This is a genomic window from Rhizobium sp. OAE497, from assembly GCF_040546565.1.
In the GTDB taxonomy this organism is placed as follows: domain Bacteria; phylum Pseudomonadota; class Alphaproteobacteria; order Rhizobiales; family Rhizobiaceae; genus Rhizobium.
In genome coordinates, this window is sequence record NZ_JBEPOA010000003.1 from 737,918 (window position 1) to 851,790 (window position 113,873).

The window sequence follows — 113,873 nt, forward strand, 5'->3', positions numbered from 1 at the left end:
GCCGACATGCGCTGAGCGGCAGGTAAGGCGCGCCGATCATCCGAACGCAGCAATACGGTATATCGGGGATTTGACAACAACCTTCTGTCACGATGATAAGGTTGGTATCATCGTCGATGAGGATCAGCGAACACTTGCCTGCCACACGACGTCAGCCGGTTCATCGACATGTGTTGCTTTTCTCGTGGCCGATCAAGCTCCTCTTGCCATACCAAACCTCAAGGATATCGACCGTCGGATTGACCTCAGCGATGACGAGTGGCGAAGGTGGTCCAGCGAGTTGGCCTATGACGGCCCATTCAAAGGCGATCTTGTGCGCTGTGCGCTATCCCTGAAATTTCTCGTCTATTCCAAGACTGGGGCTATCGCTGCAGCCGCGACGTCTGGACTTCCTGAGCGGTTTGGCGGCGTCAAAAACTATGATTACCGATATGCGTGGGTGCGGGATGCTGCCTATACGATCAAGGCTTTGCTGCGTGCGGGATCACTTGAGGAGCCCATCGGTGCTTTTGGCTGGTTGGTCCGTACCATATCTGACGATGGGCCGGTACCGAAGGTCGTCTACACATTGACAGGCGAGGCAGTGCCTGACGAGCGACCGGTCGCCGTCCCCGGGTACAAGGCGTCATCGCCTGTCAGGGTGGGCAATAGGGCCAGAACACAGACACAGCTCAGCTGTTACGGCGATGTCCTGGAAACCGCAGCCCTGTTTGCAAAATGTGGCCATGTCCTTGATCCGCAGGCAGCCGGGCTTATGGCAGGCTTGGCGGATCAATGCCTGACACGGTGGCGCGAGCAGGACTGCGGTATTTGGGAGCTTGAGGACCAGCAACACTACACCTTTTCCAAAATTGGCTGCTGGCTGGCGCTGAAGAACGCGGCCTGGCTTGCCAGGGAAGGACATATCAGGGGCGACGCTGATCGCTGGCTTGGCGTGAGCGATCAAATACGCAAATGGATCGACGAGAACTGCTGGTCCAGCGAGAAGCAGGCATACACATTTTTTGCCGGGACCGATCGGCTCGACGCGGCGCTCTTGCTGACAACCCGCTTCGGTTTCGAGCACGACGACCGCCTCAAGAGTACGCGGGCCGCAATCGAACGAGAGCTGGCTGTCGGTCCGCTGGTTTACCGCTACAGCGGCGCTGCGAAGGAGGAGGGGACTTTTGTTGCCTGCTCATGCTGGCTTGTCGAAGCATATGCCTTCTTAGGTGAGGTCGATCATGCCGAGCAATTGCTCAAGCGCTTGCTCGAAAGGCTTGGAAATAATTTCGGCATTCTGAACGAAGAGATCGATCCGGCGACCGGCTCGGGGCTTGGAAACCTGCCTCAGGGCCTCAGCCACCTTGCACTGCTACATGCCATCTATTCCATTGAGGAAAATCGATGACCAATGGCAAGCCGGCTTTGCGGCGGAAAACTGTTGACTGCGGATCTGCTAGCATCAATGCTTCGATGACAGCCCGGGTTGTGGGCGACGCATCGAGCTTGCCACCGTTGATTTCCTCAACAGCCTGGTAAAAGCCACCAACCCATTTACCCGACAGGATAGCAAAGATCCGAAAAACACCTCGGATCTTCTGGGTCCTACCGCATCCGCAGGGGTCGCGTAACGTTCCTTGCCCTCAGCATGCACACCTTTCCACCGTGAAAATTGTTCCATTGGTGGCTTAAGCCAAAGGGCCTATGTGATTTCGCGCGCCTTCAATTGGATATTGACGGCGCACCAGGCGGCACTTGGGCAGCCTGGCAAGCGGAAGGTAACGGACCGGGTAGCTCACGGCATAGTCAGCAGAGCAGCGAGCAAACATCGGCTATCCCGCCTTGTTTAGCCGACGAACTACATCATCGCGGCGGCAAGCATTCCTAAACGGTACACTATTCATGCCGCCTTAAGCCTGTCGTCGTGCGAGTGTGGAAGGGGGAGGTTCCGGTTTTGAACGACTCATCAACAAGCTGCTTATTGGTTTGGCCGCATTGCGGTAGGAGCCCGCTGAACCCCCGCTTTCGAGCGCGGCGGGCTCCGCAACTGAAGCGCTTGTTCGGCGCAGATTACTGCCTGGGTCTGCCGGTGTCGCTCATCTCGACATATTCCCCAGGTAAAGGCTCGCGCCCTTCTTTCCGCACTTGCAGCGCATGGCTTTCGCGAGCGCTCCCATGGTGACATCCTTCCCGTACCTTCGCTGGATCTCCCAGCGACTCACCGGCTTGCGGCGTTTGCATGCCGAGCACTGAGCAAAAATGGTGTTGTACTCTGCCAGCTCGCCGATCGTCCTGTCATCATCGGCCTTCGGCTCTTCCTTCAGCATGACTGTGCCGGCTCCAGCATACGAGAGCTTGCAGGTTTCATTGATCGGCGCGTTCGGTCCGCGCGTGCAGCCGAACCGCGAAGCCAGATGGTAACGAAGGTTCGGCATGCTCTGATCGCCGAATTCGGCCAGAAGATCGTCTGCCGATGCCGCTCCGGCCCTTTCGCATTTGATGCAAAGGAACTCGACAATCCGGCCGGCATATTCAGACAGCCAGTAGGCGCCATTACGAGGCACCGAGCCGCTCCAGGCGCCAGCCGCCGGCAGGGGGCTTTCCACCTCTCATCGCAACGCGGTAGTCAGCTTCGATGATCGCTTCCTCTTTGGCTGCGGTAACGCTTTCAGCCCAGCGAGTGATCCGGAATTTGCCGACCCGGAATATGTACCGCTTCAGGTTCTTGCGTTTGCCAGCCGTGTAGCCCGCCTGGAAGATGGTCCAGGCTGCGTGGACGTCCGTGCGTTCCCTGAATTCGGGTGTCTGGGCGTTCCACCATTCGTCGAAAGCCTTGCGAAACTGCGTCTTAGGTTGCGGTTTGTCGAGCACGTCAATCCCCGTGCTCGCAGGCAGGCCCAGACAAGCGAGCAAAGCCCCTGCCCGTTGCGGCCCCCGCAAGGGTCGATTGAATGCGCAGATGCCAACAGTTATCGAGCAGCGCCTGGATAGCTGCTATTGCGTCGCCGTCAAGCCAAGCGTGAGCCGCGGCGGACTCGTCGGAAGCGGACGGCCTTGGCGGATTTTTTATAACATGAGACATCAAACAGGTTCCTGGTTGGCCTGATGCGCTCTGATCCGAACGTAGGCGCCGCCGATAGCGTCATCGATGTCGCCTTGCCACGGAAACCAAGCTGCCTTCGAGAACCGGTCCGGGTTATAAAGCCGGTGGCCGCCGCAAGCCTGCTTAGCCGCTTCGTCAATCGCCACTTCTATTTCGCCATACGGCCCAGCGTCGGGCATCGCATAGGCGCAAGCCACGGCAAAACGCAGACTGCTGATCGCACGCGTGCCAACCATCCGAATGAGGTCGGGGTGGACATCGGCTGCGCTCACCTCGCCAGCGGGTGTCATATACATATCGACACCGTTATCCTGTGCAGCGGCATGGTCTATCGATCGCGCAAACATGCTCGTTCTCCGTAGTTCGAATTGTGAGGTAGGCGGCCGCATCGCCAAGATTGTTCCTATTATGTTCCGATGGCGTCGAGAGTCAATATCGATCTCGTGCTCGACCTAAACAAAGCTTTGGCTGGCGATCTTGTGAGCCGAGACAACGGTTAAACTTTTGTCGAGGGTAGCAGGTGCGCTGCGCGAGCTTGACCTGGCGGTGTGGCACTTCGGGCAGGGAAGCCACGCAGATCGTCAGTTGGGATCGGGAAGGGTCACAGATTATCTGGGAGGATCGAAAGGCGATGTGGCAGTTCAGCAAGCGGGTGAACTCGATAGCAGGAGTGCGGCGCATCCCTGCCTCCTCACGCATATTGGCAGGGTGGCTGCCAGAACTCCGTGTCAAAGAGGATGAAAGACAGCGGGCCGAACAAAGTTCAACGGTTCGCGATGATGATCAAGCTACCTGCCTCGTCTCGATGAAGTAGTAAGTCCGGCTGTCGATGCCGACATGGCGTTCCCCGCTGAGGCACGCGAGGCCAGCCCTGCCGGTCTCCGCGGCAAGCATGCGGCATCGCGGTCGATCACACACCCTGAATTTGCACTTCCGACTGCTACAATTGCGGTCGTCACTTCTAATCGCGGGTGTCAATGGCCGTCGTCAGTGTAGGCTGCCGCATAGAGAGGAAGCTCTGGGTCACTTGCGCTGATCGTTTTGTGACGGGGATCTTCGCGGGCCGCGATGCAATCAAAAAGTAGACAACAAAAAGGCGCGCCACTTGGCGCGCCTCTAACCGCGTCGAGCCTTCAAAATCAGGCGCGATCGACGATGTTCTTCACAGCATCCTTCGCCTGACCCTTCGCCTGCTGCGCATCGCCGTTGGCTTCCTGCGCAAGACCCTTGGCCTGCATTTCCCTGTCGTTGATGGCTTTTCCGACAGCCTGCTTGGCCTGGCCTGCCAGCTCGTTTGCCTTGCCAGAAATCTTGTCGCTGGTGCTACCCATTTGAAATTCTCCTCAGAGACATAAGCGTCTCGGCCAAAAAACGGCGCATGCGGTGTTTGGCTCCACGCGGCCAAAAACGCCAGCAAACCCGCAAGCGCGCCGCAAGTTGCATTGGATCGGCTGATTTCTTGAGCCTTGAGCCTTGAGCCTTGAGCCTTGAGCCTTGAGCCTTGAGGCGCCAGCGGTTGCGGGCAGTCGTTCGGAGCGTCACTGCGGCTGCGCTCCAGCAGGCGAAATGCAGCTACTTCAAAAGCTGCATTTCGACAGGCCGACCCCCAATCAGCTCTCAATGCATGGCTGCCAGCGATGTTGCCGTCTCACGATAGCCGTGCAGCGGTCGCCCGAGCATCGTTACCAGCCGCTCCACGTCACCTTGTTCAGGGATCATGCCGTGGCTCACGTAGCGTTCGGCCATAAGCCGCATTTCATAGGCGGTCCATTTCGGCATGAATGTGGCCATGGTCTGCTCGAAGCCGCTCGGGTCGTCGCCGCCGTAGACGATAGGCCGGCCGAGAACGTCGGACCAGATATCGGCAACACTTTGGCCGGTGAGCGTGTCCGGTCCGACCAGATTGATCGTCACCAGTGGAAGCTTGCCGGTTGCCAGGTCGCGACGGATGAGTTCGATGGCTGCCACCTCGGCGATATCGCGCGCGTCGACCATCGCAACGCCCTTTGACCCGATCGGCATTGGATAGACGCTGTGGTTGATGACAACGTCCTTGATCATGATCTCATTGTCGATGAAGTAGCTTGGGCGCAGGATCGTCGCGCTGAAACCCATCTCTTTCAACATTTGCTCGGCGCCGGCCTTCACCGCGAAGTGCGGGACATTCACGGCGCGATGCGCGTCGAAGACCGACAAATAGACGACGCGTTCGACACCGGCTTCTCTGGCGATGTTCAGTGTGATGATCGCCTGGGTGAATTCGTCGCCGGTGACCGCGTTCAGGAGGAACAACGTTCGCACGCCCTTAAAAGCGTTGCGAAGAGCGTCGAGGTCGAGAATCTCGCCTTCTGCGACTTCGACCTCCATTGGAAAGTCGGCCTTTGACGCGTCACGGGTGAGAACCCTGACGGTGGCTTTGCGAGCCACGAGCTGATTGACGACATGCCGACCGACGCGACCCGTTGCACCGATTACGAGGATTGTCATGGAAGTTCTCCTTGCGTTGTTGACAACCCGAATATGAATGGATCACTGATGGCCCACTAGACGGGAATTTTGGACCAAATGTCTCGCAGGTGGAACAGCTGATGGATCTTCTCGGGCTTGCCGATTTCGTTCTTGTTGCCAGGCATGGCGGTTTTGGTCGCGCAGCGCGCGCGACCGGACGCCCCAAAGCAACGCTCTCGCGACGCGTCAGCGACCTCGAAGCCAGCCTCGGACTGCGCCTTGTTGAACGTGGTGCAAGGGCGCTGAAGCTCACGGAGGAGGGGAGGGCACTGCACCACCGTGCCGGGGCACTTCTCATGGAATTGGACGAGACGGCGTCGGCAATTGCAGCTGGGGGCGAGCGACCGCGCGGGAGGCTGCGGATCAGCGCTCCGTTGCTGTTTTCCCAGACGGCGATGGGAAAGCTGGCATCGAGTTTTGCGCTGCAATATCCCGATGTGCGGCTCGACGTCACGACCGAAGACCGGGCAGTGGACATGGTTGAGGAGGGCTATGATCTGGTCATTCGGGTAAACCCGGACGCGGACAACGCCCTCGTCGGCAGGGCCTTCCTTCGCGACCGGCTTGTCATCGTCGCGCCGTTGTCGCTGCAAGTGCCACCGGAAGGCACCAACGTGCCTGTGGTCGTGCGCGGCCCGCCGGGGCCGCCTGATACTTGGCACGTGAACCGCAACGGTTCGGCATTTACGATAGGTGCGGAGCCGATCCTTGGACTGACGTCTTTGTTGAATGTGCGCGATGCTGTGCGAATGGGCGTGGGTGCTGCCCGCCTGCCGATTTCGCTGGTAAGCGGCGATATTGCCGCTGGGAGGCTCTCGTTATGGGGCGATGTGCAAGGATCGGATATCAGGCTTTGGGCTCTTTATCCTTCGAGACGACTGCTTAGCGCGCGCGTCTCAGCGTTCCTCGATCACCTGAGGGAAGCCTTTCCGGACGGATCACCGGAAGCGCTTTCGGCTTACATCGACTGCTGATCGACAAGGGTATAGAGCGTTTCAGGAACTCGGCGACCCACCATATTGGCGAAAACGCTGCGGCGCTCGTCTCGGTCGCAGAAGCCAGCCGGCTATCGCTTTTGCGCGGAGCGGCATCCACATTGGTCCGCGCCGGCGTATCTGACGAGGAGGAAGCGCGCCGATTTCCGGTTCGGGGATATGGTCATGATGTAAACCCGTTCGGGATCGATCCGGATAGGCGGTACCACCAATGCCCGAGCCGGCGGCTAGCGCTGCCGGCTCGGAGCTTTGCCCTATACAGCTTGGTCTGCTTCCATGGCCGCAGCCATGAGCTGATCGCGCTCGCGAAGCCCTTTGTTGAAAAGTCGGGCGACGGCAACCGTTAGCTTTGCAACGGCACCCGGGTCATTTGCGATGCCCTTTGCACGGACGACCTCCCTGACCACCCCGGCGCATAGACGTGCATCGTCTCTTGAAATCGGTTCTATCATGACAACCGCTCGCTAGTACCCGCCCCTGGGAAGGGGCGGGCTGGCCTTTGGAGACTAGAAATCCATGCCGCCACCGGCGGGCAGAGCAGGCGCGGCTTCCTTTCTGGGCTTTTCAGCGATCATCGCTTCTGTTGTTACCAGAAGTCCTGCAACCGAAGCCGCATCCTGGAGTGCGGTGCGAACAACCTTGGCGGGGTCGATGACACCTTGCGCGTAAAGGTCGCCATAATCGCCGGTTTGAGCGTTCCAACCGAACGACGGCTCGTTCTTTTCACGCAGCTTGCCGACCACGATCGAGCCTTCGGCACCGGCGTTTTCGGCTATCTGCCGTACGGGGGCCTCGATCGCCCGGCGAACGATGTCAATCCCGACCCGCTGATCGTCGTTGGCCGTGGGCAGACCCTCAAGCGCCTTTGCCGCGCGCAGCAGCGCAACGCCGCCGCCGGGCAGAATGCCTTCCTCGACCGCCGCGCGCGTTGCATGTAAGGCATCGTCCACTCGGTCCTTCTTTTCCTTCACCTCGACCTCCGTCGAGCCTCCGACACGGATGACAGCGACGCCACCCGCGAGTTTTGCCAGGCGCTCCTGCAGCTTTTCGCGGTCATAATCGGATGTCGTCTCCTCGATCTGCGCGCGGATCTGGGCGACGCGGCCATCGATCTCGGACTTCGAGCCGACGCCATCGATGATGGTCGTGTTTTCCTTCTCGATCGCGACCTTCTTGGCTCGGCCGAGCATGTCGAGCGTGACGTTTTCAAGCTTGATGCCGAGGTCTTCGGAAATGACAGTGCCGCCTGTGAGGATGGCAATGTCTTCAAGCATCGCCTTGCGGCGATCGCCAAAGCCTGGCGCCTTGACGGCAGCAATTTTGAGCCCGCCACGCAGCTTGTTGACGACGAGTGTCGCAAGTGCCTCGCCTTCGACGTCTTCGGCAATGATCAGCAACGGTTTGCCGGACTGAACGACCGCTTCCAGGACTGGCAGGAGAGCCTGTAGATTCGAGAGCTTCTTCTCATGGATGAGGATATAGGGATCCTCCAGCTCGACGCGCATCTTGTCCTGATTGGTGACGAAATACGGGCTGAGGTAACCGCGATCGAACTGCATGCCTTCGACCACTTCGAGCTCGGTCTCGGCGGTCTTGGCCTCCTCGACGGTAATGACGCCCTCATTGCCGACTTTCTCCATCGCCTCGGCGAGGTACTGGCCGATCTCGGCGTCGCCGTTTGCAGAAATGGTGCCGACCTGAGCGATTTCGGAATTGCTGGTGATTTTGCGGGCGTTGACCTTTAGCTCCTTGACCACGGCGTCGACGGCAAGATCGATGCCGCGCTTGAGATCCATCGGGTTCAAACCCGACGCCACAGCCTTGGCGCCTTCCTTGACGATTGCCTGCGCAAGCACTGTTGCTGTGGTCGTGCCGTCGCCGGCCAGATCATTGGTCTTCGACGCCACCTCGCGCAACATCTGTGCGCCCATGTTCTCGAACTTGTCTTCGAGCTCGATTTCCTTGGCCACCGAAACGCCGTCCTTGGTAATGCGCGGGGCGCCGTAGGACTTGTCGATAACCACATTGCGACCTTTAGGGCCGAGCGTCACCTTGACGGCGTTGGCAAGAATATCGACCCCACGCAACATGCGCTCACGGGCATCGGTATTGAATTTGACTTCTTTCGCAGCCATGTCTTCACTCCTTCAATAGGCAGCTTTTTGACTGATATCGTTCGCCTGACAGCCAGCGGTCAGGCGGCTTTCTTCTGTTCGACCTCGGCCTCGATAACGCCAAGAACGTCGCTTTCCTTCATGATCAGCAGGTCTTCGCCGTTGATCTTGATCTCGGTACCCGACCATTTGCCAAACAGGATGCGATCACCCGCCTTGACGTCGAGCGCCTGAATCTCGCCCGCGTCATTGCGCGCGCCGCCGCCGACGGCAACAACCTCGCCCTCTTGGGGTTTTTCCTTGGCGGTATCGGGTATGATGATGCCGCCTTTGGTTTTTTCCTGGCTCTCGATGCGGCGCACGAGAATGCGATCATGAAGCGGTCGGAACGACATGTTTTCCTCCATTGAGCAAAAATAATGACGTTGAACCCGGACCGGACCGGATGACAGTCAGGGCGGGTGCGAACCTCAACCCGAGCGTTCGCGCGAAAAATTTATTTTCGAGATTTTTTGATTTCAAGTAGGTGGCGACAAAAAATTAGCACTCACCCCACGTGGCTGCTAACAAAATGAAATCTAACGATAAAATATGGATTATGGGTGAGGTGCGTTGATCGCAGCGCCGTTTTGCGCCACCATGATCACGCAGAAAAATGGAGCTTCGCTATGCAGTTTTCATCGGATCTGGACCGCCAGCTCAATGGTTACGGGCTAACCACCGCACACATCCTCTATCGTATCCCCGACTTTGTGTCCGTCCTGCAGACCTACGTCTGGCAAGACTATGATCAGGCTCCCGACTTTCCGGTGATGCGCAGGTTCCTTCATTTCTGGGAGGCATCGCTCGATGGAGCGCTGCATTCGGTCCGTTACAGCCATCAGAGGCTGGTCGGGCCAAACGAATGGCGGCGCGTTGATGGCGAGTTCAAGCTAAACTGACCCTGAAAGAGCTTTGCTGCTCATTCTAGCTCGTGTGCGACCCAACTGCCGGGCCCGCTAGCGATCGGTCGTTGCTTGGCTTTGGTCGTCCTGAAATCCTGTATGGAATGCGCGTCCCTGCTGGCAAACCTCGGTTCTTGTGGGCAGTTCAGAGACCATCGGCACCGCGGTGAATGCGCAGTGACGCCTCAAAGCCTGCCATCTTGACGCGCCCTGGCTTCCCTCGCACATCGAGCAGCGTGAAGAGCGGCTCGTACGCCAGGGCAACGATGAGGTCGATGTTTTGCCAATGCGGCGCAAGGCTCGCTCGACGCTACCATCCTTTAAAACAATCCGCACAAGGCCCTCTTAAGTGCCGCAACGCTCTCTAGCATTGGTCGTGACGGACACATCAGCGGCGCAGGGACGCACGCACAGAAACTATAAATTGCCGATGGTGGGCATTCCGGGAAGAGCCAATCTCATGCGGAACCTTAAATCGCAAATTTTCTTTTTTGCCGGTCTTGAAACCGCAAATCTTGAAACCAAATCGTTTGGCGCCAGCTGCTGGAACGGAGCTGGCCTTGCTAGGGGCGCCACTTAGAGCGCTCCCGTACCCATGTTGCTTCAAGGAGGATATGGCTATGGCAACATCTTACGACTACGCACCGTTGTTCCGATCGACCGTCGGCTTTGACCGGCTTTTCGATCTTCTTGAAAACGCCCAGCGCGCCCGCTCGACGAGCGATTGGCCACCTTATGATATCGTCAAGACCGGCGATGACAGCTACCGTATCTCGATTGCGGTTGCCGGCTTTGCAGACGGCGATCTCGATATCACCTTCCAGTCAAATCTCCTGACGGTGACTGGCAAGAAGCAGGAAGGCTCTGGCGAAGCCTACCTTCATCGCGGGATCTCCGGCCGATCCTTTGAGCATCGTTTCGAGCTTGCTGACCATGTCAGGGTGGACGGCGCCGATTTGAGCAATGGTCTATTGTCGATTGATCTTGTTCGAGAAATCCCGGAGGCGCTGAAACCGCGCAAGATTGCAATCGAGAGTTCACCTGCGTCGAACACACGCGGCCGCCCTCAGATCGAAGGGCAGAAGGCGGCGTGATCAAGCCCGCTTGGAAAGCAGGCGCCACCGCGGTGGCGCCTCTCAACGCAAAGGGTTTGGAAGGAGACGAACAATGAAACCCGATATGTTTAGACAGCCGATCACGATCTTGGTCGGCTTGGGCTTTCCCGCCGAAATACGCGGCGCGATGGATGCTTACCGCTACCTTGCTGAGTGGCCCGCCTCGTTCAGAGATACGGCTCACTCCGTTGCTCTGAAGGCGTGTCAAGCGGTCCTTCGCGGTGAGATCGAGGCCGAGACCGCCCGTGGTCTGTTCACGGCATTTGCGGAGAAACATGATCTGATGGCGCCCGAAGCCTCGGCGATTGCAGCATTGCGCAGGCGCGGCGATCGCGATCCGCATGTTCAGTGAGGTGTTGCCGTGATGAACACAGTCTTGCAGCAGGCAGTCGACAATGTCGTGTCGATGGGACCGGCGGTATTGATGCAGGGCATGCAACTCGCCCGTCCGATGGATGTCGTAAGATCCCACTCGCTTTCGCTCGATGACAGGCGCACCATCCTGGCGGCCTGGGCCTCAGATCTCTACGCGGTGGTTTCGAAACCGGCTCTCCGGCACTTGCCCGGAACGCCTGAACCAGTATCGATCGACGAGATCCAGTCAGCGCTCAAGGAACTTGACCGCCAGGACGGATCCTGAGGTGCAGTCAGCCACGAAACACGTCAAGCCGTTGAGAGAGCGTTCATTCCCTCATTGCGACGCCCAGATCGCCACGTGTCGCGACAGGCGGGCCACGGTGAGAGCGTTAAAGGATTGCAACGAAAGAGCTGGCGCGGAATTGCGCCAGCCAGGTGTCTCCGAGATGGTCGGAACATGTTGTGTTTGCTGCCGGCAGGTAACGGTATCGTCTGCGATCGCGTTGCGCCGAAACCTGCGGGACACATCCCGGGGGCGCATTGTCATGATCCAGCCGCGCCAGCCTCAGGCGCCGCGATACGGCGATGGCCTTTCAAGCCCGCTTGCGTCTGAAGATCAGATGACGATTGGGTCATCACTGGATCGGGCGAATAAGCCCCGGGTAAGTCTTCCGCATGAAGGTCATGCTTGATCATCATTGCCGTACCGTCACACCTTGAACCGTCTAGCATTGTAAGGGCACTTGGCGCCCGGCCAAGCCAGCGGAATTGCAGACGCTCAAACGAACTGTCACCCGGCCACGGCCGGCTCGCATGGCTGCCACTGATGCAATCTTAAGATGCAATGCAGTTAAATCGAGAACTAAACGTTGACGCGATGCGTTCCTTGCTCTATCTATTGGTTCATCGATCTTTTGCTTGCCGAGCTTTGTTCACCGCGCGATTTGCAACGCGCCCTAAGCGAACTTTTCTTTCAAAAATAGTCGGTTTTCACCTGCGCGGCATCGGCTTCGCAGTTCTTCACTCTATGCTTTGAAAGGGTTTATCATGACCACTGGCACCGTAAAATGGTTCAACACCACCAAAGGCTTCGGCTTCATCCAGCCTGACAATGGCGACGCTGACGCGTTCGTCCATATCTCGGCAGTCGAGCGCGCGGGAATGCGCGAGCTGGTCGAAGGCCAGAAGATCGGCTTCGAGCTGGAGCGCGACAGGAAGTCGGGCAAGATGTCGGCCGTCAATCTTCAGGCCGCGTGAATTGAAACATGCTTCCCTTTGACCACGGATGTACTGGCACTGCCGGAAGCTGTTTCGTTGAGGCCGGGCGTCACGCCTGGCCTTTTTATTTTCGGCGGAGCGCCGGATGATCGAGGTTCTAATGACAGAAACATACAGTAAGTCCCGCCAGCGCGCTGAAAATGCCTTCAGTGCCATGCAGACGCAGGCCCAGTTCTTCGCCAAGAACCATGCGGCAGAGGAACTGGAAGCCGTCGCTCAGGCAAGGGACGCAAAGACGCAGAGGCTGAGGGAGGCCCGTCTTGCCAAGGAGTCTGAAGAGCGCATGGCGGCTACCGCGGTTAACACCGCAGGTGTGAAGTCACGCTGATTTTCTACGAAGAGACATGAGACCAGAATGAAGAACGCCAAGAATACAGACATCGTCGATCGCCGGGCTGCATCCGCCGCCGCGAAGACAGATCTTCTCAATGCCTATCGCGCAGCCCAGGCTGCGGCAGCACCTTCCAAGCTCGAAAGGCAGGCCGAACGAATGGCTGTCGCGACTGCGCGCGAAGAGCGGCGCGTCGAACGGGAGCGCCTCAAGCTTGAGGAACAGGAGCGGACCAGGAACGAGATGGCAGCGCATCAGGCCGCACTCGAGGCTGCAGCTGTTGCCGAAAACCAGGCGAAAGAAGCCGCCGAAAACGCGCGCATCGCGCGGGTGATCGAAGACGAGGCCGCACGAAAGGCTGAGCGCGACCGGCGTTACGCCAACCGCAAGGCAAGGCAGGCCTAGTTTTCGGACCCGCCCGGACCATCAGCGCGCGGCGTCATGCTTGGCCCATCAACCGAAAGGCAACCTATGGCACCGGACACGAACGAACTTCAGGCAATCAACACGGCCTGGCAGATAGCTATTCAGGAGATCTTGCGGATGGTCATCCGCGATATGTACCGAGCCGGCGGCGAGTCCCACTTCAAGGAACAGATCGCGCGCATCGAAGAAGCCGCGGTCGACAGCATTCATACCGATCTCAGGCTGAGAGGAACGAATGAGTGGACGGAAGTTCTCGTCAAAGAACGGGCAAGCAATTTCGTGACCACACTGCTCACCTCATTTACTTACGACCGTGCCTGAACGTGGAGCAGAACCAAGCGATTTTTTTGTGCGGGCGCGATGCGTTGATTGAACTTTTTTATGGCTCGCGAGGTTGATCTGTCAGGCGACTGCCTAAATCACGGTAGCGCAATTCATAAAAGGTCATCGGTCGTCCATGGAAGAGCACAGCGCAGAACGCCTTGCAGCCATCGTAGAATCGTCGTTCGACGCCATCATCAGCAAGGATCTTTCAGGCATTATCGTAAGCTGGAACAAGGCTGCCGAAGGCATGTTCGGTTATACGGAAAGTGAGGCCATCGGAAAGCCGATTTATCTCATAATTCCCGATGACAGGCGCGATGAGGAAGCCGATATTCTGCGTCGGCTGAAGCTGGGGGAGCGGATAGAGCCCTTTCAAACGACGCGACGCTCCCGAGACGGACGGATCGTGCCGATTTCCATTACAATCTCGCCGATCAAAAGCCGGGACGGTATACTTGTCGGTGCATCGAGTATCGCGCGGGACATTTCAGAAACGCGCGAGACCGACCGGCGGCTTCGCCTGCTCATGCGGGAAATCAATCATCGCGTCAAAAATCAGTATGCCGTCGTTCTTGCTGTCATAAGGCAGACGGCGACACGCTCGCGGTCGATCGAAGATTTCGAGAAACGAGTTCGAGAGCGCATTATGGCGCTATCGCATTCTCATGACCTGCTCTCCCATGTTGACTGGGCTGGTGTCAGCCTTGCTGATCTCGTGACGCATCAGCTCAAGTCCTTTGAGGATCTGCAACCAGTCCAGGTGGCCGGCCCCGAGATAGTGCTGGATGCCAATGCCGTTCTCAATCTCGGCATGGCCTTTCACGAACTGATCATGAATGCGATGCGTTTCGGGGTAACGGATGCCGGAAGCATATCTGTGAGATGGTGCCTGATCGGTTCTGAAAGTGGGGATGTTCTCGAACTCGTTTGGTCCGAGCCGGCGGCGGCCTATGCTGATCTGCTCGCGCAAGAAGAGGGCTTCGGAGCTCTCGTTCTCGCCAAGCTGGTGCCCTCGGCTCTGTCTGGTCAGGCGGAATGGAGTTTCACCGACGGGCTGATTGTCTGGAAGCTTAAGGCGCCGCTGGCACGAATCCAGGTTGGGCTGGGTTCGCCGGCACATCTGTAATGATCGTTGGCGCGATCGAGCGATGGTTCGTGCGGGACGGCTGGTGGTATCGCTGACAGCCTAGTCGTCACGAGCCGATAGCGACGAATCCGGATCAATCTTCAAAAAGGACGCGAACGGGGCTGCCGGGCTAAACCGTGAGGTGAGCTTCTCTCATTCTCAGCGTTACCACGACACCTCCCTCTATCCAGTTGTAGTCGATCGAACCAGCAAGTTGACCGGAAATGGTTCGCTGCAGGAGCCTGCTGCCATATCCCTCTGCCGACACCGGTGTCGAGGTTCGATTGGCTCCGCTTTCCGTCCAGACGATTTCGACCTCGTCATCGTTGACGCGGCCGGATATGTCCAGCAGGCCGGCATCATTCGACAGCGCGCCGTATTTTAGGGAATTTGTTGCCAGCTCATGAACGACAAGGGCAAGGCTTGTCGCGGCCTTTTCCCCGATGCCCATGCGCGGGACAGCCACACGGATGCGTCCCGCAAAGGCACCGACGTCGTCATAGGGCGCCAAGATTACGCTGAACAGATCCCCCAGCAGAGCCGCGTTGCCCTGCCCATTCGGCAGAGGCCGAACGAGCTCGTGGGCTCGGCCAAGCGCAGTCAGGCGTTGTGTCAGCTGCTTTGCCATCTCCTCCTTGGTCTCGGCGGACCGCGACGTAATGTTCGTCAGACCGGCTGCTAGGGCCAGCAAGTTCTTCACGCGATGGCTCATCTCGCCCGCGAGAAGCTCATGACCCTCCTCGGCCTGCTTGCGACCTGTCACGTCCAGAAAGATGCCCGTCATTTTCTTCGTGGCGGCATCGCCGTCGTTCCCCTGGCCCCTAGCGGAAATCCAACGGACATCGGATGCATCGGTTAGAATGCGGAAATCAATTTCAAAGGCACCGTCGATGGCACGAGTCGCTACGAAGGCAGCTCTGACCCGATCGCGGTCGGCGGGATGGACCTTGGCGGAAAGGTGTTCGAAGGTAAGTTGCTCTGTTGCAGCGATGTCCCAGAGCTCGTAGGCCTTGGCATCCATAACGAACGTGTCATCATCCACCATCCAGCTCCAGAGTGCGACGCCGGCCGACTTGATCGCCAGCCTGAGTTCATTCGCGCTCCATTCCGGCTGCGACCCTTCACCCATCTTAGATCTCTTCCTGCAAAAAAACTTGGCCTTCAGAACTAGCGGGCTGGACAAGCGTTATCAATGGCCTAAGTCGGTCCTGCAATAGTCTGCCGGGAAATGTGATGAATACACAAGCTCTTGACCGATACTCGGACATATTCGTCGGTGACGGCGAAATGGCGCGAATGATGCGCCAGCATGATTGGGCGAGCAGCTCGCTTGGACCGCCCGACCAATGGCCGGAAGCGCTGAAGGTCGCCTTGCGGTTATTGCTGACGTCGAAGTTCGAGATGTGGCTCGGCTGGGGACCTGAGATCGCATTTTTCTATAATGATGCCTACCGGCCAACGCTTGGAAACAAGCATCCCAATTCGCTTGCCGTACCCACCAAAATTCTCTGGGCGGAAATCTGGGACGATATCAAAGGGCGCCTGGAGACCGTTTATGAGACCGGGCAGTCGACCTGGGACCGCGCTTTGTTGCTTCTGCTCGAACGCAGCGGTTATTCTGAAGAAACCTATCACACGTTCTCCTACAGCCCGTTAATTGGCGACAGCGGCAAGGTTGAGGGTGTGTTCTGCGCGGTGGCCGAGGAGACCGAGAGGGTCATCGGCGAAAGACGTATCTCGACGATGCGAGCGCTGGCTTCGGGACTTGCAGCTGCCGACACTCAGCGAGAGGTCGTCGAAGCGTCCTTCTCCGCTCTCGCAGGAAATCTTCAGGATCTTCCGTTCAGTGCACTTTATTTCTTCGATGAGCATGGCAACGCCAGACGGCAATGGATAAGTGGCGGGTCGGATGACCATCCTTTGTTGCCCTGCATCGTCACGGGCGGTTCCGGGCTTTGGAATTTAAAACGCGCTTGGACAGATCAAGTGGTGGATCTGGTTGACCTGACAGAAGCCGATAGTGTTCCATCCGGACCATGGCCAAGGGCGCCCGAGAAGGCGGCTATCGTTCCCCTGATCGGCCAGGGCGGGGACAATCCCAAGGGCGTACTCATCAGCGGCCTCAACTATCACCGCGCGATCAGCGACGAGTATGTCGATTTCCTGAAGCTGATCGCGGGGCAGATTGCGTCTCGCCTGGCAAGCGCTGAAGCCTTCGAAACCGAGCGCCGGCGAGCGGAAGCTCTCAGCGAGGCAGCTCAGATGAGGGAGCAGGCGGCAATCGCTCTTGAGCTGCTTAATCGCCAGCTGTCGTCGGAAGTCGAGCTTCGCACCGCCGAGAGAGACCGGATGCGAGAGCTGTTCCAGCAGGCGCCAAGCTTCATGTGCATTTTAAGCGGAGCGGATCACGTCTTCGAACTTGTCAATGATGCTTACCTGCAACTGGTTGGCCCCCGGCAGCTTCTCGGCTTGAGTGTCAAAGACGCGCTTCCAGAGGTTGCTGGACAGGGCTTTATTGAGCTGCTGGATAGCGTGTTCCAGTCGGGCAAGCCCTATATCGGTCGGAACCTGCAGGTATTTTTGCAGCGAGAGGGCGACAAGGAGCCGGACGAACGTTTCATCAACCTGATCTATCAGCCGATCGTTGGGACGGATGGCCAGGTCACAGGGATATTTGTTGATGGCTTCGACGTAACGCACCAGAAGAGGGCGGAGGATCAGCTCCAGAGCCTCAACCATACTCTTGAACAGCGGGTTGAGCAGCGTACGCACGAACTTCGGACCGCACTGCTACAGCTTGAAAAAGAAACCGTGGAACGCGAAACCGCGCAGATGGCGTTGCGCCAGGCGCAAAAGATGGAGGCTCTTGGCAATCTCACGGGCGGTGTTGCACACGACTTCAACAATCTCTTGCAGGTTGTAAGCGGAAACCTTCAGCTCCTCTCCAAGGATGTCGACGGAAACGCGAGGGCGCAGCAGCGTCTGGAAAACGCCTTGTCCGGCGTTGCCCGAGGCGCGAAATTGGCATCCCAACTCCTGGCATTCGGTCGCCGCCAGCCGCTTGAACCGAAGGTCATCAACTGCCGCAAGTTAATCCAGAACATGGACGACATGCTGCGGCGCGCGCTGGGCGAGGAGGTCGAGCTCGAGACCATCGTTTCTGGTGGCTTGTGGAACACCTTGATTGATCCGGGTCAGCTTGAGAACGCGATTCTCAATCTGGCAATCAATGCCAGAGATGCAATGGATGGGCGCGGACGCCTGACAATCGAAACGGCGAACGCGGTGCTTGATGACGATTACGCCCGTGCGCAGGAAGACGTCCGGCCCGGCCAATATGTACTGGTGGCGGTAACAGATACAGGATCGGGGATAGCCGATGATATCATCGACCATGTGCTTGAACCGTTCTTCAGCACAAAGTCAGAAGGCAAGGGAAGCGGCCTTGGATTATCCATGGTTTACGGCTTCCTGAAGCAATCTGGTGGCCATCTCAAGATTTACACCGAAGTCGGTCATGGTACGACGATCAAGCTCTATATGCCGCGAACGATGCAGGTCGAGGACGGCGTGGCGAACCTGAGTGCCATGCCGGTTGAGGGAGGCACTGAGACCATTCTTGTGGTCGAAGACGACGAGGCTGTGCGGGAGACTTCCGTCGCTCTTCTAACCGATCTCGGGTATCGCGTTCTCAAGGCGCATGACGCCCAGTCGGCGTTTGCCATCGTCAATAGCGGGATGCCGATCGATTTGCTGTTCACCGACGTCGTGATGCCGGGGCGTATGCGCAGCACAGAACTCGCCCGCAAGGCAAAGGCAATGTTGCCTAGTCTGGCAGTGCTTTACACCTCAGGATACACGGAAAATTCCATCGTCCACGGTGGCCGGCTGGATGCCGGCGTCGAACTTCTGTCAAAGCCCTATACCCGCGAGGCTCTTGCTCGGAAAATACGACATGTCCTTAGTAATGCCCGCCAGCACCTGATCGCTGTCGAACGGATCGAACGGCAGGAGCAAACGCCTGTACACGGCGAACCGGATCAAGAGGCGGGAGCGACGAGGGTCCTTGTGGTCGAAGATGAGCCGCTGATCCTGATGGCGACCGTCGACATGATTAGCGAGCTCGGCCATACCGTTCATGAAGCCGGCTCGGCTGAAGATGCGCTCGCCGTTCTAGAAGAGGAACAGATCGACATTTTGCTGACTGATGTCGGGCTTCCCGGGATGGCAGGGACGGATCTGGCCAAACGTGTCCGAGAGCGATGGCCAACAGTGCGGATTGTCTTTGCAAGCGGCGATGACAGCGCCAGGGCTGCCTCCGGCATCGAGGATGCATTTCAGCTGGCGAAGCCATTCACGATCGATGGCTTGGCCCTCGTCCTGTCGAAATGTTTGGCCCTCCCGTGATGTCTTGACGACGGATGGTGGCGTCGTGAGGATCGGCGTCGGCGCGCGTGCATGGCCAAATGCATCGCGTATCGGCGCGCAAGATCGTCATGATGAGCGTCTGACAAGTGGACAGGACACCACCGGCAATCACCGCTGGTAACGTCAGCCCGGCGGATCCCGTGCGAGCAAACTTTGGCGACGAGTTGACGCCGTTTTACCTGTGCTGGGTCAGAGACCGCGGCGGGCGAGATTTGTCCTGGAAAGGGCGCCGACATCTTTGAGAGCGCAGGTCATGTCTCGATCGGCGTCCGCGGCTTCGACGAGCGGCTCATTGCAAGCGTAGCTTATCCGACAGTCAAACCTCGAGACGTCTTGGTCTGGAGGAAAGATTGCCTGAGCGATCGCAGGGCGGTGGTCGTCCATCTCAAGCATCATTCAATCGGTGCGACCCACCCCGGACCTTGGTCTGACCGGCGACCGCATTTGGAACAAACAGTCGCCGATCGAATTATCTGTTGGCAGAAACAAGCCTAAGGCACTGGAATTTCAAGGGAATGCTGTGCTGGGTTATCGCTCAAGAGGAGGATTGGATATGGAAGATCGCGGGCCGACAGTTATTAACACAGGCGGTGGCAACGGTGGCTGGGCGGTTGCTGTTGTCCTTGCAGTTGTCGCCATCGGCGCTCTGCTGCTGTTCACCGGAGTAATCGATATTCACGGCGGAAAGGGTGGCGGCGGCACGAGCGTTACTGTCAATGCTCCTGCAGTCGAGGCGCCTGCCGCGGAGAAGCCCGCAGCCTCGCCGGAAAAGCCGGCCGCGCCTGCCGCTCAGTAACGCTGACGATCGACCGGTCCGGCGTCCTCTGGACCGGTCAAAACCTCGTGCGCGAGAATGATGGGACGGCTGACAATCACGGGACGTCGAAGTTTCTGGGACGCTCCATGCCCGTCACCGTAGGGAGCACATATGCAGCAGCGATCGCCGCCATAAGCACTGCGATGGCCGTGCACACCAACGATAGCTTCGTCTTCAGCCTCATAACAGCATTACAAACGAAGACGCCGCCGCCGGGTTCCTTCGTAAGACATCTTTGATTGGTTGCGCCGCATAGCAGCCGCTCGCATGACAGATCAATTTCCGATCATGAGACGAAGGGACGTCAGGTCAGGCGTACCAACCGTCAAGTCAATAATTCTGTGTGGCTGGTCGATCCGCGCACTTTCCACAACCGTATAGCGCATATCGAGAAGGCCTCCGTCGATGAGACCATCGAGCACCGCGAGACATCGGCGACCTTACATGCAGTGAGAGGGCAATCCGTGTTTTCCATGCGTTCGCTTCCCGAAGGATATGCTTCGATTGTCATAGGCGCTTCGGGAGGAATTGGTTCTGCAATTGCCGAAGCGATCCGTCAGGATCCGAGGGCTGGCGAAATCGTCAGGTTGTCTCGATCGGATGATGGGCTGGAAGTCGAGAAGGAGTGGACGGTGAAGGCGCATGCCGCCACCCTCGGCGCACGGACCTTCCACCTGATGATCTGCGCCACAGGAGCTCTCACCATCGATGGCCACGGTCCGGAAAAGGCCATCCGGCAGATCGATCATGACATTATGGCAAAGCAGTTCTCGACCAACGCCATCGGGCCAGCGATTGTGCTCAAACACTTTATGCCGCTGCTGCCGCGAAAGGAGCGCTCTCTCTTTGTCGTCCTTTCTGCGAGGGTCGGATCGATCGGCGACAACAGACTGGGCGGATGGATCTCGTATCGAAGCGCAAAGGCAGCCCTCAATCAGATAGTCAAAACCACGTCTATCGAACTGTCGCGGACGAAGCCACATGCCATCCTCGTCGCTATTCACCCCGGTACGGTCGCCACGACACTGACGGAGCCATTTTCGGGCGGCCACGAGCGACAAGCGCCGGATCGCGCCTCAAGGCTGATACTTCAGACCGCAGACGGTCTCACGTCTGCACAAAATGGTGGGTTCTTCGCCTATGACGGCAGCGCGATTGCCTGGTAGATGCTTTTGCGGCGAAGCGATCCGGGAGGGTGATCTCACCGTAATAGCGGGGTAGCTGAAACGGAGGGTTAGGATGACCCAAGCCGAGGAACCGAAGGCACGTTTTCTGATCGTCGACGATGATAAGGTCTTCGCGCAGAGGCTTGCACTTGCTCTGTCCAACCGAGGCTTCCGTGCCGCGACCGCTACGTGTCTCGATGCTGCCTACGCCGCCTTGTCTGCCCGTGATTTCGACGTCCTGATCACCGATTTGCGGATCGGTGATGAAAGCGGCCTCGACTTGGTCACGGCGATGCAAAGAGAATTCCCGTTGTCGAAAATCCTGGTCCTGACCGGTTATGGAAGTGTTCCGGCTGCCGTGACTGCCGTCAAGCTGGGCGCGACTGAATTTTTGAGCAAGCCGGCGGATGCCGATGAGATTCTCGAAGTTCTGGGTTTCACCAGACCGACTGCAGAGCGCACTGACGTCCCGCTGACCTCGCCGCAACTGATGCGCTGGGAACACATCAACAGCGTCTTCGAGGCGACGGGGAAAAACGTCTCGATGACCGCCAGGCAATTGAACATGCATCGCCGTACGCTGCAGCGCCTGCTGGCGAGAGGGCGGCCGCAGAACTGATCTAAGGACGATCTCGAACGTAACAGCAAAGTCCGCCGAGCCGCCAACGGCGGATACGCGCGTTTGCGCGATGCGTCGCTCGTGCTGCGACGCGGGACCGGCCGCTCCGCCCTCCTGCGGCCGGTCCCCCTTGCTGCCGCGACTGCAGGGGCCGTGTGGCGGAGATCGATCCCTGGCAGTTTGCTTATGATGGCACCCGCGCGCTCCCGGCTGGCTTTGGGACGCCGGCACATGCAGTCAAGCCTTGCTGCCTAAGGGACCTTCTTCAGTTTGCGAGAATATTTGGTGAGCTTGGTCAGGACGTTGCGTTGTTTTCGGTAGGGTGCTAGATCGACGTCGCTGACGAGCCTCGCTCCGCCCTCGCGCTTCTCAAGTGTGATCTTGCGGCTATGGAAGGCTTCCAGTTCGGCGCGGTGGGCAACGCTTACGATTGTCGCGTCCGGCAGCTCGTCGATCAGCATTTCCATGATCTTGTCCTGTGTCTTTTCGTCAAGCGCCGAGGTTGCCTCATCAAGCACGATAATGTCGGGGTCGTTGAGCAGCAGGCGCGCGAAGGCTAGCCGCTGCTTTTCGCCGCCGGACAAGGTGTGGTCCCACGGAGCATCTTCTTCGATTTTCTCGATCAAATGACCCAGTCCGACTTTCTCTAGAGCGGTTTGCAATTCGTCTTCCGTATGGCTGTCCGCGGGCTGCGGGTAGGATACGGCACGTCGGAGCGTGCCCGAGGGGATGTAAGGCCGTTGCGGCAACATGAATAGCTGCTTGCCGGGATGGAAATTGACGCTGCCTCCGCCCCACGGCCACAGGCCTGCGATCGCTCGCACCAGGGTGCTTTTTCCTGATCCCGACTCTCCGGCGACCAGCACGCGTTCACCCGGTCCGACTTCGACCTGCGTCTCTTTGACGACAGCGGTTCCGTCTCCGAGCGCGACCGAGACGTCGTTCAAGCTGAGCATGGTCTCGCCTTCGGTCTCGCCGTGCTTGATCCGATCCAGGGATTGGCTCTTTTCAGCGTTCTCTAACCCATCCAGCGACATCATCAACGACGCCACGCGCCGGGCACTGGCGTTCCAGTCGGCAAGCCGCGGGTAGTTGTCGACCAGCCACCCAAACGCACTTTGGACGATGGTGAAGGCCGACGCTGCCTGCATGACCTGCCCAAGCGTCATGCTGCCATCGAGAAATTTGGGTGCACACAGCAGCACCGGGACCACCGGCGCGATCAGCATGGAGCCGTGCGAAACAAGCGTTGTGCGCATATGCTGATGGGCGAGCAGCCGCCACTGTTGGCGCACACTGGCGAATGTTTTGTCGAGATCGTTGCGCTCTTCTTCCTCGCCACCCAAAAGGGCTATACTCTCACCATTCTCGCGTACACGGGTCAGGGTATACCTAAATTCCGCTTCGACCTGATTTTTTGCTTCGGAGACACGAACGAACCGCCTTCCGATAAATGTGATCGAACCGGAAGTTACGAGCGCGTAGATAACCGCTGTCACGACGAGAAAGCCCGGAATCGTGATGGTCATCCCCGCAATAGGCAGGCGCAAGGCGCCGCCTATCGTCCATAGCACGACGATAAAGGTGGACGCCGAGACGAACGCAGCGATCACGCCGGCGACAAAGTCGACGGGGGATTCGGTAGCGATGCGCATATCTTCCGAAAGCCGCGCTTCCGGGTTCTGGTGATCGCCGCCGATAAGATTGAGCTGGTAATAACGCCCGTTTGCCAACCAGCGAGCAATCAGCGCTTTCGTAAGCCAGGATCGCCAGCGTCGTTGTATGAGCATGCGCACGTAAACCTGGATGGTGACGACTGCGACGCACCCCAGAACGAGCGGCGGAAACACCGCCCCAAGAAAGTAGACTGTCGACGCATTGCGCTGCTCAATGGCGTCGAAGAGGCCACGGTTCCAGACATTGATCCCATACTGGAAGGCAACGTTGATGGCTATGAGGAGGAGGAGACCAATCGATGAGGCCCAGGCCAGCCGGTCTCCGTTGCGACCCCAGTACTCGCGGCCACTGATCCAGAAACGCCGAAGCAGATACGCTTTGCGCGCGTCTTCCATCTGCTCGGGGGTCAAACGGGTCTCAGCCTCATGCGCTTCTTTGGCCGGCGTTTTTTCCAATGTCGATCCCTCCCGTTTGGTCGATGCTCAGGCTCGGGTGCGGTCCGAGCCAGCTCCCTAGCGAAATGCACCGTTTGTCGTCGCTGCGACGTCCCGCAGCTTATCAAAAGTGCGAAATGCCTGCATAAAGATGTGGTTGTATTAGGCTCGGCCGGTCACGCACACGCCACAGGGTCGTTGAGCCAGGACCGATCCAACGGCCGCTAGCGGCTATAAGCGGTCTGGCAATCCTGTGTTGCGATACCCCAATGCGGCCGTGTTTGGTGGGGAACCCGCGGCTTAAATGCCAATAAGGGCGCGCCTTCGAACCTATTGCGAGCCCTTTTCATTATTCCTTTACCATTTTCCGCAACTCTAATAGCGTCACGGGGTTGAGATATCGTGGCGCTATTCGGGGCACGCCTGATTTTCGCGTAGCGTGCCCCACTTCCTAAAACATCACTTTTTCAGCTTCGAATAGTCGAACTTCGGAGCCTTAGACAGATCGTCCTTGTTGGTGTCCACGTAAGCCTTCCAAGTGCCGTTATCGTCTGCCAGGGCCAGCGATGCCGGATCGATGACGATGTAGCTTTCACCAATACCGAGAAAACCACCGACGCTCGCCACCACGCCAATTACCGATTTGCCGTCACCAATGACGATATCGGAAATTTCGCCGACGTCCTCGTTCGCCTTGTTGTAGATCTCCACGCCGATCAGTTTGGACGTTACAATGTCGGCATCTTTGATCTCGACATATTTCAGCGGCGTGGTCGCCGCCTTGCCCATGGTGATACCAGGGCCAGCCATCATCGCATCCGCGCCCGGGGCAACGGTCTGCTGCGCGAAGGCGGCGCCTGCGGAGAGGATCGAGAGGGCGGCGGCGATAGGGATAAGCTTCATGAACACTCCTATGAAAAATGCGCTCAGGTCGACGCCTGGCGCCCATAAACGGTGTTCCGTCGGAAAGCGTTCCACGGCGCGGGAACGATTGATCGCGTCGACGCATTTATGCGTTGCCGGACTGAAAATCTCGTGCGCTGGCAGATTTTACGCAAGGAGATAAGATGCTTGAAAGACTGTTTGCCACGTTCACGATCTGCCTGATTGCGTCAGGCGCCTCAGCCCAGTCCGTGACAGATCCTGCTGTCGATGCGTGCAGGTCAACTGGTCTGCTGGCGTTGCGCGAGCGCGCTCCCGATATCACCGATCTTGTTCTCGACATGGAAAGCATTGCCGTCAGTAAAGCTGACACCCGTGTCGAGGACGTTCCAGTCAAGACAGTGGTCCTCGGTGAGGCGTATATCGCCCGAAAAGATAAGACTGGCGCGCCGGACCGGTTTGTGTGCCTGCTTGGTGAAAAAGGCAAGGTTCTTTTGACGTTCTTTACGGCCCAATAAGGGTTGCCTTCAGATCAACGGCATCGCCAGCTTTCTAAAGCGCAGCCAGCGAAGCAATCAGCGCCGGGATCATCACGACCGCCCCCACCTTTAGAAAGGTATACGCGCTTACGGTGATGCCTTCGCGTCGGAGAGCAGACAACCATAGTATGGTTGCCAGTGATCCGGTGACCGAGAGATTGGGGCCGAGGTCGACGCCGACGAGAACCGCCCCCGCCAGCCGGTCGGAAAGATGGGCTGCATTGACAACGCCGCCAGCGAACAATCCGACCGGCAAATTGTTTGCGAGGTTTGACAGGAAGGCCAAGCCGATGCCTGTGATCGCTACTGCCTGCCACTCAGAATCGGCACTGATCGCCGTCAACTCGCTTGCAAGGGAAGCGGTCATCCCGGTCTGATTGATAGCCTCTACCACGACAAAAAGTCCAGCCACCAGGAGAATAACACTCCAGTCCATCGCGCGGACGATGCCGGTTGGATTTTGCCGGGCAACAGTAAGAACGATGAGCGTGGTGACCGTGGCCGCGATAAAGGTGGGCAGCCCCAAGTCCAGATGTGCAGCCGATGCTCCAACGAGGACAAAGGCGGTTGCAACGAGGCCGATGCCCGCAAGCCTCGCCGGAAATGATAATGCAGGTGTCGGAATATCGGCGGCCAAGGTCTCCGACAACAATGCCCTGCGCTGCATGACGTAGAGCGCCACAAACGTTATCAGGATTGCCGCAATCGACGGAGCGAAAAACGTCGCCAGCCAGCGGCCCAGTGAGGGCATTTCGCCACCAGCGAAGATAACGAGGTTTGCGGGGTTGGAAATTGGCAGGATAAAACTCGCGGCATTTGCAATGAAGGCGCAGATGAACAGATAAGGCAACGGGTTGTTGACCTTGGCGGCCCGGCAAGCGGCGTAAACGGCGGGTGTCAGGACAACGGCGGTCGCATCGTTGGACAAAAGAGCTGTTACGACCACTCCGACGGCGTAGATAAGCGCAAACAGCTTTTTCGGCGACCCCTTGGCGCGGGATGTGGCAATTGCCGCGACCCAGTCGAAAAGTCCTTCTCTGCGAGCAAGTTCGGACAGCAGCATCATGCCGATCAGGAACAGGTAAACATCGGTTCCCTTTGCCACGCCCGCCCAGATTTCCGCCAGATTGAGGATACCAAGGACAAGGATCAATCCTGCGCCCAGGACGGCCCAGACGGCTTCAGGTAGCCGGAAAGGGCGAATGACGACGCCAGCCGCAGTTCCTGCAGCAATTGTAAGGGTAAGAGCTGATTGATTCATATGCATTCCGGAGTGTATCTCAGTGCGCGATCTGCGCCGGTTCTTCGTTGACCTCGGCCCAGTTCGACCGGCGTAAATGGTCGAGCAAGAGGTAGATCACGGGCGTCGTGTACAGTGTCAGCAACTGGCTGACCAGCAGGCCGCCAACGATTGCGTTGCCGAGCGGCTGGCGCAGTTCCGATCCCACTCCGTGCCCGATAGCAAGGGGCAGGGCCTCCAAGCAAGGCTGCCATCGCGCCGTGGCCGGGATCGCAGGCTGTTCGTCCGCCATCAAGGGACAGGTCATCAGGACAAGCATGGTGAAGGTAGTCAGCGCGCAGCCGAGCTTGCCCGGTGCGGCAAGAGCCAAGGATTTGATCATGCCCGCCACTCCGTGAAAGACGCCGATAAACGCACGCCGACGATATAGGTTTCATCGGCGCGCGCCGGGTCATAGTCCGCCCTTCAACGGCGCAACTCACGTAGCGCTTCGCCGATTGGCCGGCCATGAGGCGGGGGACCAGGCGGGGGACGAAGTGCGTCGGTTCTCCCATTCTGATGGACGACGTAGCTAGCGTGCAGGAAGCCATGTTCGAAGCGGCCCTGGACGCTGACAGGCTCGTTGATGGCGACAATGCTTCCGCTCTCACCGGCGGGCCCCGTCTCGATCAGCGCCCGACCTGTCTCGTCCTGAACGATGAACTTGTTGCCGTATATTTCTGCTACCGTCCCTTTCACCGTGACGGTGCTCCAATCATCTTTCAGGCTGGAGATCGATGACGGTGTCAAAGGTGCGAGGTCGACGCTTGGGCGTGTGAATTTCATTGCTGCCGCTCCGCCAACCGCTCCTATGGCGAGCACGGCAAAGGCTGCGATGCCAAACGCGGCTACGTGTGCTGCTCCTCTCCGTCCGGGTTGTGGTCGTTCCAGATGAGCCGCTTCGTGGGTAGCTGGGTCATTCGACATGTTCGGTCTCCAGGTTGTTTTGACCCGCCGACTATAGTCCTGACCGCCCGACAGAGCCTGAACGCCCATGTTCAGTTTGAGTTAAGCGAAAACGCCCTATTTCGGATGGAGCATAGGATGATGTGGATTGAACATGCGCATTCTTTTGGTGGAAGACGACGTCGATCTTTCGGGCCGCATCGCAGCCAGTTTGCGTGCGGAGAATTTTGTGGTTGATATCGCCCGAAACGGTGAGGACGGTGAGCATGCCGGTTTGACGGAAATCTATGACGTTGTGGTGCTCGACCTCGGTCTGCCAACGAGTGACGGGGTCACGGTGCTTAAATCGTGGCGAAGCCAGGGACGTAACTTTCCGGTCATGGTCCTGACGGCGCGTGAAGGATGGCCAGACAAGGTTGCGGCATTCAAGGCAGGGGCCGACGACTTCTTGACGAAACCCTTCCGCTTCGAAGAGCTTGTTCTTCGCTTGAGGGCCCTGGTCCGACGCGCGGCAGGACACGCAGCTTCGATCGTGCAATGTGGCGACATATCCTATGATGCACAGCTCGGGACGTTCGAGCAGTCGGGACTTCCTCTCAAGCTGACAGCCTTTGAGTGGCGCGTGCTTTCCTGTCTTATGCTGCGCAAGGAAACCATCATTGACAAGCGCGAGCTGCTCGAGAGGGTCTATGAAGGCGACGCCGATGTCGATTCCAATTCGATCGAAGTCATTGTTGCACGGCTGCGGCGCAAGATCGGGGCGGACCGGATCGAGACGGAGCGGGGGCGCGGCTACAGGCTGACGAAAGGGACTTGATTCGGGACGCTATGCGAAAGCAATCGACACTGGCGGGCCGGCTTATATGGTTCTCGGTCGCTTACGCCTCGCTGGCGGTTATTGTCACGTCGCTTGTACTTTGGTTCGTCATTGCCGGCGTTGTCAGAGAGCAGGTCGATCAACGCCTGGACCTTCAGATCGAGACCATACGCAATGCAATCGTTATCGGTGCTGATGGCGGTGTCGGCTTGCGAGGATCTGTGGATGGCCCTCCTTTTGACCGGCAAGGTTCCGGTTGGTATTGGCAGGTCGAGGCAAAGGGCCAAAGGCTGTCGTCGCGTTCTCTTGGCAGCGAAACGATCGAGAGCCCACCGTCGCCGTTTGACTGGCGTCGGTTGCTGACAGGCACCTCACAAGCAGCCGACGGAGGTGACGGCCGCGGTGGGGATCTGCACTTCCGGGTCGCGAGGACTTTTGTCGGCGGAACCGGTTTGGAGATTGTCGCCTCTGCCCCCTCATCTGCGTTGAGCGTCCCCTCGAAGAGGGCATTGGTCTTTCTGGTTCCCGCGATGCTGATACTGGGTGCCTGCTTGATCATCGGAAGTGTTCTTCAGGTGCGCTTTGGACTTTCTCCGCTTCGCAGGCTTTCCGGTCAAATCGCTGAGATCGCGACGGCGCAGCGATCCGCCCTGCCGCCAGCACAAGCTGCCGAGCTTCTTCCTATAGTGGAGGAAATCAACCATCTGGTCGAAGCCAACAAACTTCGTCTGGCCCAGACCAGGCTTCAGTTTGCCAACCTGGCCCATGGGCTAAAAACACCAGTGGCAAGCCTTGGTCTTGCTCTCAATGATGATAACGATCCAAGCGGAGCGTCGAGGGCGCTCGTGGCGCGCATTGACCGGAACATCCGACATCACCTCGGTAGGACACGGTCCAGCTTTGCCGATGCAGGTCATTACTTTTCGATCGAGCTGGCTCCAAGGATCGACGATATTCTGGAGATGATGTCGAGGATCTACGCGGACCGCAAGATCGTCATCAGGAATAGCGTTTCGAGTGGGACCTTTCTGAACTGTTCGCCGGAGGATGCAGACGAAATATTCGCAGGCATCATCGATAACGCCTTCAAATGGGCGGCTTCGGAGGTTCAAATCTCAAGCACAATCGAGCAGGACAACGTCGCCGTCGTCATCGCTGATGACGGCCCGGGCATCGAGGAAGCCTTTATCGGTGACGTCCTTTTTCCGGGACGCCGGCTGGATGAGTCGAAGCCAGGCGATGGGTTCGGGCTTACTATCGCGGCAGAGCTGGCTGAAATGTACGGCGGTTCGGTCGAACTGGCGGTGCGACAAAGTCATGGCCTGGTGGTGACGATCAGACTTCCGGTCGCCATGCGTTGATCAGCCAGACGCTCTGTGCCCGCAGGAATACTGTCGTTGCCTCGCGCCTGGACGATGAGGCGAATATTTCTGTTATTTCTTGATTTCAGGTAACTGTCAGATTTCGCCCCTATGTGCCTCTGGTTTTGTTCAATCCAGGAGACCTGAACGCATGCTGCAAAACAAGAGCATTTTTGCTACGCTTTTAACGCTGTGCCTCGCGACGCCAGCGCTTGCCGCAACAACGGTGACGGTGACGGAAGGCGGAGAGGGCGGCGGACCAATGACCCTGACCGTCGACCAGCCGACCGTGAAGGCAGGCGACGTGCTGTTCAAGGTCCACAATGATGCGATGACCGAGGAACATGAAATGGTTCTGGTCAAGCTCAAGAGTGCCGACCAGCAGGTCTCCGTCGTCAAGGGCAAGCATCGCGTGGATGAGAAGCAGCTCAAGAGCCTGGGCGAAGTGTCCGACCTCAAGCCTGGGGCCGATGGCACACTGAAGGCCAAGCTCGCTCCAGGTTCCTATCTCTTGCTCTGCAACATCAAGGGGCATTACGAAGCGGGCATGCATGCCACTCTGACTGCAGTCAAATAAGCCGCCGTCGGGCGGCGTGGCGCCGCCAGACATCTTATTCGGGGCATGATGCGTCACTCTGCTGCATCCTTGCGCATAACACTTGCGGAGAGAAGAAGGCTTCTCGCCAACGCGTCACGCAATCGTAAGCCGTTTGGGTCTATGAGCATCTGGTCTAGAAGCAGTGGATCTCGTCGCAAGACGGATCGGCTGCTTCTTCCTGTGGGCCATCAGGTTCGACTGTCGCTGGTGCTGCAAATCCGATGTCGGCAAGAATTTGTGCTTTCGTCGCAATGGAGAACGCCTCGATGGCATTGATGAGGTCTTCTCGTCCGCCTCGACGATAGATTTCGGTCGCTTTTGCAAAAATCATGACGTCTCCCTCGCTGCGCACGCTCAGGCGTGCGCGCGATCCTTCGGAAGTAGGAGGAGCAAGGTGTTAGTCAACTCATCCGAAAGCGGTAGAGCGCGGCCAGCAGACGTGCATCAGCCGATCTCAACGTCCGGCTTTCGCAGGAGGCCGGGCACTGCCCGGCAGCCTATGATATTGGGCCTTCAATCGTCCTTTTGCGTCGCAACTTGCTCGGTCATTGCGGCCCGGTGCAAGCGGCGGTCTTTGCCGCGTGAAACCCTCGTCACCTCGCTACTTATATCTCGACTTTCTTCTGCCGCCATGCAACTAAAGATCGTCTGCCTTAGTGCCCAGGGGATTGATGTGTCAGTCAGCTATGACGAAATTCTGGCCGCAGCAAATGCAGCACTGGAGCCAACGGCTGCGGCATATACAGCGGTGCACGACAATGCTGGCAGCGCAAAGGTTAAGGCAGCGGTCGCAGGTGCCTGGAAGGCAGTTCATGAAGCAGCAGAGCTTGTCTTAGAGGCGGATCAACATGCGCTGAAGCGCTCGACATTTCGCGGCAACGACTTGAAAGAGTTGATCGGCATTGGAGTGGCCTTGGTGGAAGGGTCGATGAAGAAGACCATGGAACAACCGCGCCAGGTCGCCAATCTTTTGCGTGAGATCGAGACGGTGCTCCGAAACGTGTTCCGCTCGCTGAAAATCGTCGACGCGAGAGTTGAGGCTATCACAAAATTAACGAGCCCAGAACCCATTCGTGCCTCGTCGTCGGAGCGCTGACCGTGCCTTGACAGGCCGGGGTGGCATGTGGCGTGCAGTTCGGCTGTCGCGGGAAGTCGACCTCTCAATATCTTTAGAACCTCGCGGCGACTACGCTCATCGATCACGACCTTCCTCACGCCTTGGTTGTGCGCTTTATGTGCCAGCTGCTCCAGCGGTGTCTTCAACGCGTCCCACCGACCACACTATTGGCGCTTGGCCCCAAGCTGACGATATCAAGGAGCTCAGACATGCTGAAGAAGACCACTCCGAGCAGGACAAAAAGTGCCAAGCCGAGCAGCGCCGTTCGTTTTTTCATAGCGCAGAGCTAACGCAGTAGCGACACGCAACAATCGGACTTAGGTCCGACGTCTTTCTAAGATTTCCAAGTTCTGCAGTCTTGTCGGCCGGGTTGACGTCGCTGAGGCCTCGGCGCGAGCTCTTGCGGGGATATAGAACACCGCAAAGAAGCCTCGACAATTGCGCGGAGCTCGTCCATCGAGGCGGGCGCCGCTCGCCCAACAGGCGCGTCCTTTCGCGACGGACACCGGCAAACCGTGCGCACGAAGCTCACGACACCGTCCCGCATGGTGTGTACCACAATTTTGTTGACGATCGGCCGATGCAGTTGCAACTCCCGGCGGAGGCGTATCGCGGTCGATGATTGCTTGAGCCGAGGCGCCAATCCTGACGATGGGCAATTCACCGACTGTTGCGCTCGATCAGGCGATTGAGCTTGCCGTTGCCCCAGGAGTGATAAGATGCTCGAACCGGATTTCGGGGCTGCGGGGCAAGGCGGCGGTTGATGACGGACGAAAACAGCAGACGCTTGAGACGCGCATGGCCTCGGACGCCATGGCTGTACAAGTCGTGAAGCAGGGCGCGAATTTCGAACCATTCATCCTCTGATGAGATCGGCAGATCCTCCTCCAGCTCGCGCAGTATCTGGAGACAGGTTTCGCTCAACGGAGATTCTGTGCTTTTTTCCACCATGTTACAGGGACGATCCGCGCTCCAAGCTGGTAAGACACTTAAATTCGGTCAGACGTTTAAACGAAAATTGCAATTACGAAAAGCCCGCCGTACTTAAGGAGGCACCCCACAATGTCGGTTCTGCTGCTCAAGCCTCGCCGGCGAGCGTCTTGATCAATTCGAACAGGCTTTGTGATCATGACGAATGCTTATTCAGCGGGCCTGCCTCTTGGGGAGGCGGCGGGTCTTTGACTGCAAGAAGTGCAGCGTCGTGATCGTCAGTGTGGATATTTCTTCACCGAAAGGCACTACCGGTCTGGTCCCGGGTATGCCCGCAACTGCTGCAATCGGCCAACCCAATCCGGTCCGACCTAGTTCGTATTGTTGCACGTCCTGAAAAACAATCGCCAGCTTCTCAGGCAGAGCGGCTGAGATATTTTGAGAATTCTCCGGCATTGCAAACGCGCGCCCACATCAACGTCGACCTGGGACGGGATGGAAGGCGGACGTCGTGACATGACGGACCGTTTCTGATGGTTGGTCTCGGTAGAGGACGCGTGGGGTGCGAAGAGGCAATCCGACCGATCGGCGCGAATGTTCCTGCAAGCGCCGTAAGCGAAGAATGACACGAATGAAGGTGGTGAGCACTCTGTCGGTCTAGCCCGTCAAGCAGCGCCCCGGTATGCCGTCACTCGCTGCCGGGGTGTTGCGACGCAGTCTGAAAGCGGCAGGTGGGCTAGGCACTACCGCAATGGCCGCAACTGCCCCCGGCGGTCAAAGTCCTGCAAGTTGAGGACGTCGACCATCCGGTCGGCTTCTGGTCCGTCCAAGCAGTCGAGCGTGACGCCATGAAACTCTGCCGGCCATCCCGTAAATATGTCGATGACGGAATAATTCCGATCTAACGGGTTCTTCGAGATTTGGTAGCGTAAATGATCCATTGTGAGGACAAAATAACGTCGGTGCCACCGCGATCAAGAGGCTTGAGGGTCAGCTGCCACTCCTATCAGAACGGCTTTGTAAGGCGAGCCCGATTCGCTCGCGCATCAAGTTGGAGGCAACCTAGACATAAGGACTCTGGGCCCTAACTAACTGATTGCAGTGCCGTAATGGCAAAACTATCAATGGCGAAGGATGCTCATATGACAACACTCATAATCATCATTGTTCTTATACTCCTCCTCGGCGGCGGCGGCGGCTACTACGCCCATGGCAGATATGGCGGGCGCGGCTTGGGGGGCGTGCTTGGCCTTGTCGTTGTCATCCTGTTGGTACTTTGGCTGCTTGGTGCGCTGCATGGAGGCGCTGCCCCGCCAGTGTGATCTGCCAGGTTGGGTGGCGGCAGAGGTCGCCACCCGCCCCATGCCTTGGACAATTCGATCGAGCAGAGGCGGCGCGCATGTCCCTAATGAGACCCGGTCGATGGCGATCGCGTTGAACTTCGATGTCATGACGGCTACGGCGGCGAGACCTCCAGAGCACGATAGTCGATCGTTGCCAATGCCGTTTGCACCCGACGCAAGTCAGCCGCGTCGAAAGCACCTTGTGCGCCGGCGCGCCCCTTCGTCATTCCAGGTCGAGTGAGCGGCGTAGCTCCTCGATCCGCTTGGAGGCCTCTGCTTTTGTCAGGTCTTCCGCGAAGGCGTCAGAACGGTGCGCCTGCTCCGACAAGGTCTTGAGGTAGGAGCTTTGCGCCCCGGTCATTGGCTCGTCGCCACTCACCCAGTCGTCCGGGTCCTTCTGTGTGTTCGACGAACTATCCGGTTTTGAATTTTCACGCATGCCGATCTCCTGAAAACTGAAGTCGTTCCCCAAACGTTCCGGAAGCGCAGTGGTTCCGATCTATGTTGGCTGGTGTGGAACCAGGTTCAAGTCTGCTCCGTTTCGCCTTGATGATTGTCAGCTGCGAGGACATCGATTTGCCGACCATCGCTACTGCGGGCTGGTCCATTCCAAAGAAAAACGCCGATCGGTTCGCTGAAGAAGGAAGCGCCTTGACACGATATGCTTCCATCTTCGACGGCGTAGAGATCAATTCGACCTTCTACCGCCGACACCGGCCGTCCACCTTCGCGCGATGGGTCGACGCAGTACCGGATGCATTCCTGTTCTCGGTAAAGCTTCCGAAGGAGGTCACCCACGAGCGAGCGATGAGAGACATCGCTGCGCCGTTCCAGACGTTCCTTGGCGATATCGCACCATTGGACAAAAAGCGCGGACCTCTTCTTTGCCAGCTGCCGCCGTCGCTTGCCTTTAATGCTGAGGTGCTCGCACCGGCCTTCAGGATAATGCGCGACGCCGATGATGGACCGGTTGTTGTTGAGGCACGACACGCGAGCTTTTCGTGCAGCGAGGCATTGGATCTATTAAAGACATATGCGATGGACCGTGTTCTTGCGGATCCTGCGCCGGTCTGGCCAGCAAACGATTTTGACAGGCGACCAAAATACATTCGTCTGCATGGCACGCCAAAAATTTACTATTCAAGCTACAGCAAGGAGGAAATCCGTTCATTCTGCGATCTGCTGGCGTCGGACAGCTGGTGCGTTTTCGACAATACAGCTTCGGGCGCTGCAATCGAAAACGCAATGACGATGCGCCAGCTCCGCGAGCCATCCTAACAGAAGCCGCTGCCTTTGAGGATTCTATAGGCATTGATCGTGGCCCTAAGGCGATCCTCCGACTGCCGATCCCCGCTATTGGCGTCCGGATGGTCGAGTTTAAGCCGCTCTTTATATCGACGTCTTATGTCGTCTGCGGTGGCATCACGCGGGAGCGCGAGCGTGTCGAAGGCCTGGGCTTCAAGTGGCCTCAGCTTTCGCAACGAAATAGTGCCGGTCGGCTGGACGGCTTTTCCGCGCGCTTTCAGTGACTTTGCCGAACCCGAGGGTATCGACGAGGGCAGTGGCGTCTCCAAAGCCTGGTGATTTGTTCTGACGCCACGCGCCGGAATTCTGCCAGCGGCGGCGTCGAGCTGATATCTCGCGACGACGGGGTCTGATTTGCCTGGCGAGTAGTCGTAGCCCTTGCTGTACTGTCTCGAGTGTCCAGCGCAAAACATCAGGTAGAGCCCGTCGGCGGCGCCCCCAACCGGTGCGCGGTGAGTGCCGGCGCTTTCGCACCCTTCCCACTGACACTTAGGGCCAGTCTGCTCCTGAGTTGCGCTGCGCCGTCCACTGCGTGTTGGCCGGATGCCAACGAAGATCTTATTATCGCTCATTGGACTGCTATATGGCGAACACTTTGTGCAGGGCAAGCGTGCGATCGATCATCGTATCCTGACGGCAAACCTCGCGAGCCCTCAAGGCATAGTGTGACGGCGGTTCGGCCGGCAGTTACGACCTCGTCTCCCCTTTGACCTCCGCTCTCGCGGCCGGCGGTGACGTTCTTGAACGCAAACGAGATTGCACCGGTCTGTTCGGGTGAAGGGACCAGTTCGAGCGCTCTATTCAGCTCCCGGCGTCCTATCGTCGTGGATCATTGCGCTATGGACACTGAAAGACGGCGGGCTCGGCCTGAGGATGGATAAAAGAAAAGGCTCGTCGCATTCCGGTACGACGAGCCTTTGACATGCAGGGGTCTCGATCATCTTACTCTACTGCCCCGGCTGACATAAAGTAACAGCTCTAAGCTGTAGGGCAATTCATCCGAAAGACGTAGTTCACCAACCGGTAGGTTGTAGCGGACCGGCCCTCCGAAGAGATCTCGCCCTTTGACCTTGTAGGCCATCCTCAGCAACGCTCGGAGCAATTCTTGTCGTTCTCGCTGAGCAGCGGGCGCAGTCTGTGCTGACCGGTCTCCCATTCCCTGCTTTCAGAGCCTCCCGGCACTCGGTCTCCAATGCTCTTTTGCCGCAGTAATCTTTGATGAGGCCATGAACCATGGAGATTTCGTCAGGTTCAATCGGCTGCTTGCCGCGCCTGCCGAATGCCTGAAACATCCCATCGCCTAACCATGCCTATCAAGCGCGCAGACCACAGGCTGAGGAGACGCAGACGCAACGACATATCAAATGCGCGCGCCAGGAGGCGCGGCGGTGATGAAGGCCCAGCTCTCCTGTCGAACAAGTGCCGTCAGGATTGGCGATATGGTAACACGTCGATGCGATCGTTGGACCCACTGCTGTACCGCAGCCGAGGCTTTGCGCGGTCGACAGCTGGCCGCCACGGTTTCAATTCTTGTCAGCGGACGGCCAGTCGTTTGCAGGTTCCTCGACCACCGCACTGCCATCTTCCGCAGGGCCGGGGTCACGATCAAGCGCCATCCGCAGCTCATCGACCTCTTCGACGATCGCCCGCAAGACATCCTCATGCCTCGCTCCGGCAACCACGAAGGTGTCGACAAAATCTTCCAGCCGGTCGCGCAACCGCGCTCTCCATGTCTCGGTCATGATTTCCTCCTCTTCTTTACGATCTTGTCGCTGAGCTCGATCCATACGGGCGCGTGATCGCTTGTGTGGTCCCAACCGCGCACGTCTCTATCGACTTGCGCCGCCGACAGACGGTCCGCCGCCTCAGGGCTCAGGAGGACGTGGTCGATCCGAAGACCCGCATCACGGGCAAAAGCGTTTCGGAAGTAGTCCCAGAATGTATAGATGCGCTCGCCCGGGTAAAGGTGGCGCAGGGCATCTGTCCAGCCCTGATCAACAAGATCCTCATAGGCCTGCCGCACTTCGATCCTGAACAACGCGTCATTCGTCCAGCGCTGCGGCTTATAGACATCCAACTCCGTTGGCATGACGTTATAATCGCCGGCAAGCACGACTGGAACATCCAGCTCCAGCAGTTCCCTGGCATAGTCCTGCAAACGCTTGAACCAACGTAGCTTGTAGTCGAATTTCGGTCCTGGATAGGGGTTGCCGTTGGGAAGATAGAGACCGCCGATCACCATTCCGTCGACGATGGCCTCGATGTAGCGGCTGTGTTCGTCAGCCGGCTCCCCTGGAAGCCCTCTCCTCGTAAGATGCGGGTGCTGTCCTTTGGCAAGGATCGCCACACCGTTCCAGGACTTTTGGCCATGCCAGACGGCGCCATAGCCAGCTGCCTCGATGGCTTTGACGGGAAACTTATCCTGCGGCGCCTTGAGCTCTTGCAGGCAAACGATATCGGGATCCGCCTCCTGCAACCACCGTAGGAGGACTTCCAGCCGGCCGTTGACGCCGTTGACATTATACGTCGCGATCTTCACGGCTCAGCGGCGACTGATGTCTGCTTCCACGTTCTTGCGACAGTTTCCAGCGCTCTTGATGGCCTTCTTAACAGCGTCTGCAGAAACGCCCTGCTTCTTTGCTTCATATCGAACCTCGTAATCCTGACCGCCCGCTACTTTTTCTCGGTCCTGAGCACGTCCCCTCGATGTGGTTGCCATGGACAGTTTCCGGATATATTGCCTCGGTATGCAGAAACGATCGAAGAATCAGTAAGTTCCATGGGCCGGGAGCATGATGGTTTGAAGGATGGAGCAGCCATCATCGTCGAACAACCTGGGGCGGGACAGACACAGCCATCGCGTCAGTTGTTGCTGCAGATGCGGATGCAGGATACTAAGGCTCCGGCTGCAAGCAACCCCCGGCCGTGGAACCGATTTGCCGGGTAGGCCATTTCTGACGCATGCAAACGCGAAGCCTTTTCCTCATTATTTCGCAACCCGTCGCCTGGCTGACGGGACATCGATTGGCCTTGGCGGGGGCATTAGGCGCTGTGACGGTCTGGTCAGTTGGTGGATGGATTGGCGGCCTGCCGAAGCTGTCGCGGCTTGCGAACGTTCTTCGGGCAGGCCCGTGACTGCCCCGGCGATCCTGCTCCTGTTCCACGGCCTCCTCGATGCACTCTGTCGGCTAACCGCTTGCTCATCTCGCGCAGTTTAGAGACGGACCGAGCACGCGTGAATGCGGGACGTTGCGATGGGCGTATGGCAGGAACGGTGCCGGCTGCTGCGCCTTGTCGCTCGGATGGCCAAAACCTCTTCCTTAGATGGCTCACCTGCCGAGATCTTTTTCGCCACCGGTTACGAACCCTCGCAAGCCCAATACGCCAAGTCCACTCGCGGCATTCCCCAGCGGGACTGTGATCAGCACGACGACACATTCTCGAGTTTCATGTTCGAGCCGATGCCCGACATCGATTGTTCGCCATCATGAGATTTCTCGCATCGACATCGCTGCTGCCGTACAATGGAGCGCTTGGATGGCGTGTCTGTTGGTCCGCATCGGCGTTTAGCCGCTCTCTCACGGTTGCCCGCCGCCGCCTGCTGCGCCATAAATTTGTCCGGTGGCGTAACTGGCCTCAGGATCTGCGAGCTGAACGTAGATGGACGCCAGTTCTGCCGGCTGTCCCGGGCGCCCCATCGGTGTGTCGCCTCCGAACTTTTCCAGCTTTTCCATCGTGGCGCCCCCGCTGACCTGCAGCGGAGTCCAGATTGGGCCGGGCGCGACACCGTTGACCCGGATGCCTTTGGGGCCGAGCTGCTTGGCCATAGATTTGGTGAAATTCATCATCGCGGCCTTGGTCATGGCGTAGTCGACGAGGTTCTCTGAAGGATCATATGCTTGCTCCGAGGTTGTCTGGATAATCACGGAACCTGGCTGCATGTGCTTGAGCGCTGCCCTTGTCAGGAGGAAGGTTGCGTAGATATTGGTTTTCATAGTCGCGTCGAACGCCTCGTAGGTGATCTCTTCGATCGACTTTGCTTGCTGTTGGCGGCCGGCATTGTTGACCAGTATGTCGAGGCTGCCGAGCGCAGCCACCGCATCTTCTACCAGTTTTTCACAGAAGGCCGCATCCCGCAGGTCGCCGGGAAGCGATATGCCTCTACGGCCTTCCTTCTGGATCAGCGCGATCACCTCCCGTGCATCGGGCTCCTCATCCGGAAGATAGTTGATGGCGACATCAGCGCCTTCGCGGGCGTAAGCGATGGCTGCCGCGCGACCCATGCCGGAATCGCCCCCGGTGATCAGCGCCCTGCGTCCCGCAAGACGGCCAGAACCCTTATAGGAAGCCTCCCCGTGATCGGGCTTGGGCACCATCCTGCCGGCAAGGCCTGGAAATGGCTGACTCTGCTTCTGGAATGGCGGTTTCGGGTACTTTGTTGTAGGATCGTCCATCTGTGCATTCTCCTGCGTGTTCGAGGCAGGCGAAGCCTTGGAAAGCCGAGGCTGCGAGCGTTACGCTTGCCGCAGCAATCACCGATCGCCGGGTCATGGGGACGGAGTGTTTGGGTGTGATGACAGCTCTTTCAGCGTTCGCGGCTTCGGTCGCCCACCAACTTAGGTAACGCTGCGAGGTTCCCTGCTTCGGAACCAAGAGTGCTCTTATGGTGTTGCGTCCTTGAACCGGAGTACCATCATGCCGCACCTTGAAACGGACAGCCTGCGAATAGTCTTCGACGAAACTGGAGTGCGTCATGGCCAGCCGGTTCTCGTTCTTCACGGATGGCCCGACGACGCTTCCACATGGTCGTCTGTCACGTCGCTGCTGGGGAACCGAGACCTTCGACTGATTGCGCCATACTTGCGGGGGTTCGGTCCGACCGTATTTCGCAACGGCAGTGCATTGCGCAGCGCGAACGGTGGCGCCCTTGCGATGGACGCCATAGCCCTCATGGACGGCCTGGGCATTGAGCGGTTTTCCGTCGTTGGCCACGACTGGGGCTCAAACATCGCCGAAGCCCTCGCCATTGGCTGGCCCGAGCGCGTCGACCGGATGGCGCTGCTTTCGTCGCTGCCGCGCATGGGCGGTTTGAAGACCCCTTCATTTCGGCAGGCCGAGCGATACTGGTACCATTGGTTCATGGCGACGAAGCGCGGAGCTGAGGCGATCCATGACGATCCGCATGGCTTTGCCCGCATCCAGTGGGAAAACTGGGGGCCTGACGGCTGGTTTGACGAGGCAACTTTTGCCTCGGTATCGAAGTCCTTCGATAATCCGGACTGGGTCGCTGTCACGCTGCACAGCTATAGGGTTCGTTGGGGGGAAGCCGAGCCCGATCCGCAAAGCGCATGGCTTGAAGACCGCGTCAGGCAGACACAGTCGCTCTCGCTGCCGACGGTCTACTTCCAGGGGCTGGAAGATGGCGTCAATCCGCCTGAGCTCTCCGAACACTTGCACGAAAAGTTCTCGGGCCCCTTTGAAAGGATCATTCTTCAGAATGTCGGACATTTTCCGCAACGCGAGGATCCGCAATTGTAGCGCGAGAACTTGCCATATTCCTTGAGCAATAGGGCCCTAGGAACAGGTAGGCTGCAGTCGACGTTTATCTTGTTGGCCGAAGGGACCATGTTCATGTTCAAAACGACCGACGCCGATCTCGAACCGCGCAGTGGCAGCCCGAGCGCCCGGCGACCTGAGGGGAAGATCAAGCGACGCTTCATGAGCCAGTGTAGGGACGCAGCGCATCAAAAGCTGTCGTTGGAGCTCGCAAAGGTCTTCGATGCAGCCCGGGATGCAGACAAGCACGTCGCGGCTGGATCCGCCATCATACCCGCGTGGGAGAGATGACCGGAGTGAACACCTACGTCGTTACGCTCCTGATCTTCGGCGCCGTGGTTTTGTTGACCGCCTGGCTGCCCATGGCGCTGAGGCGGGTCCCTCTTTCTTTGCCCATCTGCTGCATTGCCATCGGAATGGCACTCGCCTGGTCTCCATTCACGCCTCTGCCGCAGTTCAACCCGCTGGAGAATGTAAAATGGGCCGAGCACTTGACGGAGTTCGTGGTCGTCGTTGCCTTGATGGGGGCTGGCCTGAAGATCGACCGGCCGCTCGGTTGGGCACGATGGATGATCACCTGGAGATTGCTGGGGATCGCCATGCCTATCTCGATTGCCGCGATCGCGCTTCTTGGGTGGAGCGTCCTCGGTCTTGGAGCAGCGTCTGCTCTTTTACTCGGTGCAGCACTCGCACCCACCGATCCTGTTCTTGCAGCAGATGTTCAGGTGGGGCCGCCGCAGACAGGTGAGGAAGACGACATCCGTTTCGCGTTGACGTCGGAGGCCGGCCTGAATGACGGGCTGAGCTTTCCTTTTGTAATGGCGGCGATGGCAATCGCCGGCAGCACGGCCGGTCATTCGGACTGGGTCTTGCCCTGGCTGGCTGTCGACGTCGTCTGGAAGCTCGCCGTGGGCGCCGGAACGGGATGGATTGTCGGCCGCGCGCTTGGATACCTCACCTTTAAGGTTCCGGAACGAAGCCGGATCGCACGAACTGGCGACGGGCTTGCAGCGCTCGGTTTCACCTGCGTGGCCTATGCGATCGCCGAACTCGTCCATGGATATGGGTTCGTGGCGGTGTTTGTTGCTGCGCTGGCGTTGCGCAGTGTCGAACGACACAGCAGCTTCCATGGCGAGCTTCACGATTTCGGCGAACAAATAGAGCGAATGCTGATGATGGTGCTGCTCGTCTGCTTCGGATCAATCGTCGCTGAAGGATCGCTTCTGCAAAAGGTGGATTGGCGAGTGGCAGTGGTCGCTGTTGTGACTCTTTCGCTTGTGCGACCGCTGGCGGGTTGGCTCAGCCTGATGGGCTGCCGGCATTCCGTTGCGGAAAAGGCGATTGTTTCAGTGTTCGGCATCCGTGGATTAGGATCGATCTACTATCTCGCCTACGCATCCGGGAAAGTGCAGTTCGAAGGAATAGAGACAATATGGGCAACAGTTCTCGTCATTATCCTGGCGTCAATTGTGCTGCACGGCATTGCGGTGACGCCGGTGATGCGGTGGATCGACCGGCGACGCGGCGTCGACAAGATGAAGCCGGCGCCAACGCCTGACGCGACCGATTGATTACCTGTTTGCCGGGCTGCCAGCTGGGCGCAACCCCGATCACCGGAAATCTACGCGCCCGGCGGGCGGGATCCAAAGATCTCGTCGAGGGCTCGCAACAAACTGAGGATCCGGTGGTCGTCGGTCCGGTAAAAGACCGTTTGAGCGCTCCGCCTCGTTTTTACCAGCTTGTCCGCGCGCAGTTTGGACAAGTGCTGTGAGAGCGCCGATTGTGAGAGGTCCACGTGAAGCATCAGGTCACCGACCGATATTTCCTTGTGGGCCAGAACGAGCAGTATCTTCAAGCGATTTTCGTTAGCCATCGCGGACAGCAAGGCGGCTTTGTCCTCAAAAGCGTCGTCCGGTTCTAAGGTCATCGAGGAATCCGAGAATGCTGGTTACGATGCGTGGCGCCGCCAGTGTAGATCGGCTCTCAGGCAATGCAATTAAATATTCTAACGACGCTATGTTTTTCGTGCCGCACGATAAGCGAGAATCAAATGGCGCAGGGTGTTTGGCGAGATCTCCAAGAATACCGACATCGGCGTTTCGCCCTTAATTGGCGCGCGCGGGTGCGTTGACGTCGAGACAAACCCGTTGCGGCGACTTCACTCATGATCGAATCGATCTCTGCGAAGGCGCGCATCGAAACAATGCCTGCGGTAGGCAGAGGTCGGACCTTGGTCCGATGCGACGACGCGGACGGAACAAAACCTGACTGGTGCGGTTTGAGGGAGACCAAACGCCTCGCGTCGTGGGGCTGCGGACAACCAAGGAAACTCGTCATGTTCAAAAACCTATCACTTGTTTTGGCTTTCACCGCGACCTTGCCGATGTTGACGGCTTGCACAGCCACCGAGAAGGGGACCGCAATTGGCGCGGGAACGGGTGCCGTCATCGGCGGAGCCGTCACGAATAGCTGGGGAGGAGCCGCGGTTGGTGCAGTTGCCGGTGGCGTCGCAGGCGCTTTGATCGGCCGTTCGACCGAACATAGAGGCTATTGCATCTATCGTGATCAGTATGGCCGCAAGTACGAGGCGCGGTGCCGCTAGGCCGTCGGGTCGTTCGGTATCCGCTCCAGCTTGTACGGGGACCGTTGCTCGCTCGCGAGAAATTGGTTCCCGAACAACTGCGCAGAAAACCAGGACCGCTAGATTCGCAGGTCAAAAGCTGAAGCCACTCTGAAGCCGCCTAGCTGCTGGATCGCGAGCAGGGTGGGCAGGACTAATGTCGACGCGTCGGAAATTGCGAGAGGTGAGCAGGTGGCCGAGGCAGCGAGAGTTCGGGTCATTGACCTGGAGACCGCGGGAAACGGCCCCAACGATGTATGCGAGATCGGCTGGCAGGACGTCGTCCAGGCGCCAGACGGACGCTGGGGGCTGGATGCCGAACGCGGCTCGTTCCTGATTGACCCAGGTCGTCCCATATCGCCGGAAACAATGGCGATCCATCACATCCTCGACCGAGACGTGATCGGCGCGCCTCTGTGGAAGCAGGCCGCAGCTTCCGTCCTTCAGCCGCGGCAACCAGTCGCGGCACTTGCTGCACATCGCGCCGCCTTCGAACGACGCTATTGCACGCCCCGGCTTTGCGCAGGGGCGCCGTGGATCTGCACATGGAAGTGCGCCCTGAGGCTATGGCCGCATCTGCCGCGGTTCTCGAACCAGATGCTGCGTTACCAGCGCATGCCGGTTGGGCTTGTGCACGAGATCGGTCTGCCCGCCCACCGCGCGATGCCAGATGCATATGTGACAGCTCATCATCTGCGTGACATGCTGAATGAAGCTTCACTCGAGCAGTTGCTGGCATGGAGCGCTCAACCGGGCCTGTTGCCCCGCGTCCCCGCAGGATCCGAACGCGGCAAGGCTTGGAGCCAAGTCGATTTGCAACTCCTTCAGGGATTCCTCAAGGATCGAGACGCCGACATCCGGTTTACTGCCGAAATGGAATTGGCCCGGCGGGAAGACAAATCCTCCACGGTAAAAGAGCCGCCAATCCAGCCACGCCTGCTTTAGCACTCGTTTCGGTCGCCACGGGCCGCATGGCGGGACCCGTCCAGACAGAGGAATTATGCGCTTGCTATGATCTCCTGGACTTCAAGTTGAGGGGAGAGGAACGGTGAGGCATCCGGTCGAACATTCGGCAACGGGTCACTCAGACGACCGGGCAAAGCACCCACGAGCGACGATATGGCACCTGGCCGCAAAAGGGATGCCTGTCATATCACGATATGCTGGAATTTTGAGGAACCGAGAGTGCTAAAAATCTATCGTGACATTGACGGAACTGTCAGGGCTGGCCAACCTCAAGACACATTGCCTGGTCGGGTAATCTGGATGGACCTGATCGATCCCGACGAAAAGGAAATAGCGTTTGTCCAACATCGGGCGAAGGTGCGTGTTCCGACAAAGGAAGCGCTGAGCGAAATCGAGGCGTCCAGCAGGCTCTCCAAACAAGGTAACCGGCTCTATCTCAGCGCGCCTGTCGTTGCCCACGCCAGCATCGAGCATGCTGAACTGTCGCCAGCTGGGTTTATCGTCGGTCCTGACTTTCTCGTGACCGTACGCTTCGAAGCCTTGCCCGCTTTCGACGCGGTGGCCGATCGCATCAAACATGATGAAAGCCTGTCCAGTGGAATGGGAGTTTTTGTCGCGCTGCTTGAGGCGATGGTCGATCGTGGTGCAGATGCCCTTGAGCATCTGGCCACTGCAGTCGACCACGTGTCCCGTTCGGTCTTCAAAGGCAACCTCAGGGGATCTACGTCCTCTCGAAACGCCAATTTCACCTTGCGCCTGGCGCTTTCGAAAGTTGGCAGGCTGGGCGACCGATCATCGAAAGCGAGAGATGTTCTCCTCGGTGTCGGGAGGATGGCGTCGTTCACACTCGATGTGTGTCATGACATGCTGTCGGACGAATTCCGTGACCAGCTCCACGCCGTTACCAAAGACGTCGCTTCTTTGAGTGACTATGAGACCCATCTTTCTGACAAGACACAGTTTCTGCTCGACGCCGTTCTTGGCTTCATCACCATCGAGCAGAACGACATATTCAAGGTATTGACCATCGCATCGGTGGTGGGCGTCCCGCCCACCCTGATGGCAGGCATATGGGGGATGAACTTCAAGTTCATGCCTGAACTTGGCTGGACTTGGGGTTACCCATTTGCCTGGGCGGTCATCGCCTTGAGTGCCATACTGCCGCTATTATGGTTCTGGCGGAGAGGGTGGTTTTGATGCCGACCGAGGGTGGTCTGTCATGGGAATGTTCTCACGGCCTGCTGTTTCGCAAAAAAGCTTTGACCAGAGGGTGAACCGCGCGAAAGAGTCACCATATCGATCTTATGGAATACCATCTGTCCCCGCGTGAGCGAGAAGTGCTGACATTGATGTGCGATGGCAAGAGCGCCCAGGAAATTGCAGACATCCTGGGGATATCGGTCTACACCGTGCGCACGCATATCGATCGACTGAAGGACACGTTCTGCGTCTACAAAGACACGGCGCTGGTGGCTGCTGCGTTCAGAACTGGCGTGATACATTGACTGGCCGGGGCAGGCTTGCGAACCCGGGCAGTGCTGGCTTGTTGCGCCCTGAACGCCGAACCTTCAGGGGGAGGCGCATAAGCCTCGATTCGACATTGCAGGGATGACATTCGAAGATAATCCGATGAGCGGTTTGAACCGGTTCGGTCTGGGGATCGCACGTCGCGGTCGGCTCATCGCACATGTTCATCGCGGAGTGACACGACTAAAGCGTTTTGAGCAGGCGGAGTAACGCGATCATCTCTATCGGGGTCGGCCTCTTGAACGCAATGTAGGTGGGAACTTCTTCCCCATGAAACCGGCGCTTGAACGCCGCCTGACCACGCAAGTTGAATATATGAGTGTTGACCTTTTCAGACAGGAAGGCCTTCTCGAACAAGGTGCGCCAGAGGCGGCTCTCGGCAAACCCGCTCGCGGCGATCGCTGCAAGCGGCGATAGGCCAAGGGTAATGCGCGCGCGTCCCTCTTCGCGGAAACGGTCAGCAGCAAATTTTGTCAGCCCGACCTCGGCATGTGGTGTCGTTCCCTCGAGCTTTCGCTTGAAAGCTGCCGTGTAGCCTGTCACCACGCCGTCTTCAAACATCGGATCGAAATCGAGGATTGCAACTGGATCGCCTTGTGGGCTCAGGATCACAAAGCGACGCAAATGCGGTGATAGTTCCGGAAAGAAGGGTCGATTCAGGAAGCGCATTTCCCTCCGGCTGACGATCCGCCCAGCACGCCAGCTTTCCGAAACGGTCTTGATCTGGTCGGCCTGGGTCCTGGTGCCGTCACACTCGGCGATCGTGTAGCCTTGCTTGATCAGCCATCTCTCGGAATAGCGGACCGTTTCGTTCCGTTTGCCGCTGAAACTGTGGGTATCGAAGGTCAAATGTGTATCGATCCCCATGTGATTGACGCGATATCCCATCGTTGACAGAACCCCCGCCGTTTGCGGCCCGACTTGGACGAAACAAGGATTTCCGGCCGCTTGAACAAAGTCTCGTACATATCGTTCGTGCTCACTCTTTGGTGCAACGGGATCGCCCAGGGCGAACGTGTGGCCCATCTTGGTCGCATAGGCGACATATCCCTCGTCGTCCCCGAAGTGTTTCAGGTCCCGCTGAACGGCGGTCGAGTAGGCGAGGGCGAAGTCACCGTGCCTACGACAGAGCTCCAGCTTCTGGCTCGCGGAAAATCGAACGTCCGGGATATGAGATACGCGTCGGTCGAGTAGATCATCGAAGACCCTGCGGATGTTCGGCATTGCGTTCCCCTGGTGGTCACGCACCTTGCGCACAGTTGAGAGTCGTTACCAAACGCGAAAGCATCCTTCGTCCGATACCGTACAATCGTCAGCGGGCGGCGTTGCGCCCGTATTCTGTTTTAGTCATGGTTGTCGGATGGAAGCGCAAGCGAATGTAGAACGAGTCGTTATCGTCGGTGCCGGCTTGGCAGGACTGACGGTTGCCTATCACCTTAAAAGGTTGGGAATTAAAAGTCTTATCTTGGACAAAGGCGGCAAGATCGGCGCCTCCTGGTCTGCGCGCCACCAGCAGTTGACCCTCAATACTCACCGGAGCGTGTCACACTTGCCGGGTCTGCAATATCAAATTGGAACGCCAGCGTTTCTGAGGCGAGATGACGTTGTGCGCCATCTCGAGAGTTTCGCGCAGCGCCATACGTTCCCAATACGCTTTAACGTAGATGTCACTGGGATCAGCAAGGCCGGCTCTTGCTTCGTGATCACATCCAGCACCGGTCCTGTCTTTGCCGAGCATGTAGTTATTGCAACAGGGAGGGACCACGATCCACGATGGCCACAAATTCGTGGTGTTGAAACCTTCACCGGCCAACGCATCCACGCGAGCGACTTTGGCGACGTGAAGCAATATGCGGGAAAACGCGTCCTCGTTGTGGGAGGGGGAAACTCAGGATTTGACATCCTGAACCATCTTTGCCGGGTTGATACTGAAGAAGTTTGGCTCTCCGTTAGATCGGGGTCAGCGGTTCTTCCCAAGCGCTTGAGGGGTATCGCTGTGCATCGACTGTCCCCGCTCATGGACATGTTGCCATCAGCGTTTGCCGACCTTGCGATCGGTTTCACTCAGCGGCTCGCTTTCGGAAACATTCAAAGTTTCGGCTTTCCGAAGCCCGGTCGGGGAGCAGCGACCCGGCTCAGATGCGATCACATTGCCATCCCTGTCGACGACGGAGCAATGGGCGCGATAAAGGCGGGCCGGATTGCGGTCGTCCGCGAGGTCGACCGCGTAGTTGGCGGCACGGTTTATCTGGCCGGCGGCGACATTGTCGAGCCAGACATTCTCATCGCAGCGACCGGCTACGGCCCACGACTGGGATGTACTCTTGGCGATCTTTCCGTACTGGATGCCAAAGGTAATCCAATCCTCGGTTCCGACAATGTGTCATCAAGTGTTCCGGGTTTGTGGTTTTCGGGGATGACGCCAGGCCTTGTCAGCTATTTCAGAAGTGCCGATCGAGAGGCTGGGAAGATTGCGGCAGCCGTGGCTGCAGAGCCGCAAAGGCCAAGGACAGCGGTCAGCCGGTTGGATGAATGGGCCGAGGACTGAATTTTGCATAGGTCCGAGCAGGCATTCTGGAGGCGGTCGAGCCAATGACAGGGCGCAACTGCGCTGCCCCTATCAGACCACGCATCAACAGGCAGCCCGTGTGGAAGGTGCAGGACGCCAGCCGACGTCACGCACTCCTGACCTACCGAGCGGAAACGTCGTCACTGATCTCCTCCAGGGCAACGCCGGCAAGTTCTTCGTTGATGCCCGCAACGTCGCCCAGAGACAAAATGCCGACGATTTTCCCGTCATCATCGAAGACCAGAAGCCGGCGCATTTGCAATTCGGACATCCGATCCGCCGCCTCTCGCAGATTGTCTCCTTCGAGGCAGCTTTCCACGCCTTCGGTCATGATCGACGATACCGCCTCATCATATCCGATCCCCTCGGCAACGCCTCGAATGACGATGTCGCGGTCCGTCACGACACCGAGCACTTCTCCGTCGACGACCGGGATAACCCCGGAATCGATCTCCGACATAAGCCTCGCGACCTCCCTGATGCTCGAAGCGGGAGCGGCCGTTACCACCTGCCGTGTCATCACGTCTTTTACCTGCATCGCCTTCTCCTTTTGGACGTCCCATGCCAAGCCAAAGTTCCTTTCCGGAACCCAACGATTATACGCATCCCAGCGGACTGCTGGATGCACGATCCAGGCTTACGGAGCAACGCGCGGCGCACTAGGCGCGTGGCGACAACACCACCAGACTGCGCGGTGCGAGAACGTAGGTTTGCGCATCCCCAATGTCTTCGTCGCTCCGATCGGGCTCGTCAGTCGCCAATTCGACAGCCCAGCCGCCGCCAGGGCTATCTGGGAGAGAAAACTCTATGTCACCATCATGGGGATTGAACAGAATGATGACGTCAGTCAAGCCCTCGCACGCTTGGCTGTCGCACGCCAATCGCAAGCCGATTGTCGTGCTTCCGGCATCGGCCCATTGCTCTTCGGTCTGTTCACCCCCGCCTGGATTCAGCCAGGCGACTGTCATGCCGTCACGCCAGCTTTCTCGCCGCAAGATCGGGTTGTCGTTGCGGAGTTTGATCAGCCTGGTAACGAACTCGCGAAGCTGATTGGCGGTATCGGGCAAATCATCCCAGTGAATCCAGCTGAGCTCGCTGTCCTGGCAGTAGCCGTTGTTGTTTCCCATCTGGCTGCGGCCAAACTCGTCTCCGGCAAGAAGCATTGGAGTGCCGTGGGAAAGGAAGAGTGTGGCGAGGAAGTTGCGCTTTTGGCGCTCACGTATGACATTGATGTTTTCATCGTCGGTCGGACCTTCGACACCGTAGTTGTCGCTGCGATTGTCGCTGTGGCCGTCATTATTGTCTTCGCCGTTGTCCTCGTTGTGCTTCTGCGCGTACGATACAAGGTCGTTCAAGGTAAAGCCGTCGTGCGCTGTCAGGAAGTTGACGCCAGCCCATGGCCTGCGACCACGAAGATCGTAGACGTCCCCGGAGCCGAGCATGCGTGCGGCGAAGTCGCTCGTCGTGCCGTCTGTATCCTTCCAGTAGTCGCGTACTGTGTCACGATACTTGTCGTTCCACTCGGCCCAGCCCGGTGGGAAGCCGCCGACCTGATATCCGCCTGGGCCGATATCCCATGGCTCACCAATGAGCTTCGCCTTAGACAGTACCGGGTCCTGGCCTACCGCGTCGAAAAAGCCGCCGCGCTGGTCGAAGCCTTCCGGTTCGCGACCGAGAATTGTGCCTAAATCAAAGCGGAAGCCATCAACGTGCATTTCGTCCGACCAGTACCGTAGGCTGTCGGTGATCAACTGGAGGACGCGAGGGTGCGACGTATTGACCGTATTTCCCGTGCCTGTGTCGTTGATATAATAGCGAGGCTCTCCGGGCATCGTCCGATAGTAGGAGAAATTATCGATGCCTTTGAACGACAGCGTCGGCCCAAGTTCATTGCCTTCAGCGGTGTGGTTGTAGACGACATCCAGAATAACCTCGATGCCGTTATCATGAAACGCACGGATCATGTCCCTAAAGCCGGCCATGCCGCGGGGGCCGTAATAGCGTGAGGCGAGGGCGAAAAACCCGAGTGAGTTGTAGCCCCAGTAATTTCTTAGCCCCTTGTCGAGAAGATGCGCATCGTCTGGAAACCAGTGGACCGGAAGAAGCTCGACGGACGTGACGCCCAGACTGCGGATATACTCGACGATCTTCTTGTGTCCGAGGCCCTCGTAAGTCCCACGCAGCTCTTCGGGAACCGCGGGGTGGAGCTTGGTGAAGCCTTTCACATGAGTTTCATAAAATATCGTTTTCGACCAGGGGATCTGGGGCTGTTTCGCATGCTTCCACTCTGCGGCGGAAGTGTCGATGACGCGGCACTTCGGCATCGCTGCTGCGCTGTCGCTCTCGTCATACGACAGATCCTTGTCCTCGCTGTCCATCTGGTAGGCAAATTGCTCCTGCCCCCACCGGATGTCCCCGACGAGTTCGCGAGCGTAGGGATCGACCAGCAACTTGTTTGGATTGAAGCGATGCCCGTTTTCGGGATCATATGGTCCGTAAACCCGGTACCCGTAGAGCGACCCGGCTTTGAGGCCAGGAACATAGCCATGCCAGATTTCGTTGGTAAACTCCGGCAGCGTGATCCGGTTGGTCTCGACCTTGCCGCTCTCGTCAAACAGGCAAAGCTCGACGCGCTCTGCATGAGCGCTGAAAATCGAAAAATTTACGCCGTCCTTGTCAACGGTTGCACCAAGACGCGTCCAGTCGCCGGCAAGCACGTCTTTACTGTTATGAGAAGCTGTCATGTCAAACCCCAGAGCAATGGCGCGATGGAAACTTGGAGGCACGTGAATGGTTCCAGTTCCGTCCGGCAATTATCGCGACGCTGCATCACGAACAGGCCATCAGCGGATTGGGTCGGAGGAGCGAGGATCCAACTGCGCCTGTTCTGATCTTCGTCCAAGATGGACCGGTGGTTGGGCGATGGCCTATGTCGGGGAGGATAAAAGGATGACCGGGCTCAGACAGCGTCGATAAGCGCTGTTTACAAGGCTCCGTGCCATGGCGGCCGAAACGTGTCTCGACTGATAGCCGTCGCAACGCTCGTCGTTCCGGCGAGCGGTCGGAAGATATTGCAATTGCAGACAGCACCTTCGGATGTCGCACCACGGTGACGCGCCAGCTTGTATCAGATTGCAGACTTGGAGATTTGGTCCCTGACGGGCGGCGCCAGTCTTCACAAGAAGGAGCGCTGCGCTTCCAGTTCTAAGGGGCTTCTCCCGACAGCGCCAGCGCCTCAAGGATTTGACTGAACTCTGCTCAGCAGGACAGCGTCGAGCCGCGAGCGTTTAGCCTGGTCACAACAGATGAAATCGAAGAGCGCCCACATGAAAACCCCCGGTCCGGGAGGGAGGAGACCGGGGGTTTGCATGCTGTCGCAGCCTCCGCGGAGAGCGGTTGCCCGATGGGAGAATCGAGTGCTGCCTGCGAGTTAGAACCTCCTGATCCAAAGATTGTTCCCTCCACGCTCTCGAGAACATTGACCATTGCTACTGCGTTGCTCATTCCTAGCTGAAAACAGACTGTCTTGATGCCGGCGGACCAGATAATCGCCTGGACCGGACATCTGCGGTGAACGGAAGGGCCGGAACCGAACCGCCATTGGAGGCTGACGTGGAAGCTCAGTTGTGGTTCCATGGCATTGGAGATCAAGCTCCGCCCAGCGGCTTCTAAGCTGAATTTCTCGCTTTGCGGACCCGGTCCAGGTCCGACGATGCCGCAAGCAGGATCGCGGTGAGCAAAGTTAGACAGACCATCGCCGCAATACCGGCCATCATCACAGGCATTCGATGGTGAGCGATGAAAATCATCGGTGAGGCCGCTAGGCTTAAGGCGGCAAACAAAACGACGAAAGCGGCCAGAACGGCCAATTGCGCGAGCTGAAGCATGTTGAATTCCTCAAAGGTGATCGCGGCGACAGATCGCACGCTGGTGTATCGCCTTTGTGTCCGTCTGGATCTGGTGTGTATCTTCTTGTAGGAATGTTCGGGCCCGGGGCAGGTTGGCAAGGCCAATCAAAACCCGAGGGAAATTCTTGAGAGCCATAAAAGTTGGCAGGCGCTGATCTTCAGCGAATGCCACGCCGCCGGAAGTGACGGCTTACTGCCCCAAGATGCTCGCGAGTGTCACGGGACGCAGGCCGCGCGCATCGACGCCGACGTCGAATTGGCGGGGATAGGGTGTCAGCCTGCCGTGCGAATGGCCATGTAGATTGATCGACTTCCTGCCCATGTGGTTCCATGTCCTGAAAGCGTAGTGGCATAGGACCAGGTGATGCCCATCATGCCTGATTTCAGCGTAGTGTTGCACACTTTCCCATGCGGAAGAACTGGTCGTCGTCGGCGGGTCATTGTTGCCGATGATCAGGTGCTTGCGCCCATGCAGCTTTGACAGAAGCACTGTGCAATCACCCGCGTTTGCCGACATGACGTCTCCCAGGTGCCAGACCTCGTCGCTGGGGCCAACGGTTTCATTCCAGCTGCGAACAAGCGCCGCGTCATGCTCGGCTGTACTTGAAAACGGTCGCCGATCGAGGCGCAAAACGCGCGGGTCGCCGAAATGCGTGTCAGCGGTAAAATGGATCATCAGCGTTATCTGCAGGCTCTTGCCGGAATTTCTAGGGGCGGCGTATCCGCAGTGCACGAAATCTTACACAGCCTCGAGCCCAAAAAGTGGAGGTTGGGGGAGTTCGACCACGACAGGATCACCGGGAACGACAACGCCACCCGCCAAAACAACGGCCATCACACCAGTCTTCCTGACGACTTCGCCGCTCGGCGCTTTTAGCAGAACCGCCTTGAGAAGACCGGAGCGAAACTTTTCGATCTGGGAGCATGGATTGCGAAGGCCGGTTACATGCAATACCGCGTCTGCGCCGAGCTTGAGGATCGTCCCGCGAGGAAGTGCAAGGAGGTCGACCCCGCGGGTGGTGACATTTTCGCCGAGGTCGCCCGGAGCGACGGCAAAGCCACTGCTGGCCAGTTCGTCCAGAAGTTCCGCTTGGATCAAATGCACCTGACGAAGGTTCGGCTGGCTTGGATCGGTCCTCACGCGGTAGCGATGTTTGATAGTGACGCCAAGATGGGCGTCGCCTTCAACGCCCAAGCCTTGCAACATAGTTATCCTTGGTACAAGCATCTTTGAAAATCGATGTTGGTGGTCGCAGGCGACCGCAATAACCACGCCGCCCATAGGACCAACCTTCGCATCCGTTCGTGGCGTGTTCATAACGTTGTTTGCCCGGATGTAAAGCACGACCTTAAGATGGCTGCGTCGATTGCCGCTCTCGTTGGTAGCTGGAACGTTGCTCCCTTAGCGTTCCCCTGTTTCAACTCAAGCAACCAGCGAGAAAGCCTCGCCGTCTCTTGGCGAGGCTTTTCCTTAGAATGTGGACCCGACCGTCGAGCTGGTTGACGACGCGGAGCTGGTGGCGGTCATTATGGATCGTGAGCGATTGTCTGCCGACTAAACGGCCGAAGCCCTCGTTGTTTCCCAAGCGTGGAAGTGTGCGCCGCTAGGCCCGGAGGACCAACAACGTTCACGGCTGGGTTCAATCGGGCCGGCATAATACCTTCATGCTGCCAGTGGCACGGAAAGTGGAAGGGCCATTCCCGCGTCTGTCGTCACGGCTTGCTCGATATGCGGTTCCAGCGACTAGACGCACGAGATTCCGTCGGAAGCTTTGACCTATGGTTTGATCAGTGAGAACTTTTCTGCCTGGGCGGAGTATAGCGGCGGTCACTCAACGACTGCTGTGTTCACACCATGACCATCGGACCTGCGATCGGGTGACCCTGCAAGGAAATTCGTCGCGGCGCATCTTTCCACATCGAAAACGCCAAATAGACGATTGGTCGTTGATAGCGCAAATTCAGCAGCCGAAACTCGGGGGTAAGAACGGGCTTCATAGCTGGCGACTTGCGCAACCGTCAGGTGGAAGGAATGGCGCAAAAGGCGAGCATAAAAAAGAAAGAGGCCGCCGTGGCGGCCTCCTCGTCGTAGAACAAGCTGTTATCAGTGGCTGTTCTTATGGCTCTGCTGGCCAGCCTTGACTTGCTGCTCGTGCGAGCCGCCCTGCTTGCCAGAGGAGGCGCTTTTGGCAGAAGAAGAAGCCTCGGAAGTCTTGCTCGAAGAAGCCTGCTTCGAGCCAGAATTCTTGTGGCTCTGCTGGCCTGCCTTTACGTGCTGCTCGTGCGAGCCGCCCTGATTTGCCATGACATAGTCTCCATTGTTTGAAGAGGCCCAGATGCCTCGCAAATTTAACCTGCGTGCGGCGATGTTGTTCCGCTTTTTTTGGCGCTTGCTCAGGACTATTGGACAGGTCTCGCCCAACACGACCAGGAGACAGAAGGCTTTGCAAGTGAGGACGTGCCGGTGAGGACGTGCCGGGCGACGGGGCCCGAACATTCCCAGAGTGCAAGAGTTCCCGCGTCCCGGGGATTTACAGATGAAATGTGGGCGGCCCTATCGATGTGGCAATGTTGAAAGGGGGAACTGGCGTACGAGTGATGAACGAAGCTGATCTCCAATCGTCAGCGGGCTTTGTTCAAGGCGATGTCTTCGATGTCGAGAAGAAGAGCGATCTTTTCTTTAGGACGGGCGATAGCCAAGGCGGCTCCGAGTGCGACGAGTGCAGAGGTTGCGCTAGCAAGCTGCAGGCTGGCCACGGCGGCTAAAATAGAAGGCGTTTGCCCCGGCGACAGAAGCGACGTTCACATTATCGTTTCCGCAGAAGATTGGCATAGCCATCCTATTGCGAGCGATTTTGGCAGCGGCGTGGGCGATAGGCTGTCGGCTATTTGTTAGAAATGCCCTGGACACGGGTCAGGTGCATGTGGAGGTCGGGTAACATCTTCACAGCCGCGTTTTTCAATGGGCCATCCGGACCCTCTTTCGCATAGGCCACAAACAGCTCGTATGCCTGCTGATGCGCGGTTACCTGTGTCGACAGGTAAGCTTGGTCAAGATTTGCGGGATCGCTGTTTTTATGAGCGTCGATCTTCTGCTGATGTTGGGCATCGAGCGACTGTGAAACGGTGACGCCATCGTTTCTGGCAGCCGCTGATAGCAACCCTGCGGCGCGGCCATGGTCCCGCAGCATATCCTGAGCGAATTGCTTAGCGGCGACCGCTCGCCCTTGGGAGATTTCGATTTTCGCGGCCTCGATCTCGAATATGTTCGACACCGCGGCTTTTTGCGCGAAATCCTGCTTCGCGCCCTCCCCGTCGCCGGCGCGTACTGGAAGCGTGATCAGGCAGACAACTAGGCTGAGAGCCAGTCTTTTCATCGTGAAGCCTCCGGGCGAGGGTGGTTGCAGCCCACCGAAAATGTTGAAGTTGCCCTTCCAGGGCAGAGCGGGTCACAACCACAGCCTCGGCTAGAAGTTCCAGACGCCCAGCGAAGGTTCGCTAGCGCACACAGCCAAGGCCAGTGGAACCCTGCGATACGCTTATTGTTATGGGAAGCAGGAGGCCCTCAATGGAAAATGTTATCGACGTCGACTTTCACGTTATCTGGCCGTCACCGGTCTTTATAAGAATAGGCAGCGGGATGCGCGAACGGATCGGTGGGCCTGATGCAGCGCTTTCTGCACTGCTCCACCGATGGCCTACCGGGAATAACTCTGAATATCTCGCTGCCAAGCGCCACTGCATGAATGCAGTGTCTCGGCACGGTAGCCCCGCGCTCGCGCGAAGCGCGTTTGTAGAGGCTGCAGCCGCAGCGAAAGTTCTCGCATGACAATAATCAGACGCAACGTCAGAAGTGGCGTCCCGCTATCTGCGGGCTTGCTGCTTGGAATTGGGCTCGGGGGCTTTTTCGACGGAATCGTGCTGCATCAATTGCTTCAGTGGCATCACATGATAAGCTCCTGGTATCCGATCAACACTATCGCAAATCTCGAGCTCAACACGCTGTGGGATGGGGTTTTTCATTCGGCAACCTATGTCCTGGTCCTTGCCGGGCTATTCATTCTCTGGAGGTCGGGCAGGGTTAGTCACTTCCGCTGGTCGACGGCGGAGCTCGCGGCTCTGATGCTTATCGGCTTTGGGGGCTTCAATCTTGTCGAGGGGATCGTCGACCATCAGATTCTGGGGCTCCACCACGTCAACGAAACGGTCGCTCGCGGTTATTGGCTGCTCTGGGATCTCGGCTTTCTCGCAGCGGGCGGAACGATGGTCGCCGCGGGAACCTTTATCTGGATCCGGCGGCATGGCTGAGGTATTTCGTGAGCTCCGAACGGCAGTGATCTGGGTCGCTTTTGGCGCTGCGCTCGTCTTCGCCACTCGACCGGTCTGGTCTTATCTGATGTTTGGATCCAGTGTCACGCTGGACGATATTTTGGCGCTACGGTGCTTTGGACTGCCAACCTGACCCTCCGGCTGCATCGCCCCTGCTGGTCCCCTCGATTGCGACCAGCCGTAACCCATCTGGTTGCCGCAATGGCGCAATATTATTCACAAGCTCCGCCCAGACTGTCACTGGCGACTGAGCGATGGCTGCTTCAGGTGGACTTGAGAACCACGAAAGGCTTCGTGAACGCTTCGAGTTGAAGCGCATCGTGCACATGAACAAGTCGCCCCGTCAACAGATCGATGAATGAACGATCTTGAAAGGCCGCCGGAAGGGCTATGCGCGTTCCGGCCCATGGAGCGCTCAGGTCGTCAACGCCGAGCCACAAGCGGGGCGTAACGACTACAACGACATCTGTCTGATCAGCGCGAGCATAAGCGAGAACATGAGTTGCTCGACGACCGGAAGCTATGAGTGGCAGGTAATCTCCCCGGCGAAAGAGCGTCGGAACTTGCTGACGCACATGCAGAAGAGTGGTGATGACATGCTGCTTCAGTCGCCCATTATCCTCGGCCCAGACCTCATCTCCAGCTCCCAGTACGTGCCTCTGGAGGGTCTCGAAGTCCGGCTCCCTCCGGTTGTCGGGATCGACGAGACTGAAGTCGAGGCCTTCGCTTCCCTGATAGATATCCGGTACGCCGGGAGCAGTCAGCTTGATGATCGCCTGGGTAATACTATTCACAAGGCCCGAACGAACGAAGGGACGAAGGGTCTTGGTGAAATCGTCAAGGAAAGCACGGTTGTCTGGTGACAGTAGGCGGCGCACATAGGCGATGACGGCGCTCTCATAGGCCTCGTCAATCTCACTCCACGTCGTACGAAGTTTTGCTTCGCGCAAGGCTTTTTCCGTGTAGGCAACGAAGCGATCTTCGATGGCACCCAAAGAAGCGGCGTCTTCGTGCTCCAGATCTGCTGGCCACACGCCGGCAAGTGCCTGGTAAAGCATCCACTCGACGGAAGGTTCGGGAGCAAGACCGTCGTCGAGCTTCTGAACGAACGTTCTATTCGTCTCCCGCCAACGATCAACGCCGCGGCTCCAGGCCTCCGGCGCCTCGGTGAGCGCGTAGAGTCGAGCGCGAGCGTCTTCTCCGCGCTTGGTATCATGTGTGGACGATGCGGAAAGTGCATCGGGCTGGCGCAAAAGGCGAGACTTCATCTCCTCGTGAAATCGATCCAGCCGATAGGTGTGGGGAAGGGGGTCTGCTCCAACCTCGTTCAGCGCGAGTAGCGCGCCCTGGCGAAAGAAGAGGGTGTCCTCGACAGACTTTGCCATCAGCGGACCAGTCAGCTGCTGGAAGCGCGTTCGAAATGTCGAAGCGAGCTCACCAACAGTGTGATCGACGTCACCGAGAAGTATGCGCTCGAGGCTAGCGAGCGCCCGGGCATCGGGGCCATTGGTGGCGTTTTGGACCGTCGCCATGACTGACGCTAGCCTGCGTCTGTCTTCCCCCGGCAACCCTGCGCCCGTGCCATAGGTGCGGTAAACGGGGAAGCAGATCAGCAATTCGCGCAGGGCTTTCGCAAGCGCTTCTTCCGGCAAGGCGAGGCTATCATCCGTCTCCCCGATCCGGCGAGCGAGTTGTATCAGTACAGCAAACTCCCCCGCGAAGTTGTTGTCTACCATCAGCGTTTTAGCCGAACGCAGTTCTTCTTTCATGTCGAGGGGGCCGACAAGCTTCTGGTAGGCGCCCCTTAGAACCTCCATCTTGTCGTTGTCCACGAAAACATCGCTCAGAGCTGCGATGAACTCGTAGCCCGTCGTTCCGGAGACCGGCCAGTCTGGAGGAAGCATCTCGCCTTCACCGAGGATTTTTTCGACAGTAATGTAACACGCTGGCCCGGTTTGTTCACGCAGTCGCTCAAGATAGCTCTTTGGGTCGGCAAGGCCGTCGACATGGTCGATACGCAGACCATCCACGGCGCCAGAATGGACGAGGTCAAGGATAAGACGATGGGTGTCTGCAAAAACTGTAGCGTCCTCAACGCGAACACCGGCCAGGCCAGTGATCTCGAAAAACCGGCGATAGGACAAATCTCGTGGAGCATCACGCCACGACATCAATCGGTAAGGCTGAAGATCGTGCAGTCTCTTGATCTCGGTCTTGTCGGAGAGGCTCAGGATCTCGTCCTTGCGCCCGGAATAGGTCTCGGGCGCCAGGGGATAGAACGCTTCGTAAAAAGCGAACGCAGGGTTTCCAGTTTTCGGATCTCGCTCAATCGTGATCTCGCCTGCATGCAGCGCCTCATCGAATGAGCCTCCCAGAAAGGGAAGCGTGAGTTTGCGCGACCAGTCGATATCGAAGTGCCTGGCGTAGCGGCTGGCTGCACCGTGTTCGACGACGTCGCGCCACCACGCATTCTCAAGCGATGCCGCCATATGGTTCGGTACGATATCGAGGATGAGACCGAGGCCGGCTCCCTTTAAGCTTCTCACCATTCGGTCGAACCCGATCCGACCACCGATCGCCGGATCGATTTCAGTGGCATCCGTGACATCGTAGCCATGGCTGGAGCCGGATGTCGCGGTGAAGATGGGTGAGGCGTAGAGATGGCTGATCCCAAGACGCTTCAAATAGGGCACCTGTTCGGCAGCACGATCGAACGTCATGCCGTTGCGGAACTGAATGCGATAGGTTGCTGTTGGTACGCTCATAGATCTTTCCGGCTGTTGTATAGGCTCTGGATCGCCCGCCTGGCATGACGACTTGTGAGCGCCGTCGTTTCAAAGGCGCCCTTTAAACTCCGAAGACCACCGCCGGTTCCAGTCACCGACCCGTTCTCACCCTGGCCGACCTGGCTTCGGCAGTTTTTGTACGCGACGTCGCAATATTTCTTGAGGTGACGGCTTGGAACGGGTCGCGGTGCCGGTATGCGTCTGAAGTGAAGTTTTCCGTCCGCGGGTATGGCTTGAGGCAACCCGCCCTGACGAAAAGAGCATGCCGTTCGTCCCTCGCTGCCGCGGGCGCTTGCGCAGCATGATTGAGCTTGAGTTGTCCAAGCCCTCAAAGCCCGTTTAACTGGAGCATCTTTGCAACGGACGATTAATGCAAGCGCCACTCAGGCCGCTTTTTTTGGCGTGAAGCGGACGCCTTGCTTTTCAGGGAAACGTATCCGATTGCGATACCAGTGAGGGGAAATGCTGTCTCTGGATCCGGCCAGGCCCCTTCCCCGAGCCGACATCGTCTGCATCATCCATTCGCTCAAAGCCCACAAAGATGAAACGCGTCGAAGAGCGGTGGATCGTGTCTGGGCACGTGCTAACTTCGTGGTCGATCTGGACACTCACGAATTCGGGGGCGCGAATGAAACCTCTGGAAAGATCCCCTGCAATCTGCGTGGCAAGGCGCTTCTTCCCCATATAAGCCGAAATAAGCTGATTGTGCGTAAAATCCAGAAGCCTGAACGTCATCATAATAGCTTCGTCATCGATCATTGCGCCGCTGATCGTGTCAAGCGCTCGTCCTCTGGCTGAAAGCATACCCGCACGGCTGGTGCCGGAAAAGCTGAACCACGTCTTGCGCCTGGTGAGGTAATCAACGCTCCAAGCGGCCCGGCCATCCACGGGATCGTCGCCCGCAAGGTCAGAGAGCTCCTGAAGCGTCTCAAGAAAAGCCATTCGAAAGTCAGCCGGCTGCATGTCCCACTCCTCAAGCAACTGGATCGAACGCTGATTTCTGAGACAAGTTCCCTGACAAACACACAATCGGCAACGTTTTGTTCCAAGACGTGACTTAGGCTGTCGCGCCTGCTTCCTCGACCTAGAAGCGCATTTGCCTAGCCTGCCAAGCCAGATCACACGAGGGCTCAAGAGGACGGCTTTTCGGCTGACGGCCTGGAGGCCTACAACGCAATGGTCTCTCATTTCGTCCTCCAATCCCGCGCCTCCCTTCGGTTAAAATGGCGCTCAGTCTAAAGGGAGTGATCGGGAACAATAAAGGTGCCATCCAGGTTGTCGATGTTCTGGCAATTCAGTACCCGGCAGCTCCTGTTGTCTCTGGTCGGTATGCTCTTCCACTCAGCGTATTCGTTGGCCTCGCAGAACCGACTATTGCGCACAAAGCGGTCATAGAGCGGCAGACCCCGCGGCGACTTCCATCGGAAGATGACTGCTCCCTGTGAGTGGACTGCCTCTCGGGCCTGCTCACAGGTCATGGACAATGGGCTTAGTCTCGAAATTGCGTAGCACGGCGAGCCGGCGAGGAGGGCGGCCAAAGTCAATAAAACTGCGCGCATGAAAGTTTGATCCTGTTGGTGACGCCGTCTAACATCAGAATATGGAAATGGTTCCACGGCTCGTCCACCCGGTTCGCCAAGGAGCGATGCGCGCCGCTGAACGCCTCTGAACCTCCGCCTCTTTTCGCGTGAAGCCCGGCGATCGCATATGCAAACGTCGCTCCGGGAGTGTGCAAAAAATTTTGTTCGGCTGCCTTGAAAACAAAAATCAAAAAAACCAGATTTGCGCACGCCGGTAGCCCAGATGGGGGCCGGAGAACAGGGAACGCCCTTTCTCAGCGTTCCGCTTCCAACTCGCTTTAAAGAGGTTTTGGTCATGAGAACAGAATTCGACTTCGGGCCACTCTATAGGTCCAGCATCGGCTTCGATCGGGTATTTTCGCTGCTCAACAATTCACAGCGTCTCCAGGCAGTCGACGCGTGGCCGCCTTACGACATCATCAAGAACGGCGACAATGAGTATAAGATCGTGATGGCTGTCGCCGGGTTCGAGGATGGCGATCTCGACATTACGCAGGAGCGCAACCTTCTCGTCGTCAAGGGTGGAAAGGCCGATGACAGCAAGGCTGAGTACCTGCATCGGGGCATTGCGGCGCGCAGCTTCGAGCGTCGGTTCGAACTTGCAGATCATGTTAGCGTCGAGAACGCTTGCCTGAAAAACGGGCTGCTTTCCATCGATCTCAAACGGGACATCCCCGAAGCTATGAAGCCGCGCAAGATCTCGATCGGCGGTGACAGCGAGGCTTCGGCTCCGCTTCAGATCGAAGGCGACAAGCAGGTCGCTTGATTTCAACACAGGGGAGCGGGCGGCGTAGGATGCGCCGTCTGCAGTGGCTATGGAAGCGTTTCAAATTGATAAGCACGACGGCTTTTACGTCGGCGACTTGGAGGCCTGTCAACGTGTCTTCGATGCCATCGCGGCCAAGGCCGGCGTTGACCGTCGATCGGAAGAAGGCGAGCGGATCGCTTCGATCCTGGTGCAGCTTTATCGGCAAGGCGTGCACGATCCTCAACACCTTGACGCGATGGTGAGTGCTGCCCGCGGTATATTTGCAAAGCGCGAACCCTTCAAGCAATAGGCTAGACCGGGCCTGTTGCAGGTCCGATCCTGTTTGGACGGTGGCGATGAACGTACGCGAGTGACAACGGGTGTGGTTGCCAATCGTGTACGTTTCCGGACGGTAGTGTTGCCTTGAGCGCTTCACGACGCAATTAGCAGGCATGAGCAAAAACGAAGAACGACCGATATCACGCCGCCGTAAATCGATGACTATGACCGAGCGCCGGTCTCGTGCGGAAGAGACCCATGTCATAGCATTATCAACGATCGAAGCCGAAGCGGAGGCCCGCCGGCGAAAGACCGAGCGGCTGAAGGCAGCACGCGAAGCTTTAAAGTCCTGACCCATGGCATTGCAAGGCGCGACGCGGCTTGCCACGTCTTGATGCTTGGCGGGACGGGGTGCCGGGGCGGCAAAACCTGACTAACGTCGTATGCAGCGCGCTGATCTAGGAAGCGGCGGGAGCGCGTGACCTCGCCGGCGCGCTATGCGCCGTCCGCCGAACCGCCTCGGCGAAGGGCGGGCTGAAACTTGGCCGATAACGATCGCAATCCCGAGGACTCGGCAAGCGGCCACCGAGCAAGTTGCTCGATCGATTTCCGGGGTTAGCCGCGGGGCCTGCTGCCCCGTTTGCTCGTCAATCACAAACCGCAGATTGTCGGGAACAACGGCCAGGTCCGAAAGTTTCTATCGCTCCTGCGTAAAGAACCTGCGGCTCGACCTGCCCGTGCGTGGAGAAATACAGATGATGCCTGCGCGTCGCTCGAAGATCTCAAGGCCCCGCATCTATTATGTCAATCCTCTCGATTTGCCAACGGAAAGACGTTGGCTGGAGATCTTCGATCACGCCGCATCTTTGAATTTCGACACGGTCATGTCCGCGCCGATCTTTCGGCGCCACTTCCAGGACGCCAGCATTTTCAAAGCATTCGATGCCAGTTCCATAGATCCCGCCTTCGGGCTCCAGCGTCCATTGGAAGAGGGTGTCGCATTCCTGTGCGAAAGAGCGAAATCGCAAGGGATGGACTTCATGATCGACGTCGTGCTTCCGGCAGTGCAGGCAGAAACCACTGGTGAAAGTGATGCGCTCGATCCCCGTCCTTCACCATCCGCGCCCGCGCGAAACGGCGCAGCCGGCGGCGACATCGACCGTTTCGGTGAACTGTTGCGCAAATTAACCACCCTTGGAGTCTCAGGATTCCGTTATCTGGGGCTTGACGCCCTGGGCGAGGCTGATCTGAGGCGATTGGCAGTGGCTGAGATGGGCGGTGCGCATCCTTTACGGCTGGTCTACACCCCGGGGACCGACTTCTCATTTCGCCGACGGCTCGCCGGCCTGGGCTTTGATGGCACATTTTCATCGCTTGCCTGGTGGGACTTGCAGGAAGCGTGGCTTTTCGAGGAGCTGCGTCTGCAGCGAGCACTTGGGCTGCAGGTCGCCTTTCCCGAAGCTCCGTTCGCAAGGCGGCTCGCCCATGGGACCGAGAGCCGGGAGATCCGCGAGCGGAAGTCGATCCGGGCGCTGCGACTTTCAGCCGAGCTTGGCGATGGAATGCTCATTCCTATGGGCTTCGAGTTTGGCGCGGTCCTGCCACTGGATGCCACCCGCGGTTCAGGTCAAGACCTGCGCATGATTCGGTCGAATGGTGCTTTCGATCTTTCGGCAGCGGTCCGTGAAGCCAACGCGGCTATTGCTGCTAAAGATGCGCTGACGCCGACGGCATATGAGGCCGCGGCGCAGGTGATCGTCATGACCCTAACTGACGCACCAGACCCACGTGTTGCGGAGCGAAAGCGTCTACTTGTGGTTAACCGGGACCTGCGCCGGCCGTGTGCTTTTCCAGACGACATCATTTCGCGTGCTGCCGCACCCTTCCTTGTTTCCGAGTCGCATCTCCGGTCGAACCGACTTGCTCCCGGAGAGGTTAGAACGGTCGCTGTCGCGGCGGGCGCCGTGATCGCAACACAAAGCCTGACGTCACCAGGGACGGCAACTGACCCGTCCGGACGTATCGCGATTGAAAATATCGAGCCGTCGGTCGACCTTGGGCGTTTCCCTGTCAAACGCGTCGTCGGGGACAGGGTTGCCGTAACGGCCGATATATTTGCCGACGGGCACGACCGCTTGGAGGCGGCGATATTGTACCGGGCAATAGATGAAGCGGAGTGGCATGAGGTGCCGCTTAGTTCCGACAGCAATGATCGTTGGGCCGGTGCCTTTTCCCTCGAAAGGATCGGCCGCTATCACTACTGCATCGAGGCTTGGAAGAACCCGTTTGCTATATTCCGCTACGAGCTCTCGAAAAAAGCCGAAGCCCGGCTTGACCTCAGCCTTGAACTGACCGAGGGGGCAGCGCTGGTACGACGCGCGGCCGAGAGAACCGCGGGCAATGCCGACCCCGGCCTTCATGATAAACTTGTGGAACTGCTGGAAGCGATAGAGCGCAGCGACGCGGCCGAAAAGACCCGGCTGCTCTTGTCACCTCATCTCTCGGTACTGATGTCGCAGGCTGACGAGCGACCGTTCCGAACTCGGACGGGCACCTATAGCGTCGATTCAGAGCGCGCGGAGGCCGCGTTCTCAAGCTGGTATCAGGTCTTTCCTCGGTCACAAAGTGGAGATCCTCATCGTCACGGAACCTTCGACGACGTTGTTGCGCGACTGCCGGCGATCCGCGAGATGGGCTTCGACGTTTTGTATTTCCCACCGATCCATCCAATTGGCACCACCAATCGTAAAGGCCGAAACAACAGCTTGGTGGCGGGCCCTGGTGATCCAGGCAGCCCCTATGCGATCGGTTCGCCGGATGGCGGTCACGACGCAATCCATCCGGAACTGGGCGGGATTGACGCGTTTCGGCGTCTTGTTGAAGCAATGCGTAGCGAAGGGCTGGAACTGGCACTCGATCTCGCAATCCAGGCTTCTCCTGATCACCCTTGGCTGACCGAGCACCCTGGCTGGTTCGAGTGGAGACCGGACGGAACGATCCGATACGCGGAAAATCCGCCTAAGAAATACGAGGACATTGTCAATGTCGACTTCTACTCTCAGGATGCCGTGCCAGCGCTTTGGGAAGAATTGCGCGATATCGTCCAGCTTTGGGTGGACGAGGGCGTCAAGCTCTTCCGGGTGGATAATCCCCACACCAAACCTTTTCCGTTCTGGGAATGGCTGATCGGTGATATACGCGCCCGCCACCCGGAGGTCGTCTTTCTGTCCGAAGCCTTCACGCGGCCGAAGGTGATGTACCGTCTCGCCAAAGTCGGATTTTCTCAGTCCTACACCTACTTCACTTGGCGCAACAGCAAGTGGGAGCTTGAGCAGTACATGCTCGAGATAACGCAGAGCCAAGCCAAGGAATTCTTTCGGCCCCACTTCTTTGTCAACACGCACGACATCAATCCGGACTTTCTCCAGAATGCGCCGCGGCCGGCATTCGTGATCCGTGCCGCACTGGCTGCCACACTGTCTGGCCTGTGGGGGGTCTATAACGGGTTCGAACTTTGCGAGGGCCGTCCCGATGTCAAGCGCAAGGAATATGCCGACAGCGAGAAATACGAAATTCGCGCCTGGGACTACGACCGGCCTGGGAACATCAAGCCGGAGATAACGATGCTGAACAGGCTTCGCCGTGATAACCCCGCGCTCCATTCCCATCTCGGCCTGACGCTTTTGAATTCGTCCAACCCGAATGTGATGTTCTTCGAAAAGGCCGCGCCTGGGCGCCACAACGTCCTGCTGATCGGCATATGCCTCAATCCGCATGGCATCGAAGAGAGCACCGTCGAAATCCCGCTCTGGAATTTTGGAAAGGATGACGCTGGCACGCTCGATTTGGAAGACCTGGTCAACCCCCGACGGTTCTCGCTAACAGGCAAGCGGCAGACGCTCAGGCTTGATCCCATTCATTTGCCCTTCGCCATTTGGCGCGTCAGAACAGGAGAGATTTGACATGGAAGACGTGTCGAGAAGCGAAGGCCGGGCAGAGACAGCCGACGCCACGCTGTGGTATAAAGATGCAATCATCTACCAGTTGCACATCAAATCGTTCTATGACGCCAACGGTGACGGAATTGGGGATTTTGAAGGTCTATTCGAGAAGCTTGATCATATCGCTTCGCTTGGCGTGAACGCGATCTGGCTCCTGCCTTTCTTTCCTTCGCCACGGCGCGACGATGGTTATGACATCGCCGACTATGGGAGCGTCAGTCCCGACTACGGCACGATCGAAGACTTTCGCAAATTCGTAGCCGCCGCCCACGAACGCAATATTCGGGTTATCATCGAGCTGGTCATCAACCACACGTCCGATCAGCACCCGTGGTTTCAACGTGCGCGCCAGTCACCCGCGGGAAGCCCGGAGCGCGACTTCTACGTCTGGTCCGACACAGACCAGAAATTTCTTGAGACCCGTATCATCTTCATCGACACCGAGAAGTCCAACTGGACGTGGGATCCGACGGCTGGAGCGTACTATTGGCACCGCTTTTATTCGCACCAGCCTGACCTGAATTTCGACAACCCCTTGGTGATGAAGGAACTTCTGTCGGTGATGCGCTTCTGGCTGGAAACTGGCATTGACGGCTTCCGACTGGACGCGATCCCCTATTTGGTAGAACGCGAGGGAACAAACAACGAGAACTTGCCGGAAACGCATGCGATCCTGAAGCGCATTCGCGCCGCGCTCGATGAGACACATCCCGGCGTGATGCTGCTTGCGGAAGCCAACCAGTGGCCGGAAGATACCCGGGAATATTTTGGAGACGGGGACGAGTGCCACATGGCATTTCATTTTCCGCTGATGCCCCGGATGTACATGGCGATCGCCAAGGAGGACAGGTTTCCGATTACCGACATCATGCGTCAGACGCCGGATATTCCCGACAGCTGTCAGTGGGCGATTTTCCTGAGAAACCACGATGAGCTGACGCTTGAAATGGTGACGGATGCCGAGCGCGATTATCTTTGGGAAACATATGCCTCCGACAGGCGAGCACGCATAAATCTCGGTATCCGCCGTCGCCTGGCTCCGTTGATGGAGCGCGATCGCCGGCGTATTGAGCTGATGAACGCGCTTCTGCTGTCGATGCAGGGTACGCCGGTTCTTTACTACGGTGATGAGATCGGGATGGGCGACAACATCTACCTTGGCGATCGCGACGGCGTTCGAACCCCGATGCAGTGGTCGCCCGACCGCAATGGCGGCTTCTCAAGGGCCAATCCCGCCCGCCTGGTCCTTCCGCCCGTTTCGGACGCGCAGTATGGCTATGAAGCGCTCAACGTCGAGTCCCAAACATCAGACGCGCACTCGCTGTTAAACTGGACCCGGCGCATGCTTTCGCTGCGCGGCCGGCACCCCGCATTTGGCAGAGGGTCGCTTCGGTTTCTTTCTCCTGACAACCGGCGTATTCTGGCCTATCTCCGAGAGCACGCAGACGAGGTTATCCTGTGCGTGGCAAACCTATCGCGGGTACCTCAAGCCGTTGAATTGGACCTCTCCGCCTACGAAGGCCGCGTGCCTGTCGAGCTGACCGGCATGTCACCGTTCCCGCCAATCGGCCAGCTTACCTATCTTCTGACGTTGCCGCCCTATGGGTTTTTCTGGTTCCAGCTCAATGCTGAATCGGATGGTCCGGCATGGCGCACGGCTCCGCCGGAACAGTTGCCCGATTTTCACACGGTCGTCATTCGCCGAAGCCTCACGGAGCTGGTTGATGAACCTCAGCATCAGAGGGCGCTCGGCAACGACATCCTTCCAGCATATCTTTCAAGACGGCGGTGGTTTGGTGCCAAGGATCAGTCGCTTCAATCGGCAAGGCTTGTTTCGGCGACGCCGATCCCATTCGCTGATGGGATAGTGCTGGGCGAGCTCGAGGCCATCCTGCCTGATCACGTTGAGACTTATCAGCTCCCGCTCGCCATCGAATGGGATGACACCACGACGAACATCCTGGGCCAGCAACTTGCCTTGGCTCGCATTCGTCAAGGACGACGTGTTGGATTTCTCACCGACGGCTTTACGGTGGAGCCAATGGCGCGGGGTTTGATCGAGAGCCTGAAGAACCGCTCGACCGTGACCGGTCGTTCCGGCACGATAGACTTCATCGGGACCGCTTACTTGGACCAGCTGGATATCACCGCCGAAATGGAGATCCGATGGCTATCGGCGGAGCAGTCAAACAGTTCCCTGATCGTCGGCGAGATCGCCATGATCAAGCTCATAAGGCACGTCTTCGAGGGCGTTCATCCCGAAGTTGAAATGACGCGCTATCTTACCGAGCAGGGATATGAACACACCGCTCCACTTCTCGGCGAAGTCGCGCGTAATGACGCGGACGGGCGGCGGTGGACACTTGCCGTCGTACAAGGCGCAATCCGTAACCAGGGCGATGCGTGGAACTGGATGCTCGCCAATCTGCGTCGGGTTGCAGATGAGGTTGCAACCACCGAAGCGGAGCCTGACGCCGCTGACGACGAGCTACAGCCGCTTTTGAACTTCGTTGCTATGATCGGCCAGCGCCTGGGTGAACTTCACGTCCTGCTTGCGCGACCGAGTGAAGATCCATCTTTCGCGCCGCGGAGAGCGGATGAGGCTGACGTTGCTGGCATCGAAAGATCAGTGACCGGCGAGATCGCCTACGCCTTCTCCAAGTTGGAGGAGCTCGCGGACACGCCCGACAGCGCGGTCGAGAAGGATATTCGCAGTCTCTTGGCGCAAAGGGAGCAGATATCTAAATTGGCTGCAAGATTGTGTGGACGGGCGGCAGACGTCGTGCTGACACGCACCCATGGGGATTTTCATCTAGGTCAAATACTCGTGACGGAAGGTGACGCCGTCATCATCGACTTCGAAGGCGAACCGGCGCGCAATCTCGCAGAGCGGCGTGCAAAGACCAGCCCCTTGCGGGACGCCGCCGGTCTTTTGCGATCTCTTGACTATCTCGTTGCCACGGCGACTCTTGAAAATGATGCCGTGTCCGACCATCACGACGAGCGCAGGCGCTTGTTTGTCAACCGCTTTGGCAAAGCAGCTGAGGAACTTTTTCTTCAGAAATATATCCACGCGTTGTCTGCATCACCAGATCTGCCGAGCGATCCGAACACCATACGTGCGCTTCTCGACACCTTCCTTTTGGAGAAGGCAGCGTATGAGATCGCCTACGAGGCACGCAATCGCCCGAAGTGGCTGCCAATTCCCCTGGCCGGCTTCAGCGCAATCGTGTCACGCCTTGACGGAGAACGGGCATGATGGAGCCGTCGACGCTCGACACATCTAGTTTGGCTCCCGGCGAACTTCTCGCAATCGTCGAGGGCCGTCATGGCGATCCCTTCGCGTTTCTGGGACCCCACCGGTCGCAAGACGGGCGAATTACAGTTCGCACGTTCGTTCCTGGCGCTCTAGGCGTCGAATTGGTCGACCGCGCAACGGGTGCTGTGCTTGCAGTGTCGTCGCTTGTGCATGCAGGCGGTGTGTTCCTCGGCCCGGTCCAAAGTGACGCAGGATATAAGCTGAGAATCCTCTGGCCAAACGGCGCCCAGGAGACGGAAGATCCCTATCGGTTCGGCCCCCTGCTTGGTGATCTCGACCTGCATTTGATTTCGCAAGGAACGCACTACCAACTTTCGTCGAGTCTCGGTGCAAATCCGGTCACCGTCGACGGCATCCAGGGTGTGCGTTTTGCGGTCTGGGCGCCAAATGCGCGCCGGGTCTCGGTGGTTGGAGATTTCAACAGCTGGGACGGTCGGCGCCACCCAATGCGCTTGCGGCGTGAGGCAGGTGTCTGGGAAATCTTCATCCCAGATCTGACGGTTGGCGACCGCTACAAATTCGAAATTTTGGACGGGCAGGGCAATCTGCTTGCTCAGAAGGCGGATCCAGTGGCCCGGGCTTCGGAAGCCGCGCCTTCCACTGCATCCATCGTTGCCTCAACCGAACCGGTGAAATGGCGGGATGCTGAATGGCTCGAACGGCGGGCTCAGAGGGACATTCTGGACGGTCCGATATCGATCTATGAAGTCCATGCCGGATCCTGGCTTCGGGACATGACGGATGGCGGGCGTTCGCTCGATTGGTTCGAACTGTCCCAGCGGCTGATCCCCTATGTCAAGGAGATGGGGTTCACGCATGTGGAGCTTATGCCGATCATGGAATATCCTTTCGGGGGTTCATGGGGATATCAGCCACTGGGCCTTTTTGCCCCGACGGGACGGTATGGAACGCCGGAAGACTTCGGATATTTCGTCGACCGCTGCCACGAAAGCGGGATCGGCGTCATCCTTGACTGGGTGCCGGCCCATTTCCCAAGTGATGTCTGGGGTCTGGCGCGCTTCGACGGAACTGCGCTCTACGAGCATGAGGATCCAAGAGAGGGCTATCACAAGGACTGGAACACGCTGATCTACAACCTCGGGCGGTCCGAAGTGAAAGGGTTCCTGATCGCAAGCGCCCTTGAATGGCTTGACAGGTACCATGTCGATGGTCTGCGGGTCGACGCCGTTGCCTCGATGCTTTACCGCGATTACAGCCGAGCCGAGGGTGAATGGATCCCGAACCGGCACGGAGGGCGAGAGAACCTGGAAGCCATAGAGTTTTTCAAGCACCTCAACAGCGTCGTTCGCGACCGCCACCCGAATATCTTGATGATCGCCGAAGAATCGACGGCCTTTCCGAAGGTCACAGCCTCGCCGGCTGACGGCGGCCTGGGGTTCGACATGAAATGGAACATGGGGTGGATGCATGACACCCTTCACTACATTTCGGACAATCCGGTCTATCGCAAGTATCACCATGGCTCGATGACCTTCGGGATGGTCTACGCTTACACTGAGCGGTTTGTCCTGCCGTTTTCCCACGATGAGGTGGTTCACGGCAAGGGATCGATGCTGGGTAAGATGCCAGGTGACGACTGGCAAAAACATGCCAATCTCAGAGCCCTGTACGGCTTCATGTGGGGCCATCCAGGGAAGAAGCTGATATTTATGGGTTGTGAGATCGGCCAGAAGAACGAATGGAATCACGACGCCTCGCTCGACTGGGATCTTCTCGACGACCCTCGTCATCGTGGTCTTCAGAGGTTGGTGAGAGACCTTAATCGCGTTTATGCTCACTTTCCATGCCTGCAATATGGCGATCTGCACCCGGACGGGTTCGAGTGGGCGGTCGCCGACGACGCTGAGAATTCCGTCCTGGCGATGATCCGCTACGATCAGACCCGCGACACCGCCTGCGTGATTGTATCCAATTTCACGCCCGTCCCGCGCCAAGGCTATCGAATTGGCGTGCCTCTCGATGGCCTTTGGCGCAAGATACTCAATACGGACGACACCGTATATGGAGGCTCGGGAACCGATATAGGCGACGTTGCTGTACAGTTCGTTGCCGCTCACGGCCGGCCAATGTCGATCGAGGCTGATCTGCCACCTTTGTCGACTGTCATGTACATTAGAGATCGAAATCGATAAAACCCTCGCAGCCGAAAGCGGGTGCGCGACTGGCCAGCAAGAGGATGTATTTGGCACTGTACCGCGGGTATGAACGGCCTTCATATATGAACTTTGCCAGCTGAACGCTCCATCGATGATGCAGCGCCCCAGGTGTGACGTCGACCTGGGACGGTTGAGCTGGAGAGAGTCGCAAGTAGGCTCTGAGAGATATAGCGGACGATCTCCCACGTTCTTGGCGGCGGCCGAATGAGTTACCGCGGTTCCACCGGTTGCATGGCTTTCCACTCTCAGATGCGGCTATTAGCCGATTGGTGTCGATACCCTTTCCAGCCGAGAGGCGCGATTGTCGCCTTCCGGCGCTTTTGCACGGCCTGTCCGTTATCACACGACGCTAGGGTCGGCACCAAACTGTGATGGCCTTGTCACACCAGACGGAAAGTCCATTTTCCGGGCGATCCTTGCGTCTCGAACCCGCACTCCTGGATGAGCTCAATAGAACCGCAATGGGCGCGGTGCAGCCGCAGGTGCCGTCAATCCGGATCCTAGCTGCGGAACTTGTACGCCGCATGTTGGTTATGCGCAAAGGAAAAACGGGAGGACGGCTCCATGGACGACAAAGACCAGAAGCGACGCGAGCGGGCTTACAAGATTTGGGAAGACGAAGGAAGACCGGAAGGTGCTGATCTTGATCATTGGCAACGAGCCGAAGATCAACATGAAGCGACAGAGGCGGAAGTAGCGGCGGAGGTGACCGGTGAAAATCCAGCTGCTTCAGCCCCTGAGTTGGGCAAGGATAAGCCTTCGCCGGTTCCGCCGCCGATTTCAAAGCCGGCCAGAAAACGGCGTTGAGCTATACGCGGTAGACGTAATGGCGCCCTTCATCGACGCGGAGTTGCCTTCTCCGAAGATCGTGGACCGCACAGGCACGTTGCCGCCGACAACAGCATGAGCATTATGCCAATGACGTTCGCGACTGTAATCGTTTCCTGCGCAAAGAGGGCGCCAACAACGACGGCGATGACGGGAGAAACAAAGGCGAACATACCGGCTCGGCTCGGTCCGGCGTCCCTCAGGAGCTGCATGTACAGTCTGTAACCGACCAGCGAACCAAAAATCACCAGGAAAAGCCATCCTGCGAACGCTCCCATAGTCCAGTTGCTTAATGCTAATGCGCTTGGGTTTTCGCCGCAGATCACGGCCCCGGCGGAAAGCAGCAGCCCGCCGAGGAATGTTGTCGAGCCCGCAACAACTGCGCTCCCGTGTCTTGCAATGAGCGGTTTTGCGAGCACCGAGCCCAATGCGGACGAAGCCGCAGCCCAGCAGACGGCAAGGATGCCAAGCCAGGCGCCCCTATCGTAGCTCACCTGTGCTTCACCGACGAAGAGCAGATATAGTCCGAGGGATCCGACGGCGAGACCGATCGTTGCTGCCCAGCTCCAGGTTTCCTGACGCAAAGCCACCCCGAAAACGAACAAGCAAACCGGTGTCAAAGACATTTCCAGCACCGCGGCAGTGCCTGAAGGTATCTTTGTCATTCCCCAGAAGAGTGGGCCATAGCACAGCGTGATCATCAGCAGACTGGCTATAATGAGCCCACACCAATCAACAGCCAGCGCTCGTATCGACTGACCCTGCCACATCGCAATCCCCAAGAAGACAGTTCCTGCAGCGACGAAACGCAAAGCTGCAAAAAGCATTGGTGGCAAGCTCGTGACGCCGAACTTGACGGCGATCCAGGTTAAACCCCAGACAGCGCAGAGGACTGCAAATTTCCCGTAGTTTGAACCTGACATGGCTTGGACCCCGATTGTGTAACGCGTAAAATCAATTTATACCGTTACAACTTCGGCAGCATCATCGGGTTCCCTATGGCGAAATCAGTAAGCACCATGCGCTTGAGCGGCGGGCACCCCGCCCTGGATTTTGTCAATACAGTTGACAGCCGCCGAGGTCGGTGGGGCCCGGATCTCCTGACAAAGTTCGTCGACCTTGTCACTTTCAGTCAAAGGGTGGATCTCATTTCTGGGGCTGCGGCTGCAACTCTAAGGCAGGCGGCAGAGGCTAGCCCTGGGGCGGCTGCCAAGGCGCTGGCGACGGGAATTGATCTCCGTGAGAGCCTTTATCGTGTCTTTCTCGAAGAAGACGGGGGCGCAATTGCCCCGGAAGGTGATGCAAATGTCGTCAAAGCGGCTGCGATCGTTGCTCGAAGCCATCAAGTCTTCGAGCAACTTGCCGGCGGGTGGGCTTGGACAACAAAGGTCGAGACGCCCGCCGACCTCGTGCATGTGCTTTCGAGCTCCGCTGCCGACCTGCTAGTGTCGCGACCGAACCGACGATCGGTGAAGGAGTGCAAAGGCGACAATTGCGGTTGGTTGTTTCTCGATACATCAAAAGGCGGACGGCGGATCTGGTGCTCGGAAGCAAGCTGCGGCGTCCACAATCGCGTCAGGAAATTTAGGCAAAGTTGATGACCCTCGTCGGTCGCGCTTGGGGCGCGGGGGTCATCTAAATCACGTGGGTCGCCGTTTCATCACAGCCAAGGCCAGAACCATTGTCATGGCTGAGCCGGAAACCGGTTGCGAAATGGATAACGCTGGAAGGATGTATCCATCCGTTCAGGGCCTAAGCCAGGACCCCTCATCACGGTGTGGCGCGTTAACCGGATCTTAACCACCCGCTGCCATCTTCGGGCTGCATTCCCCCATGAGTGCACCTCATTTTTAGGCGCGTGTCCGTTCAAGCGGCACGCGCCGTTTTTCTTCCCGGTTCATCTATAAGATGCTCGTCATCGGCCATGCGGGGCCGCGGTGCGTCGCGATCCGCATCGGCGTGACACGCTCGGCTTCGTCGACCATCCGCGATGAACGGAACCGACGCCCTGTTCGCGGGTTACTCCCGCGAAAAACGAGGGATGCCCTGCATGAGCAATGAAGAAGACGCACCGTTGGTCACGTACAACAGAATTGATGGGAAGGCCTTCTTCGTTTTTCAGCGGCGCCGTTATGATCTTCCAGGTCAGTACAGAAGCCTCTCAGACGCCCAATACGTGGCTGAGAAGCAGTGTCGGTCTATGGGGTGGCAGCGCGATGAGCCGTGAGCATGTCGGCGGACCCGCTTGATGACCGAACCGAATGCGCGAACAGCAACTGAGGAAGGTGTTCTTGAGCGTCGCGCGAGACGACTAGCACCTCGACCAAACGCGGGCAAGGTGCTCAACCGGTGGGCCGCCAGCCACCGTTTGGCGTCCGGGACGTGCTAAGCTGACACATGGATAAACGGGTCATTCAGCTTGAATTCATGCCGCGCGTCGTAATTCTTATCCAAACCGGCGACGCCCGCGGTAGGAGCGGGGCACCAAAATCGGAGTAACCTAATGTTCAAAAAGATTGTTTTAGCTGCGGTGGTCGCTGCATTTGCCGCTCCAATCGCCCTGGCTCCCGCGGCCGCGGACGCGCAGGACTACTACAATCGCGGGTGGCGGGATCACCGCGGTTGGGATGGCTGGGACGGACCGCGGCGGGATTGGCGCAGGCATAGACATCACAATGACTATGGCGGCGCAATTGCAGGCGGGCTTGCAGGTGGTCTGATCGGGGGCATCATAGCTGGCTCGATAGAAAACAGCGCACCGCGATATTATGCGGCTCCGGCTCGGGAGTGCTGGTACGAACGCAGGACGGTGCAGGACCGATACGATTACGGTTATCATACTGAACGGGTTCAGGTCTGCAACTAGATTGCCAGGTTGAGCCTCGGGCGATAAGCGCCGACAATCTGAGGAACCACAGCTTGATGGACAAAACCTCCTTCCCCATTGCGCTTGGCACCCTTAGGATGTGCGGGCAGGAGGACCTCTATGAGCAATACCGTTTCACACCTTCCACGCACGCGCAGTGGATCGTGGCCCCACAAGCGTCGAGCGGTCCTCGATTGGTTGATGAATGACACGAGCGCGCAGCGGTTCCTTGACAACTTGCTGGTGGAAATGTGCGAGAGGCTCGTGGCTGACGGTATATCAGTCGCCAGATCGTCTCTTCACCTAAGAATTCAGCATCCGCAATGGCAGGGTGCCCGGATACTGTGGCAATCCGGTGCAGTCGAAGCCGAGATCGATACGTTCGACTACAACGTCGACACCACTGAGATTTTCCTCCGCAAACCAGCCACCGAAATTTACAACGGAGCTCTGGAAGTACGGCAACATCTCGTTGCGCGTACCGACGAGATATCCAAGTACCCACTTTTTGAAGAGCTCCACCGCGAGGGATATACCGACTATGTTGCGTGGCCGATCAAACATACACTCGGAAAGTGCCACGTCGTCACCTTCGCCACCAAGAGGCCGCTCGGGTTCCTCCAGCACGAGATGGATTACCTGAAGGACTTGTTGCCTGCGCTGGCATTGGCAAGCGAGATCCGGATGAAGAATGCTATGGCCCGCACGCTTCTCGAAACATACGTAGGCGCTCACGCAGGCGCTGAAATTCTAGCCGGTGCTACGACACGAGGCAGTGGAAAGACCTTCAAAGCCGCAATCATGATCTGCGACCTGCGAGACTTCACGGCCTTGTCAGATCTGTGGCCCCGTGACGATATAATCGAAATTCTAAACGGCTACTTCGACGCGATTTGTGACCCAATCGAGACCCGCGGTGGCGAGATATTGAAGTTTATGGGAGATGGCCTTCTGGCTATTTTCCCGCTCAGCAACCCGGACGCCTGCGACGATCTCCTCTACGCGATCAAAGAGGGGCAGTCGCGAATGGAAACCCTGAACGGTCAACTTTTGGAAACCGGTAAGGACGCTCTGCGCTACGGCATTGGGGTACATGTCGGCGATGTCATGTATGGCAACATAGGGTCGCGGAAACGTCTGGATTTCACTGCGATCGGACCTGCGGTCAACATCGCATCGAGGCTGGAGGAATTCACCAAGAAGACCAAACAATCAGTGTTGCTTTCTGCGGAGTTCATATCCCTAGCAAATTGCTCTTCAGAGGTTGTAGCACTGGGATCCCATCGGTTGCGCGGTCTTGAAACGCCCGTCAGCATATTCGGTTTAATTGAAGAAGGGTGAGGTGTCGATCACACCTGAATACTCGGCGACCGGCTCGGAAGAATCCGATCGGCTCGAGAGAGACGCGTTCCACCGTGGCCCGAGCCGATGAGCATGAGCTTGGTCGGCGTTTCCCACTTCATGTGCTGGTGACGCTGGCCTGCAACGCTATTGCGTATCAACGCTCTGGGACCGGCAGCGAGCGCCAAATTGAGGCGCAAGCTGCTGTCGCAACTTATGGAGGTGGCGCTGAAACCAGAAGCTCGGCTGCGGCCTGCTCCTCAAGGTCTTAGGTGGCCGGCCGACCGCTCCCGTATTGATCGACTTCGCCAACGATCCGTTCTTTAACGGCATCGTGAACGTCTGAGGCTACCGAAACGGCGGTATCGTAGGTATCCGACGCCAATCCTTTGCTCTGATCAAGCAACTCGGAAGCATGGTCAGCAACGTTCTCCTTAACCTTGTCGGCCACGTCGCCCAGAACATCGTCTTCTGCACCGGTGGGCGGAATAGCCGCTCCTATTGCGGCGCCCACGGCAAAGGCGAGAGCACCGCCGACGATCGGCTGCTCACGAAACTGCTTTAGGATCATTGCGTTTATCCGTGCTGACTGATCATGCAGGCTTGCGGCCGCCGTCGAGGCCGACGTCGCTGCGTTGCCTGTCGCATCACTAGTCTTGTGCGCGATACCGTCCGCGGCATCCGTGATTTGTTTCCAGGTGTCGGAAGCCCACCCCGTCGCGGCGCCTAGCACGGCACCCGCCTCGTCCAAGATGCGCGTGATCTGTCTGCCGGCGGCGTCGCTGAAACCTCTGTAAATTCTGCCATTTGAATCAACGAAGTGTCCGGCGCGTCGACCGGCATCATCGGTCAAAGCTTTAAACCGGTGGCCGGCGTCGTCGGCGAAGTGGCTGTATCGAGCACCACCGACGTCTTCCGGAGGACCCACCCGCCGCACGACGCCCTGAGCAGGGTACAACGGATAGTGCTCGTCACCGGCGGATGCCTTGGCGCTCGGCGCCCCTGCCTGCTTGGCGATCAACCATGCCAGACTGACCCCCATCAGCGCGACGGGTAAGGGGTTTTCTTTGAGGGCCTTGCCGAGGTTGCTGACATACTCACCCCCGCCGCTGGACTTGGCGTAGGCAATAACTTCGTCAACGAGTTGGCCAGGCGACATTTTCTCCTGGATCGCGTCAATGCGCGTTTCGATCCTTTTCCGATCCTCATCGATTTCTTGCTGGAGGTCTGCTGATGATTTTTCCGACGAGGGGGTCATTAGATCTTCTCCTTGACGATGCCGACATCGCGGCGAAGAGACGTTGTTGTGCGATCGAGTTTCAGGTTGGAGGATCGCAAAGCGGCGATCCCTCTGGAGACAAGCACCCAGGCGATGACGCCAATCACCGCTCCGACGATCAGCGCTGCAAGCGCGTTCGATTCTGCGTCGCCCATGCCGCTGCGAACGAACAGGAGGGCCAGGCCGCTGACCAGAGCACTCAGTAGAACGCCGACGGCGCCGATCGAGAGTACGAGGCCGACCACTATGACCTCGATACCCCCGAGTGCCGAGGCAATTCTTTCTGATGCCTCGGTCTTGGCAAGGTCGATCTCCTTGCGCATCAAGCCGGACACATCTGCAATCAGACCGCTGATCAATTCAGAGAGCGGCGCATTTTGATTCTGCTCAGCCATCGATAGACCCCTCCGTCAAATCCTGAGACCCTGCCTTTCGCCCGGAACTGCGAGCGGTCGGGTCCGTTTCAGACAGGGCTTTACGCTTAGCCGAAGCCGTGAGAAAGCGGCTGGCTGTCAGTCCAGCCAGTGCGGCGGCGCCAAGGAAGGCCAGTGGCTGCTTACGACCGAAGTCCTCGGCCATCCCAGCAAGGGCGCCGATGTCCTTGCCTTCCATGTCTTTGGCGATAGCTTGGAGGCTGGCGCCGATTTGCCTGGCGTAGCGGCCCACTTCAGCCTGTTCACCATTTTCGAGCTCGGCGCCAACCTTCTGCAGGGCAGTGGCTATCCCTGTGACTTGGCGGGCGGCAAAACCCGTCTGTTCAGCAACAGTTTCCTGAACTTTTTGCATTGCGGTATCAGAGCCGTGCTTGACGGCTTCCTTAGTCGCGGTGACGTCATCCGCTATTTTGGCCTGGAGATCTTCAAAAGTGGCCGTGTGACCGGCGGCGCCACTGGAGACGCCGTTCTCGTTTGGGCCACGTGGGCTCGATGGATCGCTTGGCATGAGATCTCCTCCTCGATGGGACTAGCAGTCGTGAATGGGCGCCGAACCTGAACTGAAGCCAAATGTTCCACAAATTGCGGCGCCGTGTCTGGAGCTTCCATGGTCCAGGTCGTCGATGAAACGGTCGTAACCGGGATATCGGCGATTTAGGCTTTTCGGCCGATTGGCGCGCCGTCGCGCGGCTGGGCGCTTGTGCAGCGCTCAATGTCCTTCTTCGCAGCCCTTTTCTGGCAAGGTGCGGCCCCGGCTCTGCTCGCAACCGAGCGGCTGTCAAGCGACCCTGCCATACTGGCCCTTCGTTTCTCGGTTGGCTTTCTTAACGCGCAGACCGCAACCTGCCGCTTGGTGCTGCGATGTCGTTGCGCTCTTTATTGGTGATGCCGTCTGACCGGGCGATGGTGGAGCGCTGACAGCGCTGACAGCAAGCCGGGCCGCTTCTGTTGAGGGCTACCGAAGCGGGAGCTCTTCGATATTTTCGACAGCTGGTCGAGGCCAGAGAAACGCAGGCTTAAGTTCCGATAGATGATGCGTCATAATACGCTAACGCGGCTTGCATAATGGCGCTCGTGGCAGTGCTGCTACGGCTGAGACGGTTTTGATTGTTCCGTCCAGGACAAGTGTCATTAGATGATGCTGGAGCAGGTCGCGTTGATGGGCAGGCTGTCGAAACTTGCGCAGCTCCATTTACATCAGATAGCGATTTGAATAGTTGATGCGGATGGCAGAATTGGCCTCTTCGACAGCGAGGGCGAAACCGATGAAAAGAGCGCACAAAAATTTCATAGTGGAGTACAAGGGGGGGACCCGTCGGAGTGCGGATAAGCCGACGTCCATCTGGGGAAACCTGGACCTAAAGTCGATTTCAGAAGATGTGGAGAATGAATTGCACTCCAATATGCGGCGACCAGCAGCCGAGATTGGAGCGAGCAGCGAGACGCAGCAGGCACCGGTCGTAGAGCGGCAGAACAATAACTTGCCGCTGCAAGTCAAAGCTGTGGAACCGGGCGCTGAGCCGAGAACCGAACTCGGGATGAGAAGCGAGATCTCTCCTGCCATCGCAGAGCTGAAGGACGAGAATGTCCCAAAATCAACTGACGCGCATACAGTCCCCGCTGCCGATGTTGCGGAGGCGACGACCAGCAACCGGTCAAAAGGCGCGGATGAGAAGCGGCCTCGCGCGCAAAAGCCGAAGTCGCCCATGTCTGATCCAGTTACGACTAAATACAAACCCCGGAAATCAGCGGCACGGTCTGATGTTGCTCTCCTGCCGCCCTCGCTCGCCATTGAGGAAGAGCGGGCTGAGCTGCAGCAGCTTGAAGATGAAAACAGGAGGCTGCGAACGCTTCTTGTCGAAAAACTGCGCGCTGAGAACGCATTTCTTCGCCGCCGCCTTGCCTGAATATCAGGAGTGATGTGTTTATGCTCGACACTCTGGTCCTCAATGCCGCGTTGAAGACCCTCTGCAGAGAGTTCAAGGTCGAGCGCGATCGACACTGTGTGCTTCGTCTCGCAACCTTGCTCATCCAACTGTCGAAGACTGGAATTACCGACACCGGTGAGCTTGTCGCAAACGCGAGACGAAATTTTGCAGCTGGCTTGAACTCGGGGGACCTGGATTAACTAACGAGGAGAGCTCCCCCAGGTTAGCAATCTGGCCTGCCAGCCGTTGATCCAGTTGGTTGATACTCCGCGGCTCATGACACGTGCCACTTCCACGACAGCTAGCCTCATGCCAAGCTCGCTAAAATCGCGACCGCGAACAACGAGCTCGAGACCGCGAGAGTCATCGAATTTTGAAAAGCATGCGGGCATCCATGTGGATAGGTCGGCGCCCTTACCGCTTCGCAGCATCGTTCCATCGCTCGTCAAAAACGATTGCCAACGTGCACAGGCTTTCCCCAAGGCTTGCGATCCAGACTGTGCCCATCCATCCGTCCGCGCAGACGTGCTCGGACGGTATACTGGCATGCAACCTGTCCGATGGCACTGGTACTTCCTTTATTAGCAGGCGCTTGAAATCCCGTCTAATCAATTTGGTACGGCAACGCACAGACAGGTGGCGCTTCAACGCTGGTGCTCCAGATATGGAAGAAGGAGCAGCCGACATCATGGACGACGAAATCCGATTAAAAGTCTCTCTACTGGATGCATTGGCGAACCCGGTTCGCTTCCGTGTTGTGTCTCACCTCATCGGGCACGAAATGAGCATCAGCGAGCTAACAGGAAAATGCCGTACAACCCGACGCAATGTTACCAATGCGCTCACGCAACTGCATCGAGATGGCTTCGTGTCTCGACGGTTCGAAAAACAGACTGCCCTTTATTCTTGCTGTCACCCCGGCATCATCAGGCTTTTTGATGTCACCAGCGGTATCATCCAGGCTGACCGGAAGGAAATAAACCTGGAGCGAAGACGCTCCCGTAGCTCAAGACATCGATGCGCTGGAGAGGTTGAGCAATAGCGTGAAAAACTTTTGTGAAGATAGCCTGCGCATCGAAGCCGGTTCACCACGATGGTCACCGCTTTTCCGTATCGCCTAGTTTCCACTGTCGCGGAACGGTGCGAGCGCTACCCGCATCGGGCTCCATGATCGTTTGCCACGCAATCAATCAGGGTCTGGCGCCCCTTCCGCGACATCTTGGCGGCGGTTAGGCTGCATCAGTTCAGCGGCCCGGGCGCGCTGCCAAACTATCCGTGCTGCACGCCGCGTCCTTCAGAAGAAAGACGGATACTCGCGCACCCCTCCTCAGCAAGTTCTTCTCCGACCTCCGCCTCAGCCGCGCTTGCCTGCATTGGAACAATAGGATCTGTCCGATGTTTCGCGAACGGAGGAAATCGAAATGCGCAGAATGACGAAGTTTATTCTCATGGGGCTCTCTGCCATGAGCAGCCCGACGGTGACCCCCGTCATTGTCGCAGCCCAGGATCTCGAACCCCGGGTGCGAACCGGGGGGAGTGGTGTTTACCCTGCCGATGACGAGGGAGATCGCCAGGATTGGTGTCACGTCAAAACATGTGAGCGAGATGAACGCGCTTAGATGCTTGCGGTGAAGAACGTCGCTCGGCAGAGACAGTCATCAACTCAGAGCAGGACCTCAGGCGAAAAGCTGGTCGTCCGGCAAGCAAGGTCGTCATCGGGATTTCGGTTCCCCCGGCAGCTCTTCTGTGTGCGCAGGTCCAGCCGGAAGGTTTTCCTCGGTATGACTTCTGTCCGGGGGCTGGATCGGCGCAGTAGATGCTTGGGATACGTAGATCCCAGCTCCGAGCGCGAGGATAGCCACTATAAAAGAGCCGGCGATCGCTCCAATCGATCTCTTAGGATCCTGCGATATCATTCCGAACGCCAGAGCGAACCCCAAGAGGGCCGCCCCGCCGGATACGACAAAAAGCCAAATATAGTTCACGGCATCCTCCAATTTTTGCTGCAGATATTGCGGCTCAATGATTGATAAGCGCCAAACTCATGGGGATGGATCGCATGCATCAACTCATGTTTATGATGCTCGTCTAACATCGAGATATGAACATGGTTCCACGACAGCAAGGCTCAGGTAGCTGCATTAACGGCCGGCAAAGGATTCGAACTCGATAAAGGTTCACCGTCTCCAATTCGTGGCGGAAGAGACGTGACCTGCCACTGAGAATTTCCTCCAGAATGGATTAGAGTTCGGCCCATTGAGGACGGACTTATGAAGAAGCAGCGATTTACGGAAGAGCAGATCATTGCAGTGTTGAAGGAGCAGGAAGCCGGAGCGAAAGCGGCTGATCTTTGCCGTAGGCACGGGATTTCCGAGGCGACCTTTTATAACTGGAAAGCCAAATATGGCGGCATGGAAGTGTCTGAGGCCAAGCGTCTCAAGGCTCTGGAGGACGAGAATGCCAAGCTGAAGAAGCTGCTTGCCGAACAGATGCTGGATACAGCCGCACTCCGCGAGCTTCTTTCAAAAAAATGGTAGGGCCTGCCGCCAAGCGTGACGCTGTCGCGCACCTGAAGGCCATCATGGGTCTTTCGGAACGGCGGGCCTGCCAGATCATATCCGCAGATCGAAAGACGATCCGTTATCGATCCTCTCGGCCGCCTGAGGTCGAGTTGCGAGCGAAGCTGCGCGATCTAGCCAACGAGCGACGACGGTTCGGCTACCGACGGCTGTTCATTCTGCTCCGGCGAGACGGAGAGCCTTCCGGGGTCAATCGCATCTATCGGCTCTATCGCGAGGAAGGTCTTTCCGTGCGCAAACGGAAAGCCAGGCGGCGTGCCGTCGGCACGCGTGCGCCGATCCTCGTCGAAGCAAAGGCCAATGCCCGCTGGTCTCTGGATTTCGTCCACGATCAATTCGCCTGCGGCAGGCGCTTCCGCATCCTCAATGTAGTCGACGATGTCACGCGCGAATGCCTGGCGGCGATCCCGGACACATCGATATCAGGTCGCCGTGTCGCGCGAGAACTGACGACGCTTATCGAGCGACGAGGTAAGCCTGGCATGATTGTCTCAGACAACGGGACCGAACTGACCTCGAATGCCATCCTTGCTTGGTCGAAGGATCACAAGGTCGAGTGGCACTACATCGCGCCGGGAAGACCGATGCAAAATGGCTATGTCGAGAGCTTCAACGGCCGCATGCGCGACGAGCTGCTCAACGAGAGCCTGTTCTTCGGGCTCGATCATGCCCGCAGCGCCATCGCAGAATGGGCCGACGATTATAACAATTTCCGGCCGCACTCATCGCTCGGATACCAAACCCCGGCGGACTATGCCGGGATCATCGCCGCAACCGGCTCCAACGCTACGCAATATGGAAGCTTCGCGTTTCCGCCGGTTGCTAACACACCGCCATTTGGCGTATCAAAAACCGCCGAGGCTCTAATCGCAGCCGGATGAAACTTCAGTGGCAGGTCAGACGGGCTAAACATCTGGCGATCAGACAAACATGCACTCGCGCATTATGCTGTCGCCTTATCAACCACCCCGGCGTTGCGAGCTGATTATCGTGCTGCGATAATCGCGGCGCGTGGGCCGGAGCGCTGCCTCCTCTATCGCCAACCCCAAAAAAGAGCGCGCTGCGTATTTTGTAACCGCGCCAACTGCTGGAGGGATGGAACTTTTTTCACTCTATTCCATTTCGTGACTGGCCTTACTGCTGCAGGGGCTTTCTCGTTTGTATTGCTGGTGAGAACGCCGGCGTAACCTTTGGTGAATTGTGCCACAGATAAAGCTGATTTTGATCGCCGGTTTCCTACATCCGGCAAAGTCCGCGCAGTTGGAGACGCGATTATTGACAAACAGGCGTGGCACAATTCTTTAGAACGGATGCCGAGTGCCGGGCTTTCTTTGAGTAAGAAGACCAGTCCGCTTGTTCTTACAAAAAAGCCGTCTCTGCGGGCCGATAAATTCGAAATTCGGTTGCGCCCGATGCCAGTTTCGCCGCAGTCTACCGCACCCTGCTCAACCACAATCTGAGATGTTATGACTGATAACGAACAAAGAAGGAATGCTGCACAAACCGCCGGCGACCGCCTTGTCGCCAGGCACGTTCGTGAAGACCCCTTCGCCGCGGCCTTCAAGGCGACCAGGATGCCGATGATCGTTACCGATCCCAATCAGGACGACAATCCGATTATATTTTGCAATGCGGCGTTCGAGAAGTTGACCGGCTACTCTGCTGAAGAAGTCGTCGGCCGGAATTGTCGGTTCTTGCAGGGGCCCAACACCAGTCGTGAGGCCGTCGCTAGGATCCGTGCTTCTGTGGAAGCCGGCTCTGATATCGCCGTCGATATCCTGAACTATAAGAAGGATGGCAGCGAGTTCTGGAACGCTCTTTTCTTGTCTCCCGTCAGGGATGACGACAACCGAATTGTCTACTTCTTCGCATCTCAGCTGGACTTCACCAACGTCAAGAGCCGCGAGGCCGACCTCGCTGCGGCACGCCACAAAGCCGAAGAGGAGGTCGCGAAGAACACTGAACGGCTTCAATCAGCGCTGGGCGCAAAAACCTTACTCGTGCATGAGGTCGATCATCGGGTGAAGAACAACCTGCTTACGATGGCATCAATCGTAAAATTGCAGGCTCGCATAACGAAGAACCAAGACCATCGACAGATCCTCATGTCAGTGCTCAACCGCGTTGAAGCTCTCAGTACGGTCCAGCGCAAACTGTTTACGCTGGACGACGTTTCCCGCTTCGATATCGCGGACGTTGCCCGCGAAATGGTCTCGGATCTGGTCGGTGCGATCAAGCGGCCAGATATTCGCCTGACGCATGAGCTTCATCCAGTTTATGTCCCAGCGGTGAAAGCCACCCCGCTGGCGCTCATCGTTAACGAACTTGTTGGGGACGCCGTACGCCGGGGGCTGAGTGATGGCGGCGGCCAGATCCACGTGGTCGTCAAGCGACTGAACGGTCATTTTCTGATCCGCGTAGAGGACACTTCAATTCCAGTGGAAGTAGATATCGAGACCGCTGAAATCGGCCGTATCCTTTTGGAGACCTCTGCAAGGCAAGTTGGGGCAAAGATCGAAAGACGGATCGAGGGTCATCGAACCACTGTTGACGTGACGATGCTCGTGGAAGCGCCGCAGGAGAGTGAAAATTGAAAGTACTTATTGTCGAGGACGAAATGCTGTTGGCGATGGAGCTTGAGAACGAGGTGGAGATGGCCGGCCATCAAGTGATCGGTACTGCCGCTACCCGAGACCAGGCACGGGAAGCAATCGCGGCTCAGCGGCCGGAATTCGCCTTCGTGGATATCCATCTACAAGATGGCCCCACAGGCATCGAGGTGGGGCGGGACTTAGCCGCCAAGAACATTCCCTATGTGTTTGTCAGCGGCAACATCAAGAAGATACCGAGAGATTTCGCTGGAGCACTCGGCGCGATTGAGAAGCCGTACACGATCAACGGTATGAAAAACGCGCTCGCCTACATTTCCGGGCTGATTGAAGGATGCGTTGAACTCAACCCTCCGGCGTCTCTCGTCCTGGCTGAGGACGTCGAACTTATTGAGGCAGGCCCGCGGATCTAGGAAAGCGTGATGGCAGAAGCAAAGAACCCTCAGATGGCGTTGGCAGAGATCAAGCCGCGCATTGCCGACCTTGTCGACGAGCTTGTGGCCAAGGGCGCCGATAGACTCTCGATCATCTACGTGATCGAGAAGGAAGCCGATGCGCTGCGCGACAGACCGCAGTTGGGAAAGCGAGACGTACCGCCCGCCCGGCCAACCAACAGGTGGCAGATCGAGGACGTCTAGGCCTTGCAAGCCGGATCAAAGAACATGCCCGCTATCTTCTCAGAACCCCCGGGCCAGCCCGAACCGGTTTATTCTACTGCGTATTCAGCAAACCTGCTGGCACGTATCAGTGTCGCCGGAAAATCTTGCGCACGGCCTCTAGTTAATCCTCCTTGGCGTTACGAAAAGGCGAGAGCGCTGAGCATACGCTAAGCGCTCTACACATTTAGATTTTCGCGGTTTCGCCCGCCTCGCGCAGGCTGAGGAATTTCGTCGTTACCGCGACGATGTTCGCATCCAGCCACTCCGCCATTGCCCGCTCCTCCGCCAGACTGGCCTGCAGGCCCGTCGTTGCAGCTGAATACCCGCCTGCCTCAGCGACGGTCAGCAGTGACTTGTAGGCGGCAATCTCAAAGTTTTCGAAGGCGTAGTTGGCAAAGGAGTTCTTGAGAATTTCATCCCCAGCAACTGAATGTCCCATCGCTGCCATAGCTCCGGTGAGAGACAGTGCCATGTCTTTGAGTGAAGAGTGGTCCTCATCTAAACCGGCGAGGATGTCTTCAAGCCGTTGAATCTGGCCATCCGTCTCGGCGATGTGCTGCTCAAGCTTCGCGGCGATCTCCGGGTAGTTCTCAATCCGCTTTATCTGAGGTTTCATTATGCTGAGCGCTTGATTCTCCATTGCATGGGCGTTGCGGAGACCGGTAACAAAAATCTCGCGGGTTTGATTGTCAGTCATGCTCTCATGCTCCATTGGTTTTGTTAGTGGCGAATGGAATTTGCTTCAGCAGCGGTCTGGTCTGCAGACATCGCACGGAAAAGCGGACCGAGCTGCCAAATCGCGGATAGGCCGACCAGAACGTACACAACGACAGAAAAGGTGCTGTCCTGGCCACCGAATAGGGTCGCAACCAGGTCAGTGTCCGCAAGGCCGACCAGCAACCAGTTGATCCCGCCAATGATGACGAGAAGAAGGGTAATGATGTTTACGATACGCATTTGCTTCTCCGAGGTTGGAGGCAGGCAAACTTGCGGCCCCCGGCCGTTGTTCCCCAACAACCGCGCCGCAATCCCCGCTCGCGGCCTGTGTACGGTCCCGTACCGGGCGGATACCGCAAAAGCAGACTGACATATCTTGCAGCTGCTGCCACCGCCGCCGTCTGCTTCTGCTTTTATCTTCCATTTGCCAGATGAAACATGAGGCTCAAGCGGGGCCCCGCGAACAATAGCAAAGGGTGTCCCGCGCTGGACGTGACGGCCTGCAAGCGCCAACCGTGTTGACGCGCGCCGTCGATTTGGGAAGCATCTGGGCGGGGAAAGGCGTTACGGTCAGCGCCGGCTCCCTTGTAAATACGCACGAGAGATCGCCCCACGGGTGGTAGGGCTGGGTTTAGCCTGGGTTTTATGAGGCGATCTCCTGTGCGACGGAGCATGACGGCCGTCGAACGCAAACACGCAGCCATCTCCAGGCAGTTGGAGAGAGGAGACGACCCAGGGCGAGGGGAGGGCCCGCGCCATTCGATAAGGTAATCGATTTCCCGGAAATGTCGATTGTGTCGACCGTACAAAACAAAACGGGCTTGGCCTAAATCTGGATTTCGATCCAAGCAAAACGCCATTCGTCTGGTTTTCCCATTGAATGAGTATATTGCGCCGTGCCGGCCAGATCCTGTCGTTTCCGGAGTTCCTGAACAAGCCAACTGGCAGATGGAATTCCCTTGAGCTGGCATCGATGAATTGCGCTTTCGACGTCACTAATCGTCCCAAGACCAACTGTTGGCACGGCGCCAGGCTTCATCAAGGTCCAACTATATTGCCGCATCCTTCCTCCACTGACACAACAGAGCCCTTGATCATGGCACACAGCGCGTGTGTGATTGTCGACTTCGCGCTCGCCTGGCAAAAGGGCATATAGACGTCACCTTAATGCGGAACTCAAGTTGAGGTTCCGCAAGCAAACGTTTGGAGATGGCATCGATCGCCGTACAAATATTGTCAAGCCGGACTGTGGACGCAATTGTTTCGAGCTGCGCTAACGCCGCAAGTGTGAGGCAAAACCGGCTCGCCGCCACGCTCAATCGCCCAGGGCCGCTGGTTTCCACGCGGAACTGAGCTGGTTTTTCCACCGAGAAGTGAGCCACCTCTAGGTATGGTTTTCTGATCAGGCTTCGGTCAAGGGGTTGGCCTTTTCTCCTCTCTTCTGTGCGGCTGCGGCCGAGCTGGCCTTGAAGCGGAAGCTGTCGTTCCCGGTTTCGAGGATGTGGCGACGGTGGGTCAGGCGGTCCGGCAAAGCCGTGGTCATCTTGGCGTCTCCGGAGACGGTGGCCCATTCGCTGAAGCTGAGGTTGGTGGTTATGACGCCCCTGGTGCGCTCGTAGAGCTTGCTCAACAGGTGGAAGAGCAGCGCTCCGCCTGAGGCACTGAACGGTAGGGATTCGAGTTCATCGAGGATCAGCAGATCGAGACGAACCAGCGTCTCAGCGATCTGGCCTGCCTTGCCGTTGGCCTTCTCCTGCTCGAGCGCGTTGACCAGTTCGATGGTTGAGAAGAAGCGGACCTTGCGGCGATGATGCTCGATCGCCTGGACACCGAGGGCGGTCGCGACATGCGTTTTTCCTGTGCCCGGTCCGCCGACAGTCGTTCGCCGGTTCCTCGATCACCGCAGTGTCGTCGTTCGCCGGATAAGGGTCTCGATCCAGCGCGACCTTGAGGTTTTCCACCTCCTCGGTAATGGCGTCGAAGACGTCTTCCTGTTTCGCCCCCGGCGACGACAAAGGTATCGGCCAAGTCTTCCAGTCTGTCGTGCAGGCGTGCCCTCCAGTTGTCGGTCATGGCTTCCGCCTCTTCTTGACGGACCTCTCGCTTAGCCACGCCATCTGCCGCCGCCGGGCCCTCCGCTGCATTCCTCCGTCCATCACTTCCATTCAGACGGTTGGAAACTCGTATCAGCCGCATGTCGTAGATTCCGGCGAGGGCTATCAGGATCGACCCGCAAGTGGCATTCTCGGTCTGAAGTCCCAAGGGCAACCGGAGGAAGGGCGATGAGTTGGCATCGGGCCATTCGGCTGGCAAGCTGGATCATGCTGGCATTCCTGCTAACGGTTGCCGCAACGTGGGCAACACTTGCTCTGTGGTACCGCCTTCCAGCTTCCGAGTTCATGAGAGCCCTTGTCGCCGGGCTTTTCGCGCTTTTGAGCGCCTCGGCGATGGCAGGATTGTTTACGCGGTGGCGCTTGAGGGCAGCCGCCGCATACGTGTTGACCTTCGCAGTGGTCGTTGCCTGGTGGAATTCAATCGAGCCCCCAAGAGACGGAACCTGGGCCGCCGACGTCGCCAGACAGGCCACGGGAACTATCGACGGCGATGTCCTCACGCTATTCAACGTGCGCGACTTCGAGTGGCGGAGTAGCACCGAGGCGGTCAATCAGCGCTGGATGACGCGAACCTACGATCTGAGCAAGCTGCGGACACTCGACCTCATTATGTCCTACTGGTCGGGGCCGGAGATCGCCCACGTGATCTTCAGCTTCGGCTTCGATGACGGCGAACAGCTCGCATGGTCGATCGAGGTTCGCCGGTCAGAAGGAGGTGCCTTCTCCCCTCTTGCGGATCTGTTCAAGAGCAACCCGATGGTGCTCATCGCAGCCGAAGAAAGAGATGTTGTCGGCGTGCGTTCGAACTTCCGCGGCGAGGATGTCCAGCTCTACCGTCTCAGGGCCTCTCCTAAACAGATGCGGTCGTTGCTTCGCGAGTATGTGACAGATGCGAACGCTCTCGCCGAGACCCCGCAATTCTATAATTCCCTGACCAGCAACTGCACCACGACCGTGCTCAAGATGATGCGTGTAGTTGGGGCCAGCGTGCCGCTGGACTGGCGTCTGATCATCAACGGCTACCTGCCCGAATACGCCTACGAACGAGGCGCACTGAACAACTCGGTTCCACTGGACGAGCTCAGGGCATCCTCTCACATCGGCGAACGAGCCCGTCGCGACGGCCTCTCGCCGAAGTTTTCAAAGGAGATCAGGGTTGGCGTCTCGTCGAATTCGGGAGCACCCTAAAAGAGTTCGACCTTCGACAGGTTACCCGACCTGCAGCGCTCGTGCGGGCGAGATCGCACGCGAGTTTGGTGGCAAAGAACAGCGTCCTGCGGATCCCTCGTGGATGGCTATCCGTTCGATCTCGCGAAACATGTCGCGAGCCTGTTCGCGCCACCGGGTTGACGACAGCGTTTCACCAAGCGGCGGCTGAAGCGAAATAGGGGAGCCGAATGGTAGCATCAGGAAGCGGCAGGCACGACGTACGATACGATCATTTATCCTCAGGTGATTGTAGGTCGTGCGCCATGGCTGGTATGGAAAAAATATCTCGTTAGGCTATGACTTTCGCTGTAGGGTACCTGCTATTTCAGAAGCAAAGCCGGCCGAACTTTCCTCTGCCGCCTTACCGAGAGTCACCGACGTGTAGTAATGGCTTCCCGCCCAGACAACGACACCGTCGGAGGCTCTGAAGAGCCTGGTGGAGATGCGGAACCTGCCGTTTTCCTGGCTGACTGCACCGTCAACGATGTACCGTCTCCTGCTGAAAGCTTCCGTCGCCGGCTCCTTGACCAGCACAGTCAATTCGGGGTGCGAGACCAGGCTTGATATCACTCATCGCGGAACACGATGCCCGGGCGCCGTGATGAGATAGATCGCTGAAGCTCCGTTGTGGCTCAGGAAGGGCCCCAATAGTAGCAATACTCTTCGTCTTCACCGATGTATTCCCAGACGCCGGCGTCATCGATTTCGAGATCATTACATGCCGACGATGGGCCGGCGTTAAATGTCGGGGCCGGTGCCTTATGGGCCATAGCACGAATGCGCCGACCCATGATCATTGGGGGCCGAGCTCGTCCGTCTGCACCTGGAGGGATGTCCGAATGGCAGTGGATACAACGGGTGGCGGCAACTTTGATCTCTTCCTTGCATATCGGGCAGGCACGAGTTTTAACGTTGGGGTCAGCCATCGGCTTGTCCTTTTCAGCAAGTGGATATGAACTCTCAGATGCACTGCATAAAAATCAAGGCCGCGACATCGGCTTCATTGGCATGGCGCTCTAATCCCTAATAAAGTCCCAGATGAAACGCTGCGCCGGTCGCTCGAATGGAGCGGACAGCAAAATATATTCGGAAGGTGTAATTTAGGCAACTGAGATGTCGCGGCAGATGGCGATCGTTGTCCAACAAAGGAAAAGCCCGGTGCGGACTGATCCGGCGCCGGGCTTCTACGGATAACATTGGGCGATGCATCCGGACAAGGTGGATTTCAAACGCCTTGCGGTCACTTAACTGCCGCGGGCGAAGATCGTTCAATCATTCATAAAACCGGCTCGCCGCCACGCTCAATCGCTCGACTACGGGGTCAAATCTTCACTTCGCTTGAGACGACTGGCTCTCGAACTCCAATTGCCGTGCGTGCAGGGAGGTGCGGCTAGGAGCGGTGCCAAAATCTTAGAGTTCGGCGATCTCGGCTTCGAGTTCTCGTCGCTCGATGTCGGCGATTTCAAGGCTGATACGGCCAGTGCGGACCAACGTCTCCAGGCACAGCTCGAAAATACGCCGAAATCCCTCGCCTTCAGGGGTCAACTGGCCCGGCGACGAGGTGAACTCTCCGCTGGTCATAGAAGCAAGACTGCATTGCATGACCATCATTGCAGCGAGATCGTCCGGCGTCCATCCGAGCTCCAGGCAATAGCGTCTGGCAATAGCACGGTTCTGCTTTGCGCTCCATTTCGCGGTATCAACGCTGCGACGTAGAGCGCTGGCCACACTATCGCCCTCAATGTGATGCGACTCGAAAAAAGCGTTTAGGGAATCCAATAGCTGCTGTTCAGGATCTGGGATGACGAAAAGGGACATGTGACTATTTCCTGTACGATTGGCGACCACAGGCTTGACGCGCGGAGCAAGTCGAAGTGGATGTATCGAAGTGAGATATTCTGCTGCCCAGTCTGAAGGGACGAATTCCGTGTTCGTCCCCAATAACCTCATCGAGCGGCCCTAACAATGGCTCAGGAGTCGTTATGGGCCCGAGGCGCCGAGCTATACAAACGTTAGCGCCTCATCCAAGGGGCCTTGTAGAACGATCGCTCGCGGTGCTTGGCGGCAACACACACCGGCCGTGCGCGAGGACGGTGACGCGAAGGATATGTGATAAAACAAAGATTGCGGGCGTGAGGAAACACTGTGTTATGGCTAGCTTGATCACGTCAAGATAGCTCGGGCCGGGATTTCTCGAGGAGGTCGAGCCAAGATACATCCATCGTGAGTGTCGCCGGGCTTCAAGCGATCTGCCGGTTGCCTCATACCAGTCATCTGGCGATCAGGCAGAGCTAAGCATCAGCACGCATCTGTCCCACGCGGCATCGACCAGTTTGTCGGATATACTCGACGCGACGCCTCTTGTGTCGCTCGAGCAGTCGTACTGTCACCTGTCCTCAAAACGCGACAGCATATTTCTTAACTGGCCGTTCTGGGTCTCGAGCTTTTGAGCGAGGGCTGCCCTCAGTTGCTTGATGTCATCGTCCAAGCCATAGACCGCGTCCAAATAGCCATCCTGGTCCGACGTCTGCATAGGGGCCGCCGATGGCGGTTGGGTGCCTGTTTCTTTGCCCTTTAAGGTGATGCGGGGTCCCTTTCGAGCCTTTTTGCTCGCACGGATATCGTAGGTTGGCCGTTTGGACTTTTGGGAGTTGGAGATTTCGCTGGCCGGAGCAGTTGCCGTAACTTCCTTCTCTTCGGCCTCCGCTACAGCCGCCGCTTCCGCAGCCGGGCTGCCGACGGGTGTTACGGTATGATCGTCGGGACTGGTCATGACGGCGACAGGATCTGGCGGGGCAGTTGTATCGTCTGCCTGAGCGACCGGTAAACCATCGAAATGGTCCTCCATAGCGCTGGCTTCGGAGCTGACGGGCAGAACTGGCGAAACGACGGTCGCCTTTGACACGTCCTTTTTGGACCTGAATCTGGAGATGATGTTCCACGGCGACATCGAGGTTCCCTCTCGCTTGACGCGCCTGATGAACGCGGCGCGGAAACCGGATCGGGTACCGATCCGGCGAACGATTCTCTAGGATCCAGTTTACCGGATGGCGGACGAGTAGCAAACCGTCCGCCATCGAGCGATGATTACTTTAGGCCAAGACGCTTACGCAGATCGGAATTCTCAGTGCGAAGCTTCTCGGCGAGCGACTTGCGTAGGCGCTGGTTTTCCTCTTCAAGCTGGAGAAGATCTGCCAGATCGTCCGCCAGCGGAGATCCAGTCGTCTGCGTGGCAGCGCGATTTGGACCGCGCTTGCCTGCTGCTGCGGATGGCGACGATGTGCGCTTAGCGCGGGTCGCGGGGGTACTGGCGACTTCAGGTGCTGCAGCAGCCTCGGCGCGCTTGGGCCGACCGCCGCGATTTTTCTTCGCGGGCTCGGCGATTGTTGGGGCGGATTTCGCCTCCACCTTTTTAACGCGCGGTGCGCGCTTCTTTTTTACCGGGGCTTCCGGTGACACTACCGCGTCTGCTGGTGCGGAGCTGGGATTGCTTTCGTCGGCCATTGGTGTTCTCCCCTGTTTGGCAATTTCGTTGTCATGTGTAGATCATCGGATGTCAATATCGCATGCGTTGCTGAGTGCCTTACGCTCCGATCAATATTAAACTTTGCGGGCCTTGCGAAGGCCGGTTCAGGACTGAGATTCTCGACATTTCACTTTGTGGCTACTGCACCAGCAACGCGCGCTCACCGTCGCTAACACGATCCGAGCTGCGAAGATGTTCGAACACTCTTTCAGTCGAGAGGACGTCGGCACCACGCGCAAACAATATTCATGACCATGTCGGTCTTGTCATCGTCCAAGGGAAGGAGAGACGATTGACATGACGCTGTCGGGAAAAGGGCTTCAGGGGCGAGGGAAGGGCGTCTTCTCTCAGGGCACTGTCTGGCCTCAGACGCTCTACAGGCGATACCATAAGATATGACACTGTAGCAGCCCGCCCCCCGGATATCAGGGCATTACCTTGAAGGGCTTCGATTGCGCACACGGTTGTTCGGGTGGTAACTGGTGAAACCCGCGTGGCGCGAGCCATCAGCACACTGGCTTTCAGAAAGAGCGATGGCGAGATTAAATCGCCATGTTCGAACTCTGGCGATTTCGCTCGGTGGCTGCGCCCGTGGAGCTGGAAGCTCAGACGGCCGGAAATTACGCGTGGGGCCCGACGAACCTCAGCACAGGTCGCCTGCAATAGTCTCTTCGCGGATGAGCTTTAGACGCTCCAGGTCCGACACGACGCGAGATGAAAAACGATGATCGCCTACCAGCCATGCGCTTCCGAGCTTTCCCTGCATCCGAAACTGCCTGATCGCTGACATAGCGCTACGCTGAGCGCTCGTCAGTGGAACACGGCGGGTCTGGTCATGCGAAGGGTTCCCGGCCGTGCCGAGCGCACTTGGGGGGCGCCCGCTGCCGTGCACGGCAACGCCCGGATTGTTCCCGGCACGCCGCGAGGCGGACATCTCGAGCAGGGCAGATTGTTGGAAGCAGCGAAACTCCTTTTAGCAAAGCTAGCAGCGACCCACGCGAAAGGCCCTAGGGCGCTGTGCTCTCACGGGCGGGCGATGGATGAGGCAAAAACAAGAAAGGATGTCGCCGTATTTCCGGGGGGGCGGCAAAATCACCGCCAAGACGAAAATTTGAGAGCCGACGGAAACTCCGCCGCTGCATTGGAGTTTGGACGGGATTCATTGAAAGGAAGTCAGATGCCACATGGAGACCGCAAGCACATCGGGATCGGCGCCAAGGCCAAAGGGGGTGGTACGGGCGCCATGACAGAAATTCCGGCTGATAAACTCCCCGAGAACATGGTCCTGTCCAACAGGGATAAAGCCCAGCATTCGAAAGAGCGCGGCCTGGATGGAAAGGCTGTTCAGACTGAGCAGTACCAGGACCATTCCGCAAATAGAAACTCAGACTGATCGGACGCCCCAATGACCAGCAAAATGCCTCCCACACCGCCAGCCAATCGTTCGCCGAAAGGCGCCGGTGACAACCGAAAGCAGGCTGATGTTGCCGCCGCAAACGGCCCGAAGAATCCTGACAAGATCGGCCAGCAGGGCAACAGCAATCAGAATACGACCCATCAGGGTTATCAACAGGATCGATAGGGGGTCGTATGTCGACATCAAGTAAACATCCCACGACTCTTCGCCAGGGTGGACCTGGAGCGGCCCACGAAAATGCCAAGGCTCCTCTTAAAGCCAACAAGGCGCAGGCCGATAGCGACAATAGATCGCGCAGCTCCAAATCGGGCGGAGGTGGCGAAAGAGACAGCCATCACAGCCATGACACTACCCGCAAATAGTTCACCTGCGCTCAACCGCGCGGTCCCGCCCTGGGCAAGAGATGAAGCTCTTGCAATCGTTCGTGAACACGGCTTCAGGCTGGCAAATGCGAAAGACGAAGGCGAGCTAACTGAGGCCGTGGCAACACTCTCGCTGGCGATCTCTTTTGCCTTGGCAAAAGCTTCAGCTAAAGGAAATCCCGTCGATCAGGAGGTTGATTTGGCATCTTTCCCTGAACAAAGACCAGAGTGTCGCGGTCAAGCGTTTGCCTGTGAGGGAACGGGCGATGAGGTGAGCCGTAACGGCCCGTCCGGAAGGCAGACCCGTCCAAGACACGGTGTTGCAGCACCGGCTCTCGCGGCCAAAACTGGCAAGGAAAGTGAAGGGCTCGACATGCGCGGGGTCGACGTGAGCCGAAGCGGTCGCCAGGGCGATGTTGTCGTCTCCAAGGGTAGGGCGGCTACGTTCGTCGATTTTGACCCCGTGAAGCCTGCCAGCGACTGAAAACCGTATACGGTGCCGCCCGACGGTCGAAGGACCGGTTGGAAAGCCTTGCATTGGCGCCTGGAACTTGCGGAGCTTGTCCTAGTTGGGCCCGCCGGAGGATAAAAATGTCCCAGCTTATCGGCTATCTCTCACATGTCTTAGCTCATCAGAAGAATGCAGTCATTTCTTCGCAATGCGAGCGCGGCGAACTATCAATTTTGACGACGCCGGCCTGCGTTATAGAGCTGGTGAGATTTCTGAGAGACGACGAACATGGCCAGTTCATCTGCTTGCTCGATATCTGCGGCGTCGATTGGCCGGCCAGAGAAAAACGCTTTGACGTCGTCTACCATCTCCTCTCTCCGCATAAGAACATGCGCGTTCGCGTGAAACTTGCGGCGGACGAAGAAACACTCGTCCCTTCTCTTTGCCCGCTGTTCCCAAACGCTGACTGGTACGAGAGAGAGGCATGGGACATGTACGGCATCCTGTTCACCGGACATCCCGATTTGCGGCGGATCCTGACAGATTACGGCTTCGAAGGCCATCCTCTAAGAAAGGATTTCCCGCTGACAGGATTCGTGGAGGTTCGCTATGACGATGCAGCGAAACGTGTGATCTACGAGCCGGTCGAACTGCGCCAGGAATATCGTGACTTCGACTTCCTCTCTCCTTGGGAGGGCACCGAGTATATCCTGCCGGGCGACGAAAAGAGCGGCGAACCCGGATCCGACACAAAGGCGCCTTGAGGCTTTCATGGAACATAACATCCGGACGTTCAATATCAATTTCGGCCCGCAGCATCCAGCCGCGCACGGGGTTCTTCGGCTCGTTCTTGAGCTCGATGGAGAGATCGTCGAGCGGGTGGATCCGCATATCGGCCTTCTACACCGCGGTACCGAGAAGCTGATTGAGCGCAAGACTTATCTTCAAGCCCTGCCTTATTTCGACCGCCTCGATTATGTCGCTCCCATGTGCCAGGAACACGCTTACTGTCTTGCGATCGAAAAGCTGCTTGGCGTGGATGTACCCATCCGCGGCCAGCTCATACGGGTTCTTTATGCAGAGATCAGCCGCATCCTGTCGCACCTGCTCAACGTGACAACCCAAGCAATGGATGTAGGCGCGCTCACGCCGCCGCTTTGGGGGTTTGAGGAACGGGAACACCTCATGGTCTTCTACGAGAGAGCCTCCGGTTCTCGCATGCATGCGGCATATTTCAGGCCGGGCGGCGTGCATCAGGATCTCCCGAACGATCTGCTCTGCGATATCGCTGCCTGGTGCGACAGGTTTCCAAAGGTGCTCGACGATATCGATGACCTTCTCACGGGCAACCGCATTTTCAAGCAGCGCAATGTTGATATCGGTGTGATCAGTCTTCAACATGCGTGGGCCTGGGGCTTTAGCGGCGTTCTCATCCGAGGCTCCGGTGCGGCATGGGATCTCCGCCGCTCGCAACCCTACGAGTGCTATTCAGACCTGGAGTTTGACATACCGATCGGCAAGAATGGTGATTGTTATGACCGCTACCTGATCCGGATGCAGGAGATGCGCGAGTCGGTAAGGATCATGAAGCAATGCCTAGAGCGTTTGATGGGGACGGCAGCCGCTGGAGCCGTCAGTTCGGCCGATGGCAAGATAGTCCCACCCAAACGCATGAACATGAAACGTTCGATGGAGGCGCTCATCCATCACTTTAAGCTCTATACCGAGGGGTTCCGGGTGCCTACGGGCGAAGCATATGCAGCGGTAGAGGCACCTAAAGGTGAGTTTGGCGTATATCTCGTCGCTGACGGAACAAACGCACCGTACCGATGCAAAATACGGGCTCCAGGATTTACCCATCTGCAGGCGATGGACTTCATGTGCCGCGGCCACCAACTTGCAGATATCTCGGCCGTCCTTGGTTCGCTTGACATCGTCTTTGGTGAAGTGGATCGTTGACGAGCCCGAAGGTTGTGCGCCGCGGAGCGGTGGCCGCCGGAACACTCCCTACTGCTATGTTCGATTCCGGCCGTCCGGCGACAATCGTCATTGTCGGGACGGACATCCTCCTTTATTTCATGAAGATTGACAGGTTCGAGAAGGTCAGTAGAGAAGTCATGATCCTCGCTCTCAACGACGAAGGTGCCATCGAGGTCCTTGGGAGGATTGATCTCGATGTCGCCAACAGCGAAAGCGCTGCTCTAACAGGGAATTCCTGGAGCGGGAAAAGTACCCTCCTTCATCTCGCTAAAGGGCTTGATCGCGTCATGTCCTTTCATGCAGAGCTGGCGGGGCGTTACGATCGCGGCTGGGAACATACCCTGGTCGAGGCTCTGAGATTACAAGAGTACACGAGCCGCTATCCAGAGCAACTGTCAGGAGGCCAGCAACAACGCGTTGCCATCAGGCCGAACGCTGGCTGCCAGACCGCAGCTCATTCTTGCTGATGAGCGACAGGAAATTTGGACGAGCAAACCGGCGACATGGTCCTTGATGTGATGCTCGAGCTGGGAAGGGACGCCGGATCGTCTCTGCTGATCGTCACCTATTCCAGGCTCGCGGCGCGGCTTGATCGCACCATTGTTATACGAGACGGAAAGATCGAATGAAATTTCTGGTTAGGCGGTATGCCGAGTTTCTTGTCGCTCACCTTCGGGATCCAGATAAACACTCATTTGATGGATTGGTTTGAACTTCATTTCCGGCGTACCCGCTGCTTAAGAGGACGATCAACGACATCATCGATATTCTGCGGCGGCCGACCTGGAAACAGGTGGTCAAAGTCAGCCACGGCCTCGGCCTCAAGGGCGAAGCAATCTTCACGAGACTCGCTAGCGAAATCTCCCACTTTCCTCAAATACCTCACCGATCCGCATGAGACATAAGATCTTGCCGCCCATCCCCGCTGGGTTAGTCCGTGGTCGATCCATCGGCGCTTCATTCTTTCCGACAAGCCTCGAATGACTTCGATGGGGGACGAGATGTTAAATGCGAACATGATAACACCTAATCGCGACTAGCGGCATTCAGGGCTAATACAATCGCATTTAAGATTTTCACAAGCAAATGATAAACCCGGGCATTCGCGATCGACTCCTAGCCCAGCGACCAGTCTGGACGGCGCGACGTGCTACGATCTTGATCTCCTTTGGCCAGCGATCATTGAAGTAACCGGGGCAGTTCTGGCCGACGTGTCCGGGCGTGCGATAGCGGACCAAGAGCAATCCCGCGGGAACACCGTGCCTGCACGGAGGTTTTTCAAACATCGATCATAGGAGGTCTCGCACGATGGCAGCTATCACTGCCGATCTTCCCCGGGAAAAAGTAACTGCTCACTGGCTATCGAGCGGCCTCCCCAACGAAGCCCATAAGGTGCACGAGTAAAGCGAAGGTACGGACATGATAGACTTTTCAACCACCACGTCTCATTTCGCTGTCGTGTTAGGGGTCACAGCGCTCGTCTGCTGGATTGCGGCCGGGTTTGCCGCGGTCCTCGGAACCAAAGAGGAAATTAGGCATGCCGACACCGGACGGCTCTCCGAATACGTGACGTCCGGACTGGCCGCACTCGGATTGAGCGCCGTTCTTGCGATGGGCGCTGTTCTCGTATTTGCGGCTTGAATTTTAGCCGCGCGTGGCGTGCGCCGGCATCGCCGCGACTGCTGTTCACGATTAATGGACCTATGATGAACCCCATTCTGACATCAACTGCAATGATCCTGAGCTTGGTCGCAGCTTCATGCTCAACACCTGAAGATTTGGAGCCAATCCCTGGAAGCATCACATATGGTGGACAACCTCACGGCAAGCTTACGAGATCGCCCATTGGCAGCGTCTTGCCACACGAATTCTATAATCAGCTTGGAAACTGGGTCCAGGAGACTTATATCGTCCAACCGGATCGCACTTTAAAGTTGGTTCGCCGCGAAATCGGCCAGTACCCCGAACGATGATTCTGTTTATTGCCCGATCTCGCTATCGTGGCCGAGCCGCCTAAGCTTAGTCGCAGCGGTAGGAGAACGCATTGGAGGACGCGTTTTGCAGGACGAAGACCGGTACGGCTCGGCAGACGAGCAAACCGCATATGACGCACAAGGTCGCCATCCGGCACGACCAGGCAAGATGCGCTCGGCCTGGGCAGTTATTGCTCTCATCGCCGTTCTGGTCGCGGTTATCATCGCCAGCACCTGGGTGATGTAGCAATCGCGATCGCCCTATTGCGGGCTATAGTTGTTGCTCCGCCCGAAACAAGCCTGCGCAAGATCTTAACTTCTTCCCGCATCGGACTTGATAAATCCCTTGATGTGGAAGCCATCTCATAGGTTAAGGCGCCGTCGTGTTGCGACCGAAACTCAGGTTGCTCGTCAATCGTGACGAGCAACACGCCGCGAAATCGTTCTGGCAGAATTACGTCCATACATTTGAAAGAATATGAACCCGATTTTAAAGGTGGAAGCAAGGGAGGGCACTGTGTTTCTGGAGTGGAGGAGCGAAGGCCGGGTCGGTGAGCAATCCTTCCAGTACGACGGTGTCAGTGTGATCGAGTTCGGCGAGGACGGGATCACGGCGTTCAGGGCGTATTTCGATCCGCGACAGCTCTCGATCCGTCCCGGGAGCAGCGAGCGAAAGAGCGAAGATAGCAAACTCGTTGGGGCTCAGAGGCAGGCTGGCGAGAAAAGACCTGGTAGGTACTCTAAAAGGCCCAAAACCTGCCCAGCAAAACGATGCGCACGCGAGAGACCGCTTTAGTCCAGCCGACGAGGCGGGTAGGTCGGTTTGATGGCGCCCGTGGACATGATGGACGCCAGAGCCCGAATCCGGCCTTATCCGCTACGCAGGACCGAGAATCCTCTCGATCCATCGTGCGACGAAGGCGTGAGTTTTGGCCGCAACGCGGGTCGGCAACCGCTCGAAACCGTGCGGTGCATCAGGGACCATGAGTAGTTGGGCGCAACCCGTCTGCTGATGCCACCGCTCATACATGCGCGTGCTATCGTCCTTAACAGGATCAAGCGCGCCAGCGACAAACAACGCTGGAGGCATGTGGGAAAGGTCAGCGAGGATCGGCGAAACGTCCGGACTGCCCACATCGAGGAGCGACGGCCCGTGCACTAGTCTGTCGAGATTGAGGAGCGCTGATTGCGGATCGATCAGCAGACTGCGCTCGGACGTCCTCAGCCTTATTGAGCCACCCATATCGAAAGCCCCGCAAAGAGACACAAACGCAGCCAATCGTTTGATCGGGCGCCGCTCGGCAACTCTTACCAACGCAGCTGCGGCCAAATGAGCACCGGACGATTCACCTTCAACGATCAGCTTGTCCAGGCCAAAGCTTGCTAGATGATCCAACGCCCAGTCGATAAGGGTGACGGCGTCCTCAATTGCGCGCTCTAGATCGTCATCGAGGGCTCGATGAAAGTCACCAGCGGCCACCATCACGTTGCACAAGCGGACGGTTCTGGCGTTCCATTGGTCGTCCAGCCGAGCGTTTCCGACAACCCATGCACCGCCATGAAAGTGCAAGAGGAGAGCTTGCGGTCTCCGGCGCGGCCGAAGGAGGCGTATAGGAATCGTATGATGATCAGAGGCTGCGACCTCATCCTTTTCCAGGTGTACCCGCTGGCGCGCCGACGGCGGCAGCGCGGCTTGAACCAAATCGACAAGGCTGTTGATTATCTTTGCGTTCATCCTGCGGCCGGTGTGATAGCGCGGTAGGACCGACAAAATCCTGTTCAAACGCCGGGCCCTCGAGAGATCCCGGATCGTGAAGATGCTCGTCGGGTCGATTCTCATGCCATAAACTCGATGGTCCGCGGCTGGGACAGACGACCAACAAAATGGGTCCGGTAACGATCAGGAGGCAGTATTCGTTTCATAAGCCGCAAGCCGCTGGCGGCCTCGATAGTGGCGCTGATCGAACATAATGGTCGCGTTCTACATCTGGCGACGACCTGCGTCGAATTCGCTAGTCGCAAGATCCGGGCGCGCCTTCGGGTGAGGAGGGTATTGTCCTCGAGGTCGAGCGCGATGAACAGGTTTGTCAAGAGATGAGCGACCGGCGCTGGAAATGGGGGTCGCGATCGTGAGTGCGGTGTCTCTTCTTCCATCCCTGTCTCCCCAATTTGCCGGAATGTTACCGATAAGCGTCGTTACCACTCTTACCCGGCTTTGCCGGATCGAGAGCGTAGGGGCGGCCTTCCGGCACTGCGATCGATGCGAAATTATTTGCCAGTTCGTGCAGCCGGCGTCGCATATTAGGGCCGCGAACGGGTCGGCCGTGCCCGGTGATGACAAGATCAGGTTCCAGAGCCGCAAGCGCTCTGACAGACTTCCCTGCCTCATCCCAGTCCGGCGTAAAATAGCGTGGCGGCCCGTGCATCTCGGGCTTCTGGACGATGACTTCGTAAACCGACTCCTGACCGGTGGTGACGACGGCGTCACCTGCGATCAAGGTACGATCACTCTCGCGCCACAGAGAGATGTGACCTGGCGCGTGACCGGGAGTATGCAGCCATCGCCATCCTGGCATGACAGGAATGCTATGATCTGATGGTAGCACCTTCAGCCGCGAAGCGACGTTAACCGGGGAGCGCGGGAAAAGCGGTGACAACAAGGCCATCGCGCCGCCACCCACCAGAGGATCTGCCGGCGGATATGACGCCTCACCGTTGAGGTATGGAAATTCCAGCGGATGAGCGTAAACGGCCACGTCCCAACGCTCAGCAAGCGCTGCCAACGACCCGGCGTGATCGAAATGACCGTGGGTCATGATGATCGCGGCCGGGCTGGTGCCGCCCCCGAAACGATGCTCCGCCGCCTCGATGATGGCGTTTGCCGATGTCGGGAGTCCGGTATCAATCAATACCCATTCGTTCTTTTTCGAAGGGTTGCCATAGAAGATGACGTTGACAATGGACATCCGTCGATAGGAAAGGTCCGGCGCAAATACGAGGGTATCCGATCCGGCTTGAGTTACCGGCGCAAGATCACTCTCCTCGAGCGCAAGTTGTACAGTCATGAGAGGCTCCTTTGTTGGAGGTCCACAAACTGGCTGCACCGTCGAAAGTTCCAGGAGAGGTCACCCAGCGCCTGCAGGAGCATCGGCTTAGTTTGTGGCGGGCACTGATCCAGACGTGATAACGCAAGAGATGAGGAAGTTCTCTTGCTCCGGAACCCGCGTCTGCTTCGCCGATTGTTCGTGGCAATCGACGGTGGAAGTGGCGCAGTCAATCCATGTCGCGGAACAAATCGTCGTCGCTGATGTTTACCGGCTGCTTCCGGATTTCGGAAGCTCATATCAATCTCATAGAAGGGGAAGTCTCCATGGAAGACGCAGGCATTGGCTGGATCGCGGCAATCATTATCGGCGGCATTGCCGGATGGCTCGCAGAGATGTTCATGAAGAGCAACATGGGCGTCATCATGAACATCATTCTAGGTATCGTCGGAGCCATTGTCGCCAACTTCATTCTCTCGCTTTTCGGCGTCGTCCTCGGCGGCTGGCTAGGCTACCTGATCGCTGGCTTCATCGGCGCCTGTATTTTGATCGCTCTGGCGCGAATGATCAGGCGTACGGCTTGATCGGCCCCCGCTGGATCTACGAGAACATCTGAGCAGCCTGCTCACGAAGGTTGCAAACTGCAACTTGAGTACGATCATCGAACTGAACGAGGGCGCTTGCCATTGTTGGTCGAGCGCCCTCTTGTGTGAGATCCGAGGCGGCTTGTGGGCGAGCAGGAAGAGCTGCCACAGCAAATCTCATTCGATCCTGATTGTGGCGCATCGAAGACAGGGTTGCATGCGCGACCTGTGCTCCTGGCTGTCGGACCTGAGCGGACAAACTTCGCAGTCTTGAAACGGGACCATGCTTTAGCAGGCGGCGGTGTCGTCTGAAGGGGCACATCGTCTCCCCATGCGTTCGCCGCGGCCTCGCACGCGTGTCACGATGATCATTCGACGCAAGCTTTCACCACGATTTAAGGAACTTCAGGAGCAGGGGGAAGTTCCGGCGTCGAACCGGAGCGCTCATATGACTTCCACGCCCGACCAGAACCATGGCGTTGCCAGCCGTCTCGACCGCAACATCGAGGCCCTTCTGCTAAGACGGCGCCAGGAGGCCTGCGCGGCGTCCTTCCAGGACCGCGCGGCAGCAGCGATTACTCGCTTCGCCGGGTCCATGATCTTCGTCTACCTCCACGCGGTCCTGTTTGGCGGGTGGATCCTGATCAATGTACAGGTGTTTCCGCTTCTTCCTGCTTTTGACCCTTCTCTGGTTATTTTGGCAATGGTGGCGTCGGTGGAGGCGATCTTCATCTCGACCTTTGTCATGATCAGCCAGAATCGCATGGCAGAGGCAGACGACAAAAGGGCGGACCTCAACTTGCAAATTTCGCTGCTTGCCGAACATGAGACGACACAGCTTCTGACAATGGTCGCCGCGATCGCTGACAAGCTTGGCCTCGACCTAGAGGAGAAGCAGGAGATCGAAGAGCTCCAGCAAGACGTCACGCCCGAGGAGGTTCTCGACACAATGGAAAAGATCACAGAAGGTTCATCCTCAGACCTTGACGTCACGGCCGACAAGCAGGAGCACTGAGCCCCCCTTAGCTTGCGATGGCAGGAACCGGCTTTTGCGGACGATCACCCGGACGACGATCTCAGGCAATTTTGCATCAGACCGGTCCCGAGAAGGTGTCGCATGATGAAAGTTGGCCGCTGTCGAACCCTCGCTTAAACCACTTTACACGTTGAGCGGAGGTGCCATGGTTGAAGCTTTCCGGCACGACATAACCCTGCGTGCGCTTTTGCAGTGTGTCGTCGCCGATCTGCTGTGCGGCGTTCAAAGCCTCTTCCGTGTCGCCTGCATCGAGGATGCCTTTCTGCTGGGTGTACTTCCCCCAGATGCCCGCAAAGCAGTCGGCTTGAAGCTCGACGCGGATCGACATTTTGTTCGCATCGCTTTCGCTCATCTGTTGTCGGGCTTGATTGAACTTCGGGAGAATGCCGAGCTGGTTCTGTACGTGGTGCCCGATCTCGTGAGCCACTACGTATGCTTCAGCGAAATCACCGCTGGCGCCGAAGCGATTGCTGAGCTCCTCGAAGAAGGTCGTGTCAAGATACACCTTCTGGTCTTCAGGGCAATAAAACGGTCCGGTCGCAGCCGACGCCGCGCCGCAGGCGGATCGGGTCTGATCACGAAACAACACCAGCTTCGGATCCGCATAAGAAAGCCCTTGCGACTGAAAAATGCCCTGCCAGGTATCTTCAGTCTCTGCAAGCACCGTCTTCACAAATACTGTCATCTGGTCGCTGGCAGGGGTCTGCCCCGCCCCCGCGTTTTGACGTTCGCTTTGTTCGTATCCCGATCCGTCAGAGTTGGCGTCCCCCATCACCTGAAGAAGGTCGACGCCCATTGCTTTGAAAACCAAGTAGATCACGACGAGAAAAATGATCGTGCCGATGCTCAGCCCGCCACCGCGGCGTCCGATCGGCAGGGTGAACCCGCCGCCCCGACCGAACGCACTATCGTTGAGCCCGCCGCTTTCGCCTTGGCGATCCTCGACGTTTTGAGACTGACGTCTGCCTTGCCATTCCATCTCTCAGTTCCTTTGATTTGGGACGGTCCGTTACTAACGCTGTCAAGGCTGCGTAAAAACGAAAAGGCCGCCTCACGAGGCGGCCTTCACGGCGAAACTGCCCAACTTAAGCAGCTTTGGAACCTTTGCCCTTAGGATTGGCCTGCGCCTCGGCGAGCTGCGTCAACTTCTGATCAGTTGCTTCCTCCTCCTGAAGATTAGCCTCCAGCAGGGCAACGGCGTCCTTTAGGCCAAGCTGCTTGGCCCAGGCGATCAAGGTGCCATAGCGTGCGATCTCGTAGTGTTCGACAGCCTGAGCCGACGAAATCAGACCAGCGTCGAGAGCAGGCGACCCCTTGAATTCTTCCATGATCTCTTCGCCCTCGGAAATGATGCCCTGGATGGCTTCACAGGTCTTGCCGCGCGCGGGCTTGCCAAGGATCTCGAAAACCTGCTCCAGGCGGTCGATCTGGCCCTGTGTTTCATCACGATGCTGAAGGAAGCCAGCCTTGCCTTCCTCGGACTGCGCAGCGCGCGCCATCTTCGGCAGAGCTTTCAGGATCTGTTTTTCAGCGAAATAGATGTCCTTCAGGGTGTCGAGAAAGAGATCGTCGAGTGTCTTGGTCGAATTCGTTGCCATAATATCCTCCTTGTCGGCCAGCTTTCTGGCGCGTGCTGCTCCGCCCGGTGGCGGCGCCGCCGGTTGCAGAGATCAAAAAAACAATGCGTGTTCGAAGCATTTGTTCCGTAACTTTGACGGCCGCATCTCACGCATCTTTTCAGCGCTTGAGCTCAAAATGCCGCCCGCCCCGCCATGGCGATGAAAAACGGTATGTCTTTCCCCCATCCGCCGCCGTTGCAACCAGAGTCGCGCATTCAGCTTCTTAACGTTCTTGACCGTACGGACGGTCCCGTCGTGGAACTTCGATCCGTGCTTCTAGTTGTCAGTCCGCTCGCAGTCCTGGAGACCTGAATGCTTCCATCGATAAACTTATCCGCCAAGGCCGCTGGCATACGGAGCTTGGTGCCGTCTTGGGCGATGTCAGATTCGCCACCCGCATGGTGTCGGATGAGATCAGGTCTCCCTGCCGGAGCTATGAATTCTAAAGATAGGATGATGTCGTGATCGAATACGCGTTCGGCCCGCTGATCTATGAGGATGGTGTCGAGTTTCGGCTATGGGCGCCTTTGAAAGACAGAGTTCTGGTCAACCTGGAAGGTCTTCAGCCGCAGCTGATGGAGCGGCAGGCAGACGGGTGGCATCGCTGTCGCGTGAATGGTGTCAGGCCCGGTGCCCTCTATAAGTTCGTCTTGCCGGATGGATTGGAGGTGCCGGATCCGGGCTCGCGATACCAGCCTCAGGACGTGCATGGGCCGAGTGAGATCATCGATCTGTCACGACATCGCTGGAAGACCGATGCCTGGACAGGCCGTCCTTGGGGAGAGATGGTGATCTACGAGCTGCATGTCGGCTCTTTCACATCGGAGGGAACTTTTGCGGCCGCGATCACCAAGCTCGATCACCTGGCAGCTTTTGGTGTAACCGCCATCCAGATCATGCCGATCAGCGATTTTCCCGGCCGGTACAACTGGGGCTATGATGGTGTTCTCCCTTACGCGCCGGACAGCACCTATGGTCGCCCCGAAGACCTGATGGCACTGGTCGACGCTGCACACGAACGCGGCATTGGCGTCTTCCTCGACGTTGTCTACAACCACTTCGGGCCAGATGGGAACTATCTTCCAAATTACGCACCGCTGTTTACCGAGAGCCACAAGACCCCGTGGGGCAACGGGGTCAATTATGACGGTGACGGTTCAAGAGCAGTTCGCGAATTCCTCATCCAGAACGCGGTTTACTGGATCAAGGAATTCAGGCTCGACGGGCTGCGGCTGGATGCCGTACACGCTATCAAGGACGACAGCGAGGAGCATCTTCTCCATGAGCTTGCCCGTCGTGTCCGAGCCATCGCTGCCGGTCGGCATGTTCATCTGATCGTCGAGAACGAAGATAACGACAGCGATCTTCTAGAGCGGGATCAGAATGGCCGGGCCGTCCATTTCACCGCCCAGTGGAATGATGATGTACATCACGTCCTTCATATTGCCGCGACCGGTGAAAGTTTCGGCTATTACCTGGATTATGCCGATGACCCCTCAAAGATCGGGCTCGCTCTTGCTGAAGGCTTCGTATTCCAGGGCGAACATATGCCCTATCGTGGCGAGAGCCGGGGCAAGCCGACTTCGAACCTGCCTCCGACCGCGTTTGTATCGTTCATCCAAAATCATGACCAAATTGGAAATCGGGCGCTTGGCGACCGTATGATTACCTATCGGCCGCTGGAGCCGCTCAAAGCGGTCACAGCTCTCTATTTGCTGTCAGCGCAGATCCCTATGCTGTTTATGGGTGAAGAGTGGGGCGCGCGCCAGCCGTTCCCTTATTTCTGCGACTTCGATGAAGACTTGAACGAAAAGGTGAGACAGGGCCGCCGAGAGGAATTATCCCGTCTTCCTGGGTTCGATGCCGATGATTTACTCGATCCAACAGCCAAGTCGACGTTTGACGCGTCAAAACTTAACTGGTCTGAGCTCACCGGTGCGGCCGGCGCCGAAATGCTGGCGTTCTATCGATCACTTCTTGCTCTGCGGCATGACCGGATCGTTCCGCTGCTGGAAACCACGGGCCCAATTGGCTCTTCGTTTCGGCAGGAGGGCCGCGTCACTGTCGTCGAATGGGCCTTTAACGATGGCTTGACGCTGCGTGCAGTTGCCAACCTCTCGGACCACCCGGCGCGGTTTTCGACATCGTCGGCGGAGACGGAGATATTTTCACTCGGAACATCGACTGAAGACGAAATGGCATCCTGGGCTGTTGTCGTCAGCATTGCCCAAGCGGGAGGTTAAATCTGCATGGTCTCCCGTAAAAAAAGTGACGCTCCTTCAAATGCGCGTCTCGACCAGCTGGCAACAGAACACGGGATCAGCCTTAAAAGGCCAAGCCCGGACAATGGGGACGTTGCGATTAGCGACGGCACGAAGCGAAAAATCCTTGCGGCGCTCGGCGTCCGCGTCGACAGCGATGCCGAGTGCCTTGGGCGGCATGCCACCCATAAAGCTTCCAGCAAAGCCATCCCGCGCGCTTTTCTGCCGGATTTTCTTCTGACCGATCGAGTATGGGGCATCAGCTTGCAGCTTTACGAGCTGCGATCTGAACGCAATTGGGGCATTGGCGACTTCCAGGACCTGATCGACATCATCCTCCTTGCCGGGACGCTTGGCGCCGACTTCATCGGGCTTAACCCTCTGCATGCGCCTTTCCTTGCCGATCCTGACCGGTGCAGCCCCTACGAGCCATCAAGCCGGCAGATGCTCAATCCGTTGTACATCGCGGTCGACCATGTCCCCGGCTTCAAAAGCGATCCGCAGCTCGATCTGCGGATAGGGCAGTTGCGGTCGAGCGATCTCGTCGATTACGGCGGGGTGGCCGAGGCCAAGATGGCTGTTTTGCGCCGCATCTGGCAGGCTTGGCGATCCTCTTCAGATCGTCAAGCGGAAGATCGCCAAGCGTTCGATCGCTTTGTCGATGAGGGTGGGGAGGTCCTGCGCCGTCACGCGCTGTTTGAAGCTTTGTCCTCGGTGATGGCTGATCAAGGTCTCGGCGCGGGTTGGTCATCTTGGCCAGCGGAATATCAGCGGCCGGAGAACGCAGAGGTCGCAAGGTTTGCCGACGAGCATGCAGACCAGATCGACTTCAATATCTGGCTGCAATGGGTTTGCCATCGCCAATTGAGACAAGCCACCGACGCTGCGCGAAACGCCGGTCTGCGTATCGGTCTCTACCTCGACCTGGCTGTCGGAGAAGCAACTGACGGCTCGGCAACCTGGAGCGAACAAGGCAACTACATCTCCGATGCAACGGTCGGAAGTCCGCCCGATCCGTTTGCTCCCCAGGGCCAGGACTGGCACTTGGCAGCCTATCATCCTGCAGAAATCGCTTCGGGCAACAACGCGCCATTTCGGCGAATGGTAACGGCTGCGATGCGGTACGCAGGCGCCATCAGGATCGATCATGCGGCAGCCCTGCGCCGGCTATTTCTCGTCCCGCTCGACAGTACGCCCGACGAAGGTGCTTATGTGGATTACCCGCAAAACGAGCTGCTACAGATTCTGGCCGAAGCCTCATCAAATTACCGTTGCCTGGTGATCGGAGAGGACCTCGGCATGCTGCCGGAAGGCCTGCAGGAGGATCTTGCTGAAGCCAATATCCTCTCTTATCGCATCCTGTCTTATGAACGGGGACAGAAGGGTTTCACGCCGGCAGGTGCATATCCGCGTCTGTCGCTCGCCTGTATTTCCACACACGACCATCAGACATTGGCCGGCTGGTGGCGTGGCGCGGACATCAAAGCCAGGTCCGAACATGGTATCGTTCCATCCGAGATGACGAAAGCGCATGCAGAAGAACGCCAGCATGAGCGAGAAGATCTGAAGGTCGCGCTGAAAGAGGAGGGTACCAACCCGCCCAAGCACCTGCCTTCGCCGAGAGCTGACGACGACAAGCTGAAAGACTTGGTCGTCAGCGCACATCGCTTCATTGCAAAAACCGCCTCTGCACTTGCTGCGGTTCGGTTGGCCGACATGACGGCCGAAAAGCGACCGACGAACATTCCGGGTACGAGCGGCACCTATCCGAACTGGAAGCCGAAGCTATCTGTGTCACTCAAGCAGCTTTCCGGCTTGCCGCTGCTTCTGGAAATCGCTGAGGCCATGCGGGACGAGCGGCCCAAGAAATAAGTTGGCGAGCGCGATGAGATAGTGACAGGCATTCACGCAAAACGGGCACGAAACGCCCGCGAGATCGCTTCACCTGGGCGAAAGCGCCAGCCACCAACCGTCACCTATCGTACACTTCCATAACCGGTTGTCGTTTTGAAGTTTTCCCGGGAACTTCTATGGCTCGTCTCGGTTGGCAGCCCGGTATCAGTCTAGGTATCGGACACTCTTACGAGGAGACTACTCATGTTCAGTTTCGATAAGCGCTTGCAGTACCCTGTCAAGGTCAGCTCGCCAGACCCCATCTTTGCGCGAATGCTTCAGCAGGCGATCGGCGGCGTCGAAGGCGAGATCCGCGTCTGCATGCAATATTTCTTCCAGGCCTGGGGAGCGCGCGGTCCGACCACGAAATATCGCGATATGTTGCTGCATACGGCGACCGAGGAAATTGGTCACATCGAGATGCTGGCAACCGCAGTGGCACTCAATCTCGACAAGGCGCCTGCGAGCCTGGCCGAGGCCGGTGCGGCTGATGGTATCGTCGGCGCCGTCATGGGCGGCGAAAACCCCCGCCACGTCATTGAGGGCATGCTTCACCGTCACATCCTTTCGACGGGTATGGCCGCATTCCCCGGCAATAGCGAGGGCGTTCCCTTCGACATGTCTCACATCTACGCCAGCGGCAATCTTGCGGCCGACATGTATTGCAACGTGGCGGCCGAGAGTACCGGTCGAGTACTTGCCACACGGCTCTACAATGCGGCTCACGATGAGGGCATGAAGGACATGCTGCATTTCATGATCGCTCGGGACACGATGCACCAGCAGCAATGGCTGGCTGTCATCGAGGAGCTTGGCGGCCACGAAGGCGCATTGCCCATTCCGAACAGCTTTCCGCAGGAAAAAGAAGATCAGGCTCACAATTACGATTTCTTCGCAACCGCCTCGGATGGCTCGGTTCCCCCGCCTGCACGCTGGAATGAGGGCCCTTCGATGGACGGAAAGGGGCAGTTTTCGATTTTCCAGAACGAACCGCTGGGCGAGGAACCCGTCCTCGGGCCGGCCAGGCCCGACAGCGGCGCTCAGAACGAACAGATCGGCTGAAAGCCAGAATCGGGGCCGCGGGCGAGACCAGCGCGCGGCCGCCGTCGGAAGGTTGAGGGCCCGGGCGCGGTTAGTAAACTCGTCAAAACGGGGGTGGCATACTTTATATGAATAAATCGTATCGTGATTATTGGCGGAGGCTTTGGCGGGCTCGCCTGTGCCAAAGAGCTAGGCAATACCGGTCATGTCGTCACTGTGGTCGATCGGCGCAACCATAATCTCTTCCAGCCACTGCTTTACCAGGTAGCGACGGCGGCGCTCTCTCCGGCTGATATCGCCGAACCCATTCGAAAGACACTTGGGCGATACCACAACATCAACATGCTGATGGCCGAAGTCATTGACATCGATACCGAGACGAGGCGGGTGCTGCTCGATAAAGGGGATGGGGTCGAGTATGACAGGTTGGTCATTGCCACGGGATCGGACTACAACTATTTCGGCCGTGATGAATGGCGCATCTTCGCTCCCGGCATGAAAACGCTTCACGAGGCGCGCCTTGTCCGACAGCGTCTGCTGCTTGCATTTGAAGACGCTGAGCGGGAGACTGACCGCGACAGACATCAGGATCTGCTCACCTTCGTCGTCATCGGCGGCGGCCCGACGGGGGTCGAGATGGCCGGAGCAGTCTCAGAGCTTGGCCGGTTCATGATCGACCGAGACTTTCGGAATCTGAGATCGGAGCGCTTCCGCGTGGTGCTGATAGAGGCAGGACCGAAGCTTCTGGCCGCCTTTCCCGAACATTTGTCTTCCTATGCTTTGACTTACCTCGTGGGTATCGGCGTGGAGGTCCGGCTGGGTGAACCTGTTCTCGACGTCACCGCGACCGGTGTCCAGCTCCAGAGCGAATTCATAAAATGCAGCTGCGTGGTGTGGGGGGCGGGCGTTAAACCCTCACCAGCGTCGGAATGGCTTGGGCTTACAAGAGGAGCCCCACAGCGAATTCCAGTTGATGGAAATCTCCGTGCCATCGGTTTTGACGACATTTTTGTTCTGGGAGACACCGCGCTGGCGATCGGAGCTGACGGCAAGCCGCTCCCGGGTCTGGCCCAGGTTGCCAAGCAGCAGGGGATCTATCTCGGGCGGTTCTTAAACGGCGCGACGAGATCACCGGGGGCGTTCAGGTTCAAGAACCGTGGCAACACCGCGGTGATTGGACGAAACGCTGCGGTTTTCGATTTCGGGTCATGGACACTCAAGGGCCGCCTTGCCTGGCTACTGTGGGCTCTCGTTCACGTCTATCTTCTGGTGAATTTTGAAAAGCGGCTTCTCGTCAGCATTCAATGGATCACGCGCTACCTAACGCGTCAGCGCGGTGCTCGCATCATCGATGAGCATCAGGTCGAATTGGGAAAGGACGGTGTGGGTTCAGCCTCGAAAGAAAACCTACCAAGGCAACTCGCAAGTGGCCAGGGGAGATCGTGACGCTTGCAACATCAAGTGTTCGAGCTTCCCCCTAAAAAGGATATTTGCGTCGCTCGCAGATGAGCACTGATCTTGAAGAGCAGTTTATCGTCCTTCGGGCGCTCGAGCACAGAACGCCAGCTTCACTGGATCGGTTACGAGACGCCGCGCAGCTGGCCGGAACTCCTCAGGCGGGATTCTTTGCGCGCTTCGGGTCTGACACGGTCTTCCCAGCTGGGAGTTTGACGGGCTCGGAGCATGGAAAACCGTCAGAGGGCGCGTCGGCCCTCTGATCGGCATCATCGAAGAAATTCACCTCCAGCCCATAAGCGGCCATCCGGTCGGTCATAATCTCGGCGATGGCGTCGAGGAACGCTTCCACACCGTGTTCATGTTCGAATTTGCGGCAAGCCGCCTTGAGGTCTTTGGCCTCCATTAGCGGTTCTCACGCAGTCAGAACGACCTTTATGCAATTGTCCTTCTTATCACGGAACGTCTCGTAGAGTTCGGGCCCGCGTTCGAGGCCAGCGCGGTGGGTTATTACAAAACTTGGATCAATTTCGCCCTCCTCGATCCGGCGCAGGAGATCGAGCGAGTAACGGTTGACATGGGTCTGGCCGGTTCTGATCGTCAAGCCCTTGTTCATTGCCGCTCCGAACGGGATCTTGTCGAGGAACCCGCCATAAACGCCGGGAACTGAGACGATACCGCCAGGACGGCATGCCATTATTGCGGTCCGGAGAACATGCGGGCGGTCGGTTCCAAGCAATGTGGCGGCTTTTACCTTATCGACGATGGCATCAAAGGATGCCGTTGCATGCGATTCAGCACCAACAGCATCGATGCATTTGTCGGCGCCATGGCCAGCAGTCATATCCTTGATGTGATCGGGGATGGTACCCTCGATTTCATCAAAATTGATCGTTTCGGCGCCAGCTGCGACGGCGAGAGCCAGACGCTCTGGTACGTTGTCGATCGCAATGACGCGGGCGGCGCCTTGCATAAGTGCGCTCTTGATACAGAACTGGCCGACTGGGCCACAGCCCCAGATCGCAACAATGTCTGTTGGCTCGATCTCGCAATTGGCCGCTGCCATCCATCCGGTCGGAAAAATGTCGCCGAGGAAGAGTGCCTGCTCGTCAGAGATGCCGTTCGGTATGATGATAGGGGAGACATCTGCGTAGGGCACGCGCACATATTCGGCCTGTCCGCCGGAGTAGGCGCCCGTTAAATGCGAATATCCAAACAGCCCCGCTGTCGGATAGCCGAATGCCTTCGTGGCGTTCTCGGCATTGCGGTTCGTTCGCTCACAAACCGACCAGTTGCCCTTCAGGCATTGCGAGCACTCGCCACAGCAAATTGTAAAGGGCACGACCACTCTGTCGCCGACCTTGAGCTTCTTGTTGTCGCGACCGACTTCAACCACCTCGCCCATAAATTCGTGGCCGAGAATATCGCCCTTCTCCATGAACGGGATGTAGCCGTCCATCAAATGGAGGTCGGACCCACAAA

The 113,873-nt window shown here is 57.8% G+C and carries 108 protein-coding genes and 5 pseudogenes (2 of these 113 running past the window's edge); 63 read left to right on the forward strand and 50 right to left on the reverse strand.

Annotation, left to right across the window (positions count from 1 at the left end; translation table 11 throughout):
- On the forward strand, positions 1-1,390 hold the 3' portion of the coding sequence (locus ABIE40_RS30245) for a glycoside hydrolase family 15 protein (RefSeq protein WP_199629747.1). 392 nt of this gene lie to the left of the window's left edge; 1,390 of the gene's 1,782 nt are visible here — the last part of the coding sequence; the start codon falls outside the window, past its left edge; the stop codon is at positions 1,388-1,390.
- Positions 1,391-2,078: 688 nt separating this feature from the next.
- Here ABIE40_RS30245 and ABIE40_RS30250 read toward each other — a convergent pair.
- The 5 genes from ABIE40_RS30250 to ABIE40_RS30270 all read right to left on the reverse strand — a co-directional run bounded on the left by ABIE40_RS30250 (position 2,079) and on the right by ABIE40_RS30270 (position 5,572).
- Positions 2,079-2,546, reverse strand: a complete 468-nt coding sequence (locus ABIE40_RS30250) for a hypothetical protein (protein WP_199629746.1) — start codon at positions 2,544-2,546, stop codon at positions 2,079-2,081.
- Positions 2,536-2,853, reverse strand: a complete 318-nt coding sequence (locus tag ABIE40_RS30255; RefSeq protein ID WP_199629745.1) for a hypothetical protein — start codon at positions 2,851-2,853, stop codon at positions 2,536-2,538. The genes ABIE40_RS30250 and ABIE40_RS30255 overlap by 11 nt, the downstream gene beginning before the upstream one ends.
- A 210-nt stretch (positions 2,854-3,063) precedes the next feature.
- Positions 3,064-3,432, reverse strand: a complete 369-nt coding sequence (locus ABIE40_RS30260) for a hypothetical protein (RefSeq protein ID WP_199629744.1) — start codon at positions 3,430-3,432, stop codon at positions 3,064-3,066.
- A gap of 792 nt (positions 3,433-4,224) precedes the next feature.
- Positions 4,225-4,416, reverse strand: a complete 192-nt coding sequence (locus ABIE40_RS30265; protein WP_199629743.1) for a CsbD family protein — start codon at positions 4,414-4,416, stop codon at positions 4,225-4,227.
- Positions 4,417-4,702: 286 nt separating this feature from the next.
- Positions 4,703-5,572 (reverse strand): SDR family oxidoreductase, encoded by an 870-nt coding sequence (locus ABIE40_RS30270; RefSeq protein WP_199629742.1) that lies wholly within the window; start codon positions 5,570-5,572, stop codon positions 4,703-4,705.
- 101 nt (positions 5,573-5,673) lie between these two features.
- Here ABIE40_RS30270 and ABIE40_RS30275 point away from each other — a divergent pair, with 101 nt between their 5' ends.
- Positions 5,674-6,567, forward strand: coding sequence for a LysR family transcriptional regulator (locus ABIE40_RS30275; RefSeq protein WP_199629741.1), 894 nt, complete (start codon positions 5,674-5,676; stop codon positions 6,565-6,567).
- A gap of 527 nt (positions 6,568-7,094) precedes the next feature.
- On the opposite strand, the gene groL is transcribed toward ABIE40_RS30275, so the two are convergent.
- Together groL and groES are read right to left on the reverse strand one after the other, a co-directional pair.
- Positions 7,095-8,723, reverse strand: coding sequence for a chaperonin GroEL (gene groL / locus ABIE40_RS30280; protein ID WP_199629740.1), 1,629 nt, complete (start codon positions 8,721-8,723; stop codon positions 7,095-7,097).
- A gap of 59 nt (positions 8,724-8,782) precedes the next feature.
- A complete protein-coding gene (groES, locus tag ABIE40_RS30285; protein WP_112719009.1) occupies positions 8,783-9,097 on the reverse strand; it encodes a co-chaperone GroES in 315 nt (104 codons plus the stop codon).
- A 273-nt stretch (positions 9,098-9,370) separates the two neighbouring features.
- On the opposite strand from groES, the gene ABIE40_RS30290 reads away from it, so the two are divergent.
- From ABIE40_RS30290 to ABIE40_RS30330, 10 genes and pseudogenes are all read left to right on the forward strand, one after another.
- Positions 9,371-9,643 carry an usg protein gene (locus ABIE40_RS30290; protein WP_199629739.1) on the forward strand — a complete coding sequence of 91 codons (273 nt, stop codon included), beginning with the start codon at positions 9,371-9,373 and terminating at the stop codon, positions 9,641-9,643.
- A gap of 136 nt (positions 9,644-9,779) precedes the next feature.
- Positions 9,780-9,967: pseudogene (locus tag ABIE40_RS31115) on the forward strand (hypothetical protein); the annotation flags it as partial.
- Positions 9,968-10,266: 299 nt separating this feature from the next.
- Complete coding sequence (locus ABIE40_RS30295) at positions 10,267-10,740, forward strand: Hsp20 family protein (protein ID WP_148194587.1); 474 nt, start codon at positions 10,267-10,269, stop codon at positions 10,738-10,740.
- Positions 10,741-10,813: 73 nt separating this feature from the next.
- Positions 10,814-11,113, forward strand: coding sequence for a DUF982 domain-containing protein (locus ABIE40_RS30300; RefSeq protein ID WP_148194588.1), 300 nt, complete (start codon positions 10,814-10,816; stop codon positions 11,111-11,113).
- Between the two features lie 12 nt (positions 11,114-11,125).
- On the forward strand, positions 11,126-11,401 hold the full coding sequence (locus ABIE40_RS30305) for a hypothetical protein (protein WP_210341253.1): 276 nt from the start codon (positions 11,126-11,128) through the stop codon (positions 11,399-11,401).
- Between the two features lie 764 nt (positions 11,402-12,165).
- Positions 12,166-12,375 carry a cold-shock protein gene (locus ABIE40_RS30310; RefSeq protein WP_162708743.1) on the forward strand — a complete coding sequence of 70 codons (210 nt, stop codon included), beginning with the start codon at positions 12,166-12,168 and terminating at the stop codon, positions 12,373-12,375.
- Positions 12,376-12,496: 121 nt separating this feature from the next.
- Positions 12,497-12,724, forward strand: coding sequence for a hypothetical protein (locus ABIE40_RS30315; protein WP_112719053.1), 228 nt, complete (start codon positions 12,497-12,499; stop codon positions 12,722-12,724).
- Positions 12,725-12,751: 27 nt separating this feature from the next.
- Positions 12,752-13,132, forward strand: a complete 381-nt coding sequence (locus tag ABIE40_RS30320) for a DUF6481 family protein (protein ID WP_112719003.1) — start codon at positions 12,752-12,754, stop codon at positions 13,130-13,132.
- A 66-nt stretch (positions 13,133-13,198) separates the two neighbouring features.
- Entirely contained in the window at positions 13,199-13,474 is a 276-nt protein-coding gene (locus ABIE40_RS30325) for a hypothetical protein (protein WP_112719002.1), read from the forward strand.
- Positions 13,475-13,610: 136 nt separating this feature from the next.
- Positions 13,611-14,603, forward strand: coding sequence for a sensor histidine kinase (locus ABIE40_RS30330; RefSeq protein WP_112719001.1), 993 nt, complete (start codon positions 13,611-13,613; stop codon positions 14,601-14,603).
- Positions 14,604-14,733: 130 nt separating this feature from the next.
- Here the strand turns inward: ABIE40_RS30330 and ABIE40_RS30335 are convergent, their stop codons facing one another.
- Positions 14,734-15,732: a sensor histidine kinase gene (locus tag ABIE40_RS30335; RefSeq protein WP_112719000.1), complete on the reverse strand. Its 999-nt coding sequence runs from the start codon at positions 15,730-15,732 to the stop codon at positions 14,734-14,736.
- 158 nt (positions 15,733-15,890) lie between these two features.
- On the opposite strand from ABIE40_RS30335, the gene ABIE40_RS30340 reads away from it, so the two are divergent.
- The 4 genes from ABIE40_RS30340 to ABIE40_RS30355 all read left to right on the forward strand — a co-directional run bounded on the left by ABIE40_RS30340 (position 15,891) and on the right by ABIE40_RS30355 (position 21,633).
- Positions 15,891-19,010 (forward strand): response regulator, encoded by a 3,120-nt coding sequence (locus ABIE40_RS30340; RefSeq protein WP_148194624.1) that lies wholly within the window; start codon positions 15,891-15,893, stop codon positions 19,008-19,010.
- Positions 19,011-19,434: 424 nt separating this feature from the next.
- Complete coding sequence (locus ABIE40_RS30345) at positions 19,435-19,827, forward strand: hypothetical protein (RefSeq protein ID WP_246777682.1); 393 nt, start codon at positions 19,435-19,437, stop codon at positions 19,825-19,827.
- Between the two features lie 260 nt (positions 19,828-20,087).
- Positions 20,088-21,014 carry an SDR family NAD(P)-dependent oxidoreductase gene (locus ABIE40_RS30350; RefSeq protein WP_354541248.1) on the forward strand — a complete coding sequence of 309 codons (927 nt, stop codon included), beginning with the start codon at positions 20,088-20,090 and terminating at the stop codon, positions 21,012-21,014.
- A 73-nt stretch (positions 21,015-21,087) separates the two neighbouring features.
- Positions 21,088-21,633 (forward strand): response regulator transcription factor, encoded by a 546-nt coding sequence (locus ABIE40_RS30355; protein ID WP_112718997.1) that lies wholly within the window; start codon positions 21,088-21,090, stop codon positions 21,631-21,633.
- Between the two features lie 251 nt (positions 21,634-21,884).
- On the opposite strand, the gene ABIE40_RS30360 is transcribed toward ABIE40_RS30355, so the two are convergent.
- Together ABIE40_RS30360 and ABIE40_RS30365 are read right to left on the reverse strand one after the other, a co-directional pair.
- On the reverse strand, positions 21,885-23,705 hold the full coding sequence (locus ABIE40_RS30360; protein ID WP_199629799.1) for an ABC transporter ATP-binding protein/permease: 1,821 nt from the start codon (positions 23,703-23,705) through the stop codon (positions 21,885-21,887).
- 498 nt (positions 23,706-24,203) lie between these two features.
- The gene (locus ABIE40_RS30365) at positions 24,204-24,647 is read right to left on the reverse strand and encodes a PRC-barrel domain-containing protein (RefSeq protein WP_199629738.1); all 444 of its coding nucleotides are present in this window, start codon (positions 24,645-24,647) and stop codon (positions 24,204-24,206) included.
- Positions 24,648-24,811: 164 nt separating this feature from the next.
- Here ABIE40_RS30365 and ABIE40_RS30370 point away from each other — a divergent pair, with 164 nt between their 5' ends.
- Positions 24,812-25,144, forward strand: coding sequence for a hypothetical protein (locus ABIE40_RS30370; RefSeq protein ID WP_199629737.1), 333 nt, complete (start codon positions 24,812-24,814; stop codon positions 25,142-25,144).
- Between the two features lie 34 nt (positions 25,145-25,178).
- Here the strand turns inward: ABIE40_RS30370 and ABIE40_RS30375 are convergent, their stop codons facing one another.
- From ABIE40_RS30375 to ABIE40_RS30385, 3 genes and pseudogenes are all read right to left on the reverse strand, one after another.
- On the reverse strand, positions 25,179-26,426 hold the full coding sequence (locus ABIE40_RS30375) for an arsenic transporter (protein WP_199629736.1): 1,248 nt from the start codon (positions 26,424-26,426) through the stop codon (positions 25,179-25,181).
- A gap of 19 nt (positions 26,427-26,445) precedes the next feature.
- A pseudogene (locus tag ABIE40_RS30380) lies at positions 26,446-26,659 on the reverse strand (efflux RND transporter permease subunit); the annotation flags it as partial.
- Between the two features lie 211 nt (positions 26,660-26,870).
- Positions 26,871-27,230, reverse strand: coding sequence for a hypothetical protein (locus ABIE40_RS30385; RefSeq protein ID WP_148194594.1), 360 nt, complete (start codon positions 27,228-27,230; stop codon positions 26,871-26,873).
- Positions 27,231-27,504: 274 nt separating this feature from the next.
- Between ABIE40_RS30385 and ABIE40_RS30390 the strand changes: the two genes are divergently transcribed.
- The 3 genes from ABIE40_RS30390 to ABIE40_RS30400 all read left to right on the forward strand — a co-directional run bounded on the left by ABIE40_RS30390 (position 27,505) and on the right by ABIE40_RS30400 (position 30,105).
- Positions 27,505-28,167 (forward strand): response regulator transcription factor, encoded by a 663-nt coding sequence (locus ABIE40_RS30390; RefSeq protein ID WP_148194627.1) that lies wholly within the window; start codon positions 27,505-27,507, stop codon positions 28,165-28,167.
- A gap of 11 nt (positions 28,168-28,178) precedes the next feature.
- The gene (locus tag ABIE40_RS30395) at positions 28,179-29,528 is read left to right on the forward strand and encodes a sensor histidine kinase (protein WP_148194595.1); all 1,350 of its coding nucleotides are present in this window, start codon (positions 28,179-28,181) and stop codon (positions 29,526-29,528) included.
- Between the two features lie 151 nt (positions 29,529-29,679).
- Positions 29,680-30,105 (forward strand): sulfocyanin-like copper-binding protein, encoded by a 426-nt coding sequence (locus ABIE40_RS30400; RefSeq protein ID WP_112718991.1) that lies wholly within the window; start codon positions 29,680-29,682, stop codon positions 30,103-30,105.
- Positions 30,106-30,259: 154 nt separating this feature from the next.
- Here the strand turns inward: ABIE40_RS30400 and ABIE40_RS30405 are convergent, their stop codons facing one another.
- Positions 30,260-30,457 (reverse strand): hypothetical protein, encoded by a 198-nt coding sequence (locus tag ABIE40_RS30405; RefSeq protein WP_148194597.1) that lies wholly within the window; start codon positions 30,455-30,457, stop codon positions 30,260-30,262.
- A 243-nt stretch (positions 30,458-30,700) separates the two neighbouring features.
- Here ABIE40_RS30405 and ABIE40_RS30410 point away from each other — a divergent pair, with 243 nt between their 5' ends.
- A complete protein-coding gene (locus ABIE40_RS30410; protein WP_199629734.1) occupies positions 30,701-31,222 on the forward strand; it encodes a hypothetical protein in 522 nt (173 codons plus the stop codon).
- A 681-nt stretch (positions 31,223-31,903) separates the two neighbouring features.
- Here ABIE40_RS30410 and ABIE40_RS30415 read toward each other — a convergent pair.
- Positions 31,904-32,194 (reverse strand): hypothetical protein, encoded by a 291-nt coding sequence (locus tag ABIE40_RS30415; protein WP_199629733.1) that lies wholly within the window; start codon positions 32,192-32,194, stop codon positions 31,904-31,906.
- A gap of 1,121 nt (positions 32,195-33,315) precedes the next feature.
- Between ABIE40_RS30415 and ABIE40_RS30420 the strand changes: the two genes are divergently transcribed.
- On the forward strand, positions 33,316-33,495 hold the full coding sequence (locus ABIE40_RS30420) for a DUF3309 family protein (RefSeq protein WP_112719047.1): 180 nt from the start codon (positions 33,316-33,318) through the stop codon (positions 33,493-33,495).
- A gap of 244 nt (positions 33,496-33,739) precedes the next feature.
- Here ABIE40_RS30420 and ABIE40_RS30425 read toward each other — a convergent pair whose 3' ends face one another.
- Positions 33,740-33,955, reverse strand: coding sequence for a DUF3072 domain-containing protein (locus tag ABIE40_RS30425; protein WP_112718986.1), 216 nt, complete (start codon positions 33,953-33,955; stop codon positions 33,740-33,742).
- A gap of 137 nt (positions 33,956-34,092) precedes the next feature.
- On the opposite strand from ABIE40_RS30425, the gene ABIE40_RS30430 reads away from it, so the two are divergent.
- Positions 34,093-34,794, forward strand: a complete 702-nt coding sequence (locus ABIE40_RS30430) for a DUF72 domain-containing protein (protein WP_199629732.1) — start codon at positions 34,093-34,095, stop codon at positions 34,792-34,794.
- Here the strand turns inward: ABIE40_RS30430 and ABIE40_RS30435 are convergent.
- From ABIE40_RS30435 to ABIE40_RS30450, 4 genes are all read right to left on the reverse strand, one after another.
- Positions 34,791-35,393, reverse strand: a complete 603-nt coding sequence (locus tag ABIE40_RS30435; RefSeq protein ID WP_148194602.1) for a J domain-containing protein — start codon at positions 35,391-35,393, stop codon at positions 34,791-34,793. The two genes, ABIE40_RS30430 and ABIE40_RS30435, sit on opposite strands and share 4 nt — an antisense overlap.
- 951 nt (positions 35,394-36,344) lie before the next feature.
- Positions 36,345-36,563 (reverse strand): hypothetical protein, encoded by a 219-nt coding sequence (locus ABIE40_RS30440; protein WP_199629731.1) that lies wholly within the window; start codon positions 36,561-36,563, stop codon positions 36,345-36,347.
- On the reverse strand, positions 36,560-37,360 hold the full coding sequence (gene xth, locus ABIE40_RS30445; protein WP_199629730.1) for an exodeoxyribonuclease III: 801 nt from the start codon (positions 37,358-37,360) through the stop codon (positions 36,560-36,562). Before xth ends, ABIE40_RS30440 begins: the two co-directional genes overlap by 4 nt.
- A 3-nt stretch (positions 37,361-37,363) precedes the next feature.
- Positions 37,364-37,540: a DUF3606 domain-containing protein gene (locus ABIE40_RS30450; protein ID WP_199629729.1), complete on the reverse strand. Its 177-nt coding sequence runs from the start codon at positions 37,538-37,540 to the stop codon at positions 37,364-37,366.
- Positions 37,541-38,075: 535 nt separating this feature from the next.
- Between ABIE40_RS30450 and ABIE40_RS30455 the strand changes: the two genes are divergently transcribed.
- Positions 38,076-38,312 carry a hypothetical protein gene (locus ABIE40_RS30455; protein ID WP_148194606.1) on the forward strand — a complete coding sequence of 79 codons (237 nt, stop codon included), beginning with the start codon at positions 38,076-38,078 and terminating at the stop codon, positions 38,310-38,312.
- A gap of 87 nt (positions 38,313-38,399) precedes the next feature.
- On the opposite strand, the gene ABIE40_RS30460 is transcribed toward ABIE40_RS30455, so the two are convergent.
- A complete protein-coding gene (locus ABIE40_RS30460) occupies positions 38,400-39,275 on the reverse strand; it encodes an SDR family oxidoreductase (RefSeq protein ID WP_199629728.1) in 876 nt (291 codons plus the stop codon).
- Positions 39,276-39,516: 241 nt separating this feature from the next.
- On the opposite strand from ABIE40_RS30460, the gene ABIE40_RS30465 reads away from it, so the two are divergent.
- Both ABIE40_RS30465 and ABIE40_RS30470 read left to right on the forward strand, forming a co-directional pair.
- Entirely contained in the window at positions 39,517-40,359 is an 843-nt protein-coding gene (locus tag ABIE40_RS30465; protein WP_354541249.1) for an alpha/beta fold hydrolase, read from the forward strand.
- A gap of 314 nt (positions 40,360-40,673) precedes the next feature.
- The gene (locus ABIE40_RS30470; protein ID WP_199629727.1) at positions 40,674-41,948 is read left to right on the forward strand and encodes a cation:proton antiporter; all 1,275 of its coding nucleotides are present in this window, start codon (positions 40,674-40,676) and stop codon (positions 41,946-41,948) included.
- 50 nt (positions 41,949-41,998) lie between these two features.
- On the opposite strand, the gene ABIE40_RS30475 is transcribed toward ABIE40_RS30470, so the two are convergent.
- The gene (locus ABIE40_RS30475; RefSeq protein WP_199629726.1) at positions 41,999-42,304 is read right to left on the reverse strand and encodes an ArsR/SmtB family transcription factor; all 306 of its coding nucleotides are present in this window, start codon (positions 42,302-42,304) and stop codon (positions 41,999-42,001) included.
- Positions 42,305-42,712: 408 nt separating this feature from the next.
- On the opposite strand from ABIE40_RS30475, the gene ABIE40_RS30480 reads away from it, so the two are divergent.
- From ABIE40_RS30480 to ABIE40_RS30495, 4 genes are all read left to right on the forward strand, one after another.
- Entirely contained in the window at positions 42,713-42,979 is a 267-nt protein-coding gene (locus tag ABIE40_RS30480) for a YMGG-like glycine zipper-containing protein (protein WP_246777681.1), read from the forward strand.
- A gap of 210 nt (positions 42,980-43,189) precedes the next feature.
- The gene (locus tag ABIE40_RS30485; protein ID WP_354541250.1) at positions 43,190-43,942 is read left to right on the forward strand and encodes a DNA polymerase III subunit epsilon; all 753 of its coding nucleotides are present in this window, start codon (positions 43,190-43,192) and stop codon (positions 43,940-43,942) included.
- 240 nt (positions 43,943-44,182) lie between these two features.
- Positions 44,183-45,160, forward strand: coding sequence for a magnesium transporter CorA family protein (locus ABIE40_RS30490; RefSeq protein ID WP_199629725.1), 978 nt, complete (start codon positions 44,183-44,185; stop codon positions 45,158-45,160).
- A 107-nt stretch (positions 45,161-45,267) separates the two neighbouring features.
- Positions 45,268-45,468 (forward strand): response regulator transcription factor, encoded by a 201-nt coding sequence (locus ABIE40_RS30495; protein WP_112718976.1) that lies wholly within the window; start codon positions 45,268-45,270, stop codon positions 45,466-45,468.
- Positions 45,469-45,673: 205 nt separating this feature from the next.
- Here the strand turns inward: ABIE40_RS30495 and ABIE40_RS30500 are convergent, their stop codons facing one another.
- Entirely contained in the window at positions 45,674-46,714 is a 1,041-nt protein-coding gene (locus ABIE40_RS30500) for a phosphatidylglycerol lysyltransferase domain-containing protein (protein ID WP_199629724.1), read from the reverse strand.
- A gap of 136 nt (positions 46,715-46,850) precedes the next feature.
- Here ABIE40_RS30500 and ABIE40_RS30505 point away from each other — a divergent pair, with 136 nt between their 5' ends.
- Positions 46,851-48,038 carry a flavin-containing monooxygenase gene (locus tag ABIE40_RS30505; protein ID WP_199629723.1) on the forward strand — a complete coding sequence of 396 codons (1,188 nt, stop codon included), beginning with the start codon at positions 46,851-46,853 and terminating at the stop codon, positions 48,036-48,038.
- Positions 48,039-48,180: 142 nt separating this feature from the next.
- Here ABIE40_RS30505 and ABIE40_RS30510 read toward each other — a convergent pair whose 3' ends face one another.
- From ABIE40_RS30510 to ABIE40_RS30540, 7 genes are all read right to left on the reverse strand, one after another.
- Entirely contained in the window at positions 48,181-48,597 is a 417-nt protein-coding gene (locus ABIE40_RS30510; protein WP_112718973.1) for a CBS domain-containing protein, read from the reverse strand.
- 121 nt (positions 48,598-48,718) lie between these two features.
- Entirely contained in the window at positions 48,719-50,803 is a 2,085-nt protein-coding gene (gene glgX, locus ABIE40_RS30515; RefSeq protein ID WP_112719042.1) for a glycogen debranching protein GlgX, read from the reverse strand.
- 924 nt (positions 50,804-51,727) lie between these two features.
- A complete protein-coding gene (locus tag ABIE40_RS30520) occupies positions 51,728-51,946 on the reverse strand; it encodes a hypothetical protein (protein WP_199629722.1) in 219 nt (72 codons plus the stop codon).
- Positions 51,947-52,157: 211 nt separating this feature from the next.
- Positions 52,158-52,643, reverse strand: a complete 486-nt coding sequence (locus ABIE40_RS30525; RefSeq protein ID WP_199629721.1) for a metallophosphoesterase family protein — start codon at positions 52,641-52,643, stop codon at positions 52,158-52,160.
- Positions 52,644-52,706: 63 nt separating this feature from the next.
- The gene (locus ABIE40_RS30530) at positions 52,707-53,249 is read right to left on the reverse strand and encodes an MOSC domain-containing protein (RefSeq protein WP_199629720.1); all 543 of its coding nucleotides are present in this window, start codon (positions 53,247-53,249) and stop codon (positions 52,707-52,709) included.
- 822 nt (positions 53,250-54,071) lie between these two features.
- The gene (locus ABIE40_RS30535; RefSeq protein ID WP_199629719.1) at positions 54,072-54,272 is read right to left on the reverse strand and encodes a hypothetical protein; all 201 of its coding nucleotides are present in this window, start codon (positions 54,270-54,272) and stop codon (positions 54,072-54,074) included.
- 580 nt (positions 54,273-54,852) lie between these two features.
- Positions 54,853-55,344 carry a DUF4142 domain-containing protein gene (locus tag ABIE40_RS30540; protein ID WP_199629718.1) on the reverse strand — a complete coding sequence of 164 codons (492 nt, stop codon included), beginning with the start codon at positions 55,342-55,344 and terminating at the stop codon, positions 54,853-54,855.
- Between the two features lie 191 nt (positions 55,345-55,535).
- Here ABIE40_RS30540 and ABIE40_RS30545 point away from each other — a divergent pair, with 191 nt between their 5' ends.
- Positions 55,536-55,796 (forward strand): DUF982 domain-containing protein, encoded by a 261-nt coding sequence (locus tag ABIE40_RS30545; RefSeq protein WP_112715772.1) that lies wholly within the window; start codon positions 55,536-55,538, stop codon positions 55,794-55,796.
- The gene (locus ABIE40_RS30550) at positions 55,793-56,275 is read left to right on the forward strand and encodes a DUF2243 domain-containing protein (protein WP_199629717.1); all 483 of its coding nucleotides are present in this window, start codon (positions 55,793-55,795) and stop codon (positions 56,273-56,275) included. The genes ABIE40_RS30545 and ABIE40_RS30550 overlap by 4 nt, the downstream gene beginning before the upstream one ends.
- Positions 56,276-56,559: 284 nt before the next feature.
- On the opposite strand, the gene treY is transcribed toward ABIE40_RS30550, so the two are convergent.
- The 3 genes from treY to ABIE40_RS30565 form a co-directional block, all read right to left on the reverse strand.
- Complete coding sequence (treY, locus tag ABIE40_RS30555; RefSeq protein ID WP_199629716.1) at positions 56,560-59,061, reverse strand: malto-oligosyltrehalose synthase; 2,502 nt, start codon at positions 59,059-59,061, stop codon at positions 56,560-56,562.
- 444 nt (positions 59,062-59,505) lie between these two features.
- Complete coding sequence (locus ABIE40_RS30560) at positions 59,506-60,045, reverse strand: hypothetical protein (RefSeq protein ID WP_354541251.1); 540 nt, start codon at positions 60,043-60,045, stop codon at positions 59,506-59,508.
- 272 nt (positions 60,046-60,317) lie between these two features.
- Entirely contained in the window at positions 60,318-60,641 is a 324-nt protein-coding gene (locus tag ABIE40_RS30565; RefSeq protein WP_112715777.1) for a hypothetical protein, read from the reverse strand.
- Between the two features lie 316 nt (positions 60,642-60,957).
- On the opposite strand from ABIE40_RS30565, the gene ABIE40_RS30570 reads away from it, so the two are divergent.
- From ABIE40_RS30570 to ABIE40_RS30595, 6 genes are all read left to right on the forward strand, one after another.
- A complete protein-coding gene (locus ABIE40_RS30570; RefSeq protein ID WP_112715779.1) occupies positions 60,958-61,428 on the forward strand; it encodes an Hsp20 family protein in 471 nt (156 codons plus the stop codon).
- A 49-nt stretch (positions 61,429-61,477) separates the two neighbouring features.
- On the forward strand, positions 61,478-61,720 hold the full coding sequence (locus ABIE40_RS30575; RefSeq protein WP_112715781.1) for a hypothetical protein: 243 nt from the start codon (positions 61,478-61,480) through the stop codon (positions 61,718-61,720).
- 724 nt (positions 61,721-62,444) lie between these two features.
- Positions 62,445-65,651 carry an alpha-1,4-glucan--maltose-1-phosphate maltosyltransferase gene (locus tag ABIE40_RS30580; RefSeq protein ID WP_130279566.1) on the forward strand — a complete coding sequence of 1,069 codons (3,207 nt, stop codon included), beginning with the start codon at positions 62,445-62,447 and terminating at the stop codon, positions 65,649-65,651.
- 1 nt (position 65,652) lies between these two features.
- Positions 65,653-68,949 carry a maltose alpha-D-glucosyltransferase gene (treS, locus tag ABIE40_RS30585; RefSeq protein WP_112715785.1) on the forward strand — a complete coding sequence of 1,099 codons (3,297 nt, stop codon included), beginning with the start codon at positions 65,653-65,655 and terminating at the stop codon, positions 68,947-68,949.
- The gene (gene glgB / locus ABIE40_RS30590) at positions 68,946-71,162 is read left to right on the forward strand and encodes a 1,4-alpha-glucan branching protein GlgB (RefSeq protein WP_112715787.1); all 2,217 of its coding nucleotides are present in this window, start codon (positions 68,946-68,948) and stop codon (positions 71,160-71,162) included. Before treS ends, glgB begins: the two co-directional genes overlap by 4 nt.
- A 588-nt stretch (positions 71,163-71,750) precedes the next feature.
- Positions 71,751-71,993, forward strand: coding sequence for a DUF2934 domain-containing protein (locus ABIE40_RS30595; RefSeq protein WP_112715789.1), 243 nt, complete (start codon positions 71,751-71,753; stop codon positions 71,991-71,993).
- Positions 71,994-72,022: 29 nt separating this feature from the next.
- On the opposite strand, the gene ABIE40_RS30600 is transcribed toward ABIE40_RS30595, so the two are convergent.
- Complete coding sequence (locus ABIE40_RS30600) at positions 72,023-72,937, reverse strand: DMT family transporter (RefSeq protein WP_112715791.1); 915 nt, start codon at positions 72,935-72,937, stop codon at positions 72,023-72,025.
- 75 nt (positions 72,938-73,012) lie between these two features.
- On the opposite strand from ABIE40_RS30600, the gene ABIE40_RS30605 reads away from it, so the two are divergent.
- On the forward strand, positions 73,013-73,612 hold the full coding sequence (locus ABIE40_RS30605) for a CGNR zinc finger domain-containing protein (protein WP_148194619.1): 600 nt from the start codon (positions 73,013-73,015) through the stop codon (positions 73,610-73,612).
- Positions 73,613-75,000: 1,388 nt separating this feature from the next.
- Positions 75,001-76,221: an adenylate/guanylate cyclase domain-containing protein gene (locus tag ABIE40_RS30610; RefSeq protein ID WP_112715797.1), complete on the forward strand. Its 1,221-nt coding sequence runs from the start codon at positions 75,001-75,003 to the stop codon at positions 76,219-76,221.
- Between the two features lie 268 nt (positions 76,222-76,489).
- On the opposite strand, the gene ABIE40_RS30615 is transcribed toward ABIE40_RS30610, so the two are convergent.
- The 3 genes from ABIE40_RS30615 to ABIE40_RS30625 are packed head-to-tail and all read right to left on the reverse strand — an operon-like array spanning position 76,490 to position 78,442.
- Positions 76,490-77,479 carry a DUF3618 domain-containing protein gene (locus ABIE40_RS30615; protein WP_112715799.1) on the reverse strand — a complete coding sequence of 330 codons (990 nt, stop codon included), beginning with the start codon at positions 77,477-77,479 and terminating at the stop codon, positions 76,490-76,492.
- Positions 77,479-77,895, reverse strand: a complete 417-nt coding sequence (locus tag ABIE40_RS30620) for a phage holin family protein (protein WP_199629714.1) — start codon at positions 77,893-77,895, stop codon at positions 77,479-77,481. The genes ABIE40_RS30615 and ABIE40_RS30620 overlap by 1 nt, the downstream gene beginning before the upstream one ends.
- Entirely contained in the window at positions 77,888-78,442 is a 555-nt protein-coding gene (locus ABIE40_RS30625; protein ID WP_210341250.1) for a nutrient deprivation-induced protein, read from the reverse strand. The genes ABIE40_RS30620 and ABIE40_RS30625 overlap by 8 nt, the downstream gene beginning before the upstream one ends.
- Before the next feature lie 757 nt (positions 78,443-79,199).
- Between ABIE40_RS30625 and ABIE40_RS30630 the strand changes: the two genes are divergently transcribed.
- The 6 genes from ABIE40_RS30630 to ABIE40_RS30655 all read left to right on the forward strand — a co-directional run bounded on the left by ABIE40_RS30630 (position 79,200) and on the right by ABIE40_RS30655 (position 85,688).
- On the forward strand, positions 79,200-79,841 hold the full coding sequence (locus ABIE40_RS30630; protein ID WP_130279563.1) for a hypothetical protein: 642 nt from the start codon (positions 79,200-79,202) through the stop codon (positions 79,839-79,841).
- Between the two features lie 709 nt (positions 79,842-80,550).
- Positions 80,551-80,904 carry an ArsR/SmtB family transcription factor gene (locus tag ABIE40_RS30635; protein WP_199629713.1) on the forward strand — a complete coding sequence of 118 codons (354 nt, stop codon included), beginning with the start codon at positions 80,551-80,553 and terminating at the stop codon, positions 80,902-80,904.
- 1,228 nt (positions 80,905-82,132) lie between these two features.
- Positions 82,133-83,322 (forward strand): IS3 family transposase gene (locus tag ABIE40_RS30640; RefSeq protein ID WP_199630049.1). Its coding sequence is split into 2 segments (ribosomal slippage): positions 82,133-82,385 and positions 82,385-83,322, totalling 1,191 coding nucleotides; the frame shifts between segments, so codons are not numbered across the junction.
- Between the two features lie 585 nt (positions 83,323-83,907).
- Positions 83,908-85,035: a PAS domain-containing protein gene (locus ABIE40_RS30645; protein WP_112715813.1), complete on the forward strand. Its 1,128-nt coding sequence runs from the start codon at positions 83,908-83,910 to the stop codon at positions 85,033-85,035.
- The gene (locus ABIE40_RS30650; RefSeq protein ID WP_112715815.1) at positions 85,032-85,463 is read left to right on the forward strand and encodes a response regulator; all 432 of its coding nucleotides are present in this window, start codon (positions 85,032-85,034) and stop codon (positions 85,461-85,463) included. The genes ABIE40_RS30645 and ABIE40_RS30650 overlap by 4 nt, the downstream gene beginning before the upstream one ends.
- Positions 85,464-85,472: 9 nt before the next feature.
- Complete coding sequence (locus ABIE40_RS30655; RefSeq protein ID WP_112715817.1) at positions 85,473-85,688, forward strand: hypothetical protein; 216 nt, start codon at positions 85,473-85,475, stop codon at positions 85,686-85,688.
- Positions 85,689-85,893: 205 nt separating this feature from the next.
- On the opposite strand, the gene ABIE40_RS30660 is transcribed toward ABIE40_RS30655, so the two are convergent.
- The 4 genes and pseudogenes from ABIE40_RS30660 to ABIE40_RS30675 all read right to left on the reverse strand — a co-directional run.
- The gene (locus ABIE40_RS30660; protein ID WP_112716147.1) at positions 85,894-86,406 is read right to left on the reverse strand and encodes a ferritin-like domain-containing protein; all 513 of its coding nucleotides are present in this window, start codon (positions 86,404-86,406) and stop codon (positions 85,894-85,896) included.
- Between the two features lie 23 nt (positions 86,407-86,429).
- Positions 86,430-86,666: a DUF378 domain-containing protein gene (locus tag ABIE40_RS30665; RefSeq protein ID WP_112715819.1), complete on the reverse strand. Its 237-nt coding sequence runs from the start codon at positions 86,664-86,666 to the stop codon at positions 86,430-86,432.
- A gap of 1,162 nt (positions 86,667-87,828) precedes the next feature.
- Positions 87,829-88,302 (reverse strand): annotated as a pseudogene (locus ABIE40_RS30670) (ATP-binding protein); the annotation flags it as partial.
- Position 88,303: 1 nt separating this feature from the next.
- Positions 88,304-88,499: pseudogene (locus ABIE40_RS30675) on the reverse strand (hypothetical protein); the annotation flags it as partial.
- 209 nt (positions 88,500-88,708) lie between these two features.
- Here ABIE40_RS30675 and ABIE40_RS30680 point away from each other — a divergent pair.
- Positions 88,709-89,728, forward strand: a complete 1,020-nt coding sequence (locus ABIE40_RS30680; protein WP_130279562.1) for an Lnb N-terminal periplasmic domain-containing protein — start codon at positions 88,709-88,711, stop codon at positions 89,726-89,728.
- A gap of 852 nt (positions 89,729-90,580) precedes the next feature.
- The gene (locus ABIE40_RS30685; protein ID WP_199629710.1) at positions 90,581-90,769 is read left to right on the forward strand and encodes a hypothetical protein; all 189 of its coding nucleotides are present in this window, start codon (positions 90,581-90,583) and stop codon (positions 90,767-90,769) included.
- 390 nt (positions 90,770-91,159) lie between these two features.
- On the opposite strand, the gene ABIE40_RS30690 is transcribed toward ABIE40_RS30685, so the two are convergent.
- The 3 genes from ABIE40_RS30690 to ABIE40_RS30700 all read right to left on the reverse strand — a co-directional run bounded on the left by ABIE40_RS30690 (position 91,160) and on the right by ABIE40_RS30700 (position 93,253).
- Positions 91,160-91,567, reverse strand: a complete 408-nt coding sequence (locus tag ABIE40_RS30690) for a hypothetical protein (protein WP_112715823.1) — start codon at positions 91,565-91,567, stop codon at positions 91,160-91,162.
- A 568-nt stretch (positions 91,568-92,135) separates the two neighbouring features.
- The gene (locus tag ABIE40_RS30695) at positions 92,136-92,699 is read right to left on the reverse strand and encodes a hypothetical protein (protein ID WP_112715825.1); all 564 of its coding nucleotides are present in this window, start codon (positions 92,697-92,699) and stop codon (positions 92,136-92,138) included.
- Positions 92,700-92,836: 137 nt separating this feature from the next.
- Entirely contained in the window at positions 92,837-93,253 is a 417-nt protein-coding gene (locus ABIE40_RS30700) for a hypothetical protein (RefSeq protein ID WP_199629709.1), read from the reverse strand.
- A 1,199-nt stretch (positions 93,254-94,452) separates the two neighbouring features.
- Between ABIE40_RS30700 and ABIE40_RS30705 the strand changes: the two genes are divergently transcribed.
- From ABIE40_RS30705 to ABIE40_RS30745, 8 genes and pseudogenes are all read left to right on the forward strand, one after another.
- On the forward strand, positions 94,453-94,668 hold the full coding sequence (locus ABIE40_RS30705; RefSeq protein WP_112715831.1) for a hypothetical protein: 216 nt from the start codon (positions 94,453-94,455) through the stop codon (positions 94,666-94,668).
- Positions 94,669-94,680: 12 nt separating this feature from the next.
- A complete protein-coding gene (locus ABIE40_RS30710; protein WP_165402646.1) occupies positions 94,681-94,857 on the forward strand; it encodes a hypothetical protein in 177 nt (58 codons plus the stop codon).
- An 8-nt stretch (positions 94,858-94,865) separates the two neighbouring features.
- Positions 94,866-95,054, forward strand: a complete 189-nt coding sequence (locus tag ABIE40_RS30715) for a hypothetical protein (protein WP_112715833.1) — start codon at positions 94,866-94,868, stop codon at positions 95,052-95,054.
- On the forward strand, positions 95,008-95,538 hold the full coding sequence (locus ABIE40_RS30720) for a hypothetical protein (protein ID WP_165402637.1): 531 nt from the start codon (positions 95,008-95,010) through the stop codon (positions 95,536-95,538). Before ABIE40_RS30715 ends, ABIE40_RS30720 begins: the two co-directional genes overlap by 47 nt.
- Before the next feature lie 107 nt (positions 95,539-95,645).
- A complete protein-coding gene (locus tag ABIE40_RS30725) occupies positions 95,646-96,269 on the forward strand; it encodes an NADH-quinone oxidoreductase subunit C (RefSeq protein WP_112715835.1) in 624 nt (207 codons plus the stop codon).
- A 7-nt stretch (positions 96,270-96,276) separates the two neighbouring features.
- Positions 96,277-97,464, forward strand: coding sequence for an NADH-quinone oxidoreductase subunit D (locus ABIE40_RS30730; RefSeq protein WP_112715837.1), 1,188 nt, complete (start codon positions 96,277-96,279; stop codon positions 97,462-97,464).
- 158 nt (positions 97,465-97,622) lie between these two features.
- Positions 97,623-98,114, forward strand: a pseudogene (locus ABIE40_RS30735) (ATP-binding cassette domain-containing protein).
- Between the two features lie 1,429 nt (positions 98,115-99,543).
- On the forward strand, positions 99,544-99,705 hold the full coding sequence (locus ABIE40_RS30745) for a hypothetical protein (RefSeq protein WP_162708667.1): 162 nt from the start codon (positions 99,544-99,546) through the stop codon (positions 99,703-99,705).
- A 630-nt stretch (positions 99,706-100,335) separates the two neighbouring features.
- On the opposite strand, the gene ABIE40_RS30750 is transcribed toward ABIE40_RS30745, so the two are convergent.
- Both ABIE40_RS30750 and ABIE40_RS30755 read right to left on the reverse strand, forming a co-directional pair.
- Complete coding sequence (locus ABIE40_RS30750) at positions 100,336-101,298, reverse strand: alpha/beta hydrolase (RefSeq protein ID WP_148195294.1); 963 nt, start codon at positions 101,296-101,298, stop codon at positions 100,336-100,338.
- Positions 101,299-101,638: 340 nt separating this feature from the next.
- Positions 101,639-102,523: an MBL fold metallo-hydrolase gene (locus ABIE40_RS30755; protein WP_112715847.1), complete on the reverse strand. Its 885-nt coding sequence runs from the start codon at positions 102,521-102,523 to the stop codon at positions 101,639-101,641.
- A 305-nt stretch (positions 102,524-102,828) separates the two neighbouring features.
- Between ABIE40_RS30755 and ABIE40_RS30760 the strand changes: the two genes are divergently transcribed.
- Together ABIE40_RS30760 and ABIE40_RS30765 are read left to right on the forward strand one after the other, a co-directional pair.
- Positions 102,829-103,086: a GlsB/YeaQ/YmgE family stress response membrane protein gene (locus ABIE40_RS30760; RefSeq protein WP_130279859.1), complete on the forward strand. Its 258-nt coding sequence runs from the start codon at positions 102,829-102,831 to the stop codon at positions 103,084-103,086.
- 448 nt (positions 103,087-103,534) lie between these two features.
- Entirely contained in the window at positions 103,535-104,101 is a 567-nt protein-coding gene (locus ABIE40_RS30765) for a DUF1003 domain-containing protein (RefSeq protein WP_130279555.1), read from the forward strand.
- A 76-nt stretch (positions 104,102-104,177) separates the two neighbouring features.
- Here ABIE40_RS30765 and ypfJ read toward each other — a convergent pair whose 3' ends face one another.
- Positions 104,178-105,101 carry a KPN_02809 family neutral zinc metallopeptidase gene (gene ypfJ, locus ABIE40_RS30770; RefSeq protein ID WP_112715851.1) on the reverse strand — a complete coding sequence of 308 codons (924 nt, stop codon included), beginning with the start codon at positions 105,099-105,101 and terminating at the stop codon, positions 104,178-104,180.
- Positions 105,102-105,207: 106 nt separating this feature from the next.
- Positions 105,208-105,720 carry a YciE/YciF ferroxidase family protein gene (locus ABIE40_RS30775; protein ID WP_112715853.1) on the reverse strand — a complete coding sequence of 171 codons (513 nt, stop codon included), beginning with the start codon at positions 105,718-105,720 and terminating at the stop codon, positions 105,208-105,210.
- Between the two features lie 482 nt (positions 105,721-106,202).
- On the opposite strand from ABIE40_RS30775, the gene treZ reads away from it, so the two are divergent.
- From treZ to ABIE40_RS30795, 4 genes are all read left to right on the forward strand, one after another.
- Positions 106,203-107,984, forward strand: a complete 1,782-nt coding sequence (gene treZ / locus ABIE40_RS30780; RefSeq protein WP_199629708.1) for a malto-oligosyltrehalose trehalohydrolase — start codon at positions 106,203-106,205, stop codon at positions 107,982-107,984.
- A gap of 6 nt (positions 107,985-107,990) precedes the next feature.
- Entirely contained in the window at positions 107,991-109,874 is a 1,884-nt protein-coding gene (malQ, locus tag ABIE40_RS30785) for a 4-alpha-glucanotransferase (RefSeq protein ID WP_199629707.1), read from the forward strand.
- A 225-nt stretch (positions 109,875-110,099) separates the two neighbouring features.
- Entirely contained in the window at positions 110,100-110,957 is an 858-nt protein-coding gene (locus ABIE40_RS30790) for a manganese catalase family protein (protein ID WP_112715859.1), read from the forward strand.
- 123 nt (positions 110,958-111,080) lie between these two features.
- Positions 111,081-112,382, forward strand: coding sequence for an NAD(P)/FAD-dependent oxidoreductase (locus tag ABIE40_RS30795; RefSeq protein ID WP_354541252.1), 1,302 nt, complete (start codon positions 111,081-111,083; stop codon positions 112,380-112,382).
- A 166-nt stretch (positions 112,383-112,548) separates the two neighbouring features.
- Here ABIE40_RS30795 and ABIE40_RS30800 read toward each other — a convergent pair whose 3' ends face one another.
- Both ABIE40_RS30800 and ABIE40_RS30805 read right to left on the reverse strand, forming a co-directional pair.
- Positions 112,549-112,797, reverse strand: coding sequence for a hypothetical protein (locus tag ABIE40_RS30800; protein ID WP_112715863.1), 249 nt, complete (start codon positions 112,795-112,797; stop codon positions 112,549-112,551).
- A gap of 9 nt (positions 112,798-112,806) precedes the next feature.
- Positions 112,807-113,873 carry the 3' portion of a zinc-dependent alcohol dehydrogenase gene (locus ABIE40_RS30805; protein WP_112715865.1) on the reverse strand. It continues 109 nt past the right edge of the window, so 1,067 of the gene's 1,176 nt are visible here — the last part of the coding sequence; its start codon lies off the right edge, out of view — the gene reads right to left on this strand; the stop codon is at positions 112,807-112,809.

Coding starts and splice junctions, on each gene's coding strand:
- ABIE40_RS30260 (WP_199629744.1), bottom strand. CDS start 3,432: ATGTTTGCGCGATCGATAGACCATGCCGCTGCACAGGATAACGGTGTC.
- ABIE40_RS30265 (WP_199629743.1), bottom strand. CDS start 4,416: ATGGGTAGCACCAGCGACAAGATTTCTGGCAAGGCAAACGAGCTGGCA.
- ABIE40_RS30270 (WP_199629742.1), bottom strand. CDS start 5,572: ATGACAATCCTCGTAATCGGTGCAACGGGTCGCGTCGGTCGGCATGTC.
- ABIE40_RS30275 (WP_199629741.1), top strand. CDS start 5,674: ATGGATCTTCTCGGGCTTGCCGATTTCGTTCTTGTTGCCAGGCATGGC.
- groL (WP_199629740.1), bottom strand. CDS start 8,723: ATGGCTGCGAAAGAAGTCAAATTCAATACCGATGCCCGTGAGCGCATG.
- groES (WP_112719009.1), bottom strand. CDS start 9,097: ATGTCGTTCCGACCGCTTCATGATCGCATTCTCGTGCGCCGCATCGAG.
- ABIE40_RS30290 (WP_199629739.1), top strand. CDS start 9,371: ATGCAGTTTTCATCGGATCTGGACCGCCAGCTCAATGGTTACGGGCTA.
- ABIE40_RS30295 (WP_148194587.1), top strand. CDS start 10,267: ATGGCAACATCTTACGACTACGCACCGTTGTTCCGATCGACCGTCGGC.
- ABIE40_RS30300 (WP_148194588.1), top strand. CDS start 10,814: ATGAAACCCGATATGTTTAGACAGCCGATCACGATCTTGGTCGGCTTG.
- ABIE40_RS30305 (WP_210341253.1), top strand. CDS start 11,126: ATGAACACAGTCTTGCAGCAGGCAGTCGACAATGTCGTGTCGATGGGA.
- ABIE40_RS30310 (WP_162708743.1), top strand. CDS start 12,166: ATGACCACTGGCACCGTAAAATGGTTCAACACCACCAAAGGCTTCGGC.
- ABIE40_RS30315 (WP_112719053.1), top strand. CDS start 12,497: ATGACAGAAACATACAGTAAGTCCCGCCAGCGCGCTGAAAATGCCTTC.
- ABIE40_RS30320 (WP_112719003.1), top strand. CDS start 12,752: ATGAAGAACGCCAAGAATACAGACATCGTCGATCGCCGGGCTGCATCC.
- ABIE40_RS30325 (WP_112719002.1), top strand. CDS start 13,199: ATGGCACCGGACACGAACGAACTTCAGGCAATCAACACGGCCTGGCAG.
- ABIE40_RS30330 (WP_112719001.1), top strand. CDS start 13,611: ATGGAAGAGCACAGCGCAGAACGCCTTGCAGCCATCGTAGAATCGTCG.
- ABIE40_RS30335 (WP_112719000.1), bottom strand. CDS start 15,732: ATGGGTGAAGGGTCGCAGCCGGAATGGAGCGCGAATGAACTCAGGCTG.
- ABIE40_RS30340 (WP_148194624.1), top strand. CDS start 15,891: ATGGCGCGAATGATGCGCCAGCATGATTGGGCGAGCAGCTCGCTTGGA.
- ABIE40_RS30355 (WP_112718997.1), top strand. CDS start 21,088: ATGACCCAAGCCGAGGAACCGAAGGCACGTTTTCTGATCGTCGACGAT.
- ABIE40_RS30360 (WP_199629799.1), bottom strand. CDS start 23,705: ATGGAAGACGCGCGCAAAGCGTATCTGCTTCGGCGTTTCTGGATCAGT.
- ABIE40_RS30365 (WP_199629738.1), bottom strand. CDS start 24,647: ATGAAGCTTATCCCTATCGCCGCCGCCCTCTCGATCCTCTCCGCAGGC.
- ABIE40_RS30370 (WP_199629737.1), top strand. CDS start 24,812: ATGCTTGAAAGACTGTTTGCCACGTTCACGATCTGCCTGATTGCGTCA.
- ABIE40_RS30375 (WP_199629736.1), bottom strand. CDS start 26,426: ATGAATCAATCAGCTCTTACCCTTACAATTGCTGCAGGAACTGCGGCT.
- ABIE40_RS30385 (WP_148194594.1), bottom strand. CDS start 27,230: ATGAAATTCACACGCCCAAGCGTCGACCTCGCACCTTTGACACCGTCA.
- ABIE40_RS30390 (WP_148194627.1), top strand. CDS start 27,505: ATGCGCATTCTTTTGGTGGAAGACGACGTCGATCTTTCGGGCCGCATC.
- ABIE40_RS30395 (WP_148194595.1), top strand. CDS start 28,179: ATGCGAAAGCAATCGACACTGGCGGGCCGGCTTATATGGTTCTCGGTC.
- ABIE40_RS30400 (WP_112718991.1), top strand. CDS start 29,680: ATGCTGCAAAACAAGAGCATTTTTGCTACGCTTTTAACGCTGTGCCTC.
- ABIE40_RS30405 (WP_148194597.1), bottom strand. CDS start 30,457: ATGATTTTTGCAAAAGCGACCGAAATCTATCGTCGAGGCGGACGAGAA.
- ABIE40_RS30415 (WP_199629733.1), bottom strand. CDS start 32,194: ATGGTGGAAAAAAGCACAGAATCTCCGTTGAGCGAAACCTGTCTCCAG.
- ABIE40_RS30420 (WP_112719047.1), top strand. CDS start 33,316: ATGACAACACTCATAATCATCATTGTTCTTATACTCCTCCTCGGCGGC.
- ABIE40_RS30425 (WP_112718986.1), bottom strand. CDS start 33,955: ATGCGTGAAAATTCAAAACCGGATAGTTCGTCGAACACACAGAAGGAC.
- ABIE40_RS30435 (WP_148194602.1), bottom strand. CDS start 35,393: ATGAGCGATAATAAGATCTTCGTTGGCATCCGGCCAACACGCAGTGGA.
- ABIE40_RS30440 (WP_199629731.1), bottom strand. CDS start 36,563: ATGACCGAGACATGGAGAGCGCGGTTGCGCGACCGGCTGGAAGATTTT.
- ABIE40_RS30450 (WP_199629729.1), bottom strand. CDS start 37,540: ATGGCAACCACATCGAGGGGACGTGCTCAGGACCGAGAAAAAGTAGCG.
- ABIE40_RS30455 (WP_148194606.1), top strand. CDS start 38,076: ATGGGCGTATGGCAGGAACGGTGCCGGCTGCTGCGCCTTGTCGCTCGG.
- ABIE40_RS30460 (WP_199629728.1), bottom strand. CDS start 39,275: ATGGACGATCCTACAACAAAGTACCCGAAACCGCCATTCCAGAAGCAG.
- ABIE40_RS30465 (WP_354541249.1), top strand. CDS start 39,517: ATGCCGCACCTTGAAACGGACAGCCTGCGAATAGTCTTCGACGAAACT.
- ABIE40_RS30475 (WP_199629726.1), bottom strand. CDS start 42,304: ATGACCTTAGAACCGGACGACGCTTTTGAGGACAAAGCCGCCTTGCTG.
- ABIE40_RS30480 (WP_246777681.1), top strand. CDS start 42,713: ATGTTCAAAAACCTATCACTTGTTTTGGCTTTCACCGCGACCTTGCCG.
- ABIE40_RS30495 (WP_112718976.1), top strand. CDS start 45,268: ATGGAATACCATCTGTCCCCGCGTGAGCGAGAAGTGCTGACATTGATG.
- ABIE40_RS30500 (WP_199629724.1), bottom strand. CDS start 46,714: ATGCCGAACATCCGCAGGGTCTTCGATGATCTACTCGACCGACGCGTA.
- ABIE40_RS30505 (WP_199629723.1), top strand. CDS start 46,851: ATGGAAGCGCAAGCGAATGTAGAACGAGTCGTTATCGTCGGTGCCGGC.
- ABIE40_RS30510 (WP_112718973.1), bottom strand. CDS start 48,597: ATGCAGGTAAAAGACGTGATGACACGGCAGGTGGTAACGGCCGCTCCC.
- glgX (WP_112719042.1), bottom strand. CDS start 50,803: ATGACAGCTTCTCATAACAGTAAAGACGTGCTTGCCGGCGACTGGACG.
- ABIE40_RS30520 (WP_199629722.1), bottom strand. CDS start 51,946: ATGCTTCAGCTCGCGCAATTGGCCGTTCTGGCCGCTTTCGTCGTTTTG.
- ABIE40_RS30525 (WP_199629721.1), bottom strand. CDS start 52,643: ATGATCCATTTTACCGCTGACACGCATTTCGGCGACCCGCGCGTTTTG.
- ABIE40_RS30530 (WP_199629720.1), bottom strand. CDS start 53,249: ATGGGCGGCGTGGTTATTGCGGTCGCCTGCGACCACCAACATCGATTT.
- ABIE40_RS30535 (WP_199629719.1), bottom strand. CDS start 54,272: ATGGCAAATCAGGGCGGCTCGCACGAGCAGCACGTAAAGGCAGGCCAG.
- ABIE40_RS30540 (WP_199629718.1), bottom strand. CDS start 55,344: ATGAAAAGACTGGCTCTCAGCCTAGTTGTCTGCCTGATCACGCTTCCA.
- ABIE40_RS30545 (WP_112715772.1), top strand. CDS start 55,536: ATGGAAAATGTTATCGACGTCGACTTTCACGTTATCTGGCCGTCACCG.
- ABIE40_RS30550 (WP_199629717.1), top strand. CDS start 55,793: ATGACAATAATCAGACGCAACGTCAGAAGTGGCGTCCCGCTATCTGCG.
- treY (WP_199629716.1), bottom strand. CDS start 59,061: ATGAGCGTACCAACAGCAACCTATCGCATTCAGTTCCGCAACGGCATG.
- ABIE40_RS30560 (WP_354541251.1), bottom strand. CDS start 60,045: ATGCAGCCGGCTGACTTTCGAATGGCTTTTCTTGAGACGCTTCAGGAG.
- ABIE40_RS30565 (WP_112715777.1), bottom strand. CDS start 60,641: ATGCGCGCAGTTTTATTGACTTTGGCCGCCCTCCTCGCCGGCTCGCCG.
- ABIE40_RS30570 (WP_112715779.1), top strand. CDS start 60,958: ATGAGAACAGAATTCGACTTCGGGCCACTCTATAGGTCCAGCATCGGC.
- ABIE40_RS30575 (WP_112715781.1), top strand. CDS start 61,478: ATGGAAGCGTTTCAAATTGATAAGCACGACGGCTTTTACGTCGGCGAC.
- ABIE40_RS30580 (WP_130279566.1), top strand. CDS start 62,445: ATGATGCCTGCGCGTCGCTCGAAGATCTCAAGGCCCCGCATCTATTAT.
- treS (WP_112715785.1), top strand. CDS start 65,653: ATGGAAGACGTGTCGAGAAGCGAAGGCCGGGCAGAGACAGCCGACGCC.
- glgB (WP_112715787.1), top strand. CDS start 68,946: ATGATGGAGCCGTCGACGCTCGACACATCTAGTTTGGCTCCCGGCGAA.
- ABIE40_RS30595 (WP_112715789.1), top strand. CDS start 71,751: ATGGACGACAAAGACCAGAAGCGACGCGAGCGGGCTTACAAGATTTGG.
- ABIE40_RS30600 (WP_112715791.1), bottom strand. CDS start 72,937: ATGTCAGGTTCAAACTACGGGAAATTTGCAGTCCTCTGCGCTGTCTGG.
- ABIE40_RS30605 (WP_148194619.1), top strand. CDS start 73,013: ATGGCGAAATCAGTAAGCACCATGCGCTTGAGCGGCGGGCACCCCGCC.
- ABIE40_RS30610 (WP_112715797.1), top strand. CDS start 75,001: ATGAGCAATACCGTTTCACACCTTCCACGCACGCGCAGTGGATCGTGG.
- ABIE40_RS30615 (WP_112715799.1), bottom strand. CDS start 77,479: ATGACCCCCTCGTCGGAAAAATCATCAGCAGACCTCCAGCAAGAAATC.
- ABIE40_RS30620 (WP_199629714.1), bottom strand. CDS start 77,895: ATGGCTGAGCAGAATCAAAATGCGCCGCTCTCTGAATTGATCAGCGGT.
- ABIE40_RS30625 (WP_210341250.1), bottom strand. CDS start 78,442: ATGCCAAGCGATCCATCGAGCCCACGTGGCCCAAACGAGAACGGCGTC.
- ABIE40_RS30630 (WP_130279563.1), top strand. CDS start 79,200: ATGAAAAGAGCGCACAAAAATTTCATAGTGGAGTACAAGGGGGGGACC.
- ABIE40_RS30635 (WP_199629713.1), top strand. CDS start 80,551: ATGGACGACGAAATCCGATTAAAAGTCTCTCTACTGGATGCATTGGCG.
- ABIE40_RS30645 (WP_112715813.1), top strand. CDS start 83,908: ATGACTGATAACGAACAAAGAAGGAATGCTGCACAAACCGCCGGCGAC.
- ABIE40_RS30655 (WP_112715817.1), top strand. CDS start 85,473: ATGGCAGAAGCAAAGAACCCTCAGATGGCGTTGGCAGAGATCAAGCCG.
- ABIE40_RS30660 (WP_112716147.1), bottom strand. CDS start 86,406: ATGACTGACAATCAAACCCGCGAGATTTTTGTTACCGGTCTCCGCAAC.
- ABIE40_RS30665 (WP_112715819.1), bottom strand. CDS start 86,666: ATGCGTATCGTAAACATCATTACCCTTCTTCTCGTCATCATTGGCGGG.
- ABIE40_RS30680 (WP_130279562.1), top strand. CDS start 88,709: ATGAGTTGGCATCGGGCCATTCGGCTGGCAAGCTGGATCATGCTGGCA.
- ABIE40_RS30685 (WP_199629710.1), top strand. CDS start 90,581: ATGTCCGAATGGCAGTGGATACAACGGGTGGCGGCAACTTTGATCTCT.
- ABIE40_RS30690 (WP_112715823.1), bottom strand. CDS start 91,567: ATGTCCCTTTTCGTCATCCCAGATCCTGAACAGCAGCTATTGGATTCC.
- ABIE40_RS30695 (WP_112715825.1), bottom strand. CDS start 92,699: ATGTCGCCGTGGAACATCATCTCCAGATTCAGGTCCAAAAAGGACGTG.
- ABIE40_RS30700 (WP_199629709.1), bottom strand. CDS start 93,253: ATGGCCGACGAAAGCAATCCCAGCTCCGCACCAGCAGACGCGGTAGTG.
- ABIE40_RS30705 (WP_112715831.1), top strand. CDS start 94,453: ATGCCACATGGAGACCGCAAGCACATCGGGATCGGCGCCAAGGCCAAA.
- ABIE40_RS30710 (WP_165402646.1), top strand. CDS start 94,681: ATGACCAGCAAAATGCCTCCCACACCGCCAGCCAATCGTTCGCCGAAA.
- ABIE40_RS30715 (WP_112715833.1), top strand. CDS start 94,866: ATGTCGACATCAAGTAAACATCCCACGACTCTTCGCCAGGGTGGACCT.
- ABIE40_RS30725 (WP_112715835.1), top strand. CDS start 95,646: ATGTCCCAGCTTATCGGCTATCTCTCACATGTCTTAGCTCATCAGAAG.
- ABIE40_RS30730 (WP_112715837.1), top strand. CDS start 96,277: ATGGAACATAACATCCGGACGTTCAATATCAATTTCGGCCCGCAGCAT.
- ABIE40_RS30750 (WP_148195294.1), bottom strand. CDS start 101,298: ATGAGAATCGACCCGACGAGCATCTTCACGATCCGGGATCTCTCGAGG.
- ABIE40_RS30755 (WP_112715847.1), bottom strand. CDS start 102,523: ATGACTGTACAACTTGCGCTCGAGGAGAGTGATCTTGCGCCGGTAACT.
- ABIE40_RS30760 (WP_130279859.1), top strand. CDS start 102,829: ATGGAAGACGCAGGCATTGGCTGGATCGCGGCAATCATTATCGGCGGC.
- ABIE40_RS30765 (WP_130279555.1), top strand. CDS start 103,535: ATGACTTCCACGCCCGACCAGAACCATGGCGTTGCCAGCCGTCTCGAC.
- ypfJ (WP_112715851.1), bottom strand. CDS start 105,101: ATGGAATGGCAAGGCAGACGTCAGTCTCAAAACGTCGAGGATCGCCAA.
- ABIE40_RS30775 (WP_112715853.1), bottom strand. CDS start 105,720: ATGGCAACGAATTCGACCAAGACACTCGACGATCTCTTTCTCGACACC.
- malQ (WP_199629707.1), top strand. CDS start 107,991: ATGGTCTCCCGTAAAAAAAGTGACGCTCCTTCAAATGCGCGTCTCGAC.
- ABIE40_RS30790 (WP_112715859.1), top strand. CDS start 110,100: ATGTTCAGTTTCGATAAGCGCTTGCAGTACCCTGTCAAGGTCAGCTCG.
- ABIE40_RS30800 (WP_112715863.1), bottom strand. CDS start 112,797: ATGGAGGCCAAAGACCTCAAGGCGGCTTGCCGCAAATTCGAACATGAA.